General features: G+C 57.7%; 103 protein-coding genes and 4 tRNA genes (1 of these 107 cut by a window edge). 73 read left to right on the top strand and 34 right to left on the bottom strand.

Annotated elements, in window-relative coordinates; translation table 11 throughout:
• Positions 1-85: 85 nt before the first annotated feature.
• Positions 86-2,341: a DNA topoisomerase IV subunit A gene (gene parC, locus LY631_RS05060; RefSeq protein ID WP_274424044.1), complete on the top strand. Its 2,256-nt coding sequence runs from the start codon at positions 86-88 to the stop codon at positions 2,339-2,341.
• A 12-nt stretch (positions 2,342-2,353) separates the two neighbouring features.
• Here the strand turns inward: parC and LY631_RS05055 are convergent, their stop codons facing one another.
• From LY631_RS05055 to hemB, 5 genes are all read right to left on the bottom strand, one after another.
• Positions 2,354-3,253, bottom strand: coding sequence for a DMT family transporter (locus LY631_RS05055; RefSeq protein WP_274424043.1), 900 nt, complete (start codon positions 3,251-3,253; stop codon positions 2,354-2,356).
• A gap of 170 nt (positions 3,254-3,423) precedes the next feature.
• Entirely contained in the window at positions 3,424-4,170 is a 747-nt protein-coding gene (locus tag LY631_RS05050) for an arginyltransferase (RefSeq protein ID WP_274424042.1), read from the bottom strand.
• A 70-nt stretch (positions 4,171-4,240) separates the two neighbouring features.
• The gene (locus LY631_RS05045; protein WP_274424041.1) at positions 4,241-6,067 is read right to left on the bottom strand and encodes an SLC13 family permease; all 1,827 of its coding nucleotides are present in this window, start codon (positions 6,065-6,067) and stop codon (positions 4,241-4,243) included.
• A gap of 162 nt (positions 6,068-6,229) precedes the next feature.
• Positions 6,230-6,697: an RDD family protein gene (locus tag LY631_RS05040; RefSeq protein WP_274424040.1), complete on the bottom strand. Its 468-nt coding sequence runs from the start codon at positions 6,695-6,697 to the stop codon at positions 6,230-6,232.
• Positions 6,698-6,768: 71 nt separating this feature from the next.
• Positions 6,769-7,800: a porphobilinogen synthase gene (gene hemB / locus LY631_RS05035; RefSeq protein WP_274424039.1), complete on the bottom strand. Its 1,032-nt coding sequence runs from the start codon at positions 7,798-7,800 to the stop codon at positions 6,769-6,771.
• A gap of 163 nt (positions 7,801-7,963) precedes the next feature.
• On the opposite strand from hemB, the gene LY631_RS05030 reads away from it, so the two are divergent.
• The 12 genes from LY631_RS05030 (at position 7,964) to LY631_RS04975 (ending at position 19,796) form a co-directional block, all read left to right on the top strand.
• Complete coding sequence (locus LY631_RS05030) at positions 7,964-9,007, top strand: enoyl-CoA hydratase/isomerase family protein (protein WP_274424038.1); 1,044 nt, start codon at positions 7,964-7,966, stop codon at positions 9,005-9,007.
• Complete coding sequence (locus LY631_RS05025; RefSeq protein WP_274424037.1) at positions 9,004-9,426, top strand: DUF6163 family protein; 423 nt, start codon at positions 9,004-9,006, stop codon at positions 9,424-9,426. The genes LY631_RS05030 and LY631_RS05025 overlap by 4 nt, the downstream gene beginning before the upstream one ends.
• A gap of 155 nt (positions 9,427-9,581) precedes the next feature.
• Positions 9,582-10,097: a transcriptional regulator LdtR gene (gene ldtR / locus LY631_RS05020; protein WP_274424036.1), complete on the top strand. Its 516-nt coding sequence runs from the start codon at positions 9,582-9,584 to the stop codon at positions 10,095-10,097.
• Positions 10,098-10,294: 197 nt separating this feature from the next.
• Positions 10,295-11,554, top strand: coding sequence for a L,D-transpeptidase family protein (locus tag LY631_RS05015; protein WP_274424035.1), 1,260 nt, complete (start codon positions 10,295-10,297; stop codon positions 11,552-11,554).
• Between the two features lie 193 nt (positions 11,555-11,747).
• Complete coding sequence (glyA, locus tag LY631_RS05010) at positions 11,748-13,061, top strand: serine hydroxymethyltransferase (protein WP_274424034.1); 1,314 nt, start codon at positions 11,748-11,750, stop codon at positions 13,059-13,061.
• A gap of 40 nt (positions 13,062-13,101) precedes the next feature.
• A complete protein-coding gene (nrdR, locus tag LY631_RS05005) occupies positions 13,102-13,566 on the top strand; it encodes a transcriptional regulator NrdR (RefSeq protein ID WP_274424033.1) in 465 nt (154 codons plus the stop codon).
• A 2-nt stretch (positions 13,567-13,568) separates the two neighbouring features.
• Complete coding sequence (gene ribD, locus LY631_RS05000) at positions 13,569-14,699, top strand: bifunctional diaminohydroxyphosphoribosylaminopyrimidine deaminase/5-amino-6-(5-phosphoribosylamino)uracil reductase RibD (protein WP_274424032.1); 1,131 nt, start codon at positions 13,569-13,571, stop codon at positions 14,697-14,699.
• On the top strand, positions 14,699-15,313 hold the full coding sequence (locus LY631_RS04995) for a riboflavin synthase (protein ID WP_274424031.1): 615 nt from the start codon (positions 14,699-14,701) through the stop codon (positions 15,311-15,313). The genes ribD and LY631_RS04995 overlap by 1 nt, the downstream gene beginning before the upstream one ends.
• Before the next feature lie 23 nt (positions 15,314-15,336).
• The gene (gene ribH, locus LY631_RS04990) at positions 15,337-15,801 is read left to right on the top strand and encodes a 6,7-dimethyl-8-ribityllumazine synthase (RefSeq protein ID WP_274424030.1); all 465 of its coding nucleotides are present in this window, start codon (positions 15,337-15,339) and stop codon (positions 15,799-15,801) included.
• A 1-nt stretch (position 15,802) separates the two neighbouring features.
• A complete protein-coding gene (gene nusB, locus LY631_RS04985; protein ID WP_274424029.1) occupies positions 15,803-16,306 on the top strand; it encodes a transcription antitermination factor NusB in 504 nt (167 codons plus the stop codon).
• Between the two features lie 50 nt (positions 16,307-16,356).
• On the top strand, positions 16,357-17,523 hold the full coding sequence (locus LY631_RS04980; protein WP_445082851.1) for an MFS transporter: 1,167 nt from the start codon (positions 16,357-16,359) through the stop codon (positions 17,521-17,523).
• Positions 17,524-17,663: 140 nt separating this feature from the next.
• Positions 17,664-19,796 carry a sodium-translocating pyrophosphatase gene (locus LY631_RS04975; RefSeq protein WP_274424027.1) on the top strand — a complete coding sequence of 711 codons (2,133 nt, stop codon included), beginning with the start codon at positions 17,664-17,666 and terminating at the stop codon, positions 19,794-19,796.
• Between the two features lie 78 nt (positions 19,797-19,874).
• Here LY631_RS04975 and LY631_RS04970 read toward each other — a convergent pair whose 3' ends face one another.
• A complete protein-coding gene (locus LY631_RS04970; RefSeq protein ID WP_445082850.1) occupies positions 19,875-20,387 on the bottom strand; it encodes an outer membrane protein assembly factor BamE in 513 nt (170 codons plus the stop codon).
• A gap of 142 nt (positions 20,388-20,529) precedes the next feature.
• On the opposite strand from LY631_RS04970, the gene LY631_RS04965 reads away from it, so the two are divergent.
• The 7 genes from LY631_RS04965 (at position 20,530) to LY631_RS04935 (ending at position 25,623) form a co-directional block, all read left to right on the top strand.
• A complete protein-coding gene (locus tag LY631_RS04965; protein ID WP_274424026.1) occupies positions 20,530-21,090 on the top strand; it encodes a ubiquinol-cytochrome C chaperone family protein in 561 nt (186 codons plus the stop codon).
• Positions 21,080-21,637 (top strand): YceD family protein, encoded by a 558-nt coding sequence (locus tag LY631_RS04960; protein WP_274424025.1) that lies wholly within the window; start codon positions 21,080-21,082, stop codon positions 21,635-21,637. The genes LY631_RS04965 and LY631_RS04960 overlap by 11 nt, the downstream gene beginning before the upstream one ends.
• Before the next feature lie 114 nt (positions 21,638-21,751).
• Positions 21,752-22,807, top strand: coding sequence for a phosphate acyltransferase PlsX (gene plsX, locus LY631_RS04955; protein WP_274424024.1), 1,056 nt, complete (start codon positions 21,752-21,754; stop codon positions 22,805-22,807).
• A 9-nt stretch (positions 22,808-22,816) separates the two neighbouring features.
• Positions 22,817-23,788 (top strand): beta-ketoacyl-ACP synthase III, encoded by a 972-nt coding sequence (locus LY631_RS04950; protein ID WP_274424023.1) that lies wholly within the window; start codon positions 22,817-22,819, stop codon positions 23,786-23,788.
• A gap of 109 nt (positions 23,789-23,897) precedes the next feature.
• Positions 23,898-24,221: an integration host factor subunit alpha gene (locus LY631_RS04945; protein ID WP_274424022.1), complete on the top strand. Its 324-nt coding sequence runs from the start codon at positions 23,898-23,900 to the stop codon at positions 24,219-24,221.
• A gap of 109 nt (positions 24,222-24,330) precedes the next feature.
• Positions 24,331-24,855, top strand: coding sequence for a MerR family transcriptional regulator (locus tag LY631_RS04940; RefSeq protein WP_274424021.1), 525 nt, complete (start codon positions 24,331-24,333; stop codon positions 24,853-24,855).
• A 120-nt stretch (positions 24,856-24,975) separates the two neighbouring features.
• Positions 24,976-25,623 carry a glutathione S-transferase family protein gene (locus LY631_RS04935; protein WP_274424020.1) on the top strand — a complete coding sequence of 216 codons (648 nt, stop codon included), beginning with the start codon at positions 24,976-24,978 and terminating at the stop codon, positions 25,621-25,623.
• A 41-nt stretch (positions 25,624-25,664) separates the two neighbouring features.
• Here LY631_RS04935 and speE read toward each other — a convergent pair whose 3' ends face one another.
• Together speE and speD are read right to left on the bottom strand one after the other, a co-directional pair.
• A complete protein-coding gene (gene speE / locus LY631_RS04930) occupies positions 25,665-26,540 on the bottom strand; it encodes a polyamine aminopropyltransferase (RefSeq protein ID WP_274424019.1) in 876 nt (291 codons plus the stop codon).
• The gene (speD, locus tag LY631_RS04925; RefSeq protein WP_274424018.1) at positions 26,537-27,016 is read right to left on the bottom strand and encodes an adenosylmethionine decarboxylase; all 480 of its coding nucleotides are present in this window, start codon (positions 27,014-27,016) and stop codon (positions 26,537-26,539) included. The genes speE and speD overlap by 4 nt, the downstream gene beginning before the upstream one ends.
• 171 nt (positions 27,017-27,187) lie before the next feature.
• Between speD and LY631_RS04920 the strand changes: the two genes are divergently transcribed.
• Positions 27,188-28,030, top strand: a complete 843-nt coding sequence (locus tag LY631_RS04920) for a sugar phosphate isomerase/epimerase family protein (protein ID WP_274424017.1) — start codon at positions 27,188-27,190, stop codon at positions 28,028-28,030.
• Between the two features lie 6 nt (positions 28,031-28,036).
• Here the strand turns inward: LY631_RS04920 and LY631_RS04915 are convergent, their stop codons facing one another.
• Positions 28,037-28,588, bottom strand: a complete 552-nt coding sequence (locus tag LY631_RS04915) for a TetR/AcrR family transcriptional regulator (protein WP_274424016.1) — start codon at positions 28,586-28,588, stop codon at positions 28,037-28,039.
• A 164-nt stretch (positions 28,589-28,752) separates the two neighbouring features.
• On the opposite strand from LY631_RS04915, the gene LY631_RS04910 reads away from it, so the two are divergent.
• The 14 genes from LY631_RS04910 (at position 28,753) to LY631_RS04845 (ending at position 42,358) form a co-directional block, all read left to right on the top strand.
• Positions 28,753-29,493 carry an SDR family NAD(P)-dependent oxidoreductase gene (locus LY631_RS04910; protein WP_274424015.1) on the top strand — a complete coding sequence of 247 codons (741 nt, stop codon included), beginning with the start codon at positions 28,753-28,755 and terminating at the stop codon, positions 29,491-29,493.
• Between the two features lie 341 nt (positions 29,494-29,834).
• Positions 29,835-30,701, top strand: coding sequence for a D-amino-acid transaminase (locus LY631_RS04905; protein WP_274424014.1), 867 nt, complete (start codon positions 29,835-29,837; stop codon positions 30,699-30,701).
• 129 nt (positions 30,702-30,830) lie between these two features.
• Complete coding sequence (gene hfq, locus LY631_RS04900; RefSeq protein ID WP_274424013.1) at positions 30,831-31,079, top strand: RNA chaperone Hfq; 249 nt, start codon at positions 30,831-30,833, stop codon at positions 31,077-31,079.
• A complete protein-coding gene (gene hflX, locus LY631_RS04895) occupies positions 31,080-32,462 on the top strand; it encodes a GTPase HflX (protein WP_445082840.1) in 1,383 nt (460 codons plus the stop codon).
• A 97-nt stretch (positions 32,463-32,559) separates the two neighbouring features.
• Positions 32,560-33,837, top strand: a complete 1,278-nt coding sequence (gene eno, locus LY631_RS04890; protein ID WP_274424012.1) for a phosphopyruvate hydratase — start codon at positions 32,560-32,562, stop codon at positions 33,835-33,837.
• A gap of 63 nt (positions 33,838-33,900) precedes the next feature.
• A complete protein-coding gene (locus tag LY631_RS04885; protein WP_274424011.1) occupies positions 33,901-34,221 on the top strand; it encodes an FtsB family cell division protein in 321 nt (106 codons plus the stop codon).
• Between the two features lie 225 nt (positions 34,222-34,446).
• Positions 34,447-35,526: a pyruvate dehydrogenase (acetyl-transferring) E1 component subunit alpha gene (gene pdhA, locus LY631_RS04880; RefSeq protein WP_274424010.1), complete on the top strand. Its 1,080-nt coding sequence runs from the start codon at positions 34,447-34,449 to the stop codon at positions 35,524-35,526.
• 13 nt (positions 35,527-35,539) lie between these two features.
• Positions 35,540-36,940 (top strand): pyruvate dehydrogenase complex E1 component subunit beta, encoded by a 1,401-nt coding sequence (locus LY631_RS04875; protein WP_274424009.1) that lies wholly within the window; start codon positions 35,540-35,542, stop codon positions 36,938-36,940.
• A 13-nt stretch (positions 36,941-36,953) separates the two neighbouring features.
• Complete coding sequence (locus LY631_RS04870) at positions 36,954-38,327, top strand: pyruvate dehydrogenase complex dihydrolipoamide acetyltransferase (RefSeq protein WP_274424008.1); 1,374 nt, start codon at positions 36,954-36,956, stop codon at positions 38,325-38,327.
• Between the two features lie 36 nt (positions 38,328-38,363).
• Positions 38,364-39,002 carry an SGNH/GDSL hydrolase family protein gene (locus LY631_RS04865; RefSeq protein ID WP_274424007.1) on the top strand — a complete coding sequence of 213 codons (639 nt, stop codon included), beginning with the start codon at positions 38,364-38,366 and terminating at the stop codon, positions 39,000-39,002.
• Positions 39,003-39,013: 11 nt separating this feature from the next.
• A complete protein-coding gene (gene lpdA, locus LY631_RS04860; protein ID WP_274424006.1) occupies positions 39,014-40,477 on the top strand; it encodes a dihydrolipoyl dehydrogenase in 1,464 nt (487 codons plus the stop codon).
• An 81-nt stretch (positions 40,478-40,558) separates the two neighbouring features.
• On the top strand, positions 40,559-40,816 hold the full coding sequence (locus tag LY631_RS04855; RefSeq protein WP_274424005.1) for a GlsB/YeaQ/YmgE family stress response membrane protein: 258 nt from the start codon (positions 40,559-40,561) through the stop codon (positions 40,814-40,816).
• Between the two features lie 104 nt (positions 40,817-40,920).
• Complete coding sequence (gene lipA / locus LY631_RS04850) at positions 40,921-41,895, top strand: lipoyl synthase (protein ID WP_274424004.1); 975 nt, start codon at positions 40,921-40,923, stop codon at positions 41,893-41,895.
• 7 nt (positions 41,896-41,902) lie between these two features.
• A complete protein-coding gene (locus tag LY631_RS04845; RefSeq protein WP_274424003.1) occupies positions 41,903-42,358 on the top strand; it encodes a type II toxin-antitoxin system RatA family toxin in 456 nt (151 codons plus the stop codon).
• Here LY631_RS04845 and LY631_RS04840 read toward each other — a convergent pair.
• Together LY631_RS04840 and LY631_RS04835 are read right to left on the bottom strand one after the other, a co-directional pair.
• Positions 42,340-42,837, bottom strand: a complete 498-nt coding sequence (locus LY631_RS04840) for a CinA family protein (protein ID WP_274424002.1) — start codon at positions 42,835-42,837, stop codon at positions 42,340-42,342. The genes LY631_RS04845 and LY631_RS04840 overlap by 19 nt on opposite strands.
• Positions 42,834-44,063, bottom strand: coding sequence for a bifunctional 2-C-methyl-D-erythritol 4-phosphate cytidylyltransferase/2-C-methyl-D-erythritol 2,4-cyclodiphosphate synthase (locus tag LY631_RS04835; protein WP_274424448.1), 1,230 nt, complete (start codon positions 44,061-44,063; stop codon positions 42,834-42,836). Before LY631_RS04835 ends, LY631_RS04840 begins: the two co-directional genes overlap by 4 nt.
• A gap of 151 nt (positions 44,064-44,214) precedes the next feature.
• On the opposite strand from LY631_RS04835, the gene gatB reads away from it, so the two are divergent.
• The 5 genes from gatB to LY631_RS04810 all read left to right on the top strand — a co-directional run bounded on the left by gatB (position 44,215) and on the right by LY631_RS04810 (position 47,705).
• Positions 44,215-45,717 (top strand): Asp-tRNA(Asn)/Glu-tRNA(Gln) amidotransferase subunit GatB, encoded by a 1,503-nt coding sequence (gene gatB, locus LY631_RS04830; protein WP_274424001.1) that lies wholly within the window; start codon positions 44,215-44,217, stop codon positions 45,715-45,717.
• A 3-nt stretch (positions 45,718-45,720) separates the two neighbouring features.
• On the top strand, positions 45,721-46,224 hold the full coding sequence (locus LY631_RS04825) for a GNAT family N-acetyltransferase (protein ID WP_338000416.1): 504 nt from the start codon (positions 45,721-45,723) through the stop codon (positions 46,222-46,224).
• Positions 46,225-46,249: 25 nt separating this feature from the next.
• Positions 46,250-46,717 carry a GNAT family N-acetyltransferase gene (locus LY631_RS04820; protein WP_274424000.1) on the top strand — a complete coding sequence of 156 codons (468 nt, stop codon included), beginning with the start codon at positions 46,250-46,252 and terminating at the stop codon, positions 46,715-46,717.
• Between the two features lie 82 nt (positions 46,718-46,799).
• Positions 46,800-47,198: an NADH:ubiquinone oxidoreductase subunit NDUFA12 gene (locus LY631_RS04815; RefSeq protein WP_274423999.1), complete on the top strand. Its 399-nt coding sequence runs from the start codon at positions 46,800-46,802 to the stop codon at positions 47,196-47,198.
• 129 nt (positions 47,199-47,327) lie between these two features.
• A complete protein-coding gene (locus tag LY631_RS04810; RefSeq protein ID WP_274424445.1) occupies positions 47,328-47,705 on the top strand; it encodes a DUF2155 domain-containing protein in 378 nt (125 codons plus the stop codon).
• Positions 47,706-47,716: 11 nt separating this feature from the next.
• Here the strand turns inward: LY631_RS04810 and aat are convergent, their stop codons facing one another.
• The 7 genes from aat to LY631_RS04775 form a co-directional block, all read right to left on the bottom strand.
• Entirely contained in the window at positions 47,717-48,328 is a 612-nt protein-coding gene (aat, locus tag LY631_RS04805) for a leucyl/phenylalanyl-tRNA--protein transferase (protein WP_274423998.1), read from the bottom strand.
• A gap of 15 nt (positions 48,329-48,343) precedes the next feature.
• The gene (accC, locus tag LY631_RS04800; RefSeq protein WP_274423997.1) at positions 48,344-49,687 is read right to left on the bottom strand and encodes an acetyl-CoA carboxylase biotin carboxylase subunit; all 1,344 of its coding nucleotides are present in this window, start codon (positions 49,685-49,687) and stop codon (positions 48,344-48,346) included.
• Between the two features lie 17 nt (positions 49,688-49,704).
• Positions 49,705-50,178 carry an acetyl-CoA carboxylase biotin carboxyl carrier protein gene (gene accB / locus LY631_RS04795; RefSeq protein WP_274423996.1) on the bottom strand — a complete coding sequence of 158 codons (474 nt, stop codon included), beginning with the start codon at positions 50,176-50,178 and terminating at the stop codon, positions 49,705-49,707.
• Positions 50,179-50,230: 52 nt separating this feature from the next.
• Entirely contained in the window at positions 50,231-50,668 is a 438-nt protein-coding gene (gene aroQ, locus LY631_RS04790; RefSeq protein ID WP_274423995.1) for a type II 3-dehydroquinate dehydratase, read from the bottom strand.
• Between the two features lie 136 nt (positions 50,669-50,804).
• Positions 50,805-51,587, bottom strand: coding sequence for a DsbA family protein (locus LY631_RS04785; RefSeq protein WP_274423994.1), 783 nt, complete (start codon positions 51,585-51,587; stop codon positions 50,805-50,807).
• Positions 51,588-51,659: 72 nt separating this feature from the next.
• On the bottom strand, positions 51,660-52,976 hold the full coding sequence (locus tag LY631_RS04780; RefSeq protein WP_274423993.1) for a M48 family metalloprotease: 1,317 nt from the start codon (positions 52,974-52,976) through the stop codon (positions 51,660-51,662).
• Between the two features lie 185 nt (positions 52,977-53,161).
• Positions 53,162-55,810 carry a ribonuclease E/G gene (locus LY631_RS04775; protein WP_274423992.1) on the bottom strand — a complete coding sequence of 883 codons (2,649 nt, stop codon included), beginning with the start codon at positions 55,808-55,810 and terminating at the stop codon, positions 53,162-53,164.
• A gap of 559 nt (positions 55,811-56,369) precedes the next feature.
• On the opposite strand from LY631_RS04775, the gene LY631_RS04770 reads away from it, so the two are divergent.
• The 3 genes from LY631_RS04770 (at position 56,370) to prfB (ending at position 61,557) form a co-directional block, all read left to right on the top strand.
• Complete coding sequence (locus tag LY631_RS04770) at positions 56,370-57,629, top strand: N-acetylmuramoyl-L-alanine amidase (RefSeq protein ID WP_445082839.1); 1,260 nt, start codon at positions 56,370-56,372, stop codon at positions 57,627-57,629.
• Positions 57,630-57,840: 211 nt separating this feature from the next.
• Entirely contained in the window at positions 57,841-60,297 is a 2,457-nt protein-coding gene (locus LY631_RS04765; protein ID WP_274423990.1) for a penicillin-binding protein 1A, read from the top strand.
• 131 nt (positions 60,298-60,428) lie between these two features.
• A protein-coding gene (prfB, locus tag LY631_RS04760; protein ID WP_274423989.1) for a peptide chain release factor 2 occupies positions 60,429-61,557 on the top strand; the annotation gives its coding sequence in 2 pieces (ribosomal slippage) (positions 60,429-60,494 and positions 60,496-61,557; 1,128 coding nt in all).
• 21 nt (positions 61,558-61,578) lie between these two features.
• On the opposite strand, the gene LY631_RS04755 is transcribed toward prfB, so the two are convergent.
• Together LY631_RS04755 and LY631_RS04750 are read right to left on the bottom strand one after the other, a co-directional pair.
• A complete protein-coding gene (locus LY631_RS04755) occupies positions 61,579-62,265 on the bottom strand; it encodes a DsbA family oxidoreductase (RefSeq protein WP_445082838.1) in 687 nt (228 codons plus the stop codon).
• On the bottom strand, positions 62,262-64,067 hold the full coding sequence (locus LY631_RS04750) for an extracellular solute-binding protein (protein WP_274424444.1): 1,806 nt from the start codon (positions 64,065-64,067) through the stop codon (positions 62,262-62,264). Before LY631_RS04750 ends, LY631_RS04755 begins: the two co-directional genes overlap by 4 nt.
• Positions 64,068-64,340: 273 nt before the next feature.
• Between LY631_RS04750 and LY631_RS04745 the strand changes: the two genes are divergently transcribed.
• Entirely contained in the window at positions 64,341-64,970 is a 630-nt protein-coding gene (locus LY631_RS04745; protein WP_445082837.1) for an invasion associated locus B family protein, read from the top strand.
• Between the two features lie 87 nt (positions 64,971-65,057).
• On the opposite strand, the gene hspQ is transcribed toward LY631_RS04745, so the two are convergent.
• On the bottom strand, positions 65,058-65,390 hold the full coding sequence (hspQ, locus tag LY631_RS04740; protein ID WP_274423986.1) for a heat shock protein HspQ: 333 nt from the start codon (positions 65,388-65,390) through the stop codon (positions 65,058-65,060).
• 74 nt (positions 65,391-65,464) lie between these two features.
• The gene (locus tag LY631_RS04735) at positions 65,465-66,688 is read right to left on the bottom strand and encodes a UbiH/UbiF family hydroxylase (protein WP_274423985.1); all 1,224 of its coding nucleotides are present in this window, start codon (positions 66,686-66,688) and stop codon (positions 65,465-65,467) included.
• A gap of 251 nt (positions 66,689-66,939) precedes the next feature.
• Between LY631_RS04735 and pcsA the strand changes: the two genes are divergently transcribed.
• The 6 genes from pcsA to LY631_RS04705 all read left to right on the top strand — a co-directional run bounded on the left by pcsA (position 66,940) and on the right by LY631_RS04705 (position 73,445).
• Complete coding sequence (pcsA, locus tag LY631_RS04730) at positions 66,940-67,662, top strand: phosphatidylcholine synthase (protein WP_274423984.1); 723 nt, start codon at positions 66,940-66,942, stop codon at positions 67,660-67,662.
• Between the two features lie 3 nt (positions 67,663-67,665).
• The gene (locus tag LY631_RS04725; protein WP_274423983.1) at positions 67,666-68,637 is read left to right on the top strand and encodes a quinone oxidoreductase family protein; all 972 of its coding nucleotides are present in this window, start codon (positions 67,666-67,668) and stop codon (positions 68,635-68,637) included.
• A gap of 90 nt (positions 68,638-68,727) precedes the next feature.
• Positions 68,728-70,308, top strand: a complete 1,581-nt coding sequence (locus LY631_RS04720; RefSeq protein ID WP_445082849.1) for an ABC transporter ATP-binding protein — start codon at positions 68,728-68,730, stop codon at positions 70,306-70,308.
• Positions 70,308-71,411 (top strand): ABC transporter permease, encoded by a 1,104-nt coding sequence (locus LY631_RS04715; protein ID WP_274423981.1) that lies wholly within the window; start codon positions 70,308-70,310, stop codon positions 71,409-71,411. The genes LY631_RS04720 and LY631_RS04715 overlap by 1 nt, the downstream gene beginning before the upstream one ends.
• Positions 71,404-72,318, top strand: a complete 915-nt coding sequence (locus LY631_RS04710) for an ABC transporter permease (protein ID WP_274423980.1) — start codon at positions 71,404-71,406, stop codon at positions 72,316-72,318. Before LY631_RS04715 ends, LY631_RS04710 begins: the two co-directional genes overlap by 8 nt.
• Before the next feature lie 44 nt (positions 72,319-72,362).
• Positions 72,363-73,445, top strand: coding sequence for a BMP family ABC transporter substrate-binding protein (locus tag LY631_RS04705; RefSeq protein WP_274423979.1), 1,083 nt, complete (start codon positions 72,363-72,365; stop codon positions 73,443-73,445).
• 252 nt (positions 73,446-73,697) lie between these two features.
• Here LY631_RS04705 and LY631_RS04700 read toward each other — a convergent pair whose 3' ends face one another.
• Positions 73,698-73,922, bottom strand: coding sequence for a hypothetical protein (locus LY631_RS04700; RefSeq protein WP_274423978.1), 225 nt, complete (start codon positions 73,920-73,922; stop codon positions 73,698-73,700).
• Between the two features lie 438 nt (positions 73,923-74,360).
• Here LY631_RS04700 and ku (LY631_RS04695) point away from each other — a divergent pair, with 438 nt between their 5' ends.
• Together ku (LY631_RS04695) and ligD are read left to right on the top strand one after the other, a co-directional pair.
• On the top strand, positions 74,361-75,212 hold the full coding sequence (ku, locus tag LY631_RS04695; RefSeq protein ID WP_274424443.1) for a non-homologous end joining protein Ku: 852 nt from the start codon (positions 74,361-74,363) through the stop codon (positions 75,210-75,212).
• Positions 75,212-77,686, top strand: a complete 2,475-nt coding sequence (gene ligD, locus LY631_RS04690) for a DNA ligase D (RefSeq protein WP_274423977.1) — start codon at positions 75,212-75,214, stop codon at positions 77,684-77,686. Before ku (LY631_RS04695) ends, ligD begins: the two co-directional genes overlap by 1 nt.
• Before the next feature lie 13 nt (positions 77,687-77,699).
• Here the strand turns inward: ligD and ku (LY631_RS04685) are convergent, their stop codons facing one another.
• Entirely contained in the window at positions 77,700-78,512 is an 813-nt protein-coding gene (ku, locus tag LY631_RS04685) for a non-homologous end joining protein Ku (protein WP_274423976.1), read from the bottom strand.
• 194 nt (positions 78,513-78,706) lie between these two features.
• Here ku (LY631_RS04685) and LY631_RS04680 point away from each other — a divergent pair.
• Both LY631_RS04680 and tig read left to right on the top strand, forming a co-directional pair.
• A tRNA-Leu gene (locus tag LY631_RS04680) sits at positions 78,707-78,791 on the top strand.
• A gap of 76 nt (positions 78,792-78,867) precedes the next feature.
• Positions 78,868-80,295: a trigger factor gene (gene tig, locus LY631_RS04675; protein WP_274423975.1), complete on the top strand. Its 1,428-nt coding sequence runs from the start codon at positions 78,868-78,870 to the stop codon at positions 80,293-80,295.
• A 69-nt stretch (positions 80,296-80,364) separates the two neighbouring features.
• Here tig and LY631_RS04670 read toward each other — a convergent pair whose 3' ends face one another.
• Positions 80,365-81,522 carry a M23 family metallopeptidase gene (locus LY631_RS04670; RefSeq protein WP_274423974.1) on the bottom strand — a complete coding sequence of 386 codons (1,158 nt, stop codon included), beginning with the start codon at positions 81,520-81,522 and terminating at the stop codon, positions 80,365-80,367.
• A gap of 177 nt (positions 81,523-81,699) precedes the next feature.
• On the bottom strand, positions 81,700-82,167 hold the full coding sequence (gene bcp / locus LY631_RS04665) for a thioredoxin-dependent thiol peroxidase (RefSeq protein ID WP_274423973.1): 468 nt from the start codon (positions 82,165-82,167) through the stop codon (positions 81,700-81,702).
• Positions 82,168-82,304: 137 nt separating this feature from the next.
• Between bcp and LY631_RS04660 the strand changes: the two genes are divergently transcribed.
• Positions 82,305-85,622: a YhdP family protein gene (locus LY631_RS04660; protein ID WP_274423972.1), complete on the top strand. Its 3,318-nt coding sequence runs from the start codon at positions 82,305-82,307 to the stop codon at positions 85,620-85,622.
• 5 nt (positions 85,623-85,627) lie between these two features.
• On the opposite strand, the gene tyrS is transcribed toward LY631_RS04660, so the two are convergent.
• Together tyrS and LY631_RS04650 are read right to left on the bottom strand one after the other, a co-directional pair.
• Positions 85,628-86,881, bottom strand: coding sequence for a tyrosine--tRNA ligase (gene tyrS / locus LY631_RS04655; protein WP_274423971.1), 1,254 nt, complete (start codon positions 86,879-86,881; stop codon positions 85,628-85,630).
• 134 nt (positions 86,882-87,015) lie between these two features.
• Complete coding sequence (locus LY631_RS04650; protein WP_274423970.1) at positions 87,016-87,690, bottom strand: alpha/beta hydrolase; 675 nt, start codon at positions 87,688-87,690, stop codon at positions 87,016-87,018.
• A 209-nt stretch (positions 87,691-87,899) separates the two neighbouring features.
• Between LY631_RS04650 and LY631_RS04645 the strand changes: the two genes are divergently transcribed.
• From LY631_RS04645 to sufA, 7 genes are all read left to right on the top strand, one after another.
• Complete coding sequence (locus LY631_RS04645) at positions 87,900-89,060, top strand: cysteine desulfurase family protein (RefSeq protein WP_274423969.1); 1,161 nt, start codon at positions 87,900-87,902, stop codon at positions 89,058-89,060.
• Between the two features lie 155 nt (positions 89,061-89,215).
• On the top strand, positions 89,216-90,739 hold the full coding sequence (gene sufB, locus LY631_RS04640) for a Fe-S cluster assembly protein SufB (protein ID WP_274423968.1): 1,524 nt from the start codon (positions 89,216-89,218) through the stop codon (positions 90,737-90,739).
• 27 nt (positions 90,740-90,766) lie between these two features.
• Complete coding sequence (gene sufC / locus LY631_RS04635) at positions 90,767-91,522, top strand: Fe-S cluster assembly ATPase SufC (protein WP_274423967.1); 756 nt, start codon at positions 90,767-90,769, stop codon at positions 91,520-91,522.
• 9 nt (positions 91,523-91,531) lie between these two features.
• A complete protein-coding gene (gene sufD / locus LY631_RS04630) occupies positions 91,532-92,797 on the top strand; it encodes a Fe-S cluster assembly protein SufD (RefSeq protein WP_274423966.1) in 1,266 nt (421 codons plus the stop codon).
• Positions 92,798-92,844: 47 nt separating this feature from the next.
• The gene (locus tag LY631_RS04625) at positions 92,845-94,086 is read left to right on the top strand and encodes a cysteine desulfurase (RefSeq protein WP_274423965.1); all 1,242 of its coding nucleotides are present in this window, start codon (positions 92,845-92,847) and stop codon (positions 94,084-94,086) included.
• Positions 94,087-94,090: 4 nt separating this feature from the next.
• The gene (locus LY631_RS04620; protein ID WP_274423964.1) at positions 94,091-94,483 is read left to right on the top strand and encodes an SUF system Fe-S cluster assembly protein; all 393 of its coding nucleotides are present in this window, start codon (positions 94,091-94,093) and stop codon (positions 94,481-94,483) included.
• Positions 94,484-94,573: 90 nt separating this feature from the next.
• Complete coding sequence (sufA, locus tag LY631_RS04615) at positions 94,574-94,951, top strand: Fe-S cluster assembly scaffold SufA (protein ID WP_274423963.1); 378 nt, start codon at positions 94,574-94,576, stop codon at positions 94,949-94,951.
• Between the two features lie 212 nt (positions 94,952-95,163).
• On the opposite strand, the gene LY631_RS04610 is transcribed toward sufA, so the two are convergent.
• Both LY631_RS04610 and LY631_RS04605 read right to left on the bottom strand, forming a co-directional pair.
• Entirely contained in the window at positions 95,164-96,579 is a 1,416-nt protein-coding gene (locus tag LY631_RS04610) for a DEAD/DEAH box helicase (RefSeq protein ID WP_274424442.1), read from the bottom strand.
• 214 nt (positions 96,580-96,793) lie between these two features.
• Positions 96,794-97,561, bottom strand: a complete 768-nt coding sequence (locus tag LY631_RS04605) for an NAD kinase (protein ID WP_274423962.1) — start codon at positions 97,559-97,561, stop codon at positions 96,794-96,796.
• A 138-nt stretch (positions 97,562-97,699) separates the two neighbouring features.
• Between LY631_RS04605 and LY631_RS04600 the strand changes: the two genes are divergently transcribed.
• Positions 97,700-97,775, top strand: a tRNA-Thr gene (locus tag LY631_RS04600).
• A gap of 93 nt (positions 97,776-97,868) precedes the next feature.
• On the opposite strand, the gene LY631_RS04595 is transcribed toward LY631_RS04600, so the two are convergent.
• The 3 genes from LY631_RS04595 to rlmB all read right to left on the bottom strand — a co-directional run bounded on the left by LY631_RS04595 (position 97,869) and on the right by rlmB (position 100,136).
• Positions 97,869-98,348, bottom strand: a complete 480-nt coding sequence (locus LY631_RS04595) for an MEKHLA domain-containing protein (RefSeq protein WP_274423961.1) — start codon at positions 98,346-98,348, stop codon at positions 97,869-97,871.
• A gap of 101 nt (positions 98,349-98,449) precedes the next feature.
• Complete coding sequence (locus tag LY631_RS04590) at positions 98,450-99,184, bottom strand: helix-turn-helix transcriptional regulator (RefSeq protein WP_274423960.1); 735 nt, start codon at positions 99,182-99,184, stop codon at positions 98,450-98,452.
• A gap of 121 nt (positions 99,185-99,305) precedes the next feature.
• Entirely contained in the window at positions 99,306-100,136 is an 831-nt protein-coding gene (gene rlmB, locus LY631_RS04585) for a 23S rRNA (guanosine(2251)-2'-O)-methyltransferase RlmB (RefSeq protein WP_274423959.1), read from the bottom strand.
• Between the two features lie 157 nt (positions 100,137-100,293).
• Here rlmB and LY631_RS04580 point away from each other — a divergent pair.
• The 4 genes from LY631_RS04580 to LY631_RS04565 all read left to right on the top strand — a co-directional run bounded on the left by LY631_RS04580 (position 100,294) and on the right by LY631_RS04565 (position 102,333).
• A tRNA-Tyr gene (locus LY631_RS04580) sits at positions 100,294-100,378 on the top strand.
• Between the two features lie 16 nt (positions 100,379-100,394).
• Positions 100,395-100,468, top strand: a tRNA-Gly gene (locus LY631_RS04575).
• Between the two features lie 542 nt (positions 100,469-101,010).
• Positions 101,011-101,307: a glycine zipper 2TM domain-containing protein gene (locus LY631_RS04570; protein ID WP_274423958.1), complete on the top strand. Its 297-nt coding sequence runs from the start codon at positions 101,011-101,013 to the stop codon at positions 101,305-101,307.
• Between the two features lie 585 nt (positions 101,308-101,892).
• Entirely contained in the window at positions 101,893-102,333 is a 441-nt protein-coding gene (locus LY631_RS04565) for a PACE efflux transporter (RefSeq protein WP_274423957.1), read from the top strand.
• A 76-nt stretch (positions 102,334-102,409) separates the two neighbouring features.
• Here LY631_RS04565 and LY631_RS04560 read toward each other — a convergent pair whose 3' ends face one another.
• Positions 102,410-102,832, bottom strand: coding sequence for an ion channel (locus tag LY631_RS04560; protein WP_274423956.1), 423 nt, complete (start codon positions 102,830-102,832; stop codon positions 102,410-102,412).
• Positions 102,833-103,318: 486 nt separating this feature from the next.
• Here LY631_RS04560 and LY631_RS04555 point away from each other — a divergent pair, with 486 nt between their 5' ends.
• From LY631_RS04555 to LY631_RS04530, 6 genes are all read left to right on the top strand, one after another.
• Positions 103,319-103,534 carry a helix-turn-helix transcriptional regulator gene (locus LY631_RS04555; RefSeq protein WP_121987380.1) on the top strand — a complete coding sequence of 72 codons (216 nt, stop codon included), beginning with the start codon at positions 103,319-103,321 and terminating at the stop codon, positions 103,532-103,534.
• Between the two features lie 176 nt (positions 103,535-103,710).
• The gene (locus LY631_RS04550) at positions 103,711-104,601 is read left to right on the top strand and encodes a WYL domain-containing protein (protein WP_274423955.1); all 891 of its coding nucleotides are present in this window, start codon (positions 103,711-103,713) and stop codon (positions 104,599-104,601) included.
• 33 nt (positions 104,602-104,634) lie between these two features.
• Positions 104,635-107,484 (top strand): SNF2-related protein, encoded by a 2,850-nt coding sequence (locus tag LY631_RS04545; RefSeq protein ID WP_274423954.1) that lies wholly within the window; start codon positions 104,635-104,637, stop codon positions 107,482-107,484.
• A 29-nt stretch (positions 107,485-107,513) separates the two neighbouring features.
• Entirely contained in the window at positions 107,514-110,816 is a 3,303-nt protein-coding gene (locus LY631_RS04540) for a site-specific DNA-methyltransferase (RefSeq protein ID WP_274423953.1), read from the top strand.
• Positions 110,817-110,819: 3 nt separating this feature from the next.
• On the top strand, positions 110,820-114,074 hold the full coding sequence (locus LY631_RS04535; protein WP_274423952.1) for a DEAD/DEAH box helicase family protein: 3,255 nt from the start codon (positions 110,820-110,822) through the stop codon (positions 114,072-114,074).
• A 15-nt stretch (positions 114,075-114,089) separates the two neighbouring features.
• Positions 114,090-115,343 carry the 5' portion of an McrB family protein gene (locus LY631_RS04530; protein WP_274423951.1) on the top strand. 951 nt of this gene lie beyond the right edge of the window, so only the first 1,254 of its 2,205 coding nucleotides appear in the window; the start codon lies at positions 114,090-114,092; its stop codon lies beyond the right edge, outside the window.

The following is a 115,343-nucleotide window of genomic DNA, read 5'->3' as shown; positions in this document are numbered from 1 at the left end:
TGAAAGTGGGGTTTCCCTTTGCTTCATGGGGATTTGCGTCCATACGCCACTTGCCGCGAATCACCGCGTTCGATAACTCCAAGCCATGGGAAAAGATTTGTTGCCGCCCGATAGCGGAGGAGACTCCGCTGGACCAGTCGATCTGAAAAAGGCGCTCGAAGAGCGCTATCTCGCCTACGCACTTTCGACCATCATGCACCGAGCTCTGCCGGATGTGCGTGACGGGCTGAAGCCGGTGCACCGCCGCATTATGCACACGATGCGGCTGTTGCGCCTTAACCCGGATCAAGGCTTTGCGAAGTGCGCGCGCATCGTCGGCGACGTCATGGGTAAATTCCACCCTCATGGCGATCAGTCGATCTATGATGCGCTGGTGCGTCTGGCACAGCCATTTTCCGTTCGTTACCCGCTGGTCGACGGGCAAGGCAATTTCGGCAACATCGACGGCGATAACGCTGCAGCGATGCGCTACACGGAAGCGCGAATGACGGAAGTGGCGGTCGAGCTTTTGACCGGCCTTAACGAAGATGCCGTCGATTTCCGCGTGACATACAACGAAGAAGACGAAGAGCCGATCGTTCTTCCGGGCGCTTTTCCGAACTTATTATGTAACGGCTCCAGCGGCATAGCAGTAGGGATGGCGACATCCATTCCGCCGCACAACGCTGCAGAAATATGTGATGCAGCGCTCGCACTGATTGATGACCACGAGGTTACGGTCTCGAAGCTACTGGAGTTCGTCAAGGGCCCCGATTTTCCTACAGGCGGCGAGATCGTGGAGGACGCGGACTCCATCCGCGAAGCGTATGAGACGGGCCGTGGCGGCTTTCGCCTGCGCGCCCGCTGGGAGAAGGAAGATCTGGGGCGCGGCATGTGGCAGGCGGTTGTCACTGAGATTCCCTATGGTTTGCAGAAGTCCCGTCTGATCGAGAAGATCGCCGAGCTAATTCTTGCTCGCAAGCTGCCATTGCTGGAGGATATACGGGACGAAAGCGCCGAGGATATTCGCGTCGTTCTGGTTCCGAAGAGCCGTACCGTCGAGCCCGAGCTTTTGATGGAGTCGCTTTTCCGATTGACGGATCTGGAAACCCGCTTCCCCCTCAACATGAATGTGTTGTCGCGGGGAAAGGTGCCGGGTGTCCTTTCGCTCAAACAAGTGCTTCGTGAGTGGCTTGACCACCGTCGTGAGGTGCTCCTTCGCCGCTCCCGCCACCGTCTGGCGGCGATCGAGAAGAGACTGGAGATTCTTGCCGGGTATCTGATTGCCTACCTCAATATCGACGAGGTGATCCGAATTATCCGGGAGGAGGATGAACCGAAGCCGGTAATGATGGAGCGCTTCGAGCTGACGGACAATCAGGCCGAGGCAATTCTCAATATGCGGCTGCGCGCGCTGCGTAAGCTGGAAGAATTCGAAATCCGCAAGGAGTTCGAGAAGCTTTCCGACGAGAAGAAGCAGATCGAGGCGCTTCTTGCTTCGGAAGACCGTCAGTGGAAAACGGTGCGTTGGGAAGTGGCGAAAGTGCGCCAGACTTTCGACCCGGAGAAAAATCCGGCGCTCGGCCGCCGGCGCACCACCTTCGGCGAGGCGTCGGAGCATGATCTGGAAGACGTCCAGCAAGCGATGATTGAACGCGAGCCGGTCACCATTGTTCTTTCAGAAAAGGGCTGGCTGCGCGCAATGAAAGGGCATTTGTCCGATTTCAATTCTCTTTCATTCAAGGAGGGCGACAGCCTCAAGATCGCCTTTCATGCGCAGACGACGGATAAAGTCCTGCTCTTCACCACGGGTGGCAAGTTCTACACTGTGGGGGCTGACCGGCTGCCCGGCGGGCGCGGACACGGCGAGCCTGTGCGAATCATGGTCGATATCGAGAGCGACCAGGGCATCGTCACCGCCTTTGTGCACGAGGCAGAGCGCCGCCTCCTGCTCGCTTCTCACGGCGGGAATGGCTTTGTCGTGGCGGAGAAAGATGTGATTGCGAACACCCGTAAGGGCAAGCAGGTGATGAACGTCAAGGCACCCGACGAGGCCCGGCATTGCGTACCGGTGACCGGCGACCATGTCGCTGTCGTGGGAGAAAATAGAAAATTGCTCGTCTTTCCGTTGAACGATGTGCCGGAGATGGCACGCGGCAAGGGTGTGCGCCTGCAGCGCTTTAAGGATGGCGGACTCGGCGATATCAAGACCTTCACTATGGCCGATGGCCTCACGTGGCGGGATTCGGCAGATCGCGTCTTCACACGCAGCCGAGAGGAACTCATCGAGTGGCTGGGGAACCGGGCAACTGCCGGACGAATGGCGCCGAAGGGCTTTCCGCGGACCGGAAAATTCGGCTGACGGACTGAAATATCAGACCGGATGTCGGATTGTTCCCACTGCACGCCGGCGGCGGCGACCGAGATGAAGCTGCCAGAGCGAGTGCACGATGAGCGTGGTGACGAGGATTGCGCCGCCGATTAGGCTGGCGGTGGTGGGAACCTCGTTGAAGATCAGCCATACCCAAAGTGGTGCCAATACCGTCTCCAGCAGGTAGAACATCGCGACTTCTGGGCCCGGCAGGTATTTGGGGCCGTTTGCGAGGCAAAAGAAGGCGAGGGGGATCACCAGCCCGCCATTGAGGGCGATCCACCACGGTGCGTCGATACGGTATCCGGTCTGCGCCGTCATATAGGTAGCGAGCAGAAAGGGTATGAAAACGGCGACCAGGGCGGTGAAGCCCATGTCACGTCCGCTGCGGCGCGTAATCGTAATGGCGAGCGCTATGGTGAACGCCGATGATAACGCGGCTAAGTCACCGAGAAGATTGCCCCGGCCGATGCTGTCGCCCACGATGATCAGGATGCCGACAAACATGATCCCCATCGCCATCAGTGTTGCCGGCCTTGGGCGCTCCTTCAGAACGAACCAGGACAGCAAGGCGGCGAACATGGATGTGAAAGCTAGAATGAAAACCAGATTGGCGGTGGTGGTGTTGTAAACCGCCGTCATGAAAGTGATTGCCGAAATGGCATAAAGGCTGGCAACCGCCAGACCGCTCCAGCCCGGGATCAGCGGCGGTACATTGCGGGAAAATGCGCGCCAGACCAGCCATATGGTAACGCCGGCGATAACCGTAAGCGCACTTCGCACCATCAGAATGGGCCAATGGTCACCCTGTGCCAGCCGAATCAGCGGGATGTCGATGGTGAGCGCCATGCCTCCGATGGCGGTCAGCAGAAGCCCTCTGGAGTAGTTGTCACTGTCGGCCATTCTGCGGCTGGTCCGGTTTGCAGAGTCGGGATCGTTCCGGGCAGGTCGCGCGCCCTCGGAGGTGAAGACCTATAGATGATAGAACTGGTTGAATTGTCCAGCGATAGACCGCGCCTTGTATCACGCTCGCATGCGTTTTGCCGGGCTGTCCGGCTGGGTGGCATCTCCGGTTACTCGACGCGTTCCCAGCCGTTGGGTCCGAGTTGCTCCTGAGGCTTGAAGCGCATTTTGTAGGCCATTTTTCGCGCGCCGTTCACCCAATATCCGAGATAAACATATGGCAGGCCGGCTGCGTTGGCCCGGCGTATGTGATCCAGGATAACAAAGGTCCCAAGGGACCGATCCTGCAATGCGGGATCATAGAAGGAATAGACCATGGAAAGGCCGTCGCTCATCTGATCAGTCAGCGCAACAGCAAGCAACTCGCCTTCGCCTTGACCGGTAACGAATGAGTCCGGGCCCCTACGGCGATATTCAATAATCTTGGTGTCTACGTGGGTGTCTTCCACCATCATCGCGTAGTCCAATACTGTCATGTCTGACATCCCGCCGCGGCGGTGCCGCGCATCCAGGTAGGTTCGGAATAGCGAATACTGCTCGGAGGAAGGCTCCGCTTCATATGTCGTTCCGATGAGGTCGGAATTGCACCTCAAGACGCGCTTCATGTTTTTCGTCGGTTGGAACTCCTGTGCCAGTATCCGCACCGACACGCAGGCCCGACAGCTTTCACAGGCGGGCCGGTAGGCAATGTTCTGCGAACGGCGAAATCCACCTTGCGTCAACAATTCATTGAGTTCTGTCGCCTTGTCTCCAACCAGGTGAGTGAACACCTTTCGCTCATACTGCCCCTCAAGATAAGGACATGGCGAAGGCGCGGTCAGGAAAAATTGTGGAGATTGGGTCGGCTGCTGCGTCATGACAGACGAACGTTGCTCTTGCCGGTTGGTTGCCACTTACCCGGTGACCTTTTGCAGGTCATCGATGCATCTAAAAACCATAGTACCATGGCCCTAGTATGGAAAAGGTCAACCAGATAATTGCTACGAGTGGGGTGCCGGCCTTGATGAAATCCCGGAATGAATAGTGCCCCGGTCCCATAACCAGGAGATTCGTCTGGTAACCGATTGGTGTGGCAAAGGATGCGTTGGCGGCAAAGATCGTGGCCGCGATGAAAGCTTCTCGTGGGGCGCCGACCTGATCGGCTATGTTGATCGCAATGGGGGTGAAGAGAACGGCGGTCGCGTTGTTGGACAGCAGATTGGTCAGAATCGCAACGACAGCGAAAAAGACAGACATGATAAGCGCCGGGCTTTGTCCATCCAGGAGGCTGACGGTACTGTTGGCCAGAAATTGGGCGCCACCGGTGCGCTCAAGCGCAATTGCTGCGGCAATCGAAGCGCCTACCAGCAGGAAAATCTGACGGTCGAACGCACGCGAAGCCTGTTGGAGCGTCAAGCATCCCGTCACGATCATCGCGAAGGCGCCGGCCACCGAAGTCGCAGCGATTGGCAGGAGATCGAGTGCGGCCGTTACGACGATGAAAGCGAAAATTCCGATGGCAATGCCTGCCTTGCGCCGTTGCGGAACGGGCTCGGCCGACCACTCGAGCACCAGGAGGTCGTGACTTTCGCGCAATTCCTGAATTGCGTGATCCGTTCCGCCGATCAGTATAGTGTCGCCGGGTTCCAGCCGGATCTCCGAAAGCGGCGTACGTCCCATGCGGTGTTTTCTTTGTACACCGAGCATGTGGACCCCGTGCGTCGTGTCGATACCGGCATTACGGATCGTGCGGCCGGCATGGCGTGAGCCCGGAGCAATGACAGCCTCTGCTATGTGGTAGTCAGGTCCAAGCGGCTGTGACGAATCTCCGGTTTGTGCCGGCTGTTCATTGTCCTCGCCGGAGATCACACCAACTCCGCCTTTCGACAGAGCTTTCATAAAAGCTCTGCGCGTTGCCGTGACGACCAGCCGGTCGCCCTCGGACAGTGTGACCTCCTCGAAGGGGCGGTTGAAAGGCATGCCGCGCCTGATGATGAGGCGCGGCATAAGATCCCCCAACCCTGGAAAGAGGCCTGCCTTGGACTCGATGCCTATAAAGGGATGGCCAGGAGTGAGGTGGATCTCACCGATGAATTGGGTGCCCGATACATTCTGCCGAAATGCTGTTTCACTGCTCGCCTCCTGCAGTATGCGCGGCATGACAGCAAGGACATAGATTGCGCCGACGCTTGCAAGCATAAGGCCAGGCGCTGTTATGTCGAAGAAGCCGATCCCGATGCCGTTCTCCGCGGCAACCCCGGCGACCAACAGGTTGGTCGAGGAGCCGATGATTGTCGTCATGCCTCCGAGGATGGTGAAAAATGAAAGCGGCATCAGCGCTTTCGAGACGGCAAAGCCGCGCTGGGCGGCCATCGCGGTAAGGACCGGGATAAAGATGACCACCACGGGTGTGTTGTTAAGCACCGCGCTCAACGTTGCGGCGGTTACAAGCGAAATGACAATGGTCAATTTCACGGATCGGCCGCCGGAGCGGGCGATGATTCGCGCAGGTCTATCCATCGCATCGGTTGCGAACAGACCCTGTCCGACGATCAGGAGTGCCAAGACTGTGACGAGCGCTGGATTGGCGAAGCCCGACAGGAGCGTTTCCGGGTGAAACCCGTCCTCCCCGTCGTATGGGAAAACACTAAACAACAACAAGAACGCGGCGAGACTGCCTAAGGCAACCTGTTCAAGCGCAAATCGGTCACTCGCATACGCGGCGATCGTTGCCAGGATGATCGCATACGTCACCCAGAGATGGAAATCCGCCATCAAGTGTTCCGCCAGTCAGTTCTTCTTTGGCCTGTCCCGCTCAGCAGGCAAGCGCCAGAGCATACGGCTGGAACCTGCAGCCGCAAGCATGGATTTGCTCTCCGCAGGGTTACGCGCGGAACACCGCACCACCACGGTGGAACTCCGGAACATTCCGTTTCGTCAGGGAAGGCGTGTAACCACCGTACCGAGCAGCAGGTCGTGGAGGGTGCGCTTATATGGCAGGAAGAGCGCAAAAACCAAAACGAGCGGCGTCAGAAGGGCATTTCCGGCCCAGAACAGCACAGTATGAAGCATTGCCAGCAGCGGGTCCACGCTTCGACCGTCGAGTCGTTCTAACTGGATTCCCATGAGCCGCATGCCGAGCGTCGATTGATGGCGGCCACCAAGCGTTATCGCCACGTAAAGGAGGGCGGTCAGAGGACCGAGGATCCAGAAAAGAAGCCAGCCGATCCCGATCGTCAGAAAACCAAGAATGAAGACGAAAAGTGCAACCGGGATAAGCAATAGGGCTATTATGATATAGTCGAATACAAAGGCGATAACGCGGCGCGTGCGCACGCCTTGAAATGTTCGTGTGTCATCGAGGCGATCGCCCTGGGACGGCATATCAATTGTTTTTGCGGTCATCTCTGCAACCTGCTGGCTCGCTTCTCAGCGAAGATGGTGATTTCAGCCACACATTCAAGCGAATACGTGCATCAACTGCGCAGATGCTTTGCCACTTCGGGGGCGAAATAGGTGAAAACGCCATCACAGCCGGCGCGCTTGAAGGCAAGGAGACTTTCCATCATCGCCTGTTTCCCATCAAGCCACCCATTTGCTTCCGCTGCCTTGATCATCGAGTACTCGCCCGAAACCTGATACGCGAAAGTCGGCATGGCAAAGGCGTCCTTGATGCGCCGGATGATATCAAGATAGGGCAGCCCAGGTTTGATCATGACCATATCGGCACCTTCTTCGAGGTCCTGCTCGACTTCGCGCATGGCCTCGTCCGTGTTCGCGGCTGAGATATAATACGTGTTCTTGTCGCCTTTCAGCAGGCCGCTTGTTCCGATCGCCTCGCGATACGGACCGTAAAAGGCAGAGGCGAATTTCGTCGCGTAGGATAAAATTGCGACATCCTGAAAACCGTTGCTGTCCAGCGCGTCACGAATCGCTCCTACGCGTCCATCCATCATATCCGAAGGAGCGATGACGTCGGCACCCGCCGAAGCCTGAAGGACCGCTGCATGGGCAATTTGCTTCACCGTTTCGTCATTGATGACAACACCATCCCGCAGAATGCCGTCATGGCCGTGATCGGTGAAGGGATCCAGTGCGACATCGGTGATAATGCCGACCTCCGGTACGGCATCCTTAAAGGCGCGAGTTGCCCGGTTGATCAGATTGTTCGGATCGAGAATGGCGGTCCCTTGTCCATCGCGACTGGCCACGTCAACATTGGGGAAAGTGGCGATGGCGGGGATGCCGAGCTTAGCAGCAAGCTCCACCTGCCTGACCGCCAGATCCACCGAATAGCGGGATACCCCGGGCATTGCCTCCACAGGCTCCTGCTGCCCTTCGCCTTCGATGAGAAAGATCGGCCAGATGAGATCGTCGACACGCAGATGATTCTCCTGGACCAACCTGCGCGACCAAGCGGCTTTTCGCATCCGGCGCAGTCGTCGTCCGCTGGTGATCTCATCGACGGTGCGTGTGTTTCCAGGTTTAAGGCCGTTATGCTTATTCACGGATGGTACTCCAGTTTCTGGATTTTCTATCACGATGGCGCTCCGGCGAAAATGCAAACAGGTGAGTAATATCTTCGGCCAGAAGCGGAAAGCGTAGAGCTCGCATTGACGCGGGGACAGGGCGCACATAATCACCTGTGATGCAGGTTTCAGGGAGGTTCGATTGAACGATAAGGGTGAAGGTGAGATTCTCTTCGAGCGGCGTAGTAACGTGGGTATCATCACGCTCAACCGTCCGTCGACGCTAAATGCCCTTAATCACGACATGATCCGAGCGATCAGCCGGACGTTGTCTGAATGGGAGCGGGATGACTCTGTTCGGTCGGTCATTATAAAGGGTAATGGCCGGGCCTTTTGCGCCGGCGGAGACATCGTGGCCGTCTACAAGGCCGTTCGTGCCGGTGAGCGGCCGATTGGCTTTTTTGCAGACGAGTACCGCCTGAACGCCGCTATCGCACGTTTTCCCAAGCCGTTTGTAGCGCTGATCGACGGCATCGTGATGGGCGGGGGCGTCGGAGTGTCCTTCCATGGCTCCCATCGAGTGCTCACGGAAAAGGCTCTTTTCGCGATGCCGGAGGTCGGAATCGGCTTTTACCCGGATATCGGCGGTAGCTATCTGCTTTCGCGCCTCCCCAACAACTATGGAATGTACCTGGCATTGACGGGCAATCGCATCGGGCACGATGAGGCAATGCAGGTGGGACTCGGCACACACATGGTCGACTCGGACGATTTGGGTGGCGTACTAGATGAACTTGTTGAGACCGGCGATCCCGATTCCAGTTTGACGCGGAATGCCTCGGGCCAAGCGGTCGAGGAGAACGCTAAGCTGTCGGATATCGAGCGCCATTTTTCACGGGATACACTGGACGCCTGTATAGAAAGCCTCAAGGAGGCTGCAAGCCGAGGTGACGAATTTGCTGAGGAAACGTTGGAGATAATTGAGAAACGTTCACCAACCAGCCTCTACGTGACCTTCGAGCAGGTTCGCCGGGGAGCGTCGCTTTCCATGGACGACTGCGTGCGCATGGAATATCGGATCACCAACCGCATGCTGGACGGGCATGATTTCTACGAGGGCGTACGCGCAGCCCTCATCGACAAGACACAAGCGCCCGTTTGGGAGCCTGGCTTGCGTAAGGAAATTGATCCTGCAACTGTCAAATCCTACTTTGCTCAGCTTGGTGAGGAGGAACTACAATTGTGACCGACGACATGGCGGCCAGCCTGCGCTCAAGGCCGTCGCTTCTCGAGCAAACGCTTGAGGTGTTCCTGCGCGCTGTAGCGCTCGCCTGCATTGTCGAGGGCGTTGCGTACTGGATCAGGCTTCTCGGTTTTTTCGAGGGATCGACCTGGCGGTTTGATCTCATGCCAATCTACTGGCAGATGACGGCCGTTCCGCTTGCCGTACTTTTTCCTTTTGCAGCGGTAGGGCTGTGGATGCTTGCCTCGTGGGGGCCTGTGGTCTGGATACTATGTGCGGGGACGGAAATCGTCATGTACGGCGCTTTTCCCGATCTATATGGGAATCGCGTCTGGCTTCTAAGTTTTCAAATGCTGATGATCGGCTGTTATGCCGGGCTGCGCATCGTCCTTTATCTGCGCGGTGCGCACTCCCGCCGTTAACCCGGGTTAACGGCTTTTTAGCCCTAAAATCAGGCTTCTCAATGTAAGACGTTGTTAAGGCTGACGTTTAAGTCGAATTTTAGGTGCCTTGGTTAGGGTCGCACGCAAGGTGAGAGAGAAACAAATTCACCGGCGTCAAACGAAAGGCACCAGTTATGATCAAATCGCAAGTTGCGACAAGGAAAACGTCTGCCAGTGAAGAATCCAAGGACGCGCTGCGCTCGCTCTATCTCGAATCCTTGCAGCTTGTCGAGCGGCTCCACCGTCGACTTCTCGACGTAATCAAGGACGAGTTCGAGCGTAATGGCCGGAGCGATATCAACTCCATTCAGGCGCTGCTTCTGTTCAACATCGGCGACTCGGAGCTGACGGCGGGTGAGTTGCGCTCGCGCGGCTACTATCTAGGCTCCAATGTTTCTTACAATCTCAAGAAACTCGTTGATATGGGCTTCGTTCACCATCAACGCTCCCGCGTCGACCGGCGTTCGGTGCGTATTCGGTTGACAGACAAGGGCAGGGAAGTTGCCGATATGGTCGCCAGGCTTCATGACCGTCACATCGGTTCAATCGAGCAGGTCGGCGGAATAGGGGCCGAGGAATTCCGGCAGGTCAATCGCGCTTTGCAGCGTCTCGATCGCTTCTGGAACGACACGATCGCATATCGCATGTAAGGCGTTTCACATTCGGCGGCGACGTGAGAGCGCAGGGTCGTTACGGCTGGATACCAGCGCGCGGCGTCATGCAAATACCACAATTGCACTCGATGACTTGTATACTCTCGATATCGTCCGTTGGGGGAAAATTAACCCTGCCTCGGCGAATGTCACCTAAGAACAACGTGATGGATTTTAGCAGTAAAGGTCGGTGCATGACGGGAACTAGCCGCCGTATTTTCATGAGGGGAGTTGCAGCTTCTGCAGCTGCGGCATTTGCCGGACCGGTCAGTGCGCAAAATCTGGTCGATACAATTATCGGTTCCCCGGGGCGCAGCTCATGGGGCGATCAGTTTGACGCTCAAGTCAGTAGCGGCGGTAGGGTGGCCTCCACTCGTCCGACGCTGCATCCCGACACCGTACACTTCCTCAATCAGGCGATTGCGGATTATTCACGGATCGCATCGTCTGGGGGATGGCCGACAGTCCCTGCAACCAAAAAGCTGCAGCTCGGCGTCGTCGATCCTGATGTGGAACTGCTACGCCGGCGGCTCATGATTTCGGGAGACCTGTCGACACGCGCGGGCATGTCCCCGGCGTTTGACTCCTATGTCGACGCCGCTTTGAAGCGCTTTCAAGCTCGTCACGGTCTGCCCACCGATGGCGTTACGGGGCAGTACACCTATTCAGCATTGAACGTCTCAGCCCCTGTGCGCTTGCAGCAGTTGGAGACCAATCTCGCGCGGCTGCGCGAAGGGACAGGTCGTTCACTTGGCCAGCGTTTTGTCATGGTCAATATACCGGCTGCGGAAATCGAGGCTGTCGAAAACAGTCGAGTCGTCCTGCGCCATACCGCTATCGTCGGCAAGGTGGATCGTCAGACGCCGATTCTAAGCTCGAATATCAACGAGATCATTCTCAATCCCTATTGGAATGCACCCGTCTCCATCGTGCGTCGCGATATCATTCCGCTGATGCGGGAGAATCCGAATTATCTTGCGGATAACAATATCCGGCTGATTGCACCGGACGGATCCGAGGTGGATCCGATGACGGTGGATTGGTCGACAGACGAGGCGACGAGATATCGCTTTCGGCAGGATCCCGGCGAGATCAACGCCATGGCTTCCGTAAAGATCAATTTCCCCAATCAGCATGCTGTCTACATGCATGATACGCCGCAGAAGCAACTCTTCAGAGATCAGGAACGTTTCCATTCTTCGGGGTGCGTGCGTGTCCAGAATGTGCGTGATCTGGTAACGTGGCTCTTGCGCGACACGCCAGATTGGGGCCGGCGGCAAATCGAGACCACGATTCAGAGCGCGGAGGACGTGCATATCAGCCTCGCAGATGCCGTCCCCGTCCATTTCGTTTATATTTCGGCTTGGTCGTCAGGCGACGGTGCCGTTCATTTCCGGGACGACATATATGGCCGTGATGGCGCATCGGAACTGCAGATTTCCACTGCGCTGTAAGTCAAAAAATTTGAATGATCTTCAAGAGCCGCTCTCTCGCGGCTCTTTTTTTGTTGCGCTGTGACATGTCGTTCGATTGTACATTATAACCCAGAAATTCTGCTCAAAGCGTGGTCGCAGCCATGGAAAAGTGGTAATGCGCGCAGGTCCGTTCGGACAAGTAGCTTCAATGCGCTAAGGGGAAAACACCGTCATGGCAAACGCGTCAGCCGCTACGGTCACGACCGAAACCTTTTTTTCTCAACCGCTTGAGGAAGCCGATCCTGACATCTTCCATGCGGTTCGAAACGAGTTAGGCCGTCAGCGACAGGAAATCGAACTGATCGCGTCGGAAAACATCGTTTCCCGCGCAGTACTCGAGGCACAGGGTACTGTGCTGACCAACAAGTATGCTGAGGGTTATCCCGGCCGGCGCTACTACGGCGGATGCGAGTTCGTTGACGTGGTCGAGGATCTGGCAATTTCGCGGGCGAAGGAACTCTTCAGTTGCGAATTCGCCAACGTTCAGCCGAATTCCGGAAGCCAGATGAATCAGGCTGTGTTCCTCGCATTGCTGCAGCCGGGCGACACGTTCATGGGACTGGACCTCAATTCCGGCGGCCATCTGACCCACGGTTCGCCGGTCAATATGTCCGGAAAATGGTTCAACGTTGTTTCATATGGCGTCCGCCGTGACGATCATCTCCTCGATATGGATGAGGTGGAGCGTCTCGCCCACGAGCACAAGCCGAAGCTGATTCTGGCTGGTGGCACGGCATATTCGCGCACCTGGGACTGGAAACGCTTCCGTGAGATCGCCGACAGTGTCGGTGCATATCTGATGGTCGATATGGCACATATCGCCGGATTGGTTGCTGGTGATGCTCATCCATCTCCACTGCCGCATGCGCATGTCGTGACCACCACGACGCACAAATCTCTGCGTGGACCGCGCGGCGGCATGATTCTGACGAATGACGAAGCGGTGGCGAAGAAGGTCAATTCCGCCGTATTCCCCGGCCTGCAAGGCGGTCCTTTGATGCATGTGATCGCAGCCAAAGCAGTTGCGCTGAAAGAGGCTCTTCAGCCCGAATTCAAGGCCTATGCGCACCAGGTGGTCGCAAACTCGCGCGCGCTTGCTGCAAGCCTGCAGGAGACTGGGCTCGACATTGTCTCCGGCGGCACCGACAACCATCTGATGCTGGTGGACTTGCGGCCCAAGAACGCGACCGGTAAACGGGCCGAGGCTGCACTCGGCCGCGCTAACATCACCTGCAACAAGAACGGCATTCCTTTTGATCCGGAAAAACCGATGGTTACCTCCGGGATCCGGCTCGGAACCCCTGCTGGAACAACGCGAGGTTTCGGTATTGCCGAGTTTAATGAAATCGGCAAGCTGATCGGAGAAGTGTTGGACGGGCTGAAAGCGGCCAATTCAGATGAAGGCAATCTGGCGGTCGAGGAAGCAGTCAAGAGTAAGGTGCTTATGCTCACCGAAAGATTCCCGCTTTACCCTTATCTCGGGTAACGTGCCCGTACATGCAATCTGGACGAACAAAGAGATCTGAATGCGCTGTCCTTACTGTCAGTCCGAAGATACTCAGGTCAAGGATTCGCGCCCTGCTGAAGATGGCGCCGCCATTCGGCGCAGGCGCGCCTGTCCGGATTGCGGCGGCCGCTTCACAACCTTCGAGCGTGTGCAGCTTCGTGATCTCGTCGTCATCAAGCGATCCGGCCGCAAGGTGCCTTTTGACCGGGACAAACTGCATCGCTCTTTCGACATTGCATTGCGCAAACGTAATGTCGATCCGGAGCGAGTGGAACGCGCAGTCACCGGGATCGTCCGCCAGCTCGAAAGTTCTGGCGAGAGCGAGGTCACTACGAACGAGATTGGTGTGCTGGTTGTCGAGGCGCTTAAATCGCTCGATGATGTGGCGTATGTGCGTTATGCTTCAGTTTACCGCAATTTCCGCGAGGCCAAGGATTTTCAGGACGTCCTCGGCGAGTTGAAGGGCGCTCCGGACGCCGAATAAGCATGCAGGACAAACCGCCTCATACATCCGGGCGGGAGGACATCGACCGGCGCTTCATGGCCGCCGCGATACGGTTCTCCCGCCGTCACCTTGGCCTGACCGGCACCAATCCGTCGGTTGCCTCGCTCCTAGTGCGCGATGATGGGGACGGGCCCCATATCGTCGGGCGCGGTGTCACCGCCATAGGTGGTCGGCCCCATGCCGAGCCACGGGCCCTCAAGGAAGCCGGCGAGCGCGCCCGTGAGGCGACTGCTTATGTGACACTGGAGCCCTGCGCTCATCACGGGCGCACGCCGCCCTGCGCGGAAGCGCTTATCACATCGGGCGTTCGCCGGGTGGTCGGAGCGGCAAGTGATCCGGACCCGCGGGTCAGCGGTAAGGGTTATGCCATGCTCCGTAGAGCGGGAATCGAAGTGGTCGAAGGCGTGCTCGCGGATGAAGCAGCGGATCTCCTGGCGGGATATATGGCTCGTTCCGTGAAGAAACGTCCTGAAGTCATTCTGAAACTTGCCATTTCGCGTGACGGTAAAATCGGCGTGGCGGGAAAGGGGCAGATTCCAATTACGGGCGAGATCTCCCGTCGGCAGGTGCACCTTATGCGGGCGGAGGCCGATGCCATCCTGATCGGCATCGGCACGGCGCTGGCCGACAACCCGTCTCTGACTTGCCGCCTGCCTGGATTGGAAGCGCGCTCTCCAACGCGAATCGTGCTGGATCCGGCTCTCCAGCTTCCGCTCGGGTCAACGCTCGTCAGTAGTGCCGGGCAGGTGCCGTTACTCGTTGCATCACCTCAGAACGCTGATCCAATTCATAGGAAAATGCTCTCTGATGCCGGCGCGGGCTTCGTTGCGGTAGAATTGCATGAGCATCAAGTTGCGCTACCTGAGCTTCTGGAGGATCTTGCCAATCGCGGATTTTCCAGTCTCGTGGTGGAAGGCGGGGCGCAAACAGCACGTGCCTTCCTTACCGAGGCACTGGTTGATCGGCTGTCTCTCTTCGTTGGCCCAAAGGAAATCGGAGTAGAAGGCATTGCCTCGCCGATCCTGCCTGACCATATCCCTGCTGGCTTCACGCTTGGCCGCCAAGCTCAGTTCGGCAATGATTCCTATTTTGAATATGTAAGGATCGGGTGATGTTTACAGGGATCGTCAGCGATGTCGGTGCCATCCAGTCAATTCGCCTCCTCGACAAAGGTGCGCGACTGAGAGTCGAGACCAACTATGATCCTGAAACGATCCAGATTGGCGCCTCGATCGCCTGCGCAGGTGTGTGCCTCACCGTGGTTGCCCTGCCGGAACCAGGTTCAAACCAGAGGTGGTTTGAGGTGGAGGCATGGGATGAAGCACTCCGGCTGACGACTGTCGGCGGGTGGAAAGAAGGGACCCAAATCAATCTTGAGCGGCCCTTGAAGATCGGCGATGAGCTAGGCGGTCACATCGTTTCCGGGCACGTCGACGGCCAGGCCAGGATCATCGAACGGCGGGATGAGGGCGAGGCTGTGCGTTTCGTTCTCCAAGCGCCATCCGAGTTCGCGAAGTTCATCGCACCGAAGGGGTCGGTGACCCTGGATGGAACATCGTTGACGGTCAATGGTGTCGACGGAAACCAGTTTGATGTGCTCCTGATCCAGCATTCACTGGCGGTCACAACCTGGGGTGAGCGAGCGGCGGGTGATTCCATCAATCTGGAAGTCGACACCATGGCTCGCTATGCGGCACGGCTTGCAGAGGCAGGCAAAGAGGCCTAATCCACCGCTTCTTTGGAGAAAAAATGGCAATCAACGACCTGAATATTCTGATCGTCGAGGCGCGCTTCTACGATCACATCGCAGATGGCCTCCTGCAAGGTGCCAGATCGGCATTGGATGCGGCTGGCGCGCGCTACGAAGTCGTCACTGTACCCGGCGCGCTGGAGATCCCACCGGCGATTTCATACGCGATCGCGGCTGCTGAGAAAGGCGTCAAGCAATATGACGGTTACGTTGCACTGGGTTGCGTGATTCGCGGTGAGACCTACCACTTCGACGTGGTTGCAAACGAGTCGAGCCGTGCGCTCATGGATCTTGCCGTGACGCATTCCCTGGCACTCGGCAACGGCATCCTTACAGTCGAGAACGAAGCACAGGCGTTGGCACGTATAGAGCAGAGTGAAGACGGACATGCGGGCGGCAAGGGCTACGCCGCCGCAGCCGCCGCATTGAAGATGATTGCGCTCAAGGAACAATTGGGAGCCTGAATTGGCAAAATCAGAAGAAGCCGGAAAACCGGCCAATATTCGCCCGGCGAATAAGCGCGGCGCAGCGCGGCTTGCTGCCGTGCAGGCACTTTATCAAATGGACGTAGGAGGGACCGGCCTCCTGGAAACCACTGCCGAATACGAGTCTTTTCGCCTCGGCAGGGAAATCGATGGCGATGTCTATCGCGAGGCCGATGCCCAATGGTTTCGAGCGATTCTGGCCGGTGTTGTCGAGAATCAACGGACCATAGACCCGTTGCTTCACCAGTCGCTCACTCCCGACTGGCCGCTTTCCAGACTGGATTCCACCTTGCGAGCGATTTTGCGCGCCGGTGTCTATGAATTGATGGAGCGCCGGGACGTGCCGGTCGCGGTCATCGTTTCCGAGTATATCGATATCGCCAAGGCATTTTACGAGGACGAAGAACCAAAATTGGTCAACGCCGTTCTGGATCGAGCAGCGCGTCGAAGCCGCTCCCAAAACCAGGGAGAGGCGGCCACGTGAGCGAAGCGTCCCTCGAGAGAGAAGCCAAGCGCACCGCAATTGTTCTCGGAATGGCGCAGGCAGTGGTCGGGGCGAGCGCCCCCATCGCAATCTCTCTCGGTGGACTGGCAGGAGATTATCTGCTCGGTGCCGATAAATCGCTGGCAACCGCACCTGTTACGGGGTTCAACGTGGGAGTGGCGTTGGCGGCCTTGCCCGCGGCGATGCTGATGCAGGCCGTCGGCCGCCGAAACGGTTTAATCTCGGGAACGGGCGTAACCGCTCTCGGCGGCGCTGTCGCCGCTCTTGGTCTGTTTCAGGCCAGTTTCTGGCTGTTTTCCCTCGGCATGCTCCTGGTGGGGGCCGGAAATGCTTTCATCCAGCAGTACCGATTTGCCGCGGTGGATAACGCACCGGAGAACTTCAAACCGCGCGCCATCGGTTGGGTGCTGACCGGAGGTGTCTTCGCCGCAATCATTGGTCCCCAGGCAGCCATTCATACCCGTGAGCTTTTCGAGCCTGTCATGTTCGCCGGCGCTTTCGTTTCGGTGATCGGATTAGCCATTGTCGGGGCGTTTACCCTCTTCTTTCTCCGTCTGCCCAAGGATGCGCCCTCGGCGCAGCTGAACGACCATCAGCCGCCCCGGTCTCTGCCTGAGATCATGATGCAGTTGCGCTTCATCGTGGCTCTGCTTTGTGGTGTCAGCACGTTTGCCCTGATGAGCTTCGTCATGACAGGTGCGCCACTCGCAATGGTTGGCTGCGGATTTTCTCCCGACGAGGCGACTCTCGGGATTTCTTGGCACGTGCTGGCCATGTTTGCGCCGAGCTTCGTGACCGGGCGCCTCATCGCTCGTTTCGGCAAGCAACGCGTCGTCGCGACGGGGCTTCTCTTGCTGATCGGGTGCGGCCTCGTTGCCCTTTCGGGTATTGCTCTGTGGCAGTTCTGGCTAGCGCTTGTCCTGCTCGGTGTGGGCTGGAATTTCGGGTTTATCGGTGCGACAGCCATGGTCGCGGACTGTTATCGGGCCTCAGAGAAGAACAAGGTGCAGGGCGTGCACGATCTCGTCCTCTTCTCTATGGTGGCGTTTTCCTCGCTCATGTCCGGCCAGGTCTACAATGCGTTCGGCTGGGAAATGCTGAACTGGATCATTTTTCCCGTCGCCGTCGCCTGCCTCGTCGTTCTCGGCGCTATGGTCCTGTACCAACAAGAAAAACCGGGCAGAGTCGGAGCATAGGCCGCACTACTTTTCAACAAGAGCTTGACGGGCGGCAGCGACTTTCCCAAAGTCGCAGACCTCGGCTGCGGCTTTCTGCCGTGGCCATTCTCCGGCCCGGGAGGGGTTCCAATGGGCCAAAATCGAGGGAAAATTTGGCAATGACCATGCTTTATGTCGTCATCGCCTGCGGTCTGCTTTCTGTCCTTTACGCCGTTTGGGCGACACGGTCGGTCCTCGCCGCCGACCAGGGCAATGCACGCATGCAGGAAATCGCTGGTGCTATTCGGGAGGGTGCGCAGGCATATCTCACACGTCAGTACACGACGGTCGCCGTTGTTGGCGTCATCGTCTTTCTCATCGCGTGGTGGCTTTTGAATTCCATCGCCGCAATCGGATTTCTTATAGGGGCCGTTTTGTCCGGTGCGGCAGGCTTCATCGGTATGCACGTCTCCGTCCGTGCAAATGTACGCACGGCGCAGGCGGCCTCCAACAGCCTTGCGGCGGGACTTGATATCGCCTTCAAGTCGGGCGCGATCACCGGTCTCCTGGTGGCGGGCTTGGCATTGCTCGGAGTCTCCGTCTATTTCACCGTCCTCATAGGGCCCTTGGGATACGAGCCCACCAGCCGTACGGTGGTGGACGCACTTGTGGCGCTCGGTTTCGGGGCCTCGCTCATCTCCATCTTTGCTCGCCTGGGCGGTGGCATCTTCACCAAAGGCGCAGATGTCGGTGGGGACCTTGTCGGGAAGGTGGAGGCCGGCATACCTGAGGACGATCCGCGCAATCCAGCGACAATCGCCGATAACGTCGGCGATAATGTGGGTGACTGCGCCGGCATGGCGGCAGACCTATTCGAGACATACGTCGTGACCGTTGTGGCAACGATGGTTCTGGCTTCCATCTTTTTCACCGAAGGGACAGCCTTTACATTGATGCTCCTTCCGCTGTTGATCGGCGCGGCTTGCGTAGTGACGTCGATCCTCGGCACTTTTTTCGTGAAGCTGGGTGCCAACAGTTCGATCATGGGAGCCCTTTATAAGGGCTTCTGGGCCACGGCATTGCTGTCAGTGGTCGGTCTTGGCGCGATTATCTGGTTTTGGCTGGGCGGCACGACGGAGTTCTCAGCCAATGACGGCAGTTCATTTGTTGGATGGCAACTGTTCTTCTGCGGGCTTGTGGGACTTGCCGTAACCGGTCTCATTATCTCGATTACCGAGTATTATACTGGCACCGGCTTCCGCCCGGTGCGGTCCATCAGCCAGGCCTCCGTGACGGGTCACGGCACCAACGTTATCCAGGGACTGGCAATTTCGCTCGAAGCAACAGCATTGCCTGCCATCGTGATCATCGCGGGCATTATCGTCAGTTACCTCTTGGCCGGGCTCTTCGGCATTGCAATTGCGGTCACGACGATGCTGGCGCTCGCCGGGATGGTCGTAGCACTGGACGCATTCGGCCCGGTAACCGACAATGCCGGTGGTATTGCCGAAATGGCCGATTTGCCCGCCGAAGTCCGCAGGACGACGGATGCGCTCGACGCCGTGGGCAATACGACCAAGGCGGTGACGAAAGGCTATGCCATTGGTTCTGCGGGGCTCGGTGCCCTGGTTCTATTCGCGGCATATACCGAGGATCTGAAATTCTTCGCTCAGAATGCTGAAGCCGGATCATTCTTTGAGGGAGTGAGTGTCGATTTCTCGCTTACGAACCCGTATGTCGTGGTTGGACTTCTGTTCGGTGGGCTTCTGCCGTTCCTGTTCGGTGGCTTGTCGATGACCGCTGTGGGGCGCGCCGGAAGTGCGATCGTCGAGGAAGTGCGGCGACAGTTTCGTGAGAATCCCGGAATCATGGAGGGTAGAGACAAGCCCGACTACAGCCGGGCAGTCGATCTGCTCACAAAAGCGGCGATCAAGGAAATGATCGTGCCATCGCTTCTGCCCGTATTGTCGCCGCTGTTCGTCTTTGGCGTCGTCTATCTGATCGCAGGAAAGCAGGATGCCTTCGCGTCTGTCGGGGCGATGCTTCTGGGGGTGATCGTAACGGGGCTGTTCGTCGCCATTTCGATGACGGCTGGCGGCGGTGCTTGGGATAACGCCAAGAAATCCTTCGAGGATGGCTTCATTGATAAGGACGGAGTGAAGCACGAAAAGGGCTCAGAGGCGCATAAAGCCTCAGTAACGGGCGATACGGTGGGTGACCCGTACAAGGATACGGCCGGTCCGGCGGTTAACCCCATGATTAAGATTACCAATATCATGGCGCTGCTGTTGTTGGCTGTTCTGGCCCATTAAGCAGCGGCCGTCGCACTTAAAAAGCCCCGCGAGCGTTCTCGCGGGGTTTTCTCTTTTCTGGTCGGGAAAGGACCTAGACTACATTCCCGCCCCGAGCGGGTTGGAAGGCGGCGCGCCCTGCGCGACGCCGGCGATCATTTGCGACAGGAAGTTCTGATCCTTGCCACCAGTCGGCGTGGTGCGCGAAATGAAGTCGAAAAGCTTGCCGTCCCTCATGCCGTATCGCGCGATCTGGTTCACGCGCCCATCGTCGCCGAAGTAGACCGCCAGAATCTGCTGATCCACCAGGCGGGGCTTCATGAAGGCAACTGGCCGGACGCGCTTCTGCGAAATGTAATAGAACACCTCGTTGTCGAAAGTCGCGGTGGTCGACGGCGTTCCCAGGGCGAGTAGAACCTGCTCCCGGCTCGAGCCTTCCGGGACCAGTTGTAGCGCTTCCTCGTCGATTACATAACCTTGGGTGAGCGTCTGGCTTGGATTCAGACTGGCGGAGTTGCACCCCGATAAAATCAGCGCTGCACTGCCGAAAGCAAGCGCGAGCCCAAGCTGACGGGCATGGACCTTGTTGTTTTTCCTTAGCTGCAACGATATCTCCCCAGAACGCGTCCGCAAACCGAAAGCTTGCGCCTTTAGATGAAACCGGTAAACCAGCTTCCGCATCGATGCAACCGATGCTGATATTTCAGGCTGGAACGCCTATATATTCAAATCGAACGAAAAGGAGATAGTCTCCGTGTTTCAGTGGCTTTCCGGCTCGCGCCGGCGCGCCCGGCTTGAGACGGTGGACGCCCTTTACGAGCAAATCGTGGCGGCTGCGAGGCGGGCACACTTTTACAGTGAATGGAAAGTGCCCGACACTCCGCTCGGTCGTTTCGAGGTACTATCGCTGCATTTGTTCCTTTTTCTGCACCGTCTACGCGGGGAAGAGGGGGCCTTGCGCGATATTGCTCAAGAGGTGACGGATACGTTTTTCCGGGAGGTGGACCATTCGTTAAGGGAACTCGGCGTTGGCGATCTCGGCGTGCCCAAACGCATGAAAAAGCTTGCGCGCATGTTTTATGGCCGTCTCGCGTCTTATGGTGAAGCGGTGGAGGCGGGGGACCGTGTGGCGCTGTCAGCGGCCGTGCAGCGGAACATCGTCCCGGACCGCGCGGTATGGGATGAAGCAAGCGAACTGGCCGAATATCTGCTGAAGGCGAATGCCGAACTCGCGAAGGTTGGTGAGGACGCATTGCTCGCTGGAAATCTATATTTTGCACCACTCCCACAGGAACACGACCGTCATGGCCCATGATATCGACAAGAGCCCGGTCTCCTTCGAGATGAAGGTTGGAAACCTGCCCGCCAGCGGTACGACCATCACGATCGATGCAGCACCTAGTCAGCGTGCGGAGATGAGTCGACTTCACGATGTCCTTTCGGTAGAGCGTTTTCATGCGGAGCTTACGGTCCGCCCCTGGAAAAAGGACGGAGTACGCGTGACCGGTGATGTCGAGGCGGACATTACGCAAGCCTGCGTGGTCACGCTGGAGCCGTTGGCGGCGCATATTAACGAGCCTGTAACGGCGCTATTCGTTCCAGATGGGTCTCGGTTGGCGCGTATGGGCCGGGATGAGGGGGAGATTGTTCTGGAGGCGGAAGGCGAAGATCCTCCGGAGCCCTTCGAGGGCGATACTTTGGACCTGGGTGCGGTGGCGGAAGAATTCTTTGCTTTGGCAATCGATCCATACCCAAGGAAAGGAGGCGCACCTCTCCAAGTCACGACCGAGGAAAAGACGGAGGAGGTTGAAGCGGGCCCCCTGTACGAAAAGCTGAAAAAGCTGCGCAGAAGCGGCGGATGACATTGGACCGTCATGAAAACGTGGTTGTGCCAGCGTTTAAAAACGCTATTTTCGCCGCACTTCCTCTGGGGCCCGCTATATCTGCCATCGAATGATTATTGAGGCATATTACGCGTGATACGTATTTCGATTGACGCAATGGGCGGAGACCACGGTCCCGAGGTCACCCTTCCCAGCCTTATCCGGGTTGCCGAGCGCAGGCCGGATGTCCATTTTGTGATTTACGGAGACGAGAAGGTTGTCCGGCCCGTTCTCGACGGGCTTCCAAACCTTCGGAAGATCAGCGAATTCATTCACTGCGACGTGGTCGTCCGCATGGACGACAAGCCCAGCCAGGCGCTGCGCCAAGGGCGGTGGAAGTCTTCCATGTGGCGGGCCATTGAAGCGGTCAAGACCGGAGACGCCGACGCCTGTATCTCGGCCGGCAATACCGGTGCGCTTATGGCGATGTCCAAGTTTTGCCTGCGCACGATGGCCGATATCGAACGCCCGGCGATCGCAGCGATTTGGCCGACGATCCGGGGCGAGAGTATCGTTCTCGACGTGGGCGCCACGATCGGGGCAGATGCGCAGCAGCTTGTCGATTTCGCAATCCTCGGCGCGGCCATGGCTAACGCGCTCTTTGATATCGAGCGGCCAACTGTCGGGCTGCTCAATGTGGGCGTGGAGGAAATCAAGGGGCAGGAGGAAGTGAAGGAAGCCGGTCGGATGCTGCGTGAAGCAAATCTGAATACGATGCAGTATCACGGCTTTGTCGAGGGTGACGATATCGGCAAGGGCAGCGTCGATGTCGTGGTGACCGAAGGGTTCGCAGGAAATATCGCGCTCAAGTCGGCCGAAGGCACAGCCCGTCAGATCGCTGAATACCTGCGCCAGGCGATGAGCCGCACGCTTTTGGCGCGGATCGGTTATTTCCTGGCGCAAGAGGCATTTGAACGTCTGCGTGAGAAGATGGATGTACGCAAGATCAATGGAGGTGTGTTCCTTGGTCTGAAAGGCATCGTCGTCAAAAGTCACGGCGGTGCGGACGAGGAAGGCTTTGCCGCGGCCGTCGAACTCGGCTACGAAATGGTCAGAAGCGGTGTCTTTGACCGCACACGCTCCACGCTCGACCTTTATCATTCCCGCAATCCGGCCATGGTCGCCGGACGGGCGGTATCTAGCGCATAGGAAGAAAAGATGATCAGGTCCGCCGTGTGTGGCGTCGGCACCGCGTTGCCACGCAAAATCATGACGAACAAAGATTTCGAATCGTTTATCGATACGTCCGATGCATGGATTGTCCAAAGGACCGGTATTCGTCAGCGCCATATCGCTTCGGAGGATGAGACGACTGCCTCGCTGGGCGAGAAGGCGGCCCGACGGGCGCTGGAAGATGCAAACCTTACACCGGACGATATCGATCTGATTATTCTTGCTACCGCAACGCCGAACAACACATTTCCGGCAACGGCGGTTGAAGTTCAGTATCGCTTGGGAATGCATCACGGGTTCGCATTCGACATCCAGGCCGTGTGCAGTGGCTTTGTTTATGGGCTGACGACGGCAGACCTGCATATTCGTGGCGGGTTGGCCAAGCGCGTTCTCGTCATCGGTTCGGAGACGTTCTCCCGTATTCTGGACTGGAGCGACCGCACTACATGCGTGCTTTTTGGCGATGGCGCCGGTGCTGTGGTTCTGGAGGCGATCGAAGGGGAGGGAACCATTGCCGATCGGGGTATACTGGCATCTTCCCTGCGTTCTGACGGCAGCCAGAAGGAAAAGCTCTATGTAGACGGCGGCCCGTCAACGACGGGGACGGTGGGGCAGCTCAGAATGCAGGGCCGAGAAGTCTTCAAGCATGCGGTGGGCATGATTACGGATGTGGTGGAGGATGTCCTGAACCAGACGGGGGTCGCCGCCGAAGAGCTCGACTGGTTTGTACCGCACCAGGCCAACAAGCGGATCATCGATGCTTCGGCCAAGAAGCTCGGCATCGCGGAGGAGAAAGTGGTTGTGACGGTGGACTTGCATGGAAATACCTCTGCCGCTTCTGTTCCGCTCGCGCTGGCCCACGCCGTTTCGCAGGACAGGATCAAACGTGGAGACCTCGTCCTGCTCGAAGCGATGGGCGGCGGCTTCACCTGGGGGGCGACGCTTCTGCGTTGGTGACACCCGGAAAAAATACTGGTGGTACAGGCTCTTGACCTAAGCGGGGCAATTTCTTAACGTCCGTCCGTCATTTGTATTTTCATTAGTTTCGAGCAATTGGGTAGCCGACATGGGGGGAAAGACGGTCACACGCGCCGACCTCGCCGAAGCAGTCTACCGTAAAGTGGGTCTTTCTCGAACCGAGTCGGCCCAGATCGTCGAGATGGTTCTTCAGGAAGTTTGTGATGCGGTTGTTCGCGGGGAGACGGTGAAGCTTTCCTCTTTTGCGACGTTTCAGATCCGCGAGAAGAACGAACGCGTTGGGCGGAACCCCAAAACCGGCGAGGAAGTGCCGATTTCTCCGCGCCGGGTTATGACATTTAAGGCATCCAATGTGCTCAAGGAGCGCATTTTGCGGGCGCACAAGGCCCGAAAATTCGGCAAGGACGCCTGAGGCGTCTTTCATTTCCCCTTTGATCGGTTGGGCCGCTGGCGCTTGTCATCAGATGCGCTTGGTTGTTCAATGGTTGCCGTGATTCTCGTCGAGGGAGATGAAAGCCGGAATGGACAAGAGCCCGGATGCATTCCGCACTATTAGTGAGGTTGCGGAGGAACTTGATCTTCCCCAGCATGTATTGCGCTTTTGGGAAACACGGTTCACTCAGATAAAGCCCATGAAGCGTGGTGGCGGAAGGCGCTACTATCGCCCTCAGGATGTCGAACTCATCAAGGGCATCCGTCATATGCTCTATGATCAAGGTTATACCATCAAGGGTGTTCAGAAGCTTTTGCGAGAGAACGGCAATCAGTTCGTCGTTGCTATCGGACGCGGAGATATGGCGGCCGTCGAAGCGATAACGCAAAGGAAGCTGGCCGAATCGAGCACCGAAAAGGACTCTGAAGAGGAGATGCTTGTCGGTAAACCGAAGGCAAAGCCCAGCCGACGCTTTTTCGGACTGGGGCGGGGCGAGGAAGAAGGAGCCCCTCCTTCAGAAGGCCAACGTCTTTCTCAGGACAACCGCGCACTCCTTCAGGAAACACTTTTCGATCTTCTGGAATGCAAGCGCCTTCTGGACCAGGTGCGATAAGGTCTATGGCAATTTGGCCCGTGCGGCAGGCGCCAGGAACATAGATCCTGCCATGGCTGCTGACAGAAAGCTGTCAGGAGCTGTCTGGTAAAGAAGAGCATCGAAATGCAGGAGATAACGATGCTTAAATTTTATCATGCGCCTTGGTCCCGTTCGTCCGCAATCCTCTGGCTTTTGGAGGAATTAGAAGTCGATTATGGGTTGGAAATAGTCGATATCCGCGAGGAGGGTGGAGCCCCGGAAGCCTATCGCGCCATCCAGCCAAACAAGAAGGTGCCGGCCATTGAACACGAAGACGTAGTTATTACCGAGCGGGCAGCGATTTCCATCTATTTGGGCGATGTCTTCCCAAACGCAGGGCTTGCTCCTGCCGTTGGTGATCCAGCTCGCGGGGCTTATCTCAGCGCTCTCGTCTATCACGACGCGGTGTTCGATCCAGCCGTTTGCGCGCGGGTGCACGGGTTGGAATACGGCAGCAACGATTATCCCTTCGGTCTCTTTGACGACATGCTAACCTATGTCGAGCGAAAATTGTCGAGCCAGCCCTATATCGCGGGAGATCGTTTCACAATCGCCGACCTGCAATGGGCCGGCGGTATCAACTTCACGATGAATATACTCAAGGCGCTGCCGGAACGGCAAATCTTCAAGGAGTATGTCGAGCGCGCTACCGACCGTCCGGCTTTCAAGCGCGCGCAGGAGAAGGATGCCGCGATGGCGGCTGAAATTCCTTTCTTCCAGAAGATGATGGCGGCAAGCGAGGGTTAGCGCTCAGCTGTCCGGAACTAACTAAAGAAGCCGGTAGTTCTCTATCCGGTTTCGGCTCCTTTTCGGGCCTTGGCGAGCAAATCTTCAATAAAGCGCGGCAGCGCAAAAGCCGCACGATGATGGGCGGGTGTGTAGTAGCGGGTCTCGATACCTGCCGCTCGCTCTCTCAGCGTATCCTCGGAAACATTGAGAGCTTTTTCAGAGTCGCTTGCCCAGCCGAGCGTCATGTGTCCGCCGAAATACGTCGGAACGGAGACGAGATAGCAGGATGTGACGGGAAACACTGAGGCGAGAGCGCCGATCGCGGCAACGAACTCACGCTCTTGCAGGAAGGGCACGCCATTCTGTGTGGCAGTAATTCCGTCATCCTTCAGGATGCGCCGGAGGTTAGTGTAGAATTCGGCCGTGAATAGTGCGGCGCCGGGGCCGGCCGGATCGGTCGAATCAACCAGAATGATGTCAAAGCGCTTTTCGCTCTGAGCTGCGAAAGCTGCACCGTCAGCGATCTCGACCTGAAATCGCGGATCGTCGAAAACCGGTGCGTTGAAATCCTTGAAGTGCCGGCGTGAAAAATCGAGTACTGAAGCGTCGATCTCGACCTGCGTGAGAGATTTCACGCGGCTGTGCTTCAGCACCTCCTCAGCCAAGCCGCAATCGCCACCGCCGATGATCAGTACATCGGCAGGGTTCGCATGGGCCATGAGCGGCACGTGGGCGAGCATCTCGTGATACATGAACTCGTCCGCGCTCGTGACCTGCACAGCTCCATCCAGCAGCAATACTTTGCCGAAAATACTGTTGCGAATCAGGTCAAGTCGGTGGTGGCCCGTCTTTTCTTCGTGGAGAATTTCATCCGCTTGGAAAGAAATGGCCACCCCGTCGTGCAGCGTCTCGGAAAATATCTTCCGCTCACTCACCCGCTTCTTCCTCGCAGAAGCTCCTGCACTTCCATCCGGCCTGGGCGGAACGCGGATTCAAGCACCTGGACGCAGCGCTCCGGCTGGGCATCGCCACACATGAAAATGTCCAGCGCGGCATAGTTGCGCTCTGGCCAAGAATGTATGGAAATATGGCTCTCGGCCAACACCGCCACGCCGCTTACGCCACCATTCGGTTCGAAGGGGTGCAAGTGAATGTGCAGTAGTGTTGCGCCCGCCGCCTGAACGCAATCACGCAGCGTGCTCTCTATATATGCTATATCATCCAGGCGCTCGGCCTCGAACAGGTCGACGATCAAATGAGCGCCTGCGCAAAGGACCCCATCCTTCTCGATGAAGTGGTCCTTGTCGTCACAAACCGGTGCCGTGGCTTGCGTTCCGTTCTTTTCTTCCGTTTGGGCGGTGTTCAGTCGCGCTGAATCCATCCCCAATTGGAAAAGGGCGTCTTGTTCCATGGCGTCCTCTCCAACCAGCAGATGTGGCATCACGTTCGGGAGCGCGACGTATATAATTATGAGGGCACTAATGGCAACCGTTCCGTTCATCCCGCATCAAGTTTTTTGCGGCTTAGCCCTTGTCTGGAACTCGCGGCTCGCCTAACGCGGAGTAAACTCGAAGGGTGCCTGATGATTATTTCACTGTGCAACGAAGTTGTTCGTCATTTGTCTTTTGAGGAACAATGCAGCCTTGCCGCATCGCTACGATATGACGGGCTTGAAGTCGCGCCGTTTACATTGTCGGATAATCCAGCCCGGCTGACGGCTAAAGAGCGCAGGTATTTGCGGCAGATTGCGGAAGATAAGGGTCTCCGCATCACAGGCCTCCATTGGCTATTGACGGTGCCGGAAGGCCTCTCTCTTACGAGCGGTGATCCGGAAGTTCATCGCCGCACGCGCGACCATATGCTGGCCATGGTGGACCTTTGTGCAGATCTGGGCGGGAGTACGCTTGTGCATGGCTCGCCCGGCCAGCGCCAGTGCAGCTCAGCAGAGAGCGCGTCCAAGGCGCGCGACAACGCCGTCGCCTTGCTGATTGCCGCAGCGGAGGCTTCGGAGAAGGCGGGAGTGGTCTACTGTATCGAGCCCTTGGCGCCGGCGATGACCGATTTCATCAACACCATTGCAGAAGCGGTTGAGCTCGTTGAAGAAATCAGTTCACCGGGTTTTTCCGCCATGCTCGATACATACGCAGCGTCGCACGGGGAGGATTCCGCGCCGGACCGTATACTCGACCAGTGGCTGCCGAGCGGCCATATTAGGCATGTGCATTTCAATGATCGCAGCAAACGCGGACCGGGCATGGGGGTAGATCTTTTCGCGCCTTCCGTAGCGGTGCTTTCCCGGCACGGCTATGACGGCATTATCGGCGTCGAACCGTTCGACTACAGTCCGGAAGGTGGGGCGGCGGCCGCCTATTCGGTGGGCTATATTCGCGGGCTCATCGAAATGCTGGAGCAAGACAGAGGCTGAACCTGCTCAAGCAGGTGATACAAGAGCTCCCCAGCCGGCCATCGCGCTGTCTGCGATAGCGAGCAGCGTTTCGCGCGATGCGCCGTCACGTGCCTGGATCGACATGCCGTGTTGGACACACGTAAAGTAGGCGGCCACAGAGGTACAATCCGTCTCCCGTCCGATTTCTCTTTCCACAATGGCCCTTTCCAACCTGCGCTGGAGAAGCGAAACATTCTGCTGCCTACGCTCCTTGAGTTCCTCGCAGACCGTGGCGTTGCCACCCTCCATCTGCGGAGCGGAAAGCACAATCATGCAGCCCCGCGGCGATGTTCCTCGCGTATAATTCTCGGCGGTAGCTCGTAACAGCATCCAGATCGCCTGATGGGCTGTATTCGCGCTTTCAAGGTAATCCCAGATCCCATCGCCATTCGTCTGCGAGTAGAGATCCAGCGCCTCCAGGAAGAGCTGTTCCTTGCTCCCGAAGGCAGCGTAGATGCTCGGCGGGTTCAGGCCCATCGCGTCTGTCAGATCCGATATTGACGTGTTGTCGAAGCCACGTCGCCAAAAGATGTTCATGGCTCTCTTCAATGCTTCTTCCCGGTCGAAGCCACGGGGCCGGCCACGGGCATTCATGGGTGGAATCCTCTCGATGTGTATCGTCCGTTACATAAATCGCTTGACAGTCTAACGCAAGTCCGGCAGCCATATATGTATCGTTCATTACACATATGGAGTATGGAATGCCCAAATTGCAGGGAAAGGTCGCGCTGGTCACCGGTGGTGGACGGGGTATCGGCGCAGCCATCACCCGGAGGCTAGCCAATGAGGGAGCCACGGTCGTTGTCACCTACGGACGTTCTGGGGAAAAAGCGCAGACGCTGATTACAGAAATCGAATCGGCCGGTGGTTCCGGTCTCGCCGTTCGCGCAGACAACCGCGATCCGGCGGCAGTTGAAGCGGCGGTTGAACGCACCGTCGATACCTTTGGCCGTCTCGATGTCCTGGTGAACAATGCCGGTATTTTCGACGTAAAGCCGCTTCCCGAACTGTCGAATGAAGACTTCGACCGCACCATTGAAATCAATGTGAAGGCGGTTTTCGTCGCAACGCGCAGCGCAGCCTCCCATATGCAGGAAGGTGGGCGCATCATCACCATCGGCAGCAATCTAGCCGAGCGCGTTCCCGGCGCGACAATTAGCCTTTACGCACTGAGCAAAGCCGCCTTGATCGGTTTTACCAAGGGCGTTGCGCGAGACCTCGGACCGCGGGGGATCAACGTCAACATCGTTCATCCGGGCTCCACGGACACGGAGATGAACCCCGCAGATGGCGAAACGGCCGATCTGCAGCGCAGTCTCATGGCCATTCCGCGCTACAACGATCCCGATGAGGTCGCTGGGCTCGTCGCATGGCTGGCTGGGCCGGAGAGCCGCGGTGTTACGGGTGCGGGTTTCACGATCGACGGCGGGTCTAACGCCTGACGGGCAGGGTGTGCGCCTCACAGAGCCGGCCGCTCGGCACGCAGGGCAGGGGATCTTTATGGTCCCCCGCCCTACTTTTTGGGACGTGTGCCCTCGTTACGCCCGAGCTCATAGTGATCGGGTTTCTGCCGCTTTGGCGAAAATTCTCTATCATTTCGCGGCGAGCGGACTGGTGCGTCGAGGTACAAGACGCTCTGGCAGCATGGCGCAATCGTTCGCCTTGACTTTTTGCTCCCTCGGGAATGAGTTATGCTCCGGCGCGATCAGGGCCGTGCCGATAGCTTAAATGATCGACTGGGTAGATGAACCGCCCGGTTCGGCCACTCACCGAGGGGACAGGAATGCCGCGTGTTGCTTATGTAAACGGTCGATATGTCCGCCATGCCGAGGCGGCTGTCCATATCGAGGATCGGGGATACCAATTCGCCGATGGGGTTTATGAAGTTTGCGAGGTTACGCGCGGTTATATCATCGACATGTCCCGGCATCTGGACCGACTAGACCGCTCCCTCCGCGAATTGCAGATTCGGTGGCCAATGCATCGTCGTGCGCTGGAGCGCATCGTGCGCGAGGTCGTCTATCGAAACGGGGTGCGGAACGGACTTGTCTATCTGCAGGTGACCAGAGGCGTCGCTCCGCGTGATCACTTTTTTCCCGCCTCCGAAACACGACCAGCGCTTGTCGTGACGGCGAAGCGGATTGACCCTCAGGCGGCAGCTGGCAAGGTCGAAAAGGGAATTCACGTCATTACCGTTCCGGAGAACCGCTGGGAGCGCGTGGACATCAAGACGGTCGGGCTCCTGCCCAACGTCCTTGCACGGCAAAAAGCGCGCGAGGCAGGCGCGGCCGAAGCATGGTTCATCGATGAAGATAACATGGTGAAGGAGGGGGCTGCCACGAACGCCTGGATTGTGACGAATGATGGTAAGCTCGTAACACGCCCAGCGGAATTTGGTATTCTGCGTGGGGTGACGCGGGCAACGGTCATGGATGTCGCCACGCATATGGGGCTCGAGGTCGAGGAACGCGCATTTTCTGTGGAAGAAGCGCAGTCTGCGCGCGAAGCGTTTATCACGGCAGCTTCGACAGTCGTCATGCCCGTCGTGCAAATAGACGACCGCCCGGTGGCCAATGGGCATCCAGGATCTTTGGCGCTTTCGCTTAGACGTTCCTTTTTTGACATTGCGGAAAAAAGTCCTGCCTGTTAACCACAGCAGAGTTCGGTCTCGATTGATACGGTTGATTGAATGGCGTTAGTGACCGGGGGCGCTTGACAGGGCAAGGTCAGATTTGCGCTATTACTGTTAAATGCGCAGGGGATGGTGAAAGAAAATACAATGGCGGAACGTTCCCAAAATCTTCAGGATCTCTTCCTGAACACTGTTCGAAAGACAAAGAACCCACTTACGATCTTCTTGATCAATGGGGTGAAATTGACTGGTGTCGTGACATCGTTTGATAATTTTTGCGTTCTCCTGCGGCGCGACGGTCATTCGCAGCTTGTCTACAAGCATGCAATTTCCACAATCATGCCGAGTCAGCCGGTGCAGCTGTTCGAGGCGGAGGAAACCAACCGGGAAAACTGATTGGCAAACAAACCCAAAGCGGACAGAGATCCGCGTGCGCAAGGGGAACCGGGTGGTGACGGTCGGACGAAAGCGATCGTCGTAAGCCCGGTTTTTTCGTCCCGCAGCAGTTCTCGATCGGGTGAGAGCGGGGCGGGGAGCGATATGTCCCTGTCGCCGCAATCCCGGTTAGATGAATCTGTAGGCCTTGCGGAGGCGATCGATCTCGAAGTCGTTCACAGCGAGATCGTGACCCTTGCCGCGGCGAGGCCGGCAACACTGATCGGCGCAGGCAAGGTCGAGGAGATTGCCGGCTTGGTCGCCGAGAGCCAGGTCGAGATCGTGATCATCGATCATCAGCTTTCGCCGGTGCAGCAGCGCAACCTGGAGCGCGAACTCAAGGCCAAAGTACTCGACCGAACGGGCCTAATCCTGGAAATCTTCGGTCACCGTGCCCGTACAAAAGAGGGGCGCTTGCAGGTCGATCTTGCCCATCTCGAATATCAGCGCGGGCGGCTGGTGCGAAGCTGGACCCACTTGGAGCGGCAGCGCGGTGGTGGGGGCTTCATGGGTGGTCCTGGCGAGACTCAGATCGAAGCAGACCGGCGATTGCTTCAAGAGCGTATCGTGCGCCTGAAACGCCAACTCGAAACGGTGCGGCGAACGCGCAATCTCCACCGGGCAAAGCGGCGCAAGGTCCCTTATCCTGTTGTCGCAATCGTCGGTTACACGAATGCTGGAAAGTCGACCATATTTAATCGGCTCACGGGCGCCTCTGTCATGGCAGAGGATATGTTGTTCGCCACTCTTGACCCAACGCTGCGACGCGTCCGCTTTCCACATGGCACGGAGGTGATACTGTCGGATACGGTCGGATTTATCTCCGACCTGCCAACGCATCTCGTGGCCGCCTTTCGCGCGACGCTCGAGGAGGTGGTTGAGGCCGATCTCGTGATACATCTACGCGATATCTCCGATCCGGAGACGTCGGCCCATGCTGAAGACGTTGTCGAGGTTCTCACCAGTCTCAATGTCGATGCGTCTGATCCCGATCGTGTTATCGAAGTCTGGAACAAGTTAGATTGTCTGGACGAGAATGAGCGAGAGAGACTACTTCGCAGCGGTGCTGGTGGACGGGCCTTGGTGGCAATCTCGGCCGTAACCGGAGAAGGAATAGAAGAACTCGTTGCCATGATCGAGCAGCGGATTGCCGGACGAATCGAGGAAATGTCCGTCGTTCTTACGCCTAACCGGATGGGGCTGCTGGATTGGATTTACAAAAACGGCGAAGTGACCGCCCGTGAGGATCACGACGACGGCAGCGTAACAATTCGCGTGCGGGCCACCGATGCGGCCCGCGCGGAAATTCGGCGAGAATTGTCGGGCGACAAAAAAGGCATCTGAAGGGGGCGCTTGCGGTAGCGCATTGTGTTTTTCGGCGCGTGCGTTAAGACGGGCGGCGAAGTTTTCAAGCTCCCAGTACAAGCCAGAGGGATACGTTATGACTGCCATTGTCGACATCGTCGGACGTGAAATCCTTGATAGCCGTGGCAATCCGACCGTCGAGGTCGAAGTGGTGCTCGAGGACGGCTCCATGGGTCGGGCAGCCGTTCCTTCGGGAGCGTCGACCGGTGCACATGAGGCCGTAGAGCTTCGCGATGGCGGTACGCGCTTCCTGGGCAAGGGCGTCACTCAGGCCGTCGAGGCCGTCAACGGCGAGATCTTTGAAGCGGTCGGTGGCATGGAAGCCGACGAGCAGCTCCAGATCGATGACACGCTTGTGGAGCTCGATGGTACCCCGAACAAGGGACGCCTTGGTGCAAATGCTATTCTCGGCGTGTCACTTGCGGTCGCAAAGGCTGCGGCAGCTTCATCCGGCATGCCGCTTTACCGGTATGTTGGAGGTGCGTCCGCACACGTATTGCCTGTTCCGATGATGAACATAATCAACGGTGGAGCTCATGCCGATAATCCGATTGATTTCCAGGAATTTATGATCATGCCCGTAGGTGCGGAAAGCTTCCGCGAGGCGGTCCGCTGGGGCGCTGAGATTTTCCACACGCTGAAAGCTGGCTTGAAGGCGGCGGGGCATAATACGAATGTGGGTGACGAGGGCGGCTTCGCGCCCGGACTGAACAGCGCGCAGGAAGCGCTCGACTTCATCATGAAATCCGTCGAAAAGGCTGGTTACAAGCCTGGCGATGAGATTGCGTTGGCGCTCGATTGTGCCGCCACCGAGTTCTTCAAGGACGGCAAATATGTTTATGAAGGCGAGGGGCAGACACGCGATGCTGAGGCGCAGGCTGAGTACCTCGCCAAGCTCGCAAGCGACTATCCGATTATCTCCATTGAAGACGGAATGGCGGAAGATGATTTCGACGGCTGGAAAACGCTGACAGATCTGATCGGCGACCGCGTCCAGCTTGTCGGTGACGACCTGTTCGTGACCAACTCCGAGCGGCTGAAGGATGGGATAAAGATAGGGATCGCCAACTCCATTCTTGTAAAGGTGAATCAGATCGGCACTCTGTCGGAGACCTTGGACGCGGTAGAAACGGCTCACAAGGCCGCGTACACAGCGGTCATGTCTCACCGCTCCGGCGAAACGGAGGATGCGACGATCGCCGACCTGGCAGTTGCCGTGAACTGCGGGCAGATCAAAACGGGCTCGCTCGCCCGCTCCGACCGCACTGCCAAATACAACCAACTCATCCGTATTGAAGAACAGCTTGGTCGCCAGGCTGCCTATGCCGGCCGGGGAATTTTACGCGGCGTCTAAGCCTGAGCTAACTCTCCATTAAGCAAGACGTGGCCATATGTGGCGGAAAGGTATTCCGTACGAATGTGGACACGTCATCATAAACGTCGCAACACAGGACGGCTGATCGTACCAGCGATCGCTATCGTTGTTCTGTCTTATTTCGGTTTTCATGCCTATAATGGCGATTACGGGATCAATGCCAAGCAGCGGCTGAAGCTGCGGATCGAGGTCTTGGAAACCGAACTTGCATCACTGAGCAACCGGCGTAGTGGGCTTGAGGAGCGCCTGCGCCTCGTTAAAGACGGTTCCATAGAAGAGGATATGCTGGACGAGCAGGTGCGCCGTGCGCTGAATGTCGCCAGAGAGAACGAAATCGTTATTTTTCGCACTCGTAGCCAATAAGATTAACTGAATTCCGGTTAATTCATTTTTCGCCAATCTTTCTAGATGCTTAGCTGCATGGCAGCCATGCGTATTTCGTATGGCGGAGCCGAGCACATCATGATACCGTCATAGCTGGCGCCAGGGAGTGATGGACGAAGTCCTGTCGTGGACTATTTCCATATCCTACGGCAGCATGGATGCCCATCCATGCTCGTCCCAAAAACCTTTTCTAGGGAGTGACAGATGGCGACAGCCGCCAGGAAAACTGCATCCAAATCGACGACTGCCAGATCCCGCGGTTCGAAACGGTCATCGTTGGCCGCCGAGACGGGGACACCGGCCGTCAAGACACCGAGTCCGGCGGACTTCAGTAAGGAACAGGAACTCGCCGCTTATCAGGAGATGCTTCTTATCCGACGCTTTGAGGAGAAGGCGGGGCAACTCTACGGCATGGGGCTCATCGGTGGTTTTTGCCATCTCTACATCGGGCAGGAAGCTGTCGTCGTCGGGATGCAGATGGCGCTGAAGGAGGGCGACCAGGTCATTACCTCCTACCGAGATCATGGTCACATGCTGGCAACGGGCATGGACCCGAAGGGGGTGATGGCTGAACTTACGGGGCGGCGCAGCGGCTACTCCAAGGGCAAGGGCGGTTCCATGCACATGTTCTCCAAGGAGAAGAACTTTTATGGAGGACACGGAATCGTCGGCGCATGCGTTCCGCTTGGCACCGGGCTTGCGTTGACCAACAGCTATCGGGGCAATGACAACGTCTCGCTGACTTATTTCGGCGATGGCGCAGCCAACCAGGGGCAGGTTTACGAAAGCTTCAACATGGCCGCGCTGTGGAAGCTGCCGGTGGTCTACATCATCGAGAACAACCGTTACGCCATGGGCACCTCGGTTTCGCGCTCGTCGGCAGAGACGAATTTCGCTCATCGCGGTCTCTCTTTCAAAATTCCCGGCATCCAGGTCGACGGTATGGATGTGCGCGCGGTGAAGGCGGCCGGCGACATGGCTGTGGACTGGTGCCGTTCGGGCAAGGGGCCGATCATTTTGGAGATGCAGACCTATCGCTATCGCGGGCACTCGATGTCTGATCCCGCCAAATACCGCTCGAAGGATGAAGTTCAGAAAATGCGCGCCGAGCGCGACCCGATAGAGCAGGTGAAGCAGCGCCTCGTTGAAAAGAAGTGGGCGAGTGAGGACGACCTGAAAAATATGGACCGCAAGGTGCGTGAGGTCGTGACCGAAGCGGCCGATTTCGCGCAGTCCGACCCCGAGCCGGATACGTCCGAGCTTTACACTGACATTTTGATTTAAGGGGGGGCTGCACATGCCAACGGAAATTCTGATGCCTGCGCTTTCTCCCACCATGGAGGAAGGCAATCTCGCTAAGTGGCTGAAAAAGAAGGGCGACTCCGTCGCGCCTGGCGATATCATTGCTGAGATTGAAACGGACAAGGCAACTATGGAAGTCGAGGCGGTCGATGAGGGGACCATCGGCAAGCTCCTCGTGGAAGAGGGGGCCGAAGGGATAAAGGTCAACACGCCCATTGCCTTGCTGCTCGCCGAGGGCGAGTCCGAGGAAGACATGGACAAGGCCCCGAGAAGCGCAACGCCGCCCGGTTCTCAGTCTCCCGCCGAGGAACCGGCAAGCCAGAAGCAGGAAGATACCCCCGCGCCCGCCGCCGTTCCGAAGGCTGAAACGCAGCCGATGCCGGCCGACCCGGATATTCCGGAAGGGACCGAAATGGTGCCTACTACCATGCGAGAGGCATTGCGCGATGCCATGGCCGAGGAGATGCGGCGTGATGAGGATGTCTTCATCATGGGCGAGGAAGTCGCCGAATATCAGGGTGCCTACAAGGTTACACAGAACCTTCTTCAGGAGTTTGGCGATAGGCGCGTCATCGATACGCCCATCACCGAGCACGGCTTTGCCGGTGTGGGGATCGGCGCGGCCTTTGGCGGGCTAAAGCCTGTTGTGGAATTCATGACCTTCAACTTCGCCATGCAGGCGATGGACCAGATCGTCAACTCCGCGGCCAAAACGTTGTATATGGCCGGTGGCCAGATGGGGGCACCCATCGTCTTCCGCGGGCCGAACGGCGCGGCAGCTCGTGTCGCTGCCCAGCACAGCCAGGATTACGCGGCCTGGTACGGCCATATCCCCGGTCTGAAGGTGGTCATGCCGTATACAGCTGCCGACGCGAAGGGACTGCTCAAGGCAGCGATCCGTGATCCAAACCCGGTAATTTTCTTGGAAAACGAGATCCTCTACGGCCAGACCTTTGACGTTCCCAAGCTGGACGATTTCGTTCTGCCAATCGGCAAGGCGCGTATTCACAAGCAGGGCAAGGATGCCACCATCGTGTCCTTCGGTATCGGAATGACCTATGCGGTTAAAGCCGAGGAAGAGTTGCGCGGCATGGGGCTTGATGTTGAGATCATCGACCTGCGCACCATCCGGCCGATGGATTTGGATACGGTTATCGAGTCCGTGAAGAAGACGAATAGGCTCGTCACGGTTGAAGAGGGATTCCCGCAGTCTTCGGTCGGTGATCACATTGCCGCTCAGGTGATGCAGCGCGCCTTTGACTATCTCGATGCGCCGGTTATCACCGTCACGGGCAAGGATGTGCCGATGCCTTATGCCGCCAATCTAGAAAAGCTGGCGCTGCCCAGTGTGGCAGAGGTCGTCGAAGCGGTGAAAACCGTCAGCTATCGCGATTAAAGGAGGGCCAGCCATGCCGATACAAGTCACGATGCCGGCCCTCTCGCCGACCATGGAAGAAGGCAACCTTGCCAAATGGATGGTCAAAGAGGGCGACAGCGTTGCACCCGGCGACGTGATTGCCGAAATTGAGACCGACAAGGCGACCATGGAAGTGGAGGCGGTGGATGAAGGCACCGTTGCCAAGCTGGTCGTCCCGGAGGGGACCGAGGGTGTTAAGGTCAACGCACTAATCGCCGTGTTGGCCGGGGAGGGCGAAGATCCGGCGGACGCGGCGAAAGAAGCAGAATCTTCCGCACAGCAAAAAGCCGAGCCCGAAGCTGAAGCGCCGTCTCCTACGGCCGAAGAGGCGCCGAAGGAAGAAGAGATCAAGCCCGCAGAAACCTCCGAGCCCAAAGCGAACGGTGCTTCGACTCCCGCCCAAACCGCGACTCCGGCCGCTAAAGGCGAGGGGGAGCGTATCTTTGCCTCGCCGCTGGCCCGGCGTCTGGCCAAGGACGCCGGCATCGATCTTTCTGCTGTGACAGGTTCAGGTCCGCACGGGCGGGTCGTCAAGGCGGATGTGGAGGCGGCGAAAGAATCCGGCACCGCAAAGGCGGCGTCCACTACCGAGGCACCAGCGCCTGTGCCGAAGTCGATGTCGGACGAGCAGGTTCTCAGCCTCTTCGAGGAGGGCTCCTATGAGCTTGTGCCCCATGACGGGATGCGCAAGACCATCGCGCGCCGTCTCGTGGAGGCAAAAACGAGCATTCCGCACTTCTATCTGACGCTTGATTGCGAGATCGATGCGCTGCTCGACCTGCGCAAGCAGATCAATGCCGCGGCTCCGACGGTGAAGACCGAAGACGGCGAGAAGCCGGCCTACAAGCTCTCTGTCAACGATATGATCATTAAGGCTATGGCGGGGGCGTTAAAGGAGGTGCCCGATGCGAACGCCTCCTGGACCGAGGGCGCCATGGTCATGCACAAGCATGCAGACGTCGGGGTGGCCGTCGCCATTCCGGGTGGGCTGATAACGCCTATCGTGCGCCGGGCGGATGAAAAGACACTTTCCACGATCTCTAACGAGATGAAGGATCTGGCGGCGCGCGCCCGCAAGAAGCGACTGAAGCCGGAGGAATATCAAGGCGGAACAACAGCCGTCTCCAATCTGGGCATGTACGGCATCAAAGACTTCGCCGCGGTAATCAATCCGCCTCATTCTACCATTCTTGCGGTGGGGCAGGGCGAGCAGCGTGCTGTCGTGAAAAACGGCGAGGTAAAACCGGCGACCGTCATGTCGGTGACTCTTTCGACCGACCACCGTGCTGTTGATGGCGCGCTGGGAGCAGAGCTCCTCGCCGCCTTCAAACGCCTGATCGAGAACCCGATGGGAATGCTCGTGTAACCATTTCCCCAGGGGAGGATCATTCGAGTTTTGTCCATGAAAAACATCCTCTGCTACGGCGATTCCCTGACCTGGGGGTACAATCCGGAAGGGCCCGGCCGGCACGCCTATGCCGACCGGTGGCCTTCGGTTTTGCAGGAACGGTTGGGCGATCGGGCGTGCGTGGTTGTCGAAGGGCTTAACGGCCGCACGACGGCCTATGACGATTGGCTTGCGGCTGCGGACCGCAACGGCGCGCGCATATTGCCGACCTTGCTGACCACGCACGCGCCGCTCGATCTCGTCATCATCCTGCTCGGTACGAATGATATGAAGCCGTTTATCTGTGGCAGAGCGATTGGCGCGAGGCAGGGGATGCAGCGGCTTGCGGATATCATCCGGCGGCATGATTACCCGATGGATGAAGCGCCCCCGAGGATCCTTTTCGTTTCACCGCCCCCGCTTTGCGAGACGGAGAACAGTGATTTTGCCGCCGGTTTTGAGGGGGGCATTGCCGAATCCTGCAGATTGGCACGGCTTTATGCGCAACTGGCGACGGATAGCGGCTGTGTATTTTTCGACGCCGGTTCGGTGGCGAAAACCTCATCTCTCGATGGCGTTCATCTCGATGCCGAGGGAACCCGCGCGGTCGGCATCGGTCTCGAGCCTGTTGTCCGCCAGATGCTTGAATTGTGAAGGAGCTTTCAGTGGCTGAAACCTATGACGTCATCATTGTCGGCTCGGGGCCGGGGGGCTATGTCACGGCCGTGCGTTCGGCCCAGCTCGGTTTCAAGACAGCGATTGTTGAGCGCGAGCATCTCGGCGGCATCTGCCTGAATTGGGGATGTATCCCGACCAAGGCGCTGCTGCGCTCCGCCGAAGTTTTGCATAATACCCAGCACTCAAAAGACTATGGCTTCACGATCGATGGCAGCATCAAGGTCGATGCGGGTGGCGTGGTCGATCGGTCGCGCAAAGTTGCCGGCCGCCTCAACGGCGGCGTCTCGTTCTTGATGAAGAAGAACAAGGTCGACGTCATCTGGGGCGAGGCGAAGGTGACGAAAGCGGCAAAAGATTCCGAGCCGGCCGAGGTGACAGTCTCCAAGTCGCAGAAGAAGCCAATGGAGCCACAGCCTCCGGTGCCGAAGGACGTGAAAGGTGAGGGCACCTACAGGGCCAAGCACGTTATCCTCGCCACTGGCGCACGGCCGCGGGTCCTTCCCGGACTAGAGGCGGACGGCGATTTGATCTGGACGTATTTCGAGGCCATGGTGCCGAAGGAGATCCCGAAATCCCTCGTTGTTGTCGGTTCGGGCGCGATTGGCATCGAGTTTGCCTATTTCTACCGCGCCATGGGGGCGGAGGTCACCGTTATTGAGCTTCTGCCGCGCATTCTTCCCGCGGAGGATGAGGAGATTTCAAAATTTGCAAAGCGCCAGCTCGAGAAACAGGGCATCAAATTCCACCTCGAGTCCAAGGTCTCCAAGGTGGAGAAGGTCAATGGTAAGTTGCGCGCCCATGTTGAGGGTAAAGACGGCAAGGTCCAGGAGCTTACGGCCGAGCGCCTGATCTCCGCGGTCGGCGTGCAAGGCAATGTCGAGAATCTCGGCCTTGAGGAGCTTGGCGTGAAAACCGAGCGCGGGACGATTTCAGTCGACGGATTTGGTCGTACCAATGTGCCGGGCCTCTACGCTATCGGCGATGTCGCCGGCCCGCCCATGCTCGCGCACAAGGCGGAGCACGAGGGCGTCGTCTGCGTCGAGAAAATTGCGGAAATACCGGGCGTACATGCGCTCGACAAGAACCGGATCCCCGCCTGCACCTATTGCCAGCCGCAGGTGGCCTCCGTGGGAATAACGGAAGAGGATGCAAAGGAGCAGGGGCGCGAAGTCCGCGTCGGCCGTTTCCAGTTCGGCGCCAACGGCAAGGCCATCGCGCTGGGCGAGGATCAGGGTTTCGTGAAAACCATTCTCGACAAGAGGACGGGCGAGCTCCTTGGGGCTCATATGATCGGCGCTGAAGTTACCGAGCTCATCCAGGGTTTTGTGATCGCCATGAACCTGGAGACGACCGAAGAAGAGCTCATGCACACCATTTTCCCCCATCCGACATTGTCCGAGATGATGAAGGAAAGCGTGCTTGACGCGTACGGGAGAACGCTTAACGCTTGACAGACCCGATCGGCTAGCATCCGCTTCGCGCGTTCGAGTATAGTATCAGAGTGATTCTGCGAGAATAGGAGGGACTTTTTTATGGAAGGATTAGGCTGGATTCTGACGATTGTTATCGGCGGGATAGCTGGCTGGATCGCAGAGAAAATCATGAATGTTCATCACGGACTTCTGATGAACATCGTTCTCGGTGTGGCCGGTGCCATCATTCTAAATGCGATTCTCGTCGCGATCATGGGCAGCACTATTGGCGGGATAATCGGTCAATTGATCGTTGCGATCATTGGCGCCTGTCTGCTGATTTGGGTGTTTCGCCTTATACGTGGTGCCAGCACATAGCGGCACTAGATTCCCGCCTGCGAAAAGCAGGCGGGCTTTCGTCGGGGACGCTGATGATTATATGCGAGAATGCAAGCCGCGACTGAAACAGGGTAGAGAGTATCATGGTCACCGTTGTCGATACTGTTTCCAACAGCAAGCCGCGGCTGCGGCATCCCGAGAAGGCTCACCGGCCTGATCAGGAGGTTCTGCGCAAACCTAACTGGATCCGCGTGAAAGCACCGACCTCGAGAGGTTATCTGGAAACACGTGAGATCGTAAAATCGAACAAGCTGGTGACCGTTTGCGAAGAGGCGGGATGTCCCAATATCGGCGAGTGCTGGGACAAGAAGCACGCTACATTCATGATTATGGGTGAGATTTGCACGCGGGCTTGCGCCTTCTGCAATGTGGCCACTGGTATTCCCAGCGCTTTGGACCGGAGTGAGCCGGAGAATATTGCCAAGGCGGTTTGCGAGATGGAGCTCAATCATGTCGTGATCACCTCGGTCGACCGCGATGACCTGAGCGATGGCGGCGCCCAGCATTTTGTCGAAGTCATCCACGCAATCAGGGAATCCTCGCCCCAGACGACCATCGAGATCCTGACTCCTGATTTCCTACGCAAGGAGGGAGCGCTGGAGGTCGTGGTCGCGGCGAAACCGGATGTCTTCAATCACAATCTGGAGACCGTTCCGTCGAAGTATCTGACGGTGCGGCCCGGTGCGCGCTATTTCCACTCTATCCGCCTCTTGCAACAGGTGAAGGAGTTGGACCCAACCATGTTCACTAAATCAGGCATTATGGTTGGTTTCGGCGAAGAGCGGAACGAGGTTCTGCAACTCATGGACGATCTGCGATCAGCGGATGTCGATTTCATCACCATCGGACAGTATCTGCAGCCCACGCGCAAGCATCATCCGGTGAAGAAGTTCGTGACCCCGGAAGAATTCAAGTCCTATGAAACCATAGCCTACACCAAGGGTTTCCTGATGGTATCATCGAGTCCGCTGACGCGCTCCTCGCACCATGCGGGCGAGGATTTTGCGCGCCTGCGAGCCGCCCGTGAAGCGCGCCTGATGTCGGCCAAAACCGCGTAAGGCATTCATGCCCAAGCACGAAACTGTTCGCAGGGTACGGCATACGCCCGATCATATGTTCGATTTGGTGGCGGACATCGAGTCCTACCCACAATTCGTGCCCATGTGCGAGTCGCTCACTGTTCGTTCGCGCAAGGAGCGCGATGGCGTCGCAATTCTCGTGGCGGACATGACCGTCGGCTATAAGGCCATCCGCGAGACGTTTACGAGTCAGGTTGTTCTAAAGCCCGAAGAACGCGTGATCGATGTACGTTACATCGATGGACCGTTCCGCTTTCTGCAGAACCAGTGGCGCTTCGAACCCGTGGAGAACGATCAGACGGAAGTCCATTTTTTTATCGAGTACGAATTCAAGAGCCGGATGCTTGCCATGTTGATGGGCACCGTTTTCGACCGCGCCTTTCGCAAGTTCTCCGAAGCTTTTGAGCGGCGTGCCGACGAGGTTTACGGGCGTGTCGCATAAGCAGCATCGCGCGCAAGCTCGAGGGCGACACGTGCGCTCTCCCGGCGTACTGCGGTACGGGTCATCCCGGAGAAAATCCGCTTTACAGCCGTAGCTTCCCTTTGCTTGCCGGCGAGACCGAACCAGACGAGCCCGACGGGCTTTCCAGCCGTCCCGCCGCCCGGACCGGCAATGCCGGTGACGGAAACAGCGATGTCTGCATGTGAATGCGCCAGCGCGCCGACAGCCATCTCACATGCGGTCTGTTCTGAAACGGCACCGTGTGCAGCGAGGGTCTCGCTGGTGACGTTCAGCATCTCCGTTTTGGCTTCATTCGAGTAGGTAATGAAGCCGCGATCGAAAACGTCGGAGGCGCCGGAGATTTCCGTTATCGTAGCACCAAGCATGCCGCCGGTGCAGGATTCTGCTGTTGCAAGCTTCAGTCCGCGCGCTTGAAACGCGCTTAGAAGCTCCGTTGCAAGATCCTCAATGTCGCTCATGACCGCGCTTCCGCGAGCTGGCCGGGGTAGACGACCGTCGCCGTGGCTATTGCGGCGATACCTTCGGAACGGCCGATGAAGCCGAGCTTCTCGTTGGTCGTGGCCTTGACAGAAACGCGCTCGGCCGCAATGCCCAGCATATCGCAAAGTTCAGCGACCATCGCCGCGCGGTGTGGCCCGATCCGCGGTGCCTCGCAAATCAGGCTGATATCCGCATTGGAAATACGGCCACCGCGTTCGCTCACATATCTTACCGCGTGTTCCACGAAGAGTCGTGAGCGCACGCCCTTCCATTGCGGGTCGGATGGCGGAAAATGGGTTCCGATGTCGCCCGCGCCGCAGGTTGCCAGCAACGCATCCGTCAGCGCATGTAGCCCGACATCGGCGTCGGAATGGCCGCTCAATCCCTTTTCATAAGGGATATCGATGCCGCAGAGCGTGACGTGATAGCCGTTCCCAAAGGCATGCACATCGTAACCGTTACCCGTGCGCACATCCGGCCATTCCATGGCGGAGTCTCCCAGCCTCTTGTCTGCGAGCGCGATATCGCGCGCCCATGTGAGCTTCACATTGTCGGGCGAGCCTTCCACCAGGCGCACCGGCATTCCCGCCCATTCTGCAATCGCGGCGTCATCCGTAAAGCCCTCCATGGCTACATCCCGCGCCTTTTCATGAGCATCGAGAATCGAATGAAACGGAAAGGCCTGTGGGGTCTGTGCAGCGAAAAGTCCGTCGCGCGGCACAGTTTCGCTTACAAGGCGCTCCGGGCCCGCGCGCTTCAATGTGTCCGAGACTGCGACCGCGGGTAGGGCCCCCATACTCGCGGCGGCGGTCTCGACCACGCGGCTGATCAATTCGGTATCCACAAAGGGCCGCACGGCATCGTGAATAAGCACGATGTCGGGTTCGGCTTCTTTCAGCGCGGTCAGGGCGAAATATGTGGACTCTTGTCGGGACGAACCGCCATGGACCACGCGGATATCGACCGGTAAGTCGCGGCATGCGCTTTGAAACAGCGCTTCGTCTGCGGGATGAATTGCCACCACCACGACGTCAATTTGCGGGTGGGCGGCAAATGCCCGAACCGTATGACGAATCACGGGCTCACCGCCGATCAGGCGATATTGTTTCGGGCCTTCCGTGGTCTGCCCAGCACGTTCGCCACGCCCGGCGGCGACGACCACCGCTGCGCCGCGAATGGACCTGCTCTTGGTATCTGCACTCATAGAGGCAGGGATACGCACGACATTCATGAAATGCCACCGGAATCTGCATAGACGGGGATGATCCCGAGATGAATGCCTGCGTGCTTGCCTCGTTGGGCTGATTGGTCTAGCCAAGACGCAAAAGTTCACTCTCACTTTCAGACGCACGGCAATGACAATCATAGATACGCGTACGCCAGAACCAAAGCGGCTCATTTCCGGCGCCACCGGCGACTGGGAGATTATTGTCGGCATGGAAATTCACGCGCAGGTGACCTCGCACGCCAAACTCTTTTCCGGTGCATCGACCGCATTTGGATCTGAGCCGAACTCCAATGTTTCGCTCGTCGATGCGGCGATGCCGGGGATGTTGCCGGTCATCAATGAGGAATGCGTCAAACAGGCGATCCGCACTGGTCTTGGCCTGAAAGCGCAGATCAATCACCGTTCTGTCTTCGACCGAAAGAACTATTTTTATCCGGACCTGCCACAGGGCTACCAGATATCGCAGTACAAGCAGCCCATCGTGGGTGAGGGCGTGGTGATCGTCTCTGTCGGCCCGGCCAAGGATGGCAGCTTCGAGGAGATCGAAGTGGGAATCGAGCGCCTGCACCTGGAACAGGACGCAGGCAAGTCGATGCACGACCAGCATCCCACGATGTCCTATGTGGATCTGAACCGCTCCGGTGTGGCCTTGATGGAAATCGTGTCCAAACCCGATATTCGCTCAGCGGACGAGGCGAAGGCGTTTCTGACCAAGCTGCGCACCATTCTGCGCTATCTCGGCACCTGCGACGGCAATATGGACGAGGGTTCAATGCGCGCCGATGTGAACGTCTCGGTGCGCCGGCCAGGTGAGCCTTTCGGCACGCGTTGTGAGATCAAGAACGTCAACTCCATCCGCTTCGTCGGCCAGGCGATCGAGTCAGAAGCACGGCGCCAGATCGCCATTCTGGAAGATGGCGGCACCATCGACCAGGAGACGCGCCTCTTCGATCCCGCCAAGGGCGAGACGCGCTCCATGCGCAGCAAGGAAGAAGCGCATGACTACCGCTACTTCCCCGATCCGGATCTTGTGCCGCTGGAGTTCGACCAAGCCTATGTGGACGCGCTGGCAGAAGGATTGCCGGAACTCCCTGACGAGAAGAAAGCACGTTTTATCGAGAGCTTCGGGCTGTCCGAATACGACGCCTCGGTGCTGGTGTCGGAAAAAGCGATTGCCGCTTATTTCGAAAAGGTTGCGGCCGGGCGCGACGGCAAGGCGGCAGCGAACTGGGTTATCAACGAACTGTTGGGGGCTCTCAACAAGGCCGGTGAACCAATTGAGAACACACCGCTTTCCCCGGATCAGCTTGGTGCCATCATTGATCTGATCAAGGACGGCACGATTTCGGGAAAGATCGCAAAGGAGCTCTTTGAGATTGTCTGGACCGAAGGTGGCGATCCGCGCGTGATTGTCGAAGAGCGCGGTATGAAGCAGGTCACGGATACTGCGGCCATCGAACAGGCAGTGGACGAGGTGATCGCAGCCAATCCGGACAAGGTGGAACAGGCCAAAAAGAAGCCGACGCTCGCCGGCTGGTTCGTCGGTCAGGTCATGAAGGCCACGGGCGGGAAGGCCAACCCACAGGCCGTCAATGCGCTCGTTCGGGAGAAGCTCGATATCGAGGACTAGGCGATGATGTATATCCGTACGGCATCCGAGGGTGATCTGGAAGCCGTACGCGCACTGCTGGTCGAGACCTGGCACGCGACCTACGACACCATCTATGGCCGTGACCGCGTAACGGAGATCACCGATGACTGGCACGCCACACCAACGCTGAAAGGCCGTCTGAAGCGTCCGGAGTCCGAATTTATTCTCGCCGATGATGGCGAGGAAATCGTCGGGATGGCGTTTGCCGCTGCGGTGGACGGCGGAAAGACAGTCATGCTGCACCAGCTCTACGTCAAGCCTTCTCATCACGGCCGAGGCATCGGTATGATGCTCGTGGACGAGATCGAAGGCTGCTTTCCCGGGGCCTCTAAGGTGCGCCTCGAGGTTGAGGAGGCTAACAGCCGGGCGGTCGGATTTTACCTGAGATGCGGCTTCACCAAGATCGGCACCACCGCCAATTGCGGTGGGGAGCAGTCGGGAATCCCCGCTGCAATCTTTGAGAAACCGATCGCCTGGGCCGATTGATGTCGATTCATCGAGGACGGCAGCAATGAAACTCGAAGAGCTTGTGATCCGCGATGCGCGCCCATCCGACCTGCCATCGCTCGTGGCCATGTACGCCGCTGACACGCTGGGTGGTCATAGTGACACGACGGATGGCGCCGCAGACGCGGATTATCTGAATGCCTTTAATGCTATTCATGCAAGCCCGAATGACACGCTCTATGTGGCCGAAATCGACGGTAAGGTCGTGGGCACGTTTCAAGCCACGCTCATCACGGTAATGACGGGGCGCGGAGCAACCAACATGAAGATCGAGGCCGTCCAGACGCGCGAGGACATGCGCGGGAGCGGTATTGGCTCAGCCATGATTCGTTTTGCGATAGAACAGGCACGGGCCGCGGGCGCAGCCTCTGTCCAGCTTTCGTCGAATGCAGCGCGGCACAACGCGCACCGTTTCTATGAACGACTTGGGTTTGAAAAATCCCATGTCGCCTTCAAAATGAAGCTGAAATGACGACGCACAAGGCCTTGCGTTCCGGCATCAGGATCGCCATAACGCATGCAATCCGCCCTTCGATTGGCGAGCGAGTGATGCGATGAAAGAATTCCTGCTTCAGTTCTTTACCTGGTGGAACGGCCAAACGTTGGGTACGCGCTTTAACACCTGGCGTAAGGGGCGCCGCGTCGGTGAAGACGAGTTCGGCAACATCTATTATCAGGGGGGAACGGATTCGGAAGGGCGCACCCGCCGCTGGGTCATTTACAATGGCTACTCGGAAGCTTCCAGCGTCCCGCCCGGCTGGCATGGTTGGCTACACCACAAGGTAGATACCCCACCGGTGGCGGAAGAGTATGCACCGCGTGAATGGCAGAAGCCGCATTTGCCCAATCTTACGGGTACACCGGCCGCCTACAGGCCACGTGGCTCGGTCCTGACCAATGAGGATAGGCCGCGCGTCACCGGTGATTACGATGCTTGGACACCGGGCGGCTAGCTTGTCGGCTGCGCGCATACTTCTCGCCACAATTGCGCTCTATCTCCAAAGCGAATCGAGCGCAAAGCGACGGGGGAAACGGCAAGCATGAAGCAACTCGACTGGCCGGATGGAGCACGCATCACTCTCATGGCGCTCGGCGTGCTGGCTTTTTGCTCACCGGCGTTTGCCGAACGGATCGAGAATCGCGTTGCCGAGTTCAGCGGGATTGACAAGATCACCGGCCGCACGATCAGTTTCGATGCGTATATCGACGAGACGGTCCAGTTCGGCGCTTTGCAGATTACGCCGCGTGTCTGTTACAGCTCACCGGAAACGGAGGAGCCGAAAACCGACTCGTTCGTAGAGGTCGACGAGATTACGCTTGATCGAAAGATACAGCGGATTTTCACTGGCTGGATTTTTGCTGAAAGCCCAGGCTTGAATGCGATTGAGCACCCCGTCTATGACGTTTGGCTCACGAGTTGTAAGCAAGAATCAGACGTACCGCCGCCGGAGATCAATTAGCTCAGCATCGGTCAGAACTTGACGGTTCCTTCCAGTGCTTCCGCGAGAAGCTGCTCGTAGCGCCGCCGTGGCACGTCAATGGCACCAAATTGCTTTAGATGTGCCGTGGTGAACTGCGTATCGAGCAGCAAGAAACCTCGTTCTCGCATGTGGTTCACTAAGTGAACGAGACAAATCTTTGAAGCATTAGCCTCTCGCGAAAACATACTTTCACCAAAGAATGCGCGCCCCAACGTAACACCATAGAGCCCGCCGACGAGCCGGTCATCGCGCCATGCCTCGACCGTGTGACAGTAGCCGCGCTCAAAAAGCGTGCTGTAGGCTTCGCGGATCGGCTCGTTGATCCAAGTTTCCCGCCGCTCCGGGCCGGTCTCTGCGCAAGCACGGATTACAGCATCGAAGTCTGAGTCATACCGGATTTCATACGGCTTATGCCGGAGGACTTTCTTGAGGCTCCGCGGCACGTGAAACTTGTCCAGCGGAATAATGCCGCGCATTTCCGGACGCACCCAGAAGACCTCCGGATTGTCAGCATGCTCAGCCATTGGAAACACACCTGTAGCATAGGCGCGCAGCAGCAGGTCGGGCGGGATGTGAAATGCGGGGGCGATGGGGCGTGTCATGACACCCCTCGCATTCTAACGACTCTCAGCGAGATAGTTCTCAAGCCAGTGAATATCGTAGTCACCATTTGCTACGTCCACATTGCCGACAAGCTCGCGGAAAAGAGGCAACGTGGAATTGATGCCGTCTACGACGAATTCGTCAAGTGCACGACGTAAGCGCATCATGCATTCGACCCTGTTTCTGCCATGCACGATCAGTTTTCCGATCAGACTGTCGTAATAGGGCGGAATGCGATAGCCCGTGTAAACGCCTGAATCCACGCGCACCCCCAGCCCGCCCGGCGTGTGGAAATGCGTGATGACGCCGGGTGAAGGTGCGAATGTGTAGGGGTCTTCCGCGTTGATGCGGCACTCGATCGCATGCCCCAGGAACCAGATGTCTTCCTGACGGACGGATAAACCAGCACCAGACGCCACGCGGATCTGCTCGTGCACGAGGTCGATGCCGGTGATGGCCTCCGTCACCGGGTGCTCGACCTGCAGGCGCGTATTCATCTCGATAAAGAAGAATTCGCCGTTCTCGTAGAGGAATTCGACTGTACCAGCGCCGGAATAGCCCAGGTCGGCGACGGCCTTCGAGACGATATTTCCTATCTTCTCTCGTTGCTCGATGTTGAGAGCGGGAGATGTGGCTTCTTCCCAGATTTTTTGGTGCCGGCGTTGTAGCGAGCAATCACGCTCGCCTAGGTGAATCGCATTACCGGCACCGTCGCCCATTATCTGGACCTCGATATGGCGAGGCTTTTCCAGATATTTTTCGAGATAAACGGCATCATCTCCGAAAGCGGATCCGGCTTCCGAGCGCGCCGTGGACAGTGCTTCGGAGAGATCGGCTTCGGAGCGGGCCACCTTCATACCGCGCCCGCCGCCACCGGCGGAAGCTTTGACGAGCACAGGATAACCGATTTCTGCAGCTATCTGCCGCGCCTCCCGGTCATCGTGAATTGCGCCTTCGGAGCCAGGTACAACCGGGATGCCAAGCCGCTTTGCGGTCCTCTTGGCCTCGATCTTGTCACCCATGATGCGGATATGCTCGGCGGAGGGGCCTATGAAGGTCAAATTGTGTGCGGCCAGGATCTCAGCGAACTTGGCATTCTCGGACAAGAACCCATAACCTGGGTGGACTGCATCGGCGCCGGTGATCTCACAGGCCGACAGGATCTGGTGAACGTTCAGATAGCTTTCGCGTGAGGATGGCGGACCGATGCAGACGCTCTCGTCCGCCAACCGCACATGCATGGCGTTGGCGTCCGCGGTCGAATGGACCGCCACCGTCTGGATTCCGAGTTCCTTTGCGGCCCGGAGAACCCTCAGCGCGATCTCGCCGCGATTGGCAATAAGAATCTTTTGAAACATGGTGTGGCTTGCTCGGATTATTCGATGACGACCAGCGGCTCGCCATATTCGACGGGCTGCGCGTCTTCGAAGAGGATGGCCTTGACCACACCCGCGTTGGGTGACGGAATCTGGTTCATCGTCTTCATCGCCTCGATAATCAGCAGGGTCTGCCCCTTTTCGACCGACTGACCGACCTCGATGAAGGGTTTTGCACCGGGCGAGGAGGACCGGTAAGCCGTTCCGACCATCGGCGAGGGCACTGCCTTCTTTTCGAGATCGGCAGCGCTCGTCTCCGCCTCGGTGGCGGGCTTTTCGGTGTATGTGCTTTCAGTCTGGGGCGGTGTGGGCGCAGGCTGCGGGACGGAGGCCTGAACCGTGGGTGACTGGCGCGCAACGCGAATGCGCAAACCTCCATCTTCCACTTCGATCTCGGTCAGGCGTGTTTCCTCGAGAATGCCAGCTAGATCGCGGATAAGTTGCTGGTCAACACCGGGCTTTTTCATTGACATAATCTTTCTTCGTCCTGCCTTGACACATCTGTTAAGCGCTGACCGCAACGTCCTAAAGCCTTGCCGCCAGCGCCTCAAGCGCAAGCGAGTAGCCCAGATGGCCTAGGCCACAGATCATTCCGATTGCCACCGGAGCTATCATGGTTTGGTGTCGAAAGGGTTCACGGGCGTGAATGTTCGAAAGGTGTACTTCGATAACCGGTAGGGGGGCGATGGCTCGGATCGCATCATGAAGGGCGATTGACGTGTGACCGTACGCACCAGGGTTAATGATGATCCCGGCGGCATGCTCCGCTGCCTCCTGCACCCAGTCAACAAGAACACCTTCATGATTGGACTGACGGAACTCAACGGAAACATTGAGGGCCGTTGCCTTCTCCCTGCAGTCCGTCTCGATATCGACAAGCGTTTTGCCGCCGTAGATGCCGGGCTCACGTCCTCCGAGCATATTGAGGTTCGGCCCGTTGAGAATATAAACAGGTTTCTCCATTCCTTCCCCGGCGACTCTCAGCGCTGATGCCCTCTATAGTCGGCCATGCCAGCGCCGGGAAGAGCGCAAATGGGCTTCTACCCGGCATTCCGCAACAAAATACGGCTGAAATTGCATTTTCAGGCGCTAAGGAGCGCTATTGCCGTGCTTCTTGGATCTTTTCAGCCAATTGCGCACGTCCAACAGCTCCGAAAACCAACTCATCCCCAACGATATAGGAGGGCGTTCCGGTAATCTGCAGGCGATTCGCAAGCTCGTAAGTGTTGTTGATCGTCCTCGCGATCTCGGGATTCTGCATTTCATCTCGCAAAGCGCTCTCGTCGACACCGAGCTCGCGGGCGACCGCGATCGCTGCTTCTTCGTCCGCTCGGCCATCGCTTCCGAGGAGGCGTTGGTGGAAGGTTTCATATTGGTCCGGCGCGATATTCCTGACCGCCATCGAAACCAAATGGGCCTCTTGTGACTCTGGGCCAAGAATCGGAAATTCTTTCAGCACAAAGCGGAGGTTCTCGTCGTTCTCAATCAGCCTTTCCATGTCGTCGAGCGCCCGGCGGCAGTACCCGCAATTGTAGTCGAAGAACTCGACGATCGTTACATCTCCGTCCGGATTGCCAATCACCCCGTCAGCGTCGCTGTTGAAGATTTGGTCGGATGCCGCGGTGATCTCGCTGCGGGCCATGGCCATGCGTTCTTCTTGCTGCTTTTCCTCCAGGCGGGACTGCATTTCCAGCAGTATTTCGGGGTTGTCCATCAGATAATCGCGGACGATGGTTTCCACCTGCGCGGGGGTCAGACCTGACTGGGTGCCGTCGCCTTCCCGCTCCTGTGCAAGCATTTGGGTAGGGCCGAAGAGGGCCACCAGCGCGATGCCGGATACGGCAAACACGGCTATTAGAAACGCGGTGGAGATATTTCTCATAGGATAATCCTTAGCGGGGGAACGGGTCATGTCTCAGATATAATATATCTTGTAACTGATCGGCTGCCGCGCTCACTCGCGGTAATTGATAATGTCCTGGGCTCGGATCCAATTGGGTGATCCTTCCGGCAATTTTGTTTGGGCACGCGCCGCAAACTGCCTCGCTTCGCGGTAGCGCCCGGCCCGGAAGTTGCCCTCGGCCGTTGCCAACTCGGCGGCACCAATATCGCCGATCTGCCCGTGGGCACGGGCAAGGAACTGATACCCGTTGATGTAATCCGGCTCCTTTGAAAGCCCGGCTTCGAGCTGGGATGCAGCCTTCCGGACAAGATTCGGCTCGCCGGTCTCCAGCAGCGCCTTTCCGTAGCCAACCTGTAGGAGGCCAGATGAACCTGCGAGCTGCAAGGCCCGTTCATAAGCGCCGGCGGCCTGACGCGGTTGGTTCGCTTTGATGAGTATCTCGCCACGCAATTCATGGAAATAGGGGTTGTTCGGTTGGCTTTCGATCAATCGATCGGCCTTCGCGAGCGCATGTTGTGGGCTGCCGCGCAAAAAGGTATCAATGGCGTCGGCGTAACGCGCGGGGAGACCGCGCGGATCATCGCGAAAAACCCGTTGTATCGCATTCGGACCGGCCGTATATGCCGCGATCTTCGCCCGCATCATCTGGTGGCGCAGTTTCAGGGCAGGAGGATCTTCCCGATTGTAGTGTGTACTCTGCTGCACCAGAGGCTTCAGGGCCGCAATTCTTTCGTGCGGGATCGGGTGGCTTCGGCGGTACGGGTCCACATTCACGCCGGCCAGTGCGCTGTTCCGCGCCAAGTGCTCGAAGGTCTTCAACATGCCGCGGCCGGACTGTCCAGTGCGCTCCAAATATTCCACGGCCGAGTGGTCGGCTGTCGTTTCTTCTGTGCGCTGGTAGCTCATGAGATTACGGCGGGCCGCTTCCGCGCCGCCGGACATGATCCCTGCGCTGACACCCGGCAGACCACTCGAGTCGGTCGCCGCCCCAACCACACCGACGCCGGCCCCAAGGAGCATAGCAATTATGCTCATCGTCTGCGCGCGTGCAATTTGATCGCGAAGGCGATGCTGGTGTCCGCCGGCGATATGACCGGCTTCATGAGCGATGACACCGATGATCTCATTCGGCGTTTCCGTCTGCAAGAGCGCACCGGTATGGATAAAAATGCGCCGCCCCGCGACGAACGCGTTGAACTGATGATCGTTGACAAGAATGATTTCGATACCGGATCGATCAAGCCCGGCGGCGCTGAGGATCGGCTTTGCATACTCCGTGACGAGCGCCTCGATCTCGGCGTCGCGTACGACCGGCACGTTCTGCTGCGCACGGGCGGGAACGGTCCAGACGAACAGGCAAGCAAACATCAGGACCGCTCCGAGGAGACGGCCGCTTCGAGTCATCGAGGGGTCAGACATGTTCATCTGAAAAGTGGTATTGCAGCTAGCGGGCGATGAAAAGGCACTGCAGAAACTATCTAGCCTATTTGGCGCATTCATGACATCTGAAAAAAGCCGGCGCGATGAACGCGCCGGCTTGAAAATAGCGCCGATCAGAAAAAGCTTCTGCGTTGCCACCAGCCGCGTCTGCGCGGTTTTCCCTCGTTTTCGTCACCCTCGGATGAGGAGGCCTCCGATTCCTGCTCCTGCTTAGGCTTGGTCGATGCCTCTTCGCCCACCGGTTCTTCCGTCGCCTTGCTGCGGCGAGTACGCCGCTTCTTCTTGGGCTCTTCCGATGCTTCGGGTGCAGGCGATTCGTTTGCCGGGGATGCGGAGGTTGTAACCTCTTCTTCCCCTTCGCTGCCGGGCTCCACGAATGACGCTTCATCCGTCACAGCTTCGCCATTGGCAGCCTTAGATTTTGTGCTGCGGCTACGCCGGCGCGTCTTCTTCTTCGGCTCTTCCTCCTCGGAAGATTGAGCCATGGTATTCGTGGACTGCTCGGGAGCGGCCGCAACGGGCTCCAGCTCGCTTGATTCGGTGGAGGGCTCCGTCTCCGCGGGTTCTTCAGCAGCTTGAGGTTGCGTCTGCTCCTGAGTCTGTTCCTCGCCTGCGGTTTCGTCACGGCGATGGCGTTTTCCGCCTCGCTTCCCGCGATGGCGTTTCTTGCGCTCGCCGCTTTCCGAGGCTTCCGCTTTCTCCGGCTGTTCTTCTGTTTCCTCTACATTGTCCGGCGGTTGCTCTTGTTCAGCGCTGGTCGCCTCGGCGCCGTTGCGATCGCGGCCGCCCCGACGGCGGCGCTTCCGCCGCCTCTTGCGACCGGGCGAGCCCCCGTTTTCATCGCTGGCGCTCGCTTCGGTTTCATTCGGTGCGTCGGAAGCCGTGTCGACTTCTTCCAATTCCGTAGTGCTTTGGTCGGGCACCGAATCAACTTCCACCTCGGCAATGCCGCTAGCAAGAGCGCCTTTCATTATCGCGTAGTGCTGACCGCCGAGCTCCTCATCCGTCTCGATTGTGATCGTCACTCCGAACCGCTTTTCCAGCTCGACCAGGTTGGAGCGCTTGTGATTTAGGAGGTAGAGCGCGGTTGAGGACGGGGTTCGTACCACAATGTCGTTTCGCGCATCCTTCAGCAGGTATTCTTCGATTGCGCGCACAACCAGCAAGGCCACCGAGGATTCAGAGCGAACATGGCCCGTTCCTCCGCAATGGGGGCAGGGCTGCATCGTGCTTTCAAGCACGCTGGCGCGAATGCGCTGGCGTGACATTTCCAAGAGCCCGAAGTGCGAGATACGACCGACCTGAATACGGGCGCGGTCATTCTTTAGGCACTCCTTAAGGCGCTTTTCCACCGCGCGATTGTTTCGGTTCTCATCCATGTCGATGAAATCGATGACGATGAGGCCCGCCAGGTCTCGCAGGCGAAGCTGACGCGCAACCTCTTCCGCCGCCTCCAGGTTGGTCTGGAGCGCCGTATCCTCGATGGAGTGCTCCTTGGTGGAGCGGCCCGAGTTCACATCGATGGCAACCAGCGCTTCCGTCTGGTTGATGATGACATAGCCACCGGACTTCAGCGTTACTTGGGGCTGCACCATTCGGTCAAGCTGCGCCTCAATGCCGTTGCGGGCGAAGATAGGGACGGTGTCCCGGTAGGGCTGAACCACCTTCGCATGGCTCGGCATCAGCATGCGCATGAAGTCCTTCGCCTCACGATAGCCCTCTTCGCCGGAGACAAGGACTTCGTCGATCTCCTTATTATAGAGATCGCGCACGGAGCGCTTGATGAGACTGCCTTCCTCATAGACCAGCGTCGGCGCAATGGACTGGAGCGTCAGATTGCGGACGCGCTCCCAAAGCCGCATGAGATAGTCGTAGTCCCGCTTGACTTCGGCCTTGGTGCGATTGGCGCCGGCTGTGCGCAGAATCACACCCATGCCGTCCGGCACCTTAAGATCTTTCACGACTTCCTTGAGCCGCTTGCGATCCTGAGGATTCGTAATTTTGCGCGAAATACCGCCGCCGCGTGCGGTATTTGGCATAAGAACCGAATAGCGGCCGGCGAGCGAGAGATAGGTCGTGAGCGCGGCGCCTTTGTTGCCTCGCTCTTCCTTGACCACCTGAACCAGTAGGATCTGGCGCCGCTTGATCACCTCCTGGATTTTATAATTGCGGCGAACAGGCCGACGCCTGGTTTGCGCCTCGTCCAAGGCGTCCTCAGCACCGACGGTGTCGACCTCACCAGCGTCCTCTGCGCCATTGGAGACTTCTGATCCATTTGATGGAGAGGATATGTCCTGGGCGACAGTATCACCCGCGACGGCTTCGGCCTGAGCCGCCTCCGCGGTGTTCGAATCCGTGTCGGGAGAGTTGCTCTGCCCGGTCTTTTCGCCACGACGGACACCGCGCCGGCGCTTCTTGTCGCGGGTGGTGGACTGCGCCTCGGCGGCTTCGGCGTCATCTTCCGCTTTGGCTTCCTCGGCCTCCGCCTGCAAAATGGCCTGCCGGTCGGCTACCGGGATCTGGTAATAGTCCGGATGGATCTCGCTGAAGGCGAGAAAGCCGTGCCGGTTGCCTCCGTACTCTACGAATGCCGCCTGAAGCGACGGCTCGACGCGCGTGACACGCGCCAGATAAATATTTCCTCTGAGTTGCTTCTTGTCCTGTGATTCGAAATCAAACTCTTCGATCCGGTTACCGCGTAGAACGACTACACGCGTCTCCTCCGGGTGGGAGGCGTCGATCAGCATTTTGTTGTTGGGCATAAATTCTTGTCTCCCCAGAGCGAGCGCATTTCCGGGCAGCCATTCCCCTCGGGAATGCCGCATCACTTCGACTGCTCGCTCCGGATAATTGGGGGGCTGCTGGCTGCGGCCCTGCGACAGGATGCCCGTCCAGCGCAATCTTGCTGCGGAATGATCGGGAGTATTGTCCTGTCGGGAATAGGGTCATCGCACCGCCTGGCAGCACCGTTTCAACCAGGGTCCGAAATCCGGACCCGCCACTTGCTCACTCGGAGCCGGCCGGATCTCCGACCGCTTTCCTCACATTAAGGGTCTCGGCGTCGCCGCAAACACCTTGAAGAAATTCCTTCGAGCCACTGGCTTTGCCCGCTTCGGTGCCGGTGCCATCCTATCCGCCTCTGAACCCGCACCTCGAACGGCTCGTTTCGAACCGAGGCGGGCATCGCAATGGTTCGAGTCGCTTTTATGATTTGACACGACGCATGGCAACCCTGATTCCTTCGTTGGCGAATCCGGTTATCTTTTCCTGGGTGCCGGAAATACCGCCAAAATCGCAGTATGAGTGCCAACCGGGACTAAAATGCGCGCGTCAAATCGAGCAAATAAGATGACTGCCGAGCGTTCCAGCCGATGCAATACGCCAATTCTTCGTCTGATCTCCACGACTTTATTCCTTCTGCTTGGCATCATGGTGCAACCCGGAGTTCCTTCTGCCGCGGAAGAGGAGCCGCTTCTTGCGCGCAACTACAAGATGGCAGGCGATGCGGTGCGCACGCGCGTTGTTCTACATTTCAACCGCGAACCGGATATCGACTGGTTTCTCTTGCGTTCGCCGCATCGGCTCGTGATCGACCTTCCGACAACCGAATTCGCGATCGACGAAGCCGAGCTCGAGCCCCGAGGACTTATCAGTAAGGTTCGATATGGTCGAATGGATGAGCAGCGTTCCCGCATGATCCTGGCGGTCGATGGTCCGTTTACCCTCGATGACCTCAAGGTTTTGGAAAATGAGTCCGACCCAGGATACCGGCTCATCGTTGATATCCTGGCCGATTCTGAAATGGCCTTCGAAGCCGCCATGCGAGAGCGAATCGCGGATGCGCCACAATCCGCTGCCAAAGCCGAAGATGCCGTTTCCCCGTTCGCTCTGGATGAAGACCGATTCACGATCATTCTCGATCCCGGTCATGGCGGTATCGACAGCGGAGCCAGGGGAGTCAACGGGACATTGGAGAAGACGATCACGTTGGTTTTCGCGCTGGAGCTTAGGGAAAAACTAGAATCAGCGGATTACAACGTCGTCCTCACACGCGAATCCGACGTCTTCTTGCGTCTGGACGAGCGCGTTCGTACAGCGCGCCAACATGAGGCTGACCTGTTGATATCGATTCACGCAGATTCGATTCGACTGCGCAATTTTCGTGGGGCAACGGTCTATACCTTGTCGGAGCGGGCTTCCGATCAGCGGGCTGCCGCAGCTGCGGAACGTGAGAACCTTTCCGATTCGCTCGCCGGGTTCGTGGTCGAGGACGACGCGGGGGAGGTGGCCGATATCCTTTTGGATTTGACGCGCCGCGAAACCAACGCCTTCTCAATGAGGTTTGCGCGTACCTTGGTCGGTGAACTGGATGATACGATTCACCTCGTGAATCAACCCTTGCGATCCGCCAGTTTCCGTGTTTTGCGGGCCCCGGATGTGCCGTCGGTGCTGCTTGAGCTGGGTTATCTTTCCAACCCTGAGGATGAAGAGCAACTGCGGGATGCGAAGTGGCGCGCGCGCGCTATTGATAATGTTGCGGAAGCGATCGCCGCATTTGTAACCGCCCGCGCCGGGGGATAGAGCCTATTAGAGATTTGGGACAGGTGCAGGAAAGCAACACCGTCAACCTTTTCTCATTCGTGGCCGCACGGCCCGAACCTCGCCCCATTTTCCTCACAAGGGCGGGGCAGAACAATCTTGAGGTAACGATGATTTCTTATTGTGGCGGTTATGATGTTATCATAACCCGACGGCATAGCCGCCGGGTCGGTTTGGGCAAGCGGGAGCGGGCATGATACGTCTTCTCGGATATTTTTTCGGCGTCGGAGCCGTTCTGGTTCTGGCGGCGGCGGCCGGTGTGGCCATTTATGTCGGCAATCTTACGAGCGACCTGCCCGATTATGAAGTGCTCGCACGCTATGAGCCGCCTGTAACGACCCGGATTCATGCGTCTGACGGAAGCCTGATGAGCGAGTTCGCGCGCGAGAAGCGGCTCTACCTGCCGATTCAGGCGGTTCCGGACCGGGTCAAAGCGGCCTTTCTTTCAGCCGAGGATAAGGATTTTTTTAATCACCCGGGTGTGGATGCTACCGGTCTTCTTCGCGCAGTAATCACCAACTTGCAGAACTTTGGCTCTGGACGCAGGCTCGTTGGCGCTTCAACGATTACACAGCAGGTTGCCAAGAACTTTCTTCTAAGTTCGGAGCAAACTGTTGACCGTAAGCTCCGCGAGATGATTCTCGCCTTCAGGATCGAGCAGGCGTACTCCAAAGACAGAATCCTGGAGCTGTATCTCAACGAGATCTATTTCGGGCTGGGCGCCTATGGGATCGCAAGCGCTGCGCTCACCTATTTCGACAAATCGGTGAACGAGTTGACGCTGAACGAGATCGCCTACCTTGCAGCTCTCCCCAAGGGGCCCTCGAATTATCATCCGTATCGCCACACAGAGCGGGCGATCGAGCGCCGCAACTGGGTGCTCGACCAGATGCTTGCGAATGGATACATCACTTCTGAGGATGCAGAGAATGCCAAGGCATCCGATCTCGGCATGAACCCTCGCCGTGGCAGCAACTATCTTTTCGCTTCCGAGTATTTCACCGAAGAGGTGCGTCGCGAGATCATCGGCCGGTATGGCGAAGACGCGCTTTATGAGGCTGGGCTCTATGTACGCACGACGCTGGACCCGGAACTTCAGCTTCAGGCGCGCAAGGCATTGCACAACGGGTTAATACGGTACGATACGCTTCGTGGTTTCCGCGGTCCGGTCGACAGGATCGACATGTCAGGGGATTGGGGGATCCCGTTGGGCGAAGTCGACGGGCTGAATGATCTGCGCGAATGGCGACTCGCCGTCGTACTCGATGCTTCCAGTGACCAGGTGGAGGTCGGGCTGAAACCGTCGCGTCAGGATTCTGGCGATCTCTCCCCCGATCGTGAAACCGGTGTCATCAACGTTGATGACATGCAGTGGGCGTTGCGTCATGTCGTGGACGGAAGCCTTGTCCGGGCGAATTCACCCGCAGAAGTTCTGAATCCGGGTGATGTCGTATATGTGGAGCAGAAGGAGGATCAGGGATCCGAATTTGTGCTGCGGCAGGTGCCGGAGATCGGGGGCGCGCTCGTGGCGATGGACCCGCATACGGGCCGCGTGCTGACAATGGTTGGAGGCTTTTCGTACGACCAGTCGGAATTCAACCGTGCCACGCAGGCGCAACGGCAACCGGGCTCCGCGTTCAAGCCGGTCGTGTACTCGGCCGCGCTCGACAATGGCTATACGCCAGCTTCGGTGGTGCTAGATGCACCTGTTTCCATAAGGATTGGGAATGAGGTGTGGGAGCCGAAGAACTATGGCGGCAGTTTTGCAGGACCGTCAACGTTGCGCGCGGGTATCGAGCGCTCCCGTAACCTGATGACGGTTCGGCTGGCTAACGATATGGGCATGAATCTGGTTGCCGAATATGCCGAGCGGTTCGGACTGTACGATGAGATGCAGCCGCACATCGCCATGTCGCTTGGTTCCGGCGAGACCACAGTCATGCGAATGGTGACTGCTTATGCGATCATGGCTAATGGCGGCAAGCAGATTCAGCCTTCGCTGATTGACCGTATTCAAGACCGCTACGGCAAGACCGTTTTCAAACACGACACGCGGGCATGCCAGTTATGTGAGGCCGACGGATGGAATAATCAGCCTGAGCCTGAAGTCGTGGACGATCGCGAACAGGTGCTCGATCCCATGACCGCCTACCAGATCACCTCCATGATGGAAGGCGTGGTCCAACGCGGAACCGCTGCGTCCGTTTCGGAACTTGGCCGTCCCATTGCCGGGAAAACAGGCACCACAAACGACGAGAAGGACGCATGGTTCATAGGGTACACGCCTGATCTCGTTGTCGGCGTCTTCATGGGCTATGACCGGCCGCGACCAATGGGCAAAGGGTCGACGGGCGGCGGTCTTGCCGCGCCGGTGTTTAAGGAGTTCATGGCGGGTGCGCTGGAAGGCACGCGACCCGTGGACTTCCGTATACCCGAGGGCATGCAGCAGGTTGCGATCGATCGCAAAACCGGTATGCGCGCCGAAGCGGGCCAGCCTGGCGTTATCATGGAGAGCTTCAAGCCCGGGACCGGACCGGCCGACAGCTATTGGGTGATCGGCATGGATGAGCTGAATGTGAGCGAAAACGCCAGAGAGATTTCGCCTCAGGTGAATCGGGCTATCTCCACCGGGGCTGGCGGCCTGTTCTGACCCTTCGCCGGTTCGAGGCCGCGCCTCGCGGCGCGGCCTCGTACGTTCGCGCGCCTTTGGCTTTACAGGCGCTCTCTGTCACCATAAGTTCCGCCCGATTCAACCATACAAACTGAAGGAAGTGAGGCCGTATGCGTACGGAAACGGCGGTTCTGGTCGAAGAAATCAAGCAGGCAATCGGCCTGCTGAGGAGGTATCTTTGACTGGGATGAGGCGGTAAAGCGGCTTGAGTATCTCAACACGCGTGCTGAAGACAGCGAACTGTGGAACGATCCGCAGGAAGCCCAGAAACTTATGCGTGAACGGCAGGCGCTGGACGACAATATCAGTGCGATCAAACGGCTTTCACAATCGCTCGAGGACAACGTCGAACTGATCGAGCTCGGTGAAGCCGAAGACGACCAGGACGTGGTCGCCGAGGCGGAAGAGGCGATTCGCGCCCTACGCGGAGAGATTGGCGAGCGCCAGATCGAGACGTTGCTTTCGGGCGAAGCCGATTCCAACGATGCCTATCTGGAGGTTCATGCTGGCGCTGGGGGCACCGAGAGCCAAGACTGGGCGTCAATGCTTTTGCGCATGTACATGCGCTGGGCGGAGCGACGCAAGATGAAGGTTGAGGTGCTCGAAGTGCATGACGGCGAGGAGGCCGGAATCAAATCGGCCACAATTCTTGTGCGTGGTCACAATACCTATGGCTGGTTGAAAACAGAGTCGGGGGTGCATCGCTTGGTGCGCATTTCACCTTTCGACAGTAATGCGCGCCGGCATACATCCTTCGCCAGCATCTGGGTCTATCCGGTGATTGACGATACGATCGAGATCGATGTCCCCGAGTCCGATGTGAGGATCGACACCTATCGTGCTTCCGGCGCCGGTGGCCAGCACGTCAATACGACGGATTCCGCGGTGCGGATCACCCATTTGCCGACTGGCATCGTCGTGCAGTGCCAAAACGAGCGCTCGCAACATAAAAACCGGGCTACGGCATGGGACATGCTGCGCGCACGGCTTTATGAAGAGGAACTGAAAAAGCGTGAGGAAGCGGCCCAAGCAACCGAGTCCACAAAGTCGGAAATCGGTTGGGGGCACCAGATCCGCTCCTACGTGCTGCAGCCCTACCAACTTGTGAAGGATCTGCGCACCGGAACGGAGAGCACGAATCCTCAGGACGTTCTCGACGGAAATCTCGACGGCCTTATCAAGGCGTCGCTGGCACAACGCGTGACGGGTGAGCAAGCGGAAGTCGCCGATATCGACTGAGTGGCGCGGGTGCGCCGCTCGTTATGTATTGTCATCGTCCAATTCGCCGCGTGCCTTGGTTTCGGAAACCTCGGTGATCGCATCGGCCAAGGTTTGCGGCGGCTGTACGCCCATGAGCGCATATCGGCCTTCGAGCATAAAGCAGGGCACTCCGGTAACACCCATACGCTGTGCGGTAGCAATTTCGGCTTCGACTTCGGACCGGTCGGCCGGGGTCGGCAGGAGCGCTTCCACTGCAGCCACGTCCATTCCTGCTTCTTGCGCGGCGCCGGTAAGAACCTCGTGCTCACCGATATTGGCGCCTTTCTCGAAGTAGAGCCGGAAAAGCTGGCTCACAAGATTGTTCTGCACTTCTTCGCCAGCTGTTGCCGCCCAGCGGATGACCCGGTGTGCATCAAGCGTATTAGGGGAGACGCTTATCGCATCGAAATCGAAAGAGATCCCTGCTTCGCTACCGATCTCACGCAGTCGATTGTGTATTTCTTCGATACGCTCCGCGTTACCGAATTTGTCGAGCATGTAGCTCTTCCGGCCCCGTCCACTCGGAGGCAGAAATGGATCCAACTGATAAGGCCGCCAGCGAACGGTGAACTTTGCAACGTCGTCCAGTGTCATCTGGGCGCGTTGCAGGTTTCGCTGTCCCACATAACACCAGGGACACACCACGTCCGAGACGACATCAACTGAAATAGGAGCTTTGCTGCTCACCGTTCCGCCTGTTCGGGATCGTACCACCATGTTCCCAGCTCATAACCGTGGAGTGGTGAGGTATCGGGATGGTTCAGAACGGTCCAATATGCGATCCACCGTTCGGTATTATGCTGGGTCGGCACGATATAAGCACCGGAGATGAGCAGCCGATCAAGCGCGCGAACGGCAGCAATGTAGTCCTCGCGGTTGCGTGCGTTCAGCATGGCATCGATCATTGCATCCACCGCGGGATCGGAAACCCCGGCGAGGTTGAACGAACCTTCGACGTTCGCCGATTGCGAGCTCCAGCGTCCGATTTGCTCGGTTCCCGGAGACAATGACCCGGAGAAACCAACGGCTCCAATTAACATATCGAAATCGAAGGTTTGCTTACGCTGCTGAGCTTGAGCATCGTCAAGCATTCGGATCGAGGCATTCACCCCCACCCTTTGGAGTGTGCGTTGGAAAGCGGATGCAATTCTTTCCTGTTCGGTAGAGGTGATCAGAATTTCAAACGAGAGCGGATTTCCGGCCTCATCCTTTAGGACTCCGTCATCCAGCGAGTAACCGGCATCCTGCAAAAGATCGACGGCTTCACGCATCCGGTCTCGGTCAAGTCTGCCTTTCAGGTCCTCACCGTAACTGCCGTCCATAACTGACGGCAAAACCTTCTCCGAATAGGGGGCTAAGAGCTCTTTTTCGCGTTGATTGGCCGGCCTTCCGAGTGCCGACAGATCCGAACCCTGCCAGTAGCTCAGCGTGCGCTCGTATTCGCCGCCATAAATGTTCTCGTTGACCCAGCCGAAATCGTAGAGCATCGAAAGCGCGCGGCGGACGCGTGGGTCGGAGAATTTGTCTCGTCGGGTATTGAAGAAGAAGCCTCTGGCGGCCGGCGGGATCTCCGCATCGAATGCCTCGACGACGACGTCCCCGTTTTCGACTGCGGGAAAATTGAAATCGCGGGACACCTGATCTGGGTCAAGTCCGGTATAGATTGCGCCCGCATAGGCCGAGCAGATGCCTTTCTTGAACGCCTCAAACTGGGCGTTCTCATTAAGGAAATACTCAATGGTAATGCGATCATAATTGTTGAAGCCGCGCATACTGGGCACATCTTCGCCCCAATAGTCGGTGTCGCGCTCAAAAACGATGCGCTGTCCGGGCTCAACATCTGTAATTATGTAGGAGCCGCTGCCGACCACCGGTTCCAGCGTGGATTGGTCGAAGCTCTCCCGATCAAAAGCGTGGGAGGGGATAATCGGCGTCATCGCCACGACCAACGGAAATTCGCGGTCAGATTCATCATTGAAGGTGAAACGGACACTGCGTTCGCCTGTTTTCTCCAGGCTTTCGATGCGGTCCATACGATTGCTGTAGGGTGGCCGCCCTTTTTCAGCGAAAGTTTCAAAGGTGAAGATGACGTCTTCAGGCGTCACCGGCTTACCGTCGGACCACTTTGCATTCGGATTGAGGTGGAATTCCGCATAGTTGCGTTCCTCATCCATCTCGACCTCTTCCGCCAGGAGGCCATAAAGGGAAAAGGGCTCTGCGTCGCTGCGCCGCATCAGTGGCTCGAAAACCAGATTACCGAAAATAGAGTCCACCACACCGCGTGCCGTCGTACGCATGCTCTTCAGGATGAACGGGTTTAGATTATCGAAGTTTCCGACAACGCAATAGGTGATTTCCCCACCTTTCGGCGCGTCCGGATTGGCATATGGAAAATGCGTAAAGTCCGGCGGCAAAGCCGGTTCGCCGTTCATTGCAATGCCGTGGACCGGCTTGTCCTGCGCATATGCCGCTGTGGCTCCAATCATCATAAACATGGAGAAAGCACTTCGGAACAGAAGAGACGGCATTAGCGACCTCGATTTCGATGCTTTTAACTTCGGGCATCCTTGCGTGCTCGACGCTTTCTTGTCCAGAGGCCGGTTAGGAACTTGGGACGGAGCCGCAACCAGACCACTGGATTCATCGGTCCATGCATTGTAACAGGAAGAAGGCCTTGGTGTCGCCGCATTCGGCCAACAGGGAGAATTCATGGGACGCAGCGATTTTCGTTGGGTCATTTAGCATTGAAGGAACGGGAGACAATGAAAAGCCTGAGAGGGAGAATTTCACGCATGCCGGCCGCCTTTCTCGGCGCATTGTTTGTGGGAACGGCCGCTTTCGGCGTATCCGCCCATGCGCAGCAGGAGGGACCGCCGGATGGCTGGTTCAAGGCGTGTACGAAGCAAGAAGACGTGGACGTTTGTAACGTCCAGTACATCCTGCGAGCGGATTCCGGCCAACTCCTGACGAGCATAAACCTCATCGAAGTTGAAGGTAAGGTCAATCGACGCGTGTTGCAGATCGCGGTCCCGACCGGCCGATTGATCCCGCCTGGCGTCGGTCTGCAGGTGGACGAAAACGCTACGCAGAAAGTGGACTATGCCATCTGTCTGCCGGATCGCTGTGTGGCCGAGACACAGCTCAACGATAATATCATAAGTGCATTCAAGCGCGGTTCCGCTCTGAGGCTTACTTCGGTCAACTTCCAGAATCAGCAGAATCCGCTGGAAATCACGTTGCAGGGCTTCACCAACGCTTATGATGGTGAACCGCTCGATCAGAGCGATCTGGATGAACGTCAACAGAAGCTCGATGAGTTCGTTAGCAAGAATAACGAAGAGCTGGCAAACAGATTGAAAGACGCGCAGGAGCGCGCGAAAAGCGGGCAGTAAGCCGGTATCAAGCCGTCAGACTGTAAGCAGTTGGACAGCGGCCATGGGCCGCTGTCACTTTATGTGATGGCGTCATTTGCCATTTGGTCAATGATGAAAGCGTGTTCGCGGTTCGTATCGACCGTCGGACGTCTGGACGAACAACTCGGAGATCTGAGGGTGACGGATCGGCTCGCCGGAATCGTCCTCTAAAAGATTCTGCTCCGAGACATAGGCCACGTATTCGGTCTCGTCATTCTCGGCGAGAAGGTGGTAAAAGGGCTGGTCCTTTGCCGGGCGTACCTCGGGAGGAATGGCTTCATACCATTCGTCGGTGTTGTTGAACTCCGGATCGACGTCAAAAATGACGCCCCGGAACGGGAACAACCGGTGCCTTACGACCTGGCCGATAGAATATTTTGCTGTCTTGGTCTTTTGCATTGTTTTCGCCTTTGCCTGCTATGTGGCGCAAGTGAGGCGATGATTCAATCCCGGTGGGCGCCCGCAAGCGGCTGCTAGCGGCGTTTTTGATTTTCGTGACCGAGCCTAATGCTTGGCAGAAGTGCCTCGAATCCGCTACCGGGACGCATACCCTCGCGCATAAAGAAGCCGCGAAAGGCAGGAACCCGGTCGAGCATACCGAGTCCCGCGCTTCTGGCTAGCTGAGCCGGGAGCAAAGAGGAAAGCAAGGACGTATTGAGCAGATTGACCGCACTGCTGCGCGCCACGATATCCGGCCGTCGTACGGCGTCATAGCGGGTGAGGGCGGCAATACTGCCAGGATCGTCCGCATGCTCGCGAACAATATCGGAAAGATCCTTTACATCCCGAATGCCCAAATTGAGACCCTGTGCAGTTATCGGCGGGAAGACATGGGCGGCTTCTCCAACCAGCACCACGCGTTGCGCGGCAAAGCGCTGCGCAGACAGGACGGACAGGGGGTATACCTGCCGTGCGGATTCGATCGTTACGCGTCCGAGGAAAGAGTGTAATTTCGTTTCCAGCCGCTCGGAGAGCATTTTCGGATCCAGCGCTGCGAGTTCATCTGCTTCATCTGGACGCGTTACCCAGACGAGGCTGGAATGAAACCCGCCGGGAAGGGGAACCTGCGTGCAGGGACCGTTTACCGTATGGAACTCAGTTGATGTAAAACCGTGATGCCGGGCGTGGCCAAAGTTCAGCACGAGCGCTTTTTGCGGTAGCGATCGCCTTCGCACCGAAATTCCGGCGGCTTCGCGCGCTAGGGAGTTACGCCCATCGGCCGCTACGGCCAGCGCTGCTTTAATGACGGAGCCGTCGGAAAGCTTTGCTTTGGCCATTTCATGACTAAGCCGCCATGAGTCCACCAGGCTTTCATGCCAGGTGATCTTCCCCCTGGCGTTCACGATTTCGGCCATCGCTGCAGTTAAGGGAGCGTTGGGGACGTTCAGTCCGAAGTGTTCTTCGTCGATCTCGGCGGCGTGGAATGTGACTGTCGGGCTGCGTACGAGCCGCTCTGTTACATCCACGATGCGCATGCTTGCCAACGGTGCCGCATGGTCGCGCAAGACATCCGCCAAGCCCAATGATTCAAGAAAAGCGATCGCCGGGCGCATCAGTGCGGTTGTGCGCTGATCATTGCTGCCGGGCCGTGGTCCGGCGAGCACTACGTGATGCCCTGCGGCGGATAGAGCAAGGGCGGCCGCCAAGCCGGCAGGTCCCGTGCCTGCTACCAATATAGGACGTCGATTGTCGCTCACCTGATCACCAACCTTTCTCTGCTCTGCTCACCTATAAGTAGGCTGTCGCTGACGATCAACGACGGAGGAAAGCCGGAAGCTCTGGCGGGAATCTGAAAAAGTAGCGAATTTTCCATATTCCTGAAGCTAGGGACTGCCGGTTTCGGCGTTCGCCGTGCTAATGAGATCGAAGGACGGGCTGTGCCGCGATTCAATGCCGCGCGCTTGCCCGACCGGCAAGTTTGTTCGACATCGGCAGAACGATCCGGCTAATGGCAAGAAAAAAGGTCACAGCGCCTCAGGCGAAGGCGTTTTCGGTCCATCTCCTCACGGCGTCCGGGTCGTTCTTGGCGTTCCTTTCACTGCTGGCCGCGAGCGATCAGCAGTGGACTGCGATGTTCTGGTGGCTGGGGCTCGCGCTTCTCGTAGATGGGATCGATGGCCCCATCGCGCGCAAACTCGAAGTCAAGAATGTCCTGCCTACCTGGTCTGGGGATACGCTGGACAACATAATCGACTATCTCACCTATGTGCTTATTCCAGCCTTTGCGCTTTATCAAAGTGGGTTTATGGGCGCAGGGCTCTCATTTCTCGCAGCAGCAATCATCGTCGTCTCTAGCGCGGTCTATTATGCCGATACGGGCATCAAGACATCTGAGAATTTCTTCAAGGGCTTTCCCGTGACCTGGAACATGCTCGTCTTCACTCTCTTTGTGATTCAGCCGGGAGAATATTTCTCGTTCGCGATAGTCGTGATTTCCGCAGTGCTCACGTTCGCTCCACTTCATTTCCTGCATCCGGTTCGCGTCGCAAGGCTGCGAGTGCTTAACCTCGGTATTTTTCTGACCTGGTGCGCGTTAGCAGTTGTCGCTCTGCTTCAGGATTTGCAGGCGGATTCATCCATCAGATTGGGCATTGGCCTTACGGCCTTGTATCTATACGGAATTGGCATGGTAATGCAGGCCATGCCACAGCTTGGGAAAAAGGTTAGCTAGGTTATGGTCAAAGCGATCCGCGTCCACGAAACAGGTGGCCCTGAGGTTCTGCGTCTGGAAGATTACGATCCCGGCAAGCCCGGCGCCGGTGAGGTTCTCGTTGAGCAGAAGGCCATCGGGCTCAACTTCATCGACATCTATTTCCGCACAGGTCTTTATTCAGCCAAGACCCCCTTTATCCCTGGAGGAGAGGGCGCGGGCGTCGTCCTCGACGTCGGTGAGGGCGTGCGTGATTTCAAACCGGGTGACCGGGTGGCCTATTGTATCAATTCCGGCGCATATGCCGAACAGCGGCTGGCACCTGCTGACCGTCTGGTGCGCATTCCAGAGGGCATCCCTTACGAGCAAGCTGCCGGGATGATGCTGAAAGGCATGACGGCCTGGTACCTTCTGCGACGGACCTATCCCGTAAAACCCGGTGATGTGATCCTCTACCATGCAGCCGCGGGTGGTGTAGGCCTAATCCTCGGCCAATGGGCGAAGCACCTCGGTGCCAAAGTGATCGGCACGGCCGGATCTCCAGAAAAGGTAGAGCTCGCCAAGGCTCATGGTTTCGATCATGTGATCGACTATAGGAAGCAGGATTTCGTGTCCGAAGTGCGTGAGATTACGGGCGGTCGTATGTGCGACGTGGTCTATGACTCGGTCGGTAAGGACACTTTCCCTGCTTCTCTGGACTGTTTGCGCCCACTTGGCACGTTTGCCAGCTTTGGGCAGTCCTCCGGCTCCGTACCACCGTTCAACATCGGCCTTCTGGCGCAAAAGGGTTCGCTATTCGCGACCCGGCCAACGCTTTTCTCCTATATTGCCGAGAGAAGGGAACTTGATACAGCTGCCGAAGAATTGTTCTCGGTGGTTGAGTCGGGGGCGGTCAAGATTATGGTCAATCAGAGCTATCCACTGGCAGATGTCGCAAAGGCGCACGAGGATCTCGAGGGCCGGCGGACAACGGGAACCACCGTTCTAATTCCTTGAATGACTTGAAGCACTTTCAAGCAGATCAGCGCTGTTGCATCGCGGCCTCGCACACCTACGATGGACATGAGAACGATATCGGGCCGCAGAATGGGAGGTGTTGTGGACGCAACACTGGGAAATAGGGCCAAAGCGTTACTGGACGTGCGTGGACTGACAAAAGTCTTTGGCGCGTTGAAGGCCTGCGACTCCGTTGATCTGACAATTGGGAAGGGCGAAATCCACGCCCTGCTCGGCGAAAACGGGGCCGGAAAGTCCACCTTCGTGAAAATGCTTTTCGGCGCGCTGGAGCCAACCGGCGGCACGATCTATTGGAAGGATCAACCAGTTGCGATATCCAGCCCCGGGGAGGCTCGCGGTCTTGGCATAGGTATGGTTTTTCAGCATTTTTCGCTATTCGACGCGTTGACTGCGGCCGAGAACATCATGCTGGCGCTTAACGACCCAGCGCCCCTCGCGACTATCGCTGCGCGTGCAGAGGAGCTCTCACATACCTACGGATTGCCGCTCGATCCGCATGCTCACGTGGGCGATCTTTCTGTGGGTGAACGCCAGCGGATTGAGATCACCCGGTGTCTTCTGCAAGATCCCGAACTGATAATCCTCGACGAGCCAACCTCCGTTCTGACGCCTCAGGAGGCGGACAAGCTTTTCGAGACGCTGGAGAAATTACGGAGTGAGGGGCGCTCGATCCTGTATATCTCCCACCGTCTCGAGGAGGTAAAGCAGCTTTGTGACGGCGCTACTGTTTTGCGACAGGGAAGGGTAGTTGCACATTGCGATCCCCGGAAGGAGACGACCTCGTCGCTTGCGCGCATGATGGTCGGCGACGAGGTTCCTCATGTGGACCGCGAGAAGCCTGCAGCTGCACGCGAGGCGCTCCTCGCTGTTCGCGGGCTCAGTCGTGAGGCTAGCCACCCCTTCGCTGTTCCGCTCTCCGACATCAATCTTGAGGTCCATGCCGGCGAAATTCTCGGCATTGCCGGTGTGGCGGGCAACGGTCAGGGCGAGTTTTTTGAGGCGGTATCTGGTGAAGTTCTACAAGAACGGGCTAATATCATCCAGATTTGCGGAAAAGACGCCGGCCGGAAGGATATTTCCGGACGCAGGCTCATGAGCGCTGCATTCGTGCCGGAGGAGCGGCTCGGCCACGCTGCCGCTCCGCAAATGACCCTCTCACAGAACTTGCTTCTATCACGTTACCGTACCGACGCCTTGGCGTTTCTCGCTCGATTGGGCGTGGTTCGGGGCCGCGCGGTAGGTGAGGCGACAAAGCGTGTCGTCAGTACGATGGATGTTCGTAAAAGCACGCCCGATCCGGAAGCAACGGCTTTGTCGGGCGGGAATTTGCAGAAATTCGTCATTGGCCGTGAGCTTGATCGCGCTCCACAGGTGATGGTGGTCAACCAGCCGACCTGGGGGGTGGATGCGGGCGCGGCCGTGCGCATCCGCCAGGCGTTAGTTGATCTTGCGAAGAACGGATCGGCGGTACTGGTTATCAGCCAGGACCTCGATGAGTTGTTCGAAATCTGTGACTCCATTGCGGTGATGCATGGTGGACGGATTTCCGCGCCCATTCCCGTCGGGGAGGCGACCTATGAGGAGATCGGGCTTCTCATGGGCGGCTCGGAGCCGGGCCAAAATCCGCGCCCCCCGGTGGAGGTTGTGTGATGCGCATTGAGCTTGTCAAACGTCCGCAAAGCTCTCCGCTTTTCAGCGCGCTTTCGCCGTTTCTCGCCCTGCTTCTCACTCTCTTTGCCGGCGCGGTAATGTTTCTGTTTTTGGGCAAGAACCCGCTGGAGGCACTCTATTTCTTCTTCATCGATCCATTGCTTGAAACGTGGTCGCTCCATGAGCTGATGGTCAAGGCCGCGCCGTTGATCCTGATCGGTGTGGGGCTTTCGGTCTGTTATCTGTCGAATAACTGGAATATCGGGGCGGAAGGGCAGTTCATTGTCGGTGCGATTGCCGGTTCCATCCTGCCGGTGATGTTTCCGGGTTTCCAAACTTGGATTGTGCTTCCTCTCATGCTGCTGATGGGGGTACTCGGCGGTGCGGCCTATGCCGCGATCCCGGCTTTCCTCAAAGCGCGCTTCAACACCAACGAAATCCTCGTCAGCTTGATGCTCGTTTACGTGGCAGAGCTGTTTCTGGATTGGCTCGTGCGCGGCCCGTGGCGTAATCCCGAAGGGTATAATTTTCCCGAAACGCGCAATTTCCATGACTTTGCGGTCCTGCCGGAAATCTGGCCGGATGCCGGTCGTGCACACTGGGGCATCATTTTCGCGATTGCGGCTGCGCTGGTGCTCTGGTTCGTGCTTTCGCGCACCCTGAAGGGCATCGAGGTGAAGGTGGTGGGCCAAAGTCCGCGGGCAGGGCGTTTTGGCGGATTCTCCCGCGCACGTATGGTGATCTTCGCCTTCCTTGTTTCCGGTGCGCTGGCGGGCCTTGCGGGGATCAGCGAAGTGTCCGGTGCGATCGGGCAACTTCGCCCGGCAATCTCACCCGGTTACGGCTTCACAGCCATCATCGTTGCGTTTCTCGGGAGGCTGAACCCGCTGGGGATCATAGCGGCGGGCTTCGTGTTGGCTCTTTCCTATCTCGGAGGCGAGGCGGCGCAAATTTCGATCGGCGTGACGGACAAGACGGCTCGAGCGTTCCAAGGGATGTTGCTGTTCTTTGTCCTCGCCTGCGACTGCCTCATTCACTATCGAATCCGCCTCACCAGAACGGTTGCGGCGCGCAGCACGGAGGCGCCGGCGGGCCATGCTTGAATCCGTTCTTCTCACGATTGCAACCGCCGCAACGCCGCTGCTGATCGCAGCGATAGGGGAACTGGTTGCCGAGCGATCAGGCGTTCTTAACCTGGGCGTCGAAGGCATGATGATCATGGGAGCGGTGACCGGCTTCAGTGTCTCGCTTCTAAGCGGCTCTGCGTGGCTTGGCGTCGTCGCTGCCATAGTGGTTGGTGCTGCTTTCGCGCTCTTATTCGGTTTTCTCACATTGACATTGGTGACTAATCAGGTTGCGACCGGGCTCGCGCTTACCCTTTTCGGCCTCGGCGTCTCGGGCATGATAGGTGAAAGCTTCGTCGGGCAACCGGGCATGAGACTTGGTGTTGTCGATATCCCGGTACTCTCGGATCTTCCGGTGGTCGGGCGGCTGGTGTTCGGCCAGGACCCGTTGTTTTATCTCTCGCTCTTACTGACAGCAGGCGTCGCCTATTTCCTGTTCGGCACGCGCGCCGGACTGATGTTGCGGGCAGTAGGCGATAACCCTGCCTCTGCGCACGCGCAAGGGATCAGCGTTATCGGTATCCGTTACCTGGCAGTTATGTTCGGTGGAGCGTGTGCCGGGCTGGCGGGGGCGTATCTTTCGCTGGTTTATACGCCGCAATGGGTGGAGAACATGACCGCCGGCCGTGGATGGATCGCGCTTGCGCTGGTTGTTTTCGCATCATGGCGCCCATGGCGGGTTATCGCGGGAGCTTATCTGTTCGGCGGTGTAACGATTGGCCAACTGCATGCGCAGGCGATAGGAGTGGCCATACCTTCCCAGATGCTATCTTCGCTTCCCTATGTGGCGACGATCGTCGTACTTGTTGTAATCTCGCAAAACCGCCGGCTGACGATGATGAACACACCGGCATCCCTGGGCCGACCCTTCGTGCCGGACCGGTAGAAGCTAGAGAAAAAGTGCCAAAGGAAACAGAGAGGGCAAACAGAATGAAACGAACACTCACCGCAATGGCCACAGCGGCCGTTCTTGGCGCTGTTGGTGCCGGGGCACCTGTCCAGGCTCAGGAGGATCCAACCAAGGCCTGCTTCATCTATGTCGGGCCTATAGGCGATTTCGGCTGGACTTATCAGCACCATCAGGGTGTGCTTGAGCTTGAGGAGGAAATGGGAGATGCCGTTGAAACGGCATACCTGGAAAGCGTTCCGGAAGGCGCGGATGCGGAGCGCGCACTTCAACGGTTTGCCCGTTCAGGATGCGACATTATCTTCACGACCTCCTTCGGTTATATGGATGCGACCAATGAGGTCGCGGGGCGCTTTCCAGATATCAAGTTCGAGCACGCCACCGGCTATAAGCGCGAGCATCCCAATGTCGCTACGTACAATTCGCGTTTTTATGAGGGGCGCTACATCCAAGGTGTGATCGCTGCGGCCACATCTGAGACCGGGGAAGTCGGCTACATCGCGTCCTTCCCGATTCCGGAAGTCGTAAGAGGGATCAACGCATTCATGCTGGGCGCCAAGTCTGTTGACCCGGATTTCAAGATCAGGGTGGTGTGGGCCAACACGTGGTTTGATCCCGGCAAGGAATCCGATGCTGCAAAAGCGTTGATCGATCAGGGTGTCGATATCATCACCCAGCACACAGACTCGACCGCTCCGATGCAGGTGGCGGAGGAACGCGGGATAAAGGCATTCGGCCAAGCGTCGGATATGATCGAGTTCGGGAAGGAGACGCAGTTGACCGCCATCGTCGATGACTGGGGCCCTTATTATATCGAGCGGGTCAAAGCGGTGCGTGATGGGACATGGGAGCAAGTCGACGTTTGGGACGGCCTTGCCGATGGGCACGTCGTTATGGCCCCCTACACCAATATGCCTGAGGACGTGAAGGAAATGGCTGCTGATATCGAGGAGAAGATCCGCTCGGGCGAGCTCCATCCCTTCACCGGGCCGATCAACAAACAGGACGGCTCCGCGTGGCTTGCGGAAGGTGAAGTAGCATCCGATGAAGAATTGCTTGGCATGAACTTCTACGTTGAGGGAATCGACAATCAGTTGCCCAACTAGAATTGCCTTTTGCCAAGCAAGAAGGGGGTGTTAAGCACCCCCTTCTCGTCAAACACTGCGGAGTTCGACAGGCAACTCAAAACTATTGAGCCGTATCGGTCCCCGTGTCCGGCGTCGGTGTCGTTGTCATCGACTCCGGCTGTTCCTCAACTCCGCCCGTCTGGGTACTGGATCCGCCATCACATGCCGTGACGGCGAAAAGTGCTAGAGCAGAGAAGGATGCAAGTATAACCGCCTTCATCTGAAGCGCGCTTACATGCCGGTGACGGTTGCGAATTCGTCTTCGGAAAGATCGCCACTCGTGTCAGCGTCGGCCTCATCGAAGCTTTCCTGCGTCACGTCCGGCATGACCGCCTGAAGCTCCTCGAACGTCACGACGCCATCCTGATCGGCATCAGCAGTCGCAAAGTCCGGGGCCTGCGCAAAGGCAGGAGCGGCGAGAGCAACGGCAGTGACGATTGCGAGCAGATACTTCATTGAGATTATCTCCGTTCAAATTGGGCGAATACGGTTGCCCTTTGTCGCCCCCTCGCTGGAGCAGAAGATTATCGGAAATCGTGGTAAAATTTTGTCGAAATATTGTCGTTTAATCACGTATTATTTGCGATGTTTTCGTATCACGAATATATTTACGAAATAAATTGTGTGATACCAAGTAACAATTGGCGCAGACCTGTCAAGGTCGGGTGTATCGACGTGCCCCCTCCCGACGAAATGCTTGCGGCCTGCCGGTCGAACCGCTCAACCGTTGGGACCACCATGTCGGGACTCCTGAGCTTTCCGAAGGCGCGCCCTCCTTGCAATCCACATAGGCCCTAAGCCAAGACTCCCCGTTACGGTCTCCTTGCATCTATAGAAGGGGGAACCTTCGGCTGTTTGCTGGCGTTAAAGCTGGTTTCAGCGAAGGAGAAGTCTTTGGCTCCCCGGGCAACCTGGAAAGGACACCTAAAGCTGTCGGAACTGGCATTTCCGATTGCGCTGTATGCGGGCGCCACAACGTCTAAGCGCGTTTCATTCAACATTCTCAATCGAAAGACGGGCAACCGCGTTCGCCGGGAATATGTTGATGAGGAGACAGGAAAGGCGGTCGACCGGGAGGAACAGGTCAAAGGATATGAGTCTGGCGACAATCACTACATCATACTGGAGCCGGAGGAGGTTGCTGACGCAGTTCCCGAGAACGACAAGACGATAAACATAGAATGCTTTATTCCCTGCGACGAAGTTGACACGGTCTATTTCGACCGGCCGTACTTTATAGCGCCAACCGGAGCCGTCGGCACGGATTCGTTTGCAGTAATTCGGGAAGGGATGCGGCGAAAGAACGTTGCAGCGCTCGGCCATGCCGTTTTGTTTAAACGGGCGCGCTCCGTCCTATTACGCCCGGAAGGACCGGGACTGGTCGCGAATACGCTCAATTTCGACTATGAAGTCCGTTCTGCAGTCGAAGCTTTCGACGAACTCCCCGAGATCAATATCGAAGGCGAGATGCTGGATCTCGCCAAACACATTATCGATACGAAGAAAGGGGAATTCGACCCTCGCGCCTTTGATGATCGATATGACCAGGCTTTGGCCGAACTGGTCCGAGCGAAAATGGAAGGTCGTGAGATCAAACTGCCCAAGCCGCCGAAGGAAACCAAAGTCGTCGACCTTATGGATGCGCTCCGTAAAAGTGCCAAGGCCGGCGGCAAGGCGGCACAAAAACGCCAGGCCGGTAAGCGGAAAGGGGCGGCGGCATCGGGGCAGCGCCGCAAGGCAGGCTGATGGCACTGACGGCCTATCGCAAGAAGCGCAACTTCGAGACTACCTCCGAGCCGCGCGGAAAAGAGGGGAAGAAAGCGGCGAAGGGGAACAGCTTTGTTATCCAAAAGCATGCTGCCCGTCGCCTGCATTATGACTTACGCCTTGAGATGGACGGTGCGCTGAAGAGCTGGGCGGTTACGAAGGGCCCCAGCCTTGTGCCCGGCGAGAAACGTCTGGCGGTTCACGTCGAGGATCATCCGCTCGAGTATGGAGACTTCGAAGGCACTATACCCAAAGGCGAGTATGGTGGTGGGTCCGTTATCGTCTGGGATCGTGGAACCTGGGCGGCAATCGAAGCTCCAGAAAAGGGGTATCAGAAAGGGCATCTGACTTTCGAGCTCCACGGGGAAAAACTCAGCGGCCGGTGGCATCTCGTGCGCATGGCTAAGAAACCGCGAGAGAAAAGAGAAAACTGGCTGCTCATAAAGGGCGAAGACAATGCGGCCCGGGACGAGGATGCTCCCGACATATTGAAGGAACGCCCCGAATCCGTGAAAACGGGCAGGGCGGTGGAGGAGGTCGCAGGCGAGGCCCCAGGCTGGTCGTCGAAGACAGGCCGGATCGAGGGGCCGGATGAAATCTCCATTCCCAAGGGGGCGAAGAAGTCCGGCTATCCGGGATTCATCGAGCCCACGCTTGCCGCATTGAAACCTAAACCGCCCCGCGGGACCAAGTGGCTCCACGAGATCAAGTTCGATGGTTATCGGCTCCAGGCCCATTTGCGTGGCGGCAAGGTCCAGTTGCTCACGCGCAGCGGACTGGACTGGACGGATAAGTTCGGTGACACCATCATCGATGCGCTTACTGCAGTTCCGGCGCACACGGCGGTTCTTGATGGCGAGTTAGTCGTCGAGGCGGCAGGTGGCGCGTCCGATTTTTCCGCTCTGCAGGCGGATTTGTCGGCGGGCCGAACCGACCGGTTCGTGTTCTACATATTTGACCTGCTTTACTTGGATGGCTACGACCTCCGTCCCTTGCCGCAGATCGAGCGCAAGTCAGTGCTGGAAAAGCTGCTTCAGAATGCACCGTCTGCCCTGCATTACAGCGAGCATTTTGAGGAGGATGGCGATCTCGTTTTACAGCACGCTTGCAGGTTAAGCCTTGAGGGTATCATCTCGAAAGACCGTGATGCGCCGTACCGATCCGGGCGCGGGAAAGGCTGGATCAAGTCGAAGTGCTCAAACCGACAGGAATTCGTTGTAGCCGGTTTCGTGCCATCGTCTATCTCGAGCCGAATGATCGGCTCCTTGATCCTCGGATATTACAATGACGGCAAGCTGGTCCACGCCGGGCGGGTGGGAACCGGTTTCAATCATCAGACCGCGCAGGACCTCTACAAGCGCCTCAGTAAAATGCGCGCCCAGAAGAGCCCCTTTGCGGCCAAACTCACAGCGGATGAAGCCCGGCAAGCCAATTTCGTCCGGCCGGAGCTCGTTGCCGAGATCGAGTTCAGGGCTTGGACCGCGGACAAACACATACGCCATGCATCTTTTCGGGGGCTGCGCGAGGATCTCGATCCAAAGGAGGTAAGGCGGGAGACGAGCGAAAGTGTAAAGGAAAAGGCGCCACCGGCCGTGCGGCTTACACATCCGGATCGCATCTATTGGAAAGATGCCGGCGTTACGAAACAGGGACTTGCCGACTACTATTCTGAAACCTGGCGCTTCATGGGACCGTTCATTGTCGATCGTCCCCTGGCGCTGGTGCGGTGCCCAAGTGGTGTTGACGGTCAGTGCTTTTTCCAAAAGCACGCGTGGCGTGGGCAATCCAAAGAAATACTGAAGGCCGTGGATCCCGAGGACGAGGAAACCATCATCGCGATCGAGGATTTGCCTGGGTTGCTCGGCCTCGTGCAGGGCGGCGCATTGGAAATCCATCCCTGGGGCGCGCGCTTGGATGATTTGGAGAAGCCGGACCTCATTAATATGGACCTGGATCCAGGTCCCGGTGTGGAGTGGAGCGACGTTATCGCGGCTGCGGAGGAAGTCCGGGACAGGCTTTCTGAAGCTGGGCTTCCAAGTTTCGTCAAGACATCGGGCGGGAAGGGACTTCATGTCGTCGCGCCTCTGAAACCGCGGGCAGCATGGGGCGAGGTGAAGGGGTTTGCGAAGCAAATCGCTGATTCCATGGCCTCCGATAGCCCAGAGCGGTTTGTCGCGACGGTTTCTAAGGCAAAGCGTAAAGGCAAGATCCTCATAGATTATCTGCGCAACGGTCGTGGGGCTACTGCCGTCGCGCCTTATTCGACACGCGCGCGTCCAGGTGCGGCAGTCTCGATGCCCCTTGGATGGGACGAATTGGACCCGGCGATCGGCTCAGACTATTATACCGTTGAAAATGCCATTACGCGGTTGGCGGCACTAACGACCGATCCCTGGGAGGAATTCTGGAAGGCGGCGAAGCCTCTTAACTTGAAAGCCAAGAGGGCCTCCTAACCGAGAAGCGATCCTATTTCTTCTTTCTTTCCTGCGAGAGTGACTTTCTCAGCGCATCCGTGATGCTCACGACCTCGGCGGACGGCGCGGATTGTTCCTCCTGCTTTCTCTTACCACCCTTGCGCTGTTTGCCGGTTTTCTTTTGCTTGCTTTGGATGATGTCCTGCAGCCGCTTCTGGACCGGATCATTCACCATGGCGGGGTCCCACGGTTTGGTGAGGTCCTGGACGAGCGCCTCTATCAGGGAGACAAGCCTCGACTCGGTCTTCTTCTCTTCCAGACCCGCAAACACTTCCTGCGGATCGCGAACCTCGTCTCCATAACGCAGCGTCCACAAAACGATGCCCTTGACACGCGGCTGGAGCATGATTGCCCTTTCGCGACGGGAAAGGACAAGCCGCGAAATGCCGACCGTTCCGGTCTCAGCCATCGCTTCACGGATTACGGCGAAGGCTTCCTGAGCAACTTCATCATCCGGCATGAGATAATAGGGCTTATCGTACCAGATCCATTCGATCGATTCGGCGGGAACGAACTGTTCGATATCTATCGTTCGCGTGCTCTCCAGGTTGACTGCCTGGAGTTCCTCGTCCTCGAAGGTGACGTATTCGCCGTCCTCGATCTCGTAGCCTCTGATCTCGTCGTCATCATCAACCGGCTTACCTGTTTCTGCATCAACGTACCGACTGCGCACGCGGTTTCCGGTATCGCGATTGACCGTATGGAAGCGCATCTTCTCACGCTCGGTCGTTGCCGGCGTCAGCGAAACCGAGCAGGTCACGAGCGAGAGCTTGAGGTACCCTTTCCAATAGGGCCGCGGTGCCATTGCGCACTCCAAGGCAGAGATTTGACAACGCGGTGCAACTGCGCCGAGTTCCGCATCGTACGCGGCCGCTCGGTCGCATGGGAGCTGTCTGAAAGAAAGTGCGGCGAAAAAGGCGGTTTTCGCGGCAATTTCCCTTTGATAGTCAATGGCCAAGTGATATAGAACGCGCGCTTTCGGGAGCATAGGCTTCCGAGGCGGGTGTGGTGGAACTGGTAGACACGCAGGATTTAGGTTCCTGTGGCGCAAGCCGTGGGGGTTCAAATCCCTCCACCCGCACCAGGTTGCCCCCGGATTTGGCAGGTGAACGGTGATACGCCGTCTGGTGCGGCGCTGAGTGAACATAAAGGTTTTTTGAATGCAGGTTAGCGAGACTCTCAATTCCGGTCTTAAGCGTGAGATCAAAGTCACCGTTCCGGCGGAGGACCTGGAAAGCCGGCTGGCGGAACGGCTGGAAGACGCCAAGAAGAAAGTGCGGCTCAAGGGTTTTCGCCCTGGCAAGGTGCCGATCCAGCATTTGCGCCGCATTTACGGCAAATCCTTCATGGCCGAGGTGGTCAACGAGATCGTGTCCGACACGCCGCGCTCGATATTGGAAGACCGTGGCGAAAAGGCCGCCATGCAGCCAGAAATCTCGATGACAGAGGATGAGAAAGAGGCCGAGAAGATTCTTGCCGGCGGCGCCAACTTCGAATTCTCGATGAGCTATGAGATACTTCCGCCCATCGAGTTGAAAGACGTGTCGGACATCAAGATCACGCGCCCCGTCTACGACGTTCCGGAAGATGAAGTTGAAGAGCAGGTCAAGCGTGTCGCGGATTCGACGCGCACCTATCAGCCCAAAGACGGTAAGGCGGAAGACGGTGACAAGGTCACCATGGATTACGTCGGCAAGCTAGACGGAGAGCCGTTTGAGGGCGGGTCGGCGACCGATTCGGAGGTGGTGATCGGGCACGGCCAGTTCATCCCTGGCTTCGAGGAGCAGCTTGTAGGGGGCAAAGCCGGCGACGCCAAGACAATCACAGTTACTTTTCCAGAGGATTACGCCGCCGCGCATCTTGCAGGCAAAGAGGTTGAGTTCGAGGTCACCGTCAAGGAAGTCGCCCAGGCGGACGAGCTTCAGATCGATGACGAACTGGCCAAGAAGCTGGGATTGGAGTCCGCTGACAAACTGCGCGAGATCGTGCGCGGGCAGCTTGAAAACCAGTTTGGGCAGGTTACTCGCCAGAAGTCAAAGCGGCAACTTCTTGATGCTCTCGACGAGAAGTACAAGTTCGAGGTGCCGGAAGCGCTCGTTGAATCCGAGTTCAATAACATCTGGTCTCAGGTGACACGGGATTTGGAGCAGGCCGGTCGCACCTTCGAGGACGAGGATACGACGGAAGAGGAAGCGCGCGAGGAATATCGGAAACTCGCCGATCGGCGCGTGCGCCTCGGCTTAGTTCTAGCCCAGATCGGCGAGGAAGCCGGCGTCCAGGTCTCCGACGAAGAGATGCAGCGGGCACTGATCGATACGATCCGCCGCTATCCGGAGCATCAGCAGCAGGAGATCTACGACTTTTATCGGCAGAATCCGCAGGCGCTCAACAATGTCCGTGCACCGCTCTTTGAGGAGAAGGCGGTGGACCATTTGCTTTCGCAGGTGGAGGTGACGGACAAGAAGGTGAGCCGCGAAGAGCTGCTGGCTGACGATGAGGACGAGGCCGGAGAAAAGGCGGCCGAGGAAAAGAAAAAGGCCTCTACAAAGAAAAAGGCTTCCAAGAAGGCGGAAGCCGAAACAGAGTAGTTTCCCGATCCATGCGGTGAGCAAGCCCCGGTGTCCTCGGCACCGGGGCTTTTTGTTCGTAGGTGAGAATTACAGATATTCAGCGATGCGCCGGCCGGCCTCAATGAATTTCATGGGGTCCGTTGCCTTGCCCTTCCTTCGGATCTCATAGTGAAGATGCGGACCTGTTGACCGTCCGCTGCTACCTGAAAGCCCGACAACGCTTCCCGCCTCTATTCGAGCGCCCTTTGAGACCTCAATTGCGCTTAGATGAGCGTAACGCGTGACAATGCCGCCCCCATGGTCAATCTCGACCATACGCCCGTAACCACCGTTCCACTCGGCCTTGACAACCTTGCCCGGCCCAGCCGCCTGCACAGGTGTTCCTGCGCGTGCGCGGAAATCGACGCCCGAATGATATGCCTTGCGTCCGAGAATAGGATCACGGCGGATTCCGTAGCGGCTGGTCACTGCTGCGTCGCTAATAGGATTATAAAGGGGAAGTTCACGGGCCCTCTGCGTAAGATCCTCCAGCAAGGCAAGAGCTACGTCGAGCTCATGAACCTGCTCAGCGAAGGCGGTTTTGCCGTCCGGTGGAATAAAAGGCCCGCCGAGGTGCTCTTCCCGATCGAGCATGGCGCCTGCTCGACCGAGGGCTTCGTTAATCGCTCCCGCAGCTTCGTAAGTTTGCCGGGTGAGCGCATGAAGGGTTTCGATCTGATGTCTTTCTACAGCGCGCAAGGACTGTGAAATCGAGGATGCTTGGTCTTGTCCAGCTACAGAACGTTCAACAGAAGCCTCGTCATCGTTCCGCAGCGGCCAGGGTATGGATAAGGAGCTTGGTGCGGAATAGGCATTACCGGTGACGGGCACGTCTGGGCGCGGGGAGGGATGTGGGATGTTCGGCTGGTTTCCGGCTTTGTCGTTCAGGTCGAATGTCGGCGCGAATTCTGCGTAACGGCGGGCGAGTTGTTCCTGGCGAAGGACAAGTTCATTCACCTTTTGATGAACCCGCTCGCGCGCCACGACTTGCTGGCTTGTAATACGGTCAATCTGCGCACGCAGTGTCGCGATGCGTTCTTCGTAGATGCGCCGCTGATGATGATCGCGCGCAGGGGCCACCGCCGCAGTAACATGGTTGTCCTGAAGCAGGAGATAGCCGGTCGTGCCGATCACGCCGATGCTGACGGCAATAACGGCAAGGCCCGCTGTCACCACGAGCCATGGATGGACGGAGAAATGGCGCATGTCGTCGCCACGGGCAACGACAACCGTAAACGGCCCACCTTTCTTCCTTGATGACTGTGTAGAAACGGGGTTCACGGAACTAAATCACCTCGATGCCAGGAACTCTACACGAGATGATTAGACAAAATTAAGGTTAACGAAGCCTTGTATATTGGGAAGAAAAGCAGGAACTGTCGACTAGAGCGCCTCGGCTGCCTTCAGCACGGCGTCGACGTGCCCAGGCACCTTCACCTTGCGCCAGACTTCGGCAATCGTACCATCCGCGGAAATAAGGAAAGTGCTCCGCTCTACGCCCATGTATTTGCGGCCATACATGCTTTTCTCCACCCAGACGCCGTACTCCTGCAGTACCGTCTTGTCCGGATCGGATACAAGATCAATAGATAAGCCGTGCTTTGCCTTGAACTTCTCGTGGCTTTTACGACTGTCAGGGGACATTCCGACCACGGCAATGCCCATTGCATCGAACTCCGATTTGCGCTCGGAAAAATCGATTGCCTGCGAGGTGCAGCCGCTGGTGTCGTCTTTGGGGTAGAAGTAGAGCACTACGGGATTGCCGCGTAAGTCGGAAAGCCGCAATGTTCCGCCACCGTCTCTCGGTAGTTCGAAATCGGGTGCTTTGCTGCCTTTCTCGAGAAAAGCCATCTTCTTACCCTCGTTTACGGTTAGGGTGGGCATAAAATCGCTGGATTTCTATGGCGCCAGCGCCATTCAGTGAGAAGCACAGATATAATCATTTCCCGGGATTCGTCCATCTCGGCCGGGAGATTTATAGGAAACGCGTGAAACAAGAGCCTTCCGATCAAAACCGGAACTGGTACTCGCATCATGACCCAGCACCAACGGAAGGGCTTTCTTCTGCAAGCTGCGTCCAGCGTGTATCCGGAAAACGATCGTGGGTGGCGAAGATCTTACGCGGGTTCCTATGGTTCGCCTACGTTGCCGTTGCTATCATCAGCTTACTTGCAGCCGCTCTATATGTGGTGGGGCAGGGCTCTGTTGGCAATGACCGCCTGCGCTTCTATGCAGAGCGTACGATAACGGATCTCGTCGGTTTCCACGTAGACGTGGGACTGGGAGAGGTTCACCTCGGTCTTGGTACGTCGAGCCTTTTTGCTTTCGAAGTTCGCGATGTCAGCATCACCAGAGCAGATAATGGCGATACGCTGGCGCTCGTGGGACGCCTTCGTTTTGGACTGCGCGCCTTTCCGCTGCTCAAAGGTGAGTTGGAATTGACCCGGCTGAGTATCGCCGGAGCGGTACTTCCTGCTGGCATGCCGATTCCCGGCGGGCGAGAGGTCACCACCCCGAAAGAGGCCAGCCATGCGGTGTTTGGTGCGGCAAATCGCATTTTCTCAGTTACCGACCGTTTACGCGCAGTCGACCTTTCCGACGTTCGGTTGGTGCTGAGCGAGAAGCGCCCAGAACTGGTTATTTCACGGCTGGAACTGCGGCGGCAGGATCACGAACATGTCATTGCCGAGGGCGTGGCCCACATTGGCGAACGGCACATTTATGTGGATGGAATCGCGCAGCGGGATGAAGATGGGGGCGGGGAGCTCTCAATCGAACTTTCTTCCCCGGTGGGCGAGAATGAACCCCGTGGATCCGGCACAATCCGTTCTTTGGGTGCCGTCGATATTTCGATTGTTGGGCACCGTGCAGGGGCAGCGGGCGAATCCGCAGTCGTCGTGGATGCGAAGCTTGGAGAAGCTCTGCTTGGCTTCGACAAAGATGAGATGTCCGTTGACAGCCTGCATGCCCGCTTGGCGTTCAGAGGAACGGCCGAAGCCTTCTCACTCGTTGTCGCTCCCGTCGAAGTCGGGCGCTCGGTGATGAAATTGCACGGCACGATCAGCCCGGACAGAGACCGCACGCCAAGTTATCGTTTCGATTTGGTCTCACGAGATTCGATCATTGCACCTATCGACTCTCCGGAATCCCAATTGCCTTTTGCCTTCCGACTGTCTGGCCAATTCACACCTGAAGCACGCCTGCTGGAAGCGGAGGAAATCAGCTTGCGAACGTCGGCGGGCGAGGTTGCAGCCAGTGCGGCGATCACAATGCCCCAGGACGTGTCGCCCGGTATTGCCCTTTCCGTTTACATTGCTGATTTGCCAACGGCGCACGCAAAGCAGTTCTGGCCCTGGTTTGCTGCAGCGGGTGCGCGCAACTGGACCTTGCGGCATGTGTTTGGAGGCCGTGTCTATGACAGCACATTGCAACTGAGTGTTCCCCCAGACCGTCTCGGTAACGGCGTCCCTTTGTCGCGTGAAGAACTCGGCGGCCGCTTCAATTTAGCGGACACACGGTTCGATATTGCCGGCGAAATGCCGCCAGTGCGCGATGGCAACGGATGGGTTGCCTTCCGCGGAACGGATGTAGACGTCGGGCTGACTTCAGGAGCGATCTATATGCCGAGCAACCGTGTCGTTAATGTCGGCACTGGAAGCCTGACTATTGATGATGCGCACTTGAAGCCGCGGATTGGTCAACTACGAATCGGGGTGTCGGGCGATGCGTCAGCTATCTCGCAACTGGCGGCCTATCAGCCGGTCAATGCTTCTCGCTTTTATGATTTCGCACCCGACGAACTCTCGGGGAATGCTTCCGGTCACATCCGCGCCGATATCCCCCTGCAAGACGGCATCCCGGTAGCCGACCTCGACTGGAGGGTCGACCTTCGATACGAAAATCTGGCCATTGCACAGCCGGTGAATGGGCAGGAGGTCAGCGACGCTTTCGGATCCTTGCTCGTTGAACCGGACAGGGCCGAAATCGCGGCAAACGCCCGACTGAACGGAGTTCCGGCCGCGATACAGCTGGTCGAGCCGTTCGGCGAATCGAGAATTGAACGTGTTCGTGATATCGAACTGCAAGTGAATGATACCTCTCGGGAGGATGTTGCCCCCGGATTGGGCCAATTTGTCTCCGGACCATTCACGGTCGAGTATCAGGAGCTGACCGGCGGGCGCAAACGACTAACAGTCGTCCTGGACGATGCGCGCCTGACTATCCCCTGGATACGCTGGGAGAAGCCGCCAGGGATTCCGGCCGCGGCGACCTTCTTTATGGAGCAGGATGGAGAAGCGGTTCAGATTTCCCAGTTCGCGCTGACTGGCGAGGATCTGCTCATAAGTGGAACGATGCGCTTCTCCCGAGGGCGCCTTCAAGAGGCCGACCTCGACCGGGTGCAATTGAGTCGCAATGACGATTTTACCGCAAGCATACGCACCGATGCCGAAGGCGCGTATTCGGTTGCGGTACGTGGCTCAACTCTCGACGCACGCACGGTCATCGAGGATATTCTCGATGAGGGTCGACAAGGCTCTGGCGGGCCGGCGGCGAATTATTCTGTTCGCCTGGATGCACAGTTCAGTCGCGTAGTCGGACATAATGATCGGATTCTGGAGCAGGTGGAGTTCCAGGGTTCCTTCGGGGACGGGACAGATGGGTTTTCAGGGAAAGCGGCTACACCAGACTTCGGTTCGTTCAGTTTCGAAAAAACCGAGGTATCGAGCCGAACCATTGTGCGTGCATCGACCAGTAATGCCGGTGCGGTGCTGGCGTTTCTCGACATATATGGGCAAGTCGACAGAGGACAGCTCTCCGCAACTTTGACCGGTGCCGGAAGTGGATTGTCAGGGAAAATCGATATGCGTGATTTCTACGTAGTCGATGAGCCCCAACTCGACTTCCTCGTGTCATCCTCGAGCAGAGGCAGGACCAGCGCTGGCGAGGTTGATACATCTCGCGTTTTCTTCGACACCGGCACCGCTGAAATTTCCATGAACAGGGGCGGGGTACAGATCGCGGACGGTGTCCTGCGCGGGCCGCTTATGGGATCTACCTTCCAGGGAGTTTTGCACGACGCCAGTGGCAATATCTCTCTGACGGGTACGTTCATGCCCTTCTATGGTTTTAATCGAATATTCGGTGAAATACCGATTATCGGGCAGATCCTTGGCAATGGTCAGGACGGGGGGCTTATCGGCATCACGTATCGGTTGAGCGGCAAGTTCAGTGATCCGACACTGAATGTGAATCCTATTTCCGCGATAGCACCCGGCGTATTTCGCCAGATTTTCGAATACCGGTGATCCCGTTATTCCGGACGCACGAGAACGTGCTTTTTCTTGCCGAGCGAGAGCTTCACGACACCGTCCGAGGTCAGGTCTTCCTCCGTCACTCTGCGCCTGTCGTCAGACACGGTCTCATCATTTACCCGTACTGCACCGCCGCGAACGTGGCGACGTGTCTCGCCGTTGGACGTGGTCAAGCCGGCCGTTACAAAGAGACTGAGCAGTCCCACGCCCTCCGCTAACTCAGAGCGGTTCACGGAAACGGTCGGTAGACTTTCGGCCAGTGCGCCTTCTTCAAAGGTCTTTCGCGCGGTTTCCGCCGCGGTTTCCGCCGCTTCGCGCCCATGCAGCATGGCAGTCACTTCTGTCGCAAGGACCTTCTTCGCCTCGTTGATCTCGGACCCGTCGAGCGATTCGAGCCGTGCGATCTCGTCCATCGGTAGCGTCGTGTACAGACGCAGGAAACGGCCAACATCGGCATCTTCCGTATTGCGCCAATACTGCCAGAAATCGTAGCTGCTCAACATCTCTTCGCTGAGCCAGACCGCGCCGGAGGCTGTCTTACCCATTTTTGCACCGGATGAGGTGGTGAGCAGAGGAAGAGTAAGTGCAAAAAGCTCCGCTTCATCCATGCGGCGGCCGAGATCGATACCGTTGACAATATTGCCCCACTGGTCGGAGCCGCCCATCTGCACCGTGCAACCATAGCGCCGATAGAGTTCTACAAAATCGTAAGCCTGAAGGATCATGTAATTGAATTCGAGGAAGGAGAGCGACTGATCCCGGTCGAGACGTGTTTTGACCGAGTCGAAAGAGAGCATCCGGTTTACGGAGAAATGCCGACCGACATCGCGCAGGAACTGAACGTAATTAAGCTGGAGCAACCATTCCGCATTATCAACCATGGCCGCATCGCGCGGCCCATCGCCGAATTCAAGGTATCGGGTGAACGATGTTTTCAGCTTACTCACGTTCTCGTTGATGACGTCCGGCGTCATCAGCTTGCGCGCTTCGTCCTTGAATGAGGGGTCCCCGATCATTCCGGTCCCGCCACCCATCAGCACGATTGGTTTGTGGCCGGTCTGCTGCAGCCAATAAAGCATCATGATGAGCGTGAGGTGCCCGACATGGAGGCTGGCAGCCGTCGGATCAAAGCCGGCATAGGCAGTGACGGTCTCGCGCGAAAAGATCTCATCCAACCCGGCGTCATCGGAGGTCTGGTGAATGAAGCCACGCTCGGAAAGGACGCGCAGGAAATCGGACTTGAACTCGGGCATTTTCCACAATCCGGTGGACAGGAAGAAGAACGGAATTTGGCGTTTAGCACCACTTTCCCGGCGGGCACAAGAATACGACGTTCGCCCACCCCGGAAATGCTATTGCAATAACACGACCGGCAGTGGGGAGTGAGTTAGCGAATGCGCTTCGGCCGTGTTTCTGTGAGTTCACCCTTCAGACGGCGGTCGAGATAGTCGGTGCACTCCTCAATCAGTTCGTCTGCGGTGTTCGAATAAAAGTGGTTTGCTTCGGGAAGCGTCTTCTGTGTGATCGTGATTCCCTTCTGCGACTGCAGCTTGTCCACAAGGCCCTGAACATCCGCTGGCGGCGCCACCTTATCGGCCCCGCCATGAATGATCAGTCCAGAGGAAGGGCAGGGCGCAAGAAAAGAAAAGTCATAGACGTTTGGCTGTGGAGAAATCGAGATAAAGCCCTCGATCTCGGGCCGACGCATCAGGAGCTGCATGCCAATCCAGGCGCCGAAGGAATATCCAGCGATCCAGCAGCTCTTCGAGTCAGCGTGCATGGACTGTACCCAATCGAGCGCGGCGGCGGCGTCTGAAAGCTCGCCAGCCCCGTGGTCGAATTCGCCCTGGCTTCGCCCGATGCCCCGGAAATTAAAACGCAGGGTCGTGAAGCCCCGGCTCTGGAACATATAAAAAAGATCGTAGATGATCTTGTTGTTCATCGTGCCGCCGAACTGCGGATGCGGATGCAGAATGAGCGCGATCGGCGCGTTTTTCTCTTTCGACGGCTGATAGCGGCCTTCGATACGGCCGGCAGGACCGGTAAAGATAACCTCGGGCATTTCAACTCCAACTAGACCGGATCAAGGCCACACAAACAGCGCGGTCTTGACGTGACGCCTGTGCCTCCATAGAAGCTAGTTTAGAACCGTTCAAAACTAGGATGGCAACCACCCACGGCAAGCCGGGTAAATAGGACGACTTGCCTTGAGAATTCAAGGAAATAACGCCATCTGGATGACACAATCGGCACGGGCGGCCACGGATTGATATGGCAGCACAGCGCATCTATCTGGATTATAATGCCACGGCGCCGCTTCTGTCGGCTGCACGGGAGGCCATGCTTGATGCACTGGGGGCGGCAAACCCCTCGTCCGTGCACGCGGAAGGGCGCGCTGCGCGCCGAATCGTCGAGGACGCAAGGCGTGATGTGGCAGAGCTCGTCAATGGTCGGTCCGAGCATGTAGTCTTCACTTCCGGCGCTACCGAGGCAGCCAGCATGTTGCTGACGCCTGAATGGACGATGGGCAGGGCACCACTGCGCTTCAGTCGTGTTTATGTCAGTGCGGCCGATCATCCGTGTCTTCTGGGCGGCGGGCGCTTTTCGCCGGAGTCTGTAGAGCGAATAGGGGTCACGCAGGACGGACTTGTCGATCTGGCGGCATTAGAGCGCGCGCTTGATGCCCATGACAGGACGGAAGGCCAGCCGCTCGTTGCGGTTCACGCGGCAAACAACGAGACCGGCGTCATTCAGCCCGTCGAAGATGTCGGCCGGCTAGTGAAGAAGGCGGGCGGCGTGACGATTATTGATGCAGTACAAGCTGCGGGAAGAGTTCAATTAGACATATCAAAGACATGTACGGACTTTCTCATCCTTTCATCCCATAAACTCGGCGGCCCTAAGGGTGTTGGCGCGCTGGTTGGAGGCGCCGATCTGATGATGCCCACGGCGCTCGTGAAGGGCGGTGGCCAGGAAAAAGGGCATCGGGCCGGCACGGAGAACGTTCCGGGTATCGCCGGTTTTGGAGCCGCAACGCGGCAAGCACTTTTCAGTCTGAACCATATGGAGGCTGTTCGTTCCCGGCGCGAGGAAATCGAGAAGGCTGTTTTGGAGCTGGTTCCAGGCGCTCTGATATACGGGCAAAATTCGGAGCGGCTTGCAAACACGGTTCTCTTCTCCATTCCAGGCATGAAAGCTGAAACCGCGCAGATCGCATTTGATCTCAACGGGATCGCGCTTTCAGCAGGCTCGGCCTGTTCATCCGGCAAGGTAGGTCCTAGCCATGTGCTTCAAGCCATGGACTATGGCGAGCAGGCGGGGGCGCTGCGTGTCTCCATTGGAGTGGAGACAGAAGATGAGGACATTCAGCGATTTCGGGCCGCGCTACAGAAAATCGCTACTAAACGGAGGACAACCAATGCCGCCGCATGAATTTCCGACTCTAACGGTTGCGTAAAATTGGAGTAAAAGAGACATATTTTATCGCGATGCGGATGAATTCGAGGTGCGCAATCACTAAATTGGGCACAAGTTAGCTAAACGGGAAAACGACCGGGTCTTGACCCCGGTCCCGATGGAGAACGCCAATGCCTGCAGTGCAGGAGACGATCGATCAGGTCCGTTTGATCGATGTTGACCAGTACAAATATGGATTCGAGACGCTTATCGAGAGCGACAAGGCTCCGAAAGGTCTGAATGAAGATATTATCCGTTTCATCTCGGCGAAAAAGGGCGAGCCGGAATGGATGACGGAGTGGCGCCTCAACGCCTATCGCCGTTGGCTCACCATGCAGGAGCCAAGCTGGGCCCGCGTTAACTATCCAAAGATCGATTTCCAGGACCTTCACTATTACTCCGCACCCAAGAACCAGACAGGACCGAGTTCGCTTGAGGAGGTCGACCCTGAGCTTCTACGCACCTACGAAAAGCTCGGTATTCCGCTGAAGGAACAGGAGATTCTGGCCGGCGTGCGCAAAGTCGACGAGCCCAGTCAGGTCGATGGCGAGGCGGATGACAACGTCTACCAGTCGGGCCGGGTCGCTGTTGATGCGGTGTTCGATTCGGTTTCCGTCGTCACGACCTTCAAGAAAGAGCTGGCCAAGGCCGGCGTCATCTTCTGCTCGATCTCCGAGGCGATCCGCGACCATCCGGAACTGGTGCGTAAGTATTTGGGTTCGGTGGTCCCCCCGACAGACAATTTCTATGCCACGCTCAATTCCGCCGTGTTCACGGACGGGTCTTTCGTGTTCGTGCCTAAAGGCGTGCGCTGCCCGATGGAGCTTTCGACCTATTTCCGCATCAACGAGCGGAATACAGGGCAGTTCGAGCGTACGCTGATCATCGCGGAAGAGGGTGCTTATGTCTCCTATCTGGAAGGCTGCACCGCGCCTCAGCGTGACGAGAACCAGCTTCACGCGGCGGTAGTCGAACTGATCGCCCTCGACGACGCGGAGATCAAGTACTCCACGGTCCAGAACTGGTATCCCGGTGATGCGCAAGGGAAGGGCGGCATCTATAACTTCGTCACCAAGCGTGGCGATTGCCGCGGCAAGAACTCCAAGATTTCCTGGACGCAGGTGGAGACCGGTTCGGCAATTACCTGGAAATACCCGTCCTGCCTGCTGCGCGGCGACAATTCCCGCGGTGAGTTCTACTCGATTGCCGTCTCGAACGGCTATCAGCAGATCGACTCCGGGACGAAGATGATCCATCTGGGTAAGAACACTTCAAGCCGGATTATCTCGAAGGGTATTTCTGCCGGAAATTCCAACAACACCTATCGTGGTCAGGTTTCCGCCCACCGCAAGGCGGCCAATGCGCGCAATTTCACGCAGTGCGATAGCCTGCTGATCGGCAATGATTGTGGTGCGCACACGGTGCCCTACATTGAGGCGAAGAATGCCACGGCGCAGTTTGAACACGAGGCGACGACGTCTAAGATATCCGAGGACCAGCTCTTCTATGTGATGCAACGCGGCATCCCGGAGGAAGAAGCTATCGCACTGATCGTCAACGGCTTCGTCAAGGATGTCATCCAGGAGCTTCCGATGGAGTTTGCCGTCGAGGCGCAGAAACTCATCAATATCTCGCTTGAAGGCTCGGTCGGCTAAACCGACACACAGTTTAGGACACCAAGAATGCTCGAAATTAAGAATCTGCACGCCCGCATTGCCGAGGATGGTACGGAAATTCTGCGTGGGGTGAATCTTTCGGTGAAACCCGGCGAAATGACCGCTATCATGGGGCCCAACGGCTCTGGAAAGTCGACTCTGTCCTACGTGCTTGCCGGGCGCGAGGATTATGAGGTCACCGAAGGCGACATCCTGTTTAACGGCGAATCCATCCTTGAAATGGATCCGGCCGAGCGTGCTGCCGCAGGCCTTTTCCTGGCTTTTCAGTATCCGATGGAGATCCCGGGCGTTGCCACAATGGAGTTCCTGAAGGTCGCCATGAACGCGCAGCGCAAGGCACGAGGGCTGGATGAGTTGAAAATACCGGAACTCATGAAGCGCGTGCGCGCAGCCGCCGATGAGCTCGACATGGATATGAGCATGTTGAAGCGCCCGCTTAACGTCGGCTTTTCCGGCGGCGAGAAGAAGCGGGCAGAAATTCTGCAGATGAAGCTGCTGGAACCGGCGCTCTGCGTGTTGGACGAGACAGATTCCGGCCTCGATATCGATGCTCTGAAAATCGTCTCTGATGGGGTCAACGCCCTGCGCTCGCCGGATCGGTCCGTTGTGGTTATCACGCACTATCAGCGCCTGCTCGACTATATCGTGCCGGATTCTGTGCACGTGCTCTACAAAGGCCGCGTCATTAAGTCAGGCGAGAAGGAGCTGGCCCAAGAGCTCGAGAAGAACGGTTATGCCGGGCTTGTCGGCGAAGCGGCTTGAGGATTGGCGATGAATGTTCAGACGCAAATAAAGCGTACCGCCGCCGAGGATGCCTTGATCGAGGCCTTTGCCGAACGCGGGACCTCTCTGCCGGGTAGTGCCAGCGTTGCAGAAAAGCGCAATCAAGCCGCTCGGCTCCTGGAACAGGGCCTGCCCAGTCGCAAGGTGGAAGCATGGCACTACACCGACCTGCGCCGGCTTCTGTCCTCCGTTCCGGCCTTCGACCCGACGGCGACTGCAAGCCAGAAAGAGCCTTTGATCGCCGGTTCGACGGTCCTGCCGGTGCTGAACGGCGTGGCGGGGGCGGTGAAGGCACCCGAAGGCTTCGCACTGAGTTCCGTGGCGGACAAGCTGGCTGACGGGAGCCTGGCACCATTGCTCGGACCTGTCGATAAGGACGACACGGTTTCAGCGATCAATTCTGCCTTCGCCGCCGACGGGTTCGCGCTGGATATTCCCGCCGGCGCCAGGCTCGACATCCCGGTCGAACTGCAAAATGTCCAAGCTGGCGGACAGGTCCATACGCGCTTTGCCGCTCGCGTAGGCGAGGGGGCGAACGCGACGGTGATCGAGCGACAGATGGGCGACGCCGACGCCCTTGTGTCCTCCGTCAGTCATCTTGAGGTGGGCGACGGCGCGGATGTGCTTTGGTTGATCGTGCAGGACCAGCCGGAGGGCGCCAGCCATCTCGGGCAGATTAACGTTCGTATTGGCAAGAATGCCAAGCTGACGCTTTTCGTGATGAATATCGGTGCGAAATTGACGCGCCAGGAAGTTCGCGTGGTCGCAGAAGGCGAGGGCTCGGAATTCCGGCTCCGCGGCGTCAATCTCCTGTCTGGTCAGACCCACTGTGATGTCACGATGATCCTTGATCATGCTGCACCGGCGACGGCTTCGACCGAAATTCTTCGGAACGTAGTGACCGATAAGGCCGAGGGTGTTTTTCAGGGGCAGATTCGGGTTGCGCGCGACGCGCAGAAAACAGATGCGAAAATGTCGTGCAACACGCTGCTTCTTTCTGATGAGGGCAGCTTTTCCGCCAAGCCCGAGCTTGAAATCTTTGCGGACGATGTGGCCTGCGGGCACGGCGCGACCGTGACGGAGATTGAACAGGATCATTTGTTTTACCTGATGGCGCGCGGGATCGACGAGAAGACGGCACGCGGCCTTCTGGTGAAGGCGTTTGTGGCCGAGGTGATCGAGGAGCTCGAAAACGAAGCGGTGGTTGAAGCGCTTGAAGCCCGGCTTGATGCCTGGTTTGCCGAGCACGGGTGAGGGATTTGGTCACCCACCGGGCCGGGTACCCAGAAAGCGGAGCGGATATGGACCAAAAGGTCGAGAACAACAGCTACGATGTCGAGGCGGTTCGCCGCGACTTTCCGATCCTTGCGCGTGAGGTTCATGGAAAGAAGCTGATCTATCTCGACAATGCCGCTTCCGCGCAAAAACCACAGGCGGTGATCGATACGGTTACCCACGCCTATTCCCAGGAATATGCGAACGTGCATCGTGGCCTTCATTTCCTCTCCAACGCCGCCACCGAGGCCTACGAGAAAGCGCGTGAGACTGTTCGCGGCTTTTTAAACGCGCCGAGCACTGAGCAGATTGTCTTCACTAAATCGGCAACCGAGGCGATCAACACGGTTGCTTATGGCTATGCAATGCCGCGGATCGGGGAGGACGATGAGATCGTCCTGTCGGTGATGGAGCACCATTCCAACATCGTGCCTTGGCACCTCCTGCGCGAAAGACAGGGGGCGAAGCTCGTCTGGGCTCCGGTGGACGATGAGGGCGCGTTCCAACTCGATGAGTTTGAAAAATGCCTCACCGAACGTACTAAGCTTGTCGCGATCACGCACATGTCAAACGTGCTCGGCACGGTGGCTCCGATTGCCGAGATCGTGCGCATCGCCCATGCCCGGGGTATTCCGGTGCTGGTCGACGGTAGCCAAGGTGCGGTCCACCTGCCTGTCGATGTACAGGCGCTCGGGTGTGATTTCTATGTTTGCACGGGGCATAAGCTCTACGGCCCGTCGGGAATCGGTGTCCTTTACGGCCGGCGTGAGATTCTTGAGGAGATGCACCCGTTCCAGGGCGGCGGCGAGATGATCGAGGATGTCACCCTGGATAACGTGACATACAACGATCCCCCGCATCGATTCGAGGCAGGCACGCCGCCCATTGTGCAGGCAATCGGCCTTGGTGCCGCGCTGGAATATATCCAGAAGATCGGGCGGGAGAGTATCGCTGCGCACGAGGCGGATCTAGCGAGATACGCGCATGAACAATTAAGCAAGATCAACTCTCTTCGCATCTTCGGAACGGCGCCGGGAAAGGGGGCGATCCTGTCCTTCGAGCTTGAAGGAATCCATGCTCACGATATTTCGATGGTCATCGATCGCTCAGGCGTCGCGGTGCGCGCTGGAACCCATTGTGCGCAACCGCTCTTGCAGCGCTTCGGTGTAACCTCCACATGTCGTGCATCATTCGGCCTTTATAACACGCGAGACGAAGTGGATGCGCTGGCCGAAGCGCTGGAGAAGGCACGTAGATTTTTCGGGTGAGGCCATGACCGATACCAGTCAAAAACCAGAAGTGGAAGGTGAGGCAGCGGAAGAGAAGGCGCTGACTGCTTCAGCCATTTCGCAGGATGATCTCGCGCGTATGACGGATGACATCGTCGGCGCGCTCAAGACGGTTTACGATCCCGAGATTCCGGCGGATATTTATGAACTGGGTCTCATCTACAAGATCGACATAGAGGATGATCGATCGGTGAAGATCGACATGACGTTGACAGCGCCGGGCTGCCCGGTCGCCGGCGAAATGCCGGGCTGGGTTGAAAATGCGGTGAGCTCGGTCGAGGGTGTCGGTAATGTCGAGGTCAGTATGGTTTTCGACCCGCCATGGACGCCGGATCGCATGTCCGAGGAGGCTCAGGTCGCCATCGGGTGGTATTGAATTCCATGCCTTGCAAATGGCATTCCTGCGACCCATCTTGAAAAGATTACCTTTCCGCGAGCCTTAACCTCGCTGTGAACGGAGATACCAATGGGATTTCAAGTCATTACAATGACCGATGCCGCCGCGGCGCGGGTGCGCGAAATCGTCGGCGGGCGTGAGGGCGCCAAAGGAATTCGCGTGGGCATCAAAAAGGGTGGTTGCGCCGGGATGGAGTATACCGTGGATCTGGTCACCGAGCCCGATCCCAAAGACGATCACGTGGAATATGACGGCGCGAGCGTCTACGTCGCTCCGGAGGCTGCACTTTTCCTTCTCGGCACGGAAATGGATTTTGAGGTCACTCGGATCAGGACCGGGTTCACGTTCAACAATCCTAACCAGAGTTCCGCCTGTGGCTGCGGGGAGTCCGTCGAGCTCAAGCCTGCGGATTTGAAAGCGCTCGCCGAAGCGCGCGGAGCGGCCTGACCGGAAGGCTGTCACGCAGGGCTGGCTCCATAGAGGATCTCTACGCAACTCCTCCTTCGCAGCTGCCGTATATTTGGGGGCAATATTCTGAGGGCTGCGCTTTCGCGTCGCTAGCTCTAGCTGTTCACGTGGCGTGATGCTTGACGTGGCCGGCTCGCCACGCCGTAGGAACACCAGCATCTCAAACCCGCAACACCACGGGGAGGCCGGTCTTACACCTTACCTGGAACCTTCATGAAGTCGGGTACATTATCGCCGAAGCCGATTGGCGCCTCCGGCTCCTTCTTCGACTTCTGTCGATCCGGTTTCTTTTGATCGTTAGCCCGCGCTACGCCGTTTCTGTCCTGGGATTGTGCGGCCGGTTTCTCTTTCGGTTCGACGTCCTTTTTGTCCGGCTCTTCCGCTTTTCCAGATCTTACGTCTTTACGCTTATCGCGTGTCTTGTCCGTGCGCCCGCGCTTGGGCCTCTCCTGCGGCTCGTCCGTTTCGTTGAGAGTGCTCAGATCGCCGTCCAGCCATTTTATATCCTGGCCGATCAGCTTTTCGATACCCTGCACGTACTTTTCTTCACTTCGGGTGACAAGAGTGAACGCCTTGCCTGAGCGGCCGGCCCGGCCGGTCCGGCCAATGCGGTGCACATAATCTTCCGAGTGTGTCGGCACGTCGAAATTGAAGATATGGCTCACGTCAGGGATATCGAGTCCGCGCGCTGCGACATCCGAGGCGACCAGAAGGCTCAGGTTACCGCGCCGGAAGTTCTCCAGCATCGTCATACGCGCGCGCTGGTCCATGTCGCCGTGCAGGGCACCGGCATCGAACTCGTGCCGCACCAGGGATTGGAATAGTGTCGCCACATCCGTTTTGCGGTTGCAAAAAATAATGGCGTTCTTCAGATCATCGCCCTCCGCGAGGATCAACTCGCGCAGACGAGCTCGCTTCGCCCAGGGCTTCGAACCCGACTTGACCAGATGTTGAGAAATGTTCACACCGGTGCTCGCGGGCTTCGAAACCTCTACCCGCACCGGCGCCTGCAGAAACTGTTGGGTCAGCTTCGTAATCTCCGGCGGCATGGTAGCCGAGAAAAACAGAGTTTGCCGGGTAAAGGGGATCATCTTACAGATACGTTCGATATCCGGGATGAATCCCATATCGAGCATCCGGTCGGCTTCATCAATGACCAGGATTTCCACGCCCGTCAGCAACAGCTTGCCACGCTCGAAATGATCGATCAGGCGGCCGGGCGTGGCAATCAGAACATCGGCGCCCCGTTCGAGCTTCCGCTCCTGCTCGTCAAATGAGACTCCGCCGATCAGCAGAGAAATATTCAGGCGGTGGTTCTTTCCGTATTTCGTAAAGTTCTCTTCCACCTGCGCCGCAAGTTCCCGCGTCGGCTCAAGGATTAAAGTACGCGGCATGCGAGCTCGGGCACGGCCGCGCTCCAGTCTCGTCAACATCGGCAGAACGAAGGAGGCGGTCTTGCCCGTCCCCGTCTGCGCAATCCCCAAAACATCCTTGCCGTTTAATGCGTGCGGGATGGCACCTGACTGGATTGGTGTGGGCGTCGTATACCCAGCGTCCACAACGGCCGAAAGTACTTTCGGCGACAAGCCGAGGCCATCAAAAGTCACGGCGTCTTGCGCGGTATCTTGTGTTTCTGACACGTATTGGCTGTCTTTTTGCTTTCTTGCACGACTTTAAATGTCGCACCTTACGTCCAAGTTGATGTGCCGCTCGTCGTGGGCCTAAGCCGTGGTATCCGGATTGTCAACCGCATCCACCTAGAGCGGCATCTTTTAGCGCTAAATTTGCAGCCAAACCTTCTGGCTTGGTGAAAAAACGGCGTTAATAACGGAATTGTTCCGACAAGATGCGCTCATCCCAGGAATGGCTTGCATCAAACAAGATCGTCGCGGTCAAGTCGTGGGATTCCCGAACGCGGACGGTTTCGACCGATTTGATTTCCTCGTGATCCGCCACTGCATTGACGGGGCGCTTTTCCGGCTCAAGAATCGTCAACTCCACTGTGGACTGGTTCGGCAGAAGCGCGCCGCGCCAGCGGCGTGGGCGGAATGGACTGACAGGTGTGAGTGCAAGCAGCGGGGCATCCAGCGGTAGTATCGGTCCATGTGCTGATAGGTTGTAGGCTGTCGAACCAGCCGGTGTAGCCACCATAATTCCGTCGCAGATAAGCTCTTCGAGGCGGGTTTTTCCGTCGATATCGATTTGGATTTTCGCCGCTTGATATGATTGCCGCAGTAGGGAAACCTCGTTGATAGCAAGAGCTTTCGTTGTTTTCCCAGTGCAATCGGTCGCGGCCATTTCCAGTGGCCGAACGGTCTCGGCAATTGCCTCGGCAATGCGCTCGCGCAGACCATCCTCTCGGAACTCATTCATCATGAAACCGACGGTCCCACGATTCATACCATAGATCTTTTTTTCCGATCCGATCGTCTCGCGCAGGGTCTGCAGCATGAATCCATCGCCGCCCAGTGCGACAATGACATCCGCATCTTCCGGACGTTCCTGGCCGTAGAGAACCGAAAGCCTTGCGGCAGCGGTCCTCGCATCTTCGGTATCTGCCGAAACGAAAGCAAGAGCTGGTTGGGTCATGGCGACAATTCACTTCCGTGGAGCGGGAAACGCCGTAGCACGCGATCTATCTGCCTGCAAAGCTGCTTTTCCGATCTTCGCAAAAGCCTGCGAGAATTCGTTTCCTTCCCACGCTGAATATGATATTCGCAGCTCCGTGCCCTTGTAGCTCAGTTGGTAGAGCACCTGATTTGTAATCAGGGGGTCGGCGGTTCGAGTCCGTCCGGGGGCACCACAAGGGGGTGTCCGCCCCTGCCTCGCGTTAACCTCCAAGGACCTCCACGGCGGCCACTCCACCGCTACACGCGACCGCGAAGCGAGGGAAAAGTTAGGGCAGGGGTAGGTCTTGCCACGAGGAAAAACGTGCCGCCTGTCCTCTCGGCGTGCCGGTTTGATCGATCAGCTGCCATACGACACCGTCGGAAATCTCGAATCGCCGTCCGGATCTGGCAACGCGGATACCGCGATAGTTCTCAATATAGCCCTGCCGAGAAACTGCTTCCAACAGGCGCTCTCGTTCGGCGCGTTCCGGCGCTTCGGCGGAGAGACGAGACGGCAAGACCGTGATATCATCCCATGTGTATTCGAAACAGTGCTGGGCTGTTTTGTTTGCGTAAGCAAAAACCGGATCATTCCCAGTGCCGTGCGCAAGAACGGCAAAAGGAGCATTGTAATAGAGCCAATCTGGGGTCGCGTCGGGCGGCAGGAAAGAGCGGCCAACCAGGCGAACATGGCTCTCCACCAACACCTCGAAAAAGTCGTAATCCAGAATGGGAGACTGCTGCGCCTCGTCCGCATGCGACTTCATGCATCCTCCTTTCCGCCGATCGATCGCCGATATCTCTACGCGAGATTTTGTTCACCTTAGGTGATGATCACCGCTGCTGAAAGACTACCGATAGTTCCAGACTATAAGTCGAGGGGTATATAGCGACGCTGTATGGCGCGTACGACCGCCTGGGTCTTGTTAGCGGCCCCGAGTTTGTTCATGGCGTTGACGGCGTGCGCCGTTACCGTTCGTTCTGTAATGTTCAGAATGTCTGCCGTTTCCGTCGCGGATTTCCCTGCTGCCGCCCAAACAAGAATCTCTGATTCCCGTCCAGTCAAAGCCTTTCCCTTTGGTTCTGCCGGAGGCTTCCTCAACCGAAGCGCAGTCTCGATTGCATATAGCGCAACGAAATGGAGGGCCGGTCGCGCCTCTGCGGGTAACTCCACTTGATCAACAGCAACGGAGAGACAGAGATCGCGAGAGAAAGATCGGGCGGGCACGCAGAGCCCCTGCGGCATACCGAAGTCGCGGGCAAGGGACATGACCTCGTGGGCACGTGGTTCACGCTTTCCATCGTACGGCGCATCGGACCAGAGAAACGGGAATTGGCAGTTGTGACAGTGGTTCGCTACAGGATCGGCTTTAGCGTAATCGTTCTGAACATAGAGCTCAAACCACTCCCGCGGGCAACTCTTCAGTAGGATCAGGTCTTCCAGCTTTTCGGCAGGCAGGGGTAATTCCGCGATCACAAAGTGCCTGAACCCGAAAGTCTCCATCGCGCGTTCCGTCGCAGCGGCGAACTGGTCGAAGCAGTCCACCGCTTCCATGTCTTCAGCGTAGGAGAGGGCTGCATGTGTTCTGTTGAAGCGCTGCATGCACTATGTTTCCCGCTCACCGTAAATTCCCGCGGGAGATAGGTGGCCCGGCGCGGTATAGTCCAATAACAGCCTGGGAGATGCGGTTCCTTAGAGCGACGGTGCCGCATCTACATTCCTGTTACCCGCCGACATTCCGAGCGGTAAGATGTTGCCGCGAGACATAGAGCGAAATGGCGGCCGCATTCGAGACGTTGAGCGAGCGGATCGCGCCGGGCATGTCAAGCCGGGCGAGGGTTGTCACGGTCTCGCGTGTCTTCTGTCGCAAACCCTTTCCCTCTGCACCGAGGACAAGAGCGAGCTTATCTGCCTCAAGCGCTTTCTCCAGCGCAAGGTCCCCATCGGAGTCAAGACCGATGGTCTGGAACCCGGCAGTGTGCAATTCTTCCAGCGCGTTTGCGAGATTGCGCACTTCGATGTGTTCAATATGCTCCAATGCACCAGATGCAGCCTTAGCAAGTACTCCCGATTCCGCCGGCCGGTGGCGAGTCGTCGTCACGAGCGCATCCGCGCCGAAGGCGACGGCGGATCGCATGATCGCACCAACGTTATGCGGGTCCGTCACCTGGTCGAGCACCAGAACGAGTGTAGCTTCACCCAAAGCCGATAACGGTTTGGCTGGCCGCGCCTCCACCTCAATTATAACGCCCTGATGAACTGCCTCGGCACCAATAACCGCGTCAATCTTCTTCGGCTCGACGAGTTCGGCGGGGAAGGGGAGGTCTTCCAAAGCACCGAGTTCCAGACGCTGCGCGGCGTTTCGTGTCACGAGCATTCGCTTCACCGTTCGCGCGGGATTGTCGAGTGCGGCGCGAACCGTGTGCAGCCCGTAAAGATATACCGCCTTGCTGTCGGTCTCCTGTGAACCGCTGCGGGACTGGTCGCGGTGAGCACGTCTCAGCCGCGCATAATGCCCGTCTTTTGCCGTGCCGTTTTTTCTCTGATCATTCATGCGGTTCGTATATCCAAGAATGGTGCGTGCGCATACGGAAAATCCGTGTAGCACGTGTTGACAGGATCACCACTCATAGCCATAAGGCGTCGCGGAAGCTGACGGCGCCATTGAATGGTAGCGGCGGTTTCCCATATACACGGGCCCGGCCCGATACGGAGGGGTGTCCGAGTGGTTAAAGGAGGCGGACTGTAAATCCGCTGGCTTCGCCTACGTTGGTTCGAATCCAACCCCCTCCACCATTTGCCGGCCGGCAGTGCGGGTATAGCTCAATGGTAGAGCAGCAGCCTTCCAAGCTGAATATGCGGGTTCGATTCCCGCTACCCGCTCCAGGATGTCAGCAGCACTTATCGAAGTGAATCACGCGCATTCCCAGTAAAATTCCCTCGAATGGGACGGGCCGCGGTCTCTTTAGGCCTGAGCGGGAACCTCGTTCAATAAAAAAGCCGGGCCCTGCTGGCCCGGCAAATTGAAGGTCAAAACCTTCCAGAGGGGAACACGCGATGCTCTGGGAGGAGAAGCATCGCATGCTTCCAGATAAGGAAGCGAACCCCACACTTCATGATGCCATTTTTGTTACATTAATTGGTCCAGGTGGGGTACATCACATCGAAGTCTGACGCACCACCGCCTCCGGGACAGTCCACGATGTCCGAGTCCGACAGGACTGACCCTCCGCCACCGGGCAAACCATCCAATAGGCTCTGGCGGGTCCTTGCTAGCGGGTGCGGCCAAGCCGAAATCAAGTACAGCCACCGCACCATCACAGCAAACCCCCTGCGGCACTTGCAGCGCTTTTTTCTACAAACGCTCTTGTGCTTCCGCGCTTCCTGCTGTCAGGTTGCCGCATTGGGCGTTATGGAGAGAATCGACCATGAAAATTCGTAAGAGTGCATTTGCTCCGGTGGTTCTTTTAGCGATGGCACTGGCTGGCTGTGCGACTGAACAACAGCAACGTGCGGGGACGGGGGCTGTGCTAGGAGCAGGCGCTGGGGCTCTTGCTGGTCAAGCACTCGGCCGCGATACAAAGAGCACACTAGCTGGAGCAGCAGGCGGCGCTATTCTCGGTGGCGTCATTGGCTCGGCGACAGCGCCGCAGCGGCAGGCTCAGGAACTTTGTCGCTATCAGGCTGCTAACGGCAGCATCTACACAGCGCCGTGCAACTATTAGCAGTATTACAACGGCGAGTCGTGATCGTTTTGAGTTGCGCGGCCATCGCTATGCCGAGGCCGTGTGACAGCTCGCAAGCCCCTTCCGCCGAAACGCGGGAGGGGTTTTTACGTAAGAAATGAAAAAGCCCGCTGCCGGGAGGAGTTGGCAGCGGGCTCAATTCGACAACGGGGCAGGAGGAGAAGGTGCCGTTTGGGTATCGGCATCGCATCTGAGAGGAGGAGATCGCCGGCGTGTGCGAGATAGTGTCGTTCAGACCACGGCAAGGCCTACGGATTGTCGCAGGGCGGTGTTCTGATAACGTAATGCACAGATGTCGGGATCAACCTATTCGAGATAAGGGTGAACGCGCCGCGCGGTGACTGCAGCCGCTCGCCAGCGGTTGGTCGCGGTTGTCACATGCCCGACTTTTCCGCTGAGTTCTCGCGCCAGAGCGATGCCCCGCTTCGATGTCGCACGTATGTTCTGCTCCGATAGAGGGGTTGTATTGGCAAACAGCGAGAATATATTCGTGCGGAGTGAGGACGACCTCCCCAATCTGGAAAATTTTGATCGGGACGACCCGAACACAATTGGGGAGCGTCAATGCGCAACGCTAAAGACCGCATTCGTCACGCAATCTCTTTCGAGATAATTGGATTGATCCTTATCACGCCTCTCGGTGCGTGGGCGTTCGGCACTTCCGTGCATGATATCGGCGTAGTTGCCGTTGTCAGCGCGACAATCGCGACATGCTGGAACTACGTGTTCAACCTCATGTTTGACCATGTAATGTTAAGGCTAGCGGGTGACGTGCGCAAAACTCTGCCCGTACGCGTTTTGCATGCGCTGCTTTTCGAGACAGGATTGTTGGTAGCGCTAATGCCGTTCATCGCATGGTATCTCGGCGTTTCCTTGTTCCATGCCTTCACGATCGACGTCTCTTTTGCGTTTTTCTACGTGATCTATGCGTTTGTTTTTAATTGGGTATACGACATCGTTTTTCCGTTACCGACAATTCACTCAGCGGCCGCAGAGGCCGACTAGCAGGTCAGCCGACAGTCGGCCCGCTGGCCCTACGGTCGGCGAGGCTCTCGAACCGTTTCCATGGATCAGGATGAGCTCAACTAGTATCCGTCTTCTGCATAACCACATAGGCGAATGAAGCGGACCAGCCGATCAGCACGAACCCGTTCAGCGCCTGAAACCCGGCAATGATCCTCATAGGTCCGGTGGCGTAGATGTCTCCGACCCCAAGTGTCGTGAAGCTCATAAGGGAGAAGTAGACGAAGTCGCTGAAGCCGCCCTCGAGCTTTCCGGCTAGCGCCCCCAAGCTCCGAATAGAACTGATGTACGCATAGGTGGCCGCGAAGATCAAAACCGAGAGGAGGTGGGCGCAAAGAACGCCCGTGAACGCCACAAGTATGCGCGAGCGATTGTGGTCCTCCTGCCTTGGGAGCAGTGCGTTGGTGACGTGCAAAGCTTCGTAGTGGATGAGGACCGACAGCATCACAAGGCCAAGCGACAGAACAGTTGTGACAATCATATGAATCTCCTGAGTAGAATGCGACAACTCAGGAGAGCAGTGATTTTGTTCCGCACGGCTATTCGACGGCGCAGCTCTGGATCATAACAGTGCCTGCTGGATGTCGGCCTGCGCCTCGGGCGAACGCGGAGCGTCGACCCTCGTAAGACGTTCATCGGTAGCGGGCGTTAAAGCGCCTTTGCTTCTTTCCATGAGGCCGTCAGCCAGTCTCGATTTCCTCCTGCTCTGTCAAAAAACGCAATGAAATCGATGAGGATGGCGGAGGGAAAGGACTCTTCGACAAACTCGCTTGAAGTATGACCCACATCGCGCCAGCACGCCTTCGTATTCGTAGGTGAATCTTCGCTTTCGTGGAACTTCTCTGTTCAAGACGAGGCACCGCAACACCCCTGTTTCGCCGCTCACGCCAGTATGACCTTGATAGTGTTTTCCAGTCACGCCTTCGTCGTGTCGCAGTCAAACTGGCCTGAGCGAAAGGAAACGGAAATGAAGGCAGTACACATGAACCAAATGGAGTTGGCCGCACGCTGGCGGATTAGCCCTCGTACTCTTGAGCGGTGGCGGTGGATTGGGGACGGGCCACGCTTCGTCAAACTCGGCGGCCGGGTCGTCTACCGCTTGTGTGACATCGAGGAATACGAGCAGGCGATGATCCGGTCCAGCACCTCCGGCCCTGGCCAGGCTCAGCAAGCGGGCGCGTGACCATAGCTCCAGGATGGCGGCCGGCCGAGGCGCCGCCGCTATCCCCTCCCTCTCCCTTGCTTGCTTACAGACGCTACCAATTTCGATTGAACCCACACCGCTTCTCAGTTAGCTTGATCGAAAATCCAGAAACTGGGCGCACCTAGTTTCAGGTCGGATCATGTCACTGGGAGTGCATGGTGGGAACAGAGAAGGCTGATCTTCGGTGGGGCGTCGAGCGTCGGCTCGAATTCATCGAGTTCCGCCTGTTTTGGGAGGGGCATGTGAATCGGGGCGATCTGATGGATGCGTTCAGTGTGTCGGTGAACCAGGCGTCCACCGACCTGAACCGCTACATCGGAATGGCTCCGGACAACATGGTCTACGACAAGAGCGCCCGGACCTACATCAGAGGCAGCAAGTTCGCCCCCTTGTTTCTGAAGCCCGACGCCAGCCGTTACCTCTCTCAGCTTCGTTCTGTCGCCGACGGCATCCTCGACCGTGCTGACGCCTGGATCGGCGAGTTTCCGTCCTATGACTTCGCGCCGACGCCAGTGCGGGGCGTCAACGCCCAAACGCTACGTTCGGTGGTCGCCGCAATTCGCCGATCAGAAGCCATCGAGGTCAAATACCAGTCCCTGTCCCGGCCGGAGCCGCGCTGGCGCTGGATTGCGCCACACGCGATCGGGTTCGACGGTTTCCGCTGGCATACACGGGCCTTCTGTCTCACCGACCAGAGCTTCAAGGACTTCCTTCTCTCGCGGATCATCGAGACCCGTAACACCAAGCCGAGCGAGATCAGCGCTGAAGGGGATGCCGACTGGAACGAGCATGTCACTTTGGAGATCGGACCGCATCCTGAACTGTCTGAGACGCAGCAAAAGGTCATCGCGCTCGACTACGGAATGCGCAGCGGAAGGGCCACGATCCCGGTTCGCAAGGCGCTTCTCTACTACGCGCTGAAGCGGCTAGGTCTCGACACCGACCCATCTGCCCGCCGGCCGCAAGACCAGCAGATCGTACTCTTAAACAGAAGCGCGATCGGCCAAATGCGCCTCCTGCCCGCGCCGGGTTCTGACCATGGTTAGAACCCTAGAATTCCGGACGGGGGGCGCGATCAATTGATTACTGAATACCACGCAAAGCTATTTGCGCTCGAGCTGAGCAAGCGACACTCGGTTGCCGATGCCGAAAAGCTCGCTGGCGCTCTCTTGGACGCGCAAGTGGACCTGAACCCGCATCAGGTCGAGGCCGCCTTGTTCGCGTTCAAGTCGCCCCTGTCGAAGGGAGCTATTCTGGCCGACGAGGTTGGCCTTGGAAAAACCATCGAAGCCGGGCTTGTCTTGGCGCAGAAATGGACAGAGGGCAGGCGCCGTATCCTCGTCATTACTCCGGCAAATCTGCGTAAGCAGTGGTCGCAGGAAATCGAAGAAAAGTTCTTTCTGCCAACCCTGATCTTAGAGGCAAAGAACTACAATAAATTGGCCAAAGATGGTGCGCGGCGCCCATTCGAACAGAAGAAGCTCGTTATCTGCTCGTTCCAATTCGCCGCGCGACATGCCGACGAGCTGATGGTCATCCCGTGGGACCTGGTGGTCATCGACGAAGCTCACCGGCTTAGAAACGTCTATAGGCCCGACAACCGGATCGGCCGAGCACTGAAGGGCGCGCTTGCAAATGTTCCGAAGGTACTCCTGACGGCGACCCCGCTTCAGAACTCACTGATGGAGTTGTACGGTCTCGTCAGCCTGATCGATGACTACACATTCGGCGATGTGAAGAGCTTTCGAGCGCAATATGCGCGTTTGACCGGTGACGGCCAGTTTGAAGAGTTGAAGCATCGCCTTCAGCCGGTTTGCCACCGTACTCTGCGCCGACAGGTGTTGGAATACATCCGCTACACCAACCGGATACCCATCACCCAAGAGTTCGTTCCAAGCGAGGCGGAGCAATCGCTCTACGACATGGTGTCGGAATACCTTCGGCGACCGTCTCTGCAGGCGCTGCCGTCTAGCCAGCGGACGCTGATGACCCTCATCATGCGCAAGCTGTTGGCTTCCTCTACCTTCGCCATTGCGGGCGCCCTCGACTCCCTAGCCCGGAAGCTGGAACGCCAGCTTAGGGATGACACGAACCTTCGGGAGAAGCTCGAAGAAGAACTGTCCGAGGACTACGAGGAATATGAAGAGGTCGCCGACGAATGGTCGGACAATGACGACGAGCCAGAGCTTCTGACGGCTGAAGATATTGGGGTCATCCAGCAGGAGATCGCAGATCTTCGCGAGTTCCGGGACCTTGCTGTTTCAATCTCCGAGAACGCCAAAGGGCAGGCGTTGTTGAGCGCGTTGAGAGCCGGCTTCGCCAAGACGCAAGAGCTTGGTGCAGCGCAGAAGGCCATCATATTTACCGAGTCGCGCAGGACGCAGGAGTATCTGGTACGACTGCTTTCCGAAAACGGGTACGCCGACAAGCTTGTGCTTTTCAACGGCTCCAACAGCGATCCTCAGTCGAAAGCTATCTACGAAAATTGGTTGCGGAAGCACAAGGGGTCGGATCGCGTCACTGGCTCCCGCACTGCCGACATTCGCGCCGCACTGGTGGAGCATTTCCGCGAACACGCATCAATCATGATCGCAACCGAAGCCGCGGCCGAAGGCATCAACCTGCAATTCTGCTCCATCGTCGTGAACTACGACCTGCCGTGGAACCCTCAGCGAATTGAGCAACGGATCGGGCGCTGCCATCGGTATGGACAGCTTTACGACGTGGTCGTGATTAACTTCCTCAACAAGAACAACGCGGCCGATCAGCGCGTCTACGAGCTGTTGGCTGAGAAGTTTCAGCTGTTCTCCGGCGTGTTCGGCGCTTCGGACGAGGTGCTCGGAGCCGTTGAGTCTGGCGTCGAATTTGAGAAGCGCATCGTCACCATCTACCAAAATTGTCGATCCACGGATGAGATCGAGACGGAGTTCGAGCGTCTACGCGCTGAGATGGATGAGAACATCAATGCTGCCATGGAGGATACGCGTCGGAAGTTGCTGGAGAACTTCGACGCCGAGGTCCATGACCGCCTCAAGTTCAATCTGGACAAGAGCAGAGAGTATATCGGGCGCTATGAGAGAATGTTGTGGGTCGTTACCCAGCACGAGCTGCGGCAGCACGCCAACTTCGATGATGAATACCTCGCCTTCACCTTGAAGCGCGCGCCCGACGGTTTGGACGTCCCGACCGGGGGCTACGGTATCGCCAAGAATGGCCTAAGCGAGCACAGATATCGCTTGGGGCACCCGCTCGCACAGCACGTGATTGCCAGGGCTCGCGAGCGCAATCTGAACGGTGCAGCCCTCGTGTTTGATTATTCCGCCTGGCCAGCCAAGGCGGTCAGCATCGAGCCGTTGGTGGGGCAGTCAGGCATCCTCGCCGCCCGATGCCTCAGCTTCTCCGGATTTGACGAGCAGGACCACATCCTGCTCGCGGCCAAGACGGATGATGGGCGCGATATCGACCCTGACATTGTTCGACGCCTGTTCGAGATGCCGTGCCGACAAGTCGATGGCGAGATCGGGCATGATCGGGCGCTGCTGGATCCCATACTGGCCCAACGCGAACAGGACGTCATCGAGGCGCTGAAGCGGCAGAATGCCCAGTGGTTTTCCGAGGAAAGTCGGAAGCTGGAAAAATGGGCCGAGGACAAGGTGTTTGCCGCCGAAAAAGAATTGCAGGACGCAAAGGCGCGGATCCTTGAGCTCAAGCGCGAGGCGCGAACGGCCGAATCTCCCGAGCAGCAGCATCGCATCCAGACGCAGATCCAGGAGCTGGAAAAGTCCAAGCGCCGGCTGCGCCAGCGAATCTTTGAGGTGGAGGACGAGATCATCGAAGAACGAGATCAGATGATCGCCGACCTGGAAGCCCGCCTTAAACAAGACATCAGCAAACAAGAGCTCTTCACCGTCCGCTGGGCGGTGGTGTGAGCCAACAGAACGCAGGAGAAACCCGTCACATGCCGAACGTCGAGAAACAGAGAGAACGCCTGATCAGCCTGCTGAAGGAGCTGTTCCAGCTCGACCAGCCCGACCTGGACTTCGGCTTTTATCGCATCATGCATGCGAAGGCGGGCCAGGTGACCAAGTTTCTCGAAAAGGACCTGCTGGGCATCATCCGGGATGCATTCGGCGAGGCGGATGGCGCCCGGGTCGAGCAAGCGAAAGCTGCCTACGACGCCGCGCGCAAGCAGGCCGAGGAATTCGGCGCACCCGATCCGGATGCCGCTCCGAAAGTGAAGGAATCCAAGGCGGCCTGGGACGCGGCCAAGGACAGCGGCAGCAACGAAGGCGACGTCTACGATCACCTCTACCGCTTCTTCGAGCGCTATTACGACAACGGCGACTTCATGAGCCGCCGCTACTTCGCGCGCGAGACAGACGGCAAGGCGGCACCTTACGCTGTCCCCTATGACGGGCGCGAAGTCTATCTGCACTGGGCCAACCGCGACCAGTACTACATCAAGACGTCCGAGTACCTGACCAACTTCACCTTCGATCCGACGCAGGCGAAGGAGTTCCAGGCGCATCACGGCGCGCTGGTCGAGCAGAAGCCCCTCAAGGTCCACTGCCGGATCGTCTCGGCGTCCGAGGGCGAGCACAACAACGTCAAGGCGACCGAACAGACCGAACGCTACTTCATCATCCACGAGCCCGAGCCGGTGAAGATCGAGACGGGCGACACCGGCGAGCCGGAGCTGGTGATCCAGTTCCAGTACCGCCCGGACCCCGAGAAGACCGGCCAGGAAGGCACCTGGCGCAAGACACGCCTGGCGGAAGCGGCCCATAAGGTGAAGGCGCTACTGCCCAAGCTGGAGGGCGCGGGTGACTATGTGACCGCCCTGATGACCCCGGCGCCGACCGAGGCCGAGAAGGACCGGACGCTGTTGGAGAAGTACCTGGCCCAGTACACGGGCCGGAACACGATGGATTACTTCATCCACAAGGACCTGGGCGGGTTCCTGCGGCGCGAGCTGGACTTCTACATCAAGAATGAGGTCATGCGGCTGGACGACATCGAGTCCGCCGATGCGCCACGAGTGGAAGCCTACCTGGCCAAGGTCAAGGTGCTGCGCCGCATCGCCCAGCATCTGATCAACTTCCTTGCCCAGCTTGAGGACTTCCAGAAGCGGCTATGGCTGAAGAAGAAGTTCGTCGTCGACACCCAGTACTGCATCACGCTCGACCGCATCCCGGAGGAGTTCTATCAGGAGATTGCGGCGAATGAAGCTCAGCGGGAAGAGTGGGTCCGACTTTTTGCAATCGATGTTCTGGATGAATACACAGCCCCGTTGACGACAGATTTTCTGCAAAGAAACAGTGCGCTTCTGCTCGACACTAGGTTCTTCGATGCGCAGTTTCGCGAAGGTCTTTTGGCCGAGATCGAGGCGATAGAGTCCGAGACCGTTGGCGTCCTTATGAACACCGAGAACTTCCAGGGCTTGTCTCTAGCTCGGAAGAAGCTGGAATCGGCAGTCGATGCTATCTACATTGACCCTCCCTACAACACAGATGCTGGCCCGATTGCTTACAAAAACGGCTATCGTAGTTCGTCCTGGACTTCGATGATAAACGACCGAGTCTCAGTTGCGGCCAATCTGTTGAAAGCGTCTACGGGAATAATCTGCGCTACCATTGATGATTATCAGCAGCGCGAACTTCATTTCGTTCTTGAGGGAGTTTTCGGGAAAGATAACGAAGCAGGAACTGTTTGCATTAGAAGCAACCCATCTGGCCGCCCGGTTCCTTCTGGTTTTGCCCAATCCCACGAGTATGCGATTTTTTTCAAGCGAAACCCCACGTCAAAGATCGGTTTACTACCCCGTTCCGATGCTCAAATGGCGCGCTACAGGGAGAGGGATGAAGATGGAGCCTACATGTGGGAGCTTTTCCGCAAGCGAGGCTCAAACTCTGAGCGCAGGGATCGCCCATCGCTCTATTATCCGATCTATTTTGACGGGAAGCTTCTTCGCGTTCCTCAAATGACTTGGGATGGGGAAAGGCGCGTTTGGGATGTAAAAGAGCGCCCGCGTGACGGTGAATTGGAATTCTACCCGATAGACCAAAATGGTGTCGAACGAACTTGGCGATGGAAGCCTGAGGCCATCACAGAGACTCCATCCAATTTCCAAGCCAAAGAAAAGGATGGTACTTGGACCGTATACTACAAATTCCGCCCCAATGAAGATGGCGTTTTGCCTCTCACTGTATGGTCTGATGCAAAGTATTCGGCAACAGAGCATGGAACTGGAGCACTGAAGAAACTATTTAAGGAGTACAATGTTTTCTCATACCCGAAGTCTATTTTTGCGGTCGAGGATTGCATTCATATTTCAGGCATGTCCCATGTTAGGGGCACTTGCCTAGACTTTTTTGCCGGATCGGGTACGACCGGCCATGCTGTGGTGAACCTGAACCGCAAAGACGAGGGCAATCGCCGCTTCTTTCTTATGGAGATGGGGGGGTATTTCGGTCAAGTTACATTGCCGCGAATTCAAAAGGCTATTTATTCCAGCATTTGGAGCGATGGCGTCCCATCACCTGGCGATGGCGTGTCGGCCATCATAAAATACTTGCGATTGGAGACTTACGAAGAAACCCTCAATAATATTCACGTTCGGCCTTCGGCCAGTCAGTCGCTGGCGAAGGGAGACTTCTCGCGTGACTATATGCTGCGCTACTGGCTCGATTTCGAGACTAAGGGCAGCCCGTCGCTGCTGAACATCGAATGGTTCGACGATCCGACCGCCTATAAGCTGAAGATCAAGAAGCCTGGCACGGACGAGTATGTCGAGAAGGCCGTGGACCTGGTCGAGACGTTCAACTGGCTGATCGGCCTGCATGTCGAGCATCTGGACCGCTGGCGCGGCTACGACGCAGCCTTCAAGCGCGAGGTCGATCCCGAGCTGCCGGACGACACGAACACGCGGCTGATGTTCGACGGCGCACTTAAGGAGACGGATGACGGCGCCTGGCGCTTCCGCAAGGTCGAGGGCTACACCCTGCGCACCCCGGGCGATCACAACGACCGGGAGAAGGTGCTGGTCGTCTGGCGCAAGCTGACCGGCGATCTCGAGCAGGACAACCTGATGCTGGACGAGTGGTTCCGGAAGTACCGCCTTTCCGCGCAGGACACCGAGTTCGACGTGATCTACGTGAACGGCTCCAACAACCTGCCGAACCTCCGCCAGGCCGAAGAGACCTGGAAGGTGCGCCTGATCGAGGAAGCCTTCCATCAGGCGATGTGGGACGTGGAGGGCTGAGCGATGGCGAGAAAGCCCAAGTCCAAGATCAAGCCGCTCCCCTTTGGCCACAAGCTGGTGCTCAACCAGTGGATCGTCAGCCTGTTCGGCTTCGACCCGCTGAAGGACCACAAGGACGGCAAGCGCACCCTGCGGCCGGTACAGCCGCTGGCCAAGACGGTGAAGGACGCGCCGGAGGGCATGACGGCCGAGAACCTGCACCATTTCTACAAGGCGTTGGACATCCACCTGCAGGCGGGTGCCGAGATCACGCGGGCCGACCTGCTCCGCTACGAGCACAACATCGTCAGCCACACGCTGGCGATCAACGAAAAGCGCGACCGGCCGATCGTCTGGAAGTACTACCAGTGGCTCTCGCTGCTGTTCGCCGAGATCTATCTCGACCGGTTCTTCGCCGATCGCGCTGCGCTGCTGGATGCGCTGAACGCCTATGTCGATGCCTTCGACAAGTACTGGACCGATGAGGGATACGAGACGGGGATCACGCCCTACGAGCTCGACGACCTGAACAAGCTCTGCCTGCAGAACGCCACTGGCTCGGGGAAGACGCTGCTAATGCACGTCAACTTCCTGCAATTCCGGCACTACGCCTCGAAATCGCCGCTCAAGCACGACCTGACGCGGACGGTGCTGATCACGCCGAACGAGCAGCTTTCCCTGCAGCACGCGCGCGAGATGAAGGGCAGCAACATCGTTGCATCGCGCCTGCTGACCGACAGCGGCGACCTGTTGTCCTCGGGCAAGAACGGGCTGCGCCAGGTGGACTTCACCGAGGTGACCAAGCTCGGGGACGCCGACGGACCCAACGTCATTGCGACGCGCAATCTGGGCGACCAGAACCTGCTGCTTGTCGACGAAGCCCATCGCGGCATGGGAAGCCAGGAAGAGCGCGGCTGGTTCCGAAGCCGCGCCCGCCTATCAGAGAAGGGTTTCGTCTTCGAGTATTCGGCGACGCTGAAAGAGGCCGTTTCCGCCGCAAAGCGCTCCGACATCGAGGCATCCTACGCGAAGACGATCCTGTTCGACTATTCTTATCGGTATTTCTACGAGGACGGTTACGGCAAGGACTACCGCATCTTCAACCTTCCGCGGACCTTCTCCCAGCTTGAGTTCTCGTACCTGACTGCGTGCCTTCTGAGCTTTTATCAGCAGCTGAAGCTTTACGAGGACAAGCAGGGCATTTATGCGCCCTACAACATCGAGAAACCGCTCTGGGTTTTCGTCGGCTCCAGCGTGACCAAGGCCACCGGATCCAAGGCCGAGATGGCCACAGTTTCTGACGTAGGCAAGATCCTCGCCTTCATCGCGGAGTTCCTTAAGAGCGAGGGTACGTCGGCCGCCGAAATCGAACGGATCCTCACCGGCAACGCACAGGAAACCGGTCTGCTCGACGAGAACGGCGGCGACATCTTCGCAGGCGGTTTCGTCTACCTTCAGCAGCTCATGCTTCGGGAGGGCTGGAAGCCCGGCGACCTGTTCCGCGACATCCTCGAGAAGCTCTTTCAGAACCGGGCCGGTGGTGAGTTGTCGATTGCCCGGATCAAGGGCGACGAGAACGAGATCATGCTGCGTGTCGGTCAGGCCGAAAAGCCTTTCGGACTTATCAACGTCGGCGATGCATCCGGCTTGGCGACCCATATCGCTGAGCAGGAGTTCGACAACGTCGCGGTCCTGGAATCCGAGTTTGCCGAGACGATGTTCGGGCAGATTAACCTCTCCAGTTCCCCGGTCAATCTGCTCATCGGTTCCAAGCGCTTTGTCGAGGGCTGGGATTGCTGGCGCGTCAGCACCCTCGGTCTCATGCATGTCGGCAAGAGCGAAGGCGCGCAGATCATCCAGCTTTTCGGGCGCGGCGTCCGGCTAAAGGGGTATGACTGGTCGCTCCAGCGCAGCGGCTTCGCCACCCCCACCCATCAACCGGAGCTCATACAATACGTCGAGACCCTGAATGTCTTTGGGATCGAGGCCGACTTCATGGAGCGGTTCCGAAAGTTCCTCGAAGAGGAAGAGCTGCCCCGCAACGATCAGAAGCAGGTCTTCACAGTTCCGCTGACGGTCACATACGACTTCGGGCAACGCCTCAAGGTGCTGCGCCCCCGAAAGAAGCGCGGTGACGGGCGCGAGTACGATTTCAAGAGGGACGGCGCTGTGCCGGCCCTGACGTTGGTTCCAGAAAAGATACGTCAAAAGGGCGTCGCGATAGATTGGTATCCTCGGATCCAGTCTCTTGAGTCCAAGAAGGGCACCAAGCTGGGCACCAAGGAGGAGACCGTTTTCGAGGATGGTCACCTGGACTTCCTAGACTACGATGACCTTTTCTTCCGGCTTGAGAAATTCAAGCGTGAGCGCACCTGGCACAATCTCAACATTTCCAAGTCCATGATCAGGACGCTGCTCACTGACCGGACCTGGTACAAGGTCGTCGTGCCTTCGGGGAAGATGGAGTTCTCGGATTTCGGAAACGTTGCGCTTTGGCAGGAGATGGCGGCGGAGCTACTGCAGAGATTCTCGGAAGAATACTACAACTACTGCAAGGCGGCCTTTATCGAGCCACGCCTTGAGCTCCGTGAGATCGAGGCCGGCGACGGAAGCCTGCCTGAAGCGAACGAATACCAGCTAATCGTCGATGCCAGCGAAACAGCGCTCATTAACGACATCCAGAACCTCACCAGCGAGATATCCGCTCGAAAAGCCGGGGTGTTGCGTACTGGCGACTTGAAAGGCTGCCTATTTGGCACGCATCTCTACGAGCCCGTGCTTCATGCGGCCAAGGGAAGCAAAATCCAGATTGCGCCGGTTTCATTGAATGAGAGCGAATTTCAGTTCCTGGATGATCTACGCGTCTTCATCGAAAAGGATCAAGCACGGCTGGCGGCGGAGGGAGTTGAACTATTCTTGCTTCGCAATGAGAGCCGCGGGCGCGGGGTGGGCTTCTTTGAGGCAGGAAACTTCTATCCCGACTTCCTTCTATGGCTTGTGAAGGACGGCAGACAGCACTTGGCTTTCGTCGAGCCTCATGGCCTCCAGCATGAAGGCCCTGGCCACAAGAAGATCGAGTTCCATCAGGTCATCAAGGGCATCCAGGCAAGGCTCGCCAGTGAGAACGTCATACTGAACAGCTTTATCGTCACACCGACACGGTTCGGCAAGCTGAACTGGGGCAAGACGATCCATGAATTGGAGGACATGCATGTGCTGTTCATGGAGGATCAAAAAGACACCTACGTCGCCTCAATAATAAATCGAATGGCGGCATAGACGGGGGGTTGGGGAATGTCGGAAATTTCAAACACCAGGCCGAGCTGGTTTGTCGGCGCCGCGTATAATCGTACCGAAGACCAGACGCCCAGATTTCTCGCTGAAGGCATCTGGGAGAACGGCTACGAAGACGGCAAGTATGGCGATCTCGTGCGAGCGATGCGGCCGGGCGACAGGATCGCGATCAAGTCATCCTATACTCGCAAGCGGGAGCTGCCGTTCGACAACCGCGGTGCCACTGTCTCGGTGATGGCCATCAAGGCGGTCGGCACAATCATTGCCAATCTCGACGACGGCAAGCGCGTGCAGGTCAACTGGACGCCGGTATCGCCGCACCGCGAATGGTACTTCTACACGAACCGTGCCACGGTTTGGCGGGTCGCGCCGGGTGGCTGGATGGAGGATGGCCTCTTGGCCTTCGCGTTCGACGACCGGCCGCAGGACCTCGACCGGTTCCGGAACGAACCGTTCTGGCGGGAACGGTTCGGCGACGTGGACGGCGAGCAGCGTTTCCGCTGGACAGTCTTCTACAGCGCCGTTGCAGCAAAGCTTCTGGACTATCGGGCAGACCGTAAGCCCTTGATCGACGGCATCCATGCAATCGCGCAAGAGATAGCAGGGCTAGGGTATCTGCAGGACCGCTACCCGGAAGGCGGTACCGGCCCACTGCGCGACATCTGCCCCTTCACTGCGATGGGCACGTTCAACCGATCCATGACGGACGCCAATCGGCGCGCGATAGCGGGAGCGCTGGCCAAGCTGATCGGCGTGGAGGAGGAGCTGCCGAGCTCCTTCGAGGGAATTCCGGTCCTCAACAACCAGCGATCCTGGTTCTTTCGATACGGCGACAAGCGCAGCGAAGGCGACATCGACAAGCTGTGGGACCTGTTCGCATCCGCCGCAGCGCTGGTGGATTCTGATCAGCCCGAGCAGCGGGACAAATTCATCGCCGACTACGACGCGGCCATCGACGTTTGGGGCGCCTCATGGAACCTCTCCACTGGGCTGTATTGGTCGCATCCGTGGGAGTACCCAACCCTCGATAGCAACTCGCGCGCATTCCTCACCGGCTGGCTGCAGATGCGGATCCCGCCGATAGGGCCGCAGAGGCCCTGCAGCGGCGCAACCTATCTCAAGCTGGTCGACGACCTGAAGGCGCGCTTTACTGAGGACAGCTACCCGGTCCACAGCTTCCCCGAACTGTCGCTGGCCGCATGGCACTACAAGGCACCCGACCAGTCGGAGGCCGAGTCCGGCCAAGGCGGCTCG

The organism is Chelativorans sp. YIM 93263 (assembly GCF_028767125.1).
Lineage (GTDB): Bacteria > Pseudomonadota > Alphaproteobacteria > Rhizobiales > Rhizobiaceae > Chelativorans.
The sequence above is the reverse complement of the archived record's forward strand: the minus strand, read 5'-3'. Positions and strand labels throughout refer to the sequence as shown.

Excerpts from the sequence above, each read along its gene's own strand:
- LY631_RS04920 (WP_274424017.1), top strand. The coding sequence starts at position 27,188 with ATGATTATTTCACTGTGCAACGAAGTTGTTCGTCATTTGTCTTTTGAG.
- LY631_RS04750 (WP_274424444.1), bottom strand. The coding sequence starts at position 64,067 with ATGATGATTGGAGCCACAGCGGCATATGCGCAGGACAAGCCGGTCCAC.
- LY631_RS04720 (WP_445082849.1), top strand. The coding sequence starts at position 68,728 with ATGGGAGGTGTTGTGGACGCAACACTGGGAAATAGGGCCAAAGCGTTA.
- LY631_RS04840 (WP_274424002.1), bottom strand. The coding sequence starts at position 42,837 with ATGAGCGACATTGAGGATCTTGCAACGGAGCTTCTAAGCGCGTTTCAA.
- LY631_RS04950 (WP_274424023.1), top strand. The coding sequence starts at position 22,817 with ATGATCAGGTCCGCCGTGTGTGGCGTCGGCACCGCGTTGCCACGCAAA.
- LY631_RS04835 (WP_274424448.1), bottom strand. The coding sequence starts at position 44,063 with ATGAGTGCAGATACCAAGAGCAGGTCCATTCGCGGCGCAGCGGTGGTC.
- eno (WP_274424012.1), top strand. The coding sequence starts at position 32,560 with ATGACTGCCATTGTCGACATCGTCGGACGTGAAATCCTTGATAGCCGT.
- LY631_RS04710 (WP_274423980.1), top strand. The coding sequence starts at position 71,404 with ATGCTTGAATCCGTTCTTCTCACGATTGCAACCGCCGCAACGCCGCTG.
- LY631_RS04945 (WP_274424022.1), top strand. The coding sequence starts at position 23,898 with ATGGGGGGAAAGACGGTCACACGCGCCGACCTCGCCGAAGCAGTCTAC.
- ribD (WP_274424032.1), top strand. The coding sequence starts at position 13,569 with ATGCAGGACAAACCGCCTCATACATCCGGGCGGGAGGACATCGACCGG.
- LY631_RS04910 (WP_274424015.1), top strand. The coding sequence starts at position 28,753 with ATGCCCAAATTGCAGGGAAAGGTCGCGCTGGTCACCGGTGGTGGACGG.
- sufD (WP_274423966.1), top strand. The coding sequence starts at position 91,532 with ATGAATGTTCAGACGCAAATAAAGCGTACCGCCGCCGAGGATGCCTTG.
- ligD (WP_274423977.1), top strand. The coding sequence starts at position 75,212 with ATGGCACTGACGGCCTATCGCAAGAAGCGCAACTTCGAGACTACCTCC.
- LY631_RS04705 (WP_274423979.1), top strand. The coding sequence starts at position 72,363 with ATGAAACGAACACTCACCGCAATGGCCACAGCGGCCGTTCTTGGCGCT.
- pcsA (WP_274423984.1), top strand. The coding sequence starts at position 66,940 with ATGGCAAGAAAAAAGGTCACAGCGCCTCAGGCGAAGGCGTTTTCGGTC.
- LY631_RS04960 (WP_274424025.1), top strand. The coding sequence starts at position 21,080 with ATGGCCCATGATATCGACAAGAGCCCGGTCTCCTTCGAGATGAAGGTT.
- LY631_RS04670 (WP_274423974.1), bottom strand. The coding sequence starts at position 81,522 with ATGCGCCATTTCTCCGTCCATCCATGGCTCGTGGTGACAGCGGGCCTT.
- pdhA (WP_274424010.1), top strand. The coding sequence starts at position 34,447 with ATGGCGACAGCCGCCAGGAAAACTGCATCCAAATCGACGACTGCCAGA.
- LY631_RS04975 (WP_274424027.1), top strand. The coding sequence starts at position 17,664 with ATGACCATGCTTTATGTCGTCATCGCCTGCGGTCTGCTTTCTGTCCTT.
- lipA (WP_274424004.1), top strand. The coding sequence starts at position 40,921 with ATGGTCACCGTTGTCGATACTGTTTCCAACAGCAAGCCGCGGCTGCGG.
- LY631_RS04825 (WP_338000416.1), top strand. The coding sequence starts at position 45,721 with ATGATGTATATCCGTACGGCATCCGAGGGTGATCTGGAAGCCGTACGC.
- hspQ (WP_274423986.1), bottom strand. The coding sequence starts at position 65,390 with ATGCAAAAGACCAAGACAGCAAAATATTCTATCGGCCAGGTCGTAAGG.
- sufC (WP_274423967.1), top strand. The coding sequence starts at position 90,767 with ATGCTCGAAATTAAGAATCTGCACGCCCGCATTGCCGAGGATGGTACG.
- LY631_RS05055 (WP_274424043.1), bottom strand. The coding sequence starts at position 3,253 with ATGGCCGACAGTGACAACTACTCCAGAGGGCTTCTGCTGACCGCCATC.
- tig (WP_274423975.1), top strand. The coding sequence starts at position 78,868 with ATGCAGGTTAGCGAGACTCTCAATTCCGGTCTTAAGCGTGAGATCAAA.
- LY631_RS05045 (WP_274424041.1), bottom strand. The coding sequence starts at position 6,067 with ATGGCGGATTTCCATCTCTGGGTGACGTATGCGATCATCCTGGCAACG.
- LY631_RS04555 (WP_121987380.1), top strand. The coding sequence starts at position 103,319 with ATGAAGGCAGTACACATGAACCAAATGGAGTTGGCCGCACGCTGGCGG.
- LY631_RS04540 (WP_274423953.1), top strand. The coding sequence starts at position 107,514 with ATGCCGAACGTCGAGAAACAGAGAGAACGCCTGATCAGCCTGCTGAAG.
- LY631_RS04905 (WP_274424014.1), top strand. The coding sequence starts at position 29,835 with ATGCCGCGTGTTGCTTATGTAAACGGTCGATATGTCCGCCATGCCGAG.
- aroQ (WP_274423995.1), bottom strand. The coding sequence starts at position 50,668 with ATGGAGAAACCTGTTTATATTCTCAACGGGCCGAACCTCAATATGCTC.
- LY631_RS04815 (WP_274423999.1), top strand. The coding sequence starts at position 46,800 with ATGAAAGAATTCCTGCTTCAGTTCTTTACCTGGTGGAACGGCCAAACG.
- LY631_RS04725 (WP_274423983.1), top strand. The coding sequence starts at position 67,666 with ATGGTCAAAGCGATCCGCGTCCACGAAACAGGTGGCCCTGAGGTTCTG.
- LY631_RS04915 (WP_274424016.1), bottom strand. The coding sequence starts at position 28,588 with ATGAACATCTTTTGGCGACGTGGCTTCGACAACACGTCAATATCGGAT.
- LY631_RS04770 (WP_445082839.1), top strand. The coding sequence starts at position 56,370 with ATGCGCGCGTCAAATCGAGCAAATAAGATGACTGCCGAGCGTTCCAGC.
- LY631_RS04590 (WP_274423960.1), bottom strand. The coding sequence starts at position 99,184 with ATGCAGCGCTTCAACAGAACACATGCAGCCCTCTCCTACGCTGAAGAC.
- tyrS (WP_274423971.1), bottom strand. The coding sequence starts at position 86,881 with ATGCCCGAGTTCAAGTCCGATTTCCTGCGCGTCCTTTCCGAGCGTGGC.
- speD (WP_274424018.1), bottom strand. The coding sequence starts at position 27,016 with ATGGAACAAGACGCCCTTTTCCAATTGGGGATGGATTCAGCGCGACTG.
- accC (WP_274423997.1), bottom strand. The coding sequence starts at position 49,687 with ATGTTTCAAAAGATTCTTATTGCCAATCGCGGCGAGATCGCGCTGAGG.
- nrdR (WP_274424033.1), top strand. The coding sequence starts at position 13,102 with ATGCGCTGTCCTTACTGTCAGTCCGAAGATACTCAGGTCAAGGATTCG.
- LY631_RS04855 (WP_274424005.1), top strand. The coding sequence starts at position 40,559 with ATGGAAGGATTAGGCTGGATTCTGACGATTGTTATCGGCGGGATAGCT.
- LY631_RS04940 (WP_274424021.1), top strand. The coding sequence starts at position 24,331 with ATGGACAAGAGCCCGGATGCATTCCGCACTATTAGTGAGGTTGCGGAG.
- LY631_RS05015 (WP_274424035.1), top strand. The coding sequence starts at position 10,295 with ATGACGGGAACTAGCCGCCGTATTTTCATGAGGGGAGTTGCAGCTTCT.
- LY631_RS04570 (WP_274423958.1), top strand. The coding sequence starts at position 101,011 with ATGAAAATTCGTAAGAGTGCATTTGCTCCGGTGGTTCTTTTAGCGATG.
- LY631_RS04645 (WP_274423969.1), top strand. The coding sequence starts at position 87,900 with ATGGCAGCACAGCGCATCTATCTGGATTATAATGCCACGGCGCCGCTT.
- LY631_RS04865 (WP_274424007.1), top strand. The coding sequence starts at position 38,364 with ATGAAAAACATCCTCTGCTACGGCGATTCCCTGACCTGGGGGTACAAT.
- LY631_RS04620 (WP_274423964.1), top strand. The coding sequence starts at position 94,091 with ATGACCGATACCAGTCAAAAACCAGAAGTGGAAGGTGAGGCAGCGGAA.
- sufA (WP_274423963.1), top strand. The coding sequence starts at position 94,574 with ATGGGATTTCAAGTCATTACAATGACCGATGCCGCCGCGGCGCGGGTG.
- LY631_RS04650 (WP_274423970.1), bottom strand. The coding sequence starts at position 87,690 with ATGCCCGAGGTTATCTTTACCGGTCCTGCCGGCCGTATCGAAGGCCGC.
- LY631_RS04595 (WP_274423961.1), bottom strand. The coding sequence starts at position 98,348 with ATGAAGTCGCATGCGGACGAGGCGCAGCAGTCTCCCATTCTGGATTAC.
- LY631_RS04780 (WP_274423993.1), bottom strand. The coding sequence starts at position 52,976 with ATGTTTGCTTGCCTGTTCGTCTGGACCGTTCCCGCCCGTGCGCAGCAG.
- LY631_RS04535 (WP_274423952.1), top strand. The coding sequence starts at position 110,820 with ATGGCGAGAAAGCCCAAGTCCAAGATCAAGCCGCTCCCCTTTGGCCAC.
- LY631_RS04700 (WP_274423978.1), bottom strand. The coding sequence starts at position 73,922 with ATGAAGTATCTGCTCGCAATCGTCACTGCCGTTGCTCTCGCCGCTCCT.
- LY631_RS04745 (WP_445082837.1), top strand. The coding sequence starts at position 64,341 with ATGAAAAGCCTGAGAGGGAGAATTTCACGCATGCCGGCCGCCTTTCTC.
- LY631_RS05040 (WP_274424040.1), bottom strand. The coding sequence starts at position 6,697 with ATGACCGCAAAAACAATTGATATGCCGTCCCAGGGCGATCGCCTCGAT.
- sufB (WP_274423968.1), top strand. The coding sequence starts at position 89,216 with ATGCCTGCAGTGCAGGAGACGATCGATCAGGTCCGTTTGATCGATGTT.
- LY631_RS04565 (WP_274423957.1), top strand. The coding sequence starts at position 101,893 with ATGCGCAACGCTAAAGACCGCATTCGTCACGCAATCTCTTTCGAGATA.
- bcp (WP_274423973.1), bottom strand. The coding sequence starts at position 82,167 with ATGGCTTTTCTCGAGAAAGGCAGCAAAGCACCCGATTTCGAACTACCG.
- LY631_RS04810 (WP_274424445.1), top strand. The coding sequence starts at position 47,328 with ATGGCGCTCGGCGTGCTGGCTTTTTGCTCACCGGCGTTTGCCGAACGG.
- LY631_RS04845 (WP_274424003.1), top strand. The coding sequence starts at position 41,903 with ATGCCCAAGCACGAAACTGTTCGCAGGGTACGGCATACGCCCGATCAT.
- LY631_RS04885 (WP_274424011.1), top strand. The coding sequence starts at position 33,901 with ATGTGGACACGTCATCATAAACGTCGCAACACAGGACGGCTGATCGTA.
- hfq (WP_274424013.1), top strand. The coding sequence starts at position 30,831 with ATGGCGGAACGTTCCCAAAATCTTCAGGATCTCTTCCTGAACACTGTT.
- glyA (WP_274424034.1), top strand. The coding sequence starts at position 11,748 with ATGGCAAACGCGTCAGCCGCTACGGTCACGACCGAAACCTTTTTTTCT.
- ku (WP_274423976.1), bottom strand. The coding sequence starts at position 78,512 with ATGGCACCGCGGCCCTATTGGAAAGGGTACCTCAAGCTCTCGCTCGTG.
- LY631_RS05050 (WP_274424042.1), bottom strand. The coding sequence starts at position 4,170 with ATGACGCAGCAGCCGACCCAATCTCCACAATTTTTCCTGACCGCGCCT.
- LY631_RS04995 (WP_274424031.1), top strand. The coding sequence starts at position 14,699 with ATGTTTACAGGGATCGTCAGCGATGTCGGTGCCATCCAGTCAATTCGC.
- LY631_RS04765 (WP_274423990.1), top strand. The coding sequence starts at position 57,841 with ATGATACGTCTTCTCGGATATTTTTTCGGCGTCGGAGCCGTTCTGGTT.
- LY631_RS04870 (WP_274424008.1), top strand. The coding sequence starts at position 36,954 with ATGCCGATACAAGTCACGATGCCGGCCCTCTCGCCGACCATGGAAGAA.
- LY631_RS04775 (WP_274423992.1), bottom strand. The coding sequence starts at position 55,810 with ATGCCCAACAACAAAATGCTGATCGACGCCTCCCACCCGGAGGAGACG.
- gatB (WP_274424001.1), top strand. The coding sequence starts at position 44,215 with ATGACAATCATAGATACGCGTACGCCAGAACCAAAGCGGCTCATTTCC.
- LY631_RS04560 (WP_274423956.1), bottom strand. The coding sequence starts at position 102,832 with ATGATTGTCACAACTGTTCTGTCGCTTGGCCTTGTGATGCTGTCGGTC.
- LY631_RS04820 (WP_274424000.1), top strand. The coding sequence starts at position 46,250 with ATGAAACTCGAAGAGCTTGTGATCCGCGATGCGCGCCCATCCGACCTG.
- accB (WP_274423996.1), bottom strand. The coding sequence starts at position 50,178 with ATGTCAATGAAAAAGCCCGGTGTTGACCAGCAACTTATCCGCGATCTA.
- LY631_RS04980 (WP_445082851.1), top strand. The coding sequence starts at position 16,357 with ATGGCGCAGGCAGTGGTCGGGGCGAGCGCCCCCATCGCAATCTCTCTC.
- LY631_RS04625 (WP_274423965.1), top strand. The coding sequence starts at position 92,845 with ATGGACCAAAAGGTCGAGAACAACAGCTACGATGTCGAGGCGGTTCGC.
- LY631_RS04605 (WP_274423962.1), bottom strand. The coding sequence starts at position 97,561 with ATGACCCAACCAGCTCTTGCTTTCGTTTCGGCAGATACCGAAGATGCG.
- LY631_RS04935 (WP_274424020.1), top strand. The coding sequence starts at position 24,976 with ATGCTTAAATTTTATCATGCGCCTTGGTCCCGTTCGTCCGCAATCCTC.
- ribH (WP_274424030.1), top strand. The coding sequence starts at position 15,337 with ATGGCAATCAACGACCTGAATATTCTGATCGTCGAGGCGCGCTTCTAC.
- aat (WP_274423998.1), bottom strand. The coding sequence starts at position 48,328 with ATGACACGCCCCATCGCCCCCGCATTTCACATCCCGCCCGACCTGCTG.
- LY631_RS04550 (WP_274423955.1), top strand. The coding sequence starts at position 103,711 with ATGGTGGGAACAGAGAAGGCTGATCTTCGGTGGGGCGTCGAGCGTCGG.
- LY631_RS04875 (WP_274424009.1), top strand. The coding sequence starts at position 35,540 with ATGCCAACGGAAATTCTGATGCCTGCGCTTTCTCCCACCATGGAGGAA.
- LY631_RS04715 (WP_274423981.1), top strand. The coding sequence starts at position 70,308 with ATGCGCATTGAGCTTGTCAAACGTCCGCAAAGCTCTCCGCTTTTCAGC.
- parC (WP_274424044.1), top strand. The coding sequence starts at position 86 with ATGGGAAAAGATTTGTTGCCGCCCGATAGCGGAGGAGACTCCGCTGGA.
- rlmB (WP_274423959.1), bottom strand. The coding sequence starts at position 100,136 with ATGAATGATCAGAGAAAAAACGGCACGGCAAAAGACGGGCATTATGCG.
- LY631_RS04785 (WP_274423994.1), bottom strand. The coding sequence starts at position 51,587 with ATGAGAAATATCTCCACCGCGTTTCTAATAGCCGTGTTTGCCGTATCC.
- ldtR (WP_274424036.1), top strand. The coding sequence starts at position 9,582 with ATGATCAAATCGCAAGTTGCGACAAGGAAAACGTCTGCCAGTGAAGAA.